Source organism: Oceanobacillus halophilus (assembly GCF_003628505.1).
GTDB lineage: Bacteria > Bacillota > Bacilli > Bacillales > Amphibacillaceae > Oceanobacillus > Oceanobacillus halophilus.
In genome coordinates this window covers 1-93,777 of the sequence record NZ_RBZP01000012.1, presented here as the reverse complement: position 1 = coordinate 93,777, position 93,777 = coordinate 1, and the positions used below count along the sequence as shown (strand labels likewise).

Genomic DNA, 93,777 nt, shown 5'->3' with positions numbered 1-93,777 from the left:
TCCTCTCTTTTTATAGGCGCTCCTCTCTTTTTATAGGCGCTCCTCTCTTTTTATAGGCGCTCCTCTCTTTTTATAGGCGCTCCTCTCTTTTTATAGGCGTTCCTCTCTTTTTATAGGCGCTCCTTCCGTTTTATAGGCGCTCCTACCAATTTTATAGGCGCTCCTTCCGTTTTATAGGCGCTCCTTCCGTTTTATAGGCGCTCCTACCTTTTTATAGGCGCTCCTACCTTTTTATAGGCGCTCCTCTCTTTTTATAGGCGCTCCTACCTTTTTATAGGCGCTCCTACCTTTTTATAGGCGCTCCTACCTTTTTATAGGCGCTCCTACCTTTTTATAGGCGCTCCTACCTTTTTATAGGCGCTACTCACTTTTTATAGGCGCTCCTCTCTTTTTATAGGCGCTCCTCTTTTTTTATAGGCGCTCCTCTTTTCTAAATCTTTAGTTTTATCCTATATTTACTCTGCTTTCTACTCCCAATTAAAGAATACCCTTCTTTTTTCATTATCCTTTTTATGACATCTGCTGAGTCTACTTTCAAAAAATATCGTAATTGCCGGTTGGTTATAAAGTCACCTACAATCAGTTTTAAATCATTTAAAGCTGGAATATGCGCAGTATTGGAATAACATTTACATTTTTGACAGAACCATTTCCTTCTATCTCTATCCATCGGCACAGCTCCACATTCCGTGCAGAAAACTCCTCTAATTAGATCCCCTACACTCATTTGATACTTCTCCAGCAGATCAATTTCAGGAGGGACGTGAGCTTCCTTCAATGCGTTGGCGATTGTTAACAGCTCCTTCGTTGGTAACATTTTTTTGTTATATTTTTCTTCAAACTTCTGAATTCTAAACAAGAGCTCATTATTATGAATTACTTCGTGCGGAATGTTTATGTTTGGTGAAGATGAGGTGATGATTGTTTTTGGGTAGCTAATGTCAACAAGGTATTCTGTTGGTAGTTGAGGGAATCCGTGATTATGAAGCCATTTTTGAAGGCGGTAGACTTGTGTTTTTGCTTGGGAAACTGGATTATCAAATCCTTCTTCCTTGCCATCTTGGGTGCGACGGGTCACCTGACCATTTTGTCCAAATATGACAGTGCCCAGCCAGTTTTTCACTTCAACGTCTAGATTAAAATATGCGGACATGAGTAGCGAATCAATTTGAAAGAAGCCGTTGTCATCTTCCAATCGCAAGTTATGCAATTCGAGATATTTCTGTTCATCTAAAAAACCTAATGAGTAATCCACCTGTTTTTCCCCATTTACTTCTGAATATTTCTTTTTAAGATCAATTGATACATTCTCCTTTTCTGGATGAGATGCAGGTGTTCTCCTATTTAGTGCCTCGAGTCTCATTATTTCCTTTTCTTTGTCACGTTCTTTAATAATCGTGATAATCCTCTCCTTTCTGTTCAAGGTTTAGGATTCGACATAAAATGATTTTTTCCTTCTTTTTTATAAAAAAAATAAAGCACCCACTTCAGGTACTTTACTTAATCACTTCTATAAAACCTCGTAACTGTTCTTTTTTCGGTTTTTTTGGAACTTGATGATGGTGACGGCATCTTGGCTCATAAGATTCCGATGCACCGACTAAGATGATTGGATCATCATATGATGCTGGCTTGCCATTAATAAGGCGTTGTGTACGGCTGGCAGGTGAGCCGCAAACTGGGCAAATGGCGTTCAATTTCGTTACAGATTCACTGATGGCCATTAACTTAGGCATTGGCCCGAATGGCTCCCCGCGAAAGTCTGTATCTAAACCAGCTGCAATTACACGAATCCCTTTATTTGCAAGCTCTTCAGCAATTTCAACGATATCTTCATCGAAAAATTGTGCTTCATCGATTCCCACAATATCTATATTTTCATTGACATGTTCTAGTATTTCCTCTGATCGATTGATTGGCTTTGCAACAGTCGATGTTCCATTATGAGAAACAACAGCTGTATCATTATAGCGATTATCGATAGCAGGTTTAAACACAAGGACTGACATATTTGCATAAGTAGCACGGCGGACGCGGCGTATTAATTCCTCTGATTTACCGGAAAACATACTTCCGCAAATAACTTCTAGCCAACCGCTCTGTTTCATAACATACATAGTAGAGAACCCCTCGCTTTTCGTTTTTCCCGCATCAAATTGCAGATATTAAAGTGAAACTGCAATAAATGCCCGCTTTAAGAGCAAAGCTAGTAACGTTTGCAGCGCCTCGTAATCACACATTCAGCTCTTATGGGCTGTTAGGACATACCTTTATGGTGCTAACATTTTGCAGGAAAACTACCCACAGAATGACGTTTCACTTTATGTACATTACATAGTTTACCACGAAAATCTTTATATTTGAAAACTAATATTTGGCAAATTAAATACTAATTAAAAAGTAAAAACAGGCAAAATGTCGACATTTTGCCTGTCCTTAAGATGGAATCTTATTCCAGTTGTATCAAGCAAGTTCCGCCTGCCAGATGGCAAGTTTCCCTTTTTATTTCATATTATATTTCTTCTTGAATCGATCCACACGGCCGCCGACTTTATCAGCTTTTTGCTTACCAGTGTAGAATGGGTGTGAATCTGAGCTGATTTCAACTTTAATTAATGGGTATGTGTTGCCATCTTCCCATTCAATTGTTTCGTTAGATGATTTTGTTGAACCAGTCAAGAATTTGAAGTCAGAGCTAGTATCTAAAAATACTACTTTTCTGTACTCAGGATGAATTCCGTTTTTCATTATTTCCACTCCTTCTGCCCTGAATCCCTTGGAAACAGAGTTATTTTAAGAGGTAGTTCAAAGAGTCCGGTAAAAATGACACGTCGAATTTCTTCGTTGGCTTGCTTTTCCGTTCCTCATGTATATAAAGCATACATTGCAGTACTCAAAGCTGCGCCGCCTCGAACTTCTTGGTCCTTTTTATCCTCCTTTTTGAACATACATTTTAAGAGCCGTATGAGGTATAAAACCTTATCTAAACTCACATAAAGAGATTATACCAGTCTGAACTGCGGTTTGCAAGTGGCTCTTTTCATATTTATCGACTCTTTTTATAAGTATTGATGCTTTATAATTACGAAGGATATAAAAGAAGTTGCGTATAATCTGAGTTCATAGTAGTTTGCTTAAACCCGCTACGGAAATACACTACGCTTTCCGTGGGCGCTGCTGAGCCTACTCCGAGCTATCGCTCTCCGCAGTCTCACCTAGGCTTTTCTTCCCACAGGAGTCTCCGTGTATTTCCTCCGCTATGTTGTCTACTCTATTTTTATAAGCTATTTTCACTGATGATAACTGTCATTCACATGATTATATGAGTTATAACCTCAAAAATTCTTGTGCACCTATCAAAGGGAAGGCAGAATACGGAGACTCCTCGAAAATAAAAAGCAATTGTCTTCATTCGATGTAATGCTGCCGGAGCAAATATCAACGAGGGCAACACTATTCTATGTCCACAGTCTATACAAAACCCAACTACATCTACTTTCTCATCCCTTTTCGCTTCAGCTCATCTTCTATCGATTGATAAAATTCTTCATTTGATTTCGATGATTTTAGTTTTCTTAAGAAGCGATCAAGGAAGTCATGGGAATCTTGCATGGTTTTGCGGATCATCCACATGGTTTCAAGGTTTTCTTTTGGTACAAGTAGTTCTTCTTTTCGTGTACCGGATTTGAGAATATCAATCGCAGGGAAGATTCGGCGTTCTGCCAGGTTACGGTCGAGATGTAATTCCATGTTCCCTGTACCTTTGAATTCTTCATAAATAACATCATCCATACGTGAACCTGTATCCACTAATGCAGTTGCTAAGATAGTAAAACTTCCGCCTTCTTCAATGTTTCTCGCCGCACCGAAGAAGCGTTTTGGCCGGTGGAATGCTGCTGGATCAATACCACCTGATAACGTACGGCCGCTTGGTGGAATGACTAAGTTATAAGCACGAGCCAAACGAGTGATACTATCCATTAGAACAATAACATCGCGTTTATGTTCAACTAATCGCATCGCACGTTCCAGTACTAACTCCGAAACCTTGATATGACTTTCAGGAACTTCATCAAACGTTGAACTAACCACATCGACATCCGAACTTACTGAGCGTTCAATATCTGTCACTTCTTCTGGACGCTCATCCACTAATAATATAATGAGTTTTGCATGAGGGTGGTTTCTTGTAATGCTGTTGGCAATTTCTTTTAGGAGCATCGTTTTCCCTGCTTTTGGAGGAGCAACAATAAGCCCACGCTGACCAAATCCAACCGGTGTCATTAAATCCATGATACGTGTGGATAATTTATTCGGTTCTGTTTCTAACTGCATAAACCGATCAGGATACAAGGCTGTTAACGCTGGAAAGTGAACACGTTCTTTTGCCGTTTCTGGGTCTTCACTGTTGACCGCATCCACATGCAATAGACCATAATACCGTTCATTTTCTTTAGGAGGTCTTACTTTACCTGAAACTTTATCTCCATTTCTTAAATCAAAGCGACGAATTTGTGATGCAGAGATATAAATATCTTCAGCACTTGGAGAGTAATTAATCGGTCTTAGGAATCCGAATCCTTCTGAGGGAATAATCTCTAGAATACCATCCATAAATAAGTAACCATCTTTTTCTGCTTGCGCCTTTAAGATAGAAAATATGAGTTCTTTCTTGGTTAATTTTGCATAATAGGATACTCTGTATTCCTTCGCTAATGCATATAGTTCTTTTAATGTTAATGTCTCTAATTGAGAGATTGTTAAGCTAGACATTTTCTTTAATCACCACGCCTATTCATTTTTCATCTTGATAGCTCCCTCAAACGTTGGGAATTCCCCTATGTTGAAACGAGTCATTCAAGATATTTTAGTATTTTGAAAAATTGAGTCATCGCCACGAACAGGCTACCCATCTGATTTTCTGAATTAAAAATATAAAATATTATTCCGTTTAAAAAATGATTGATATTCCACTTCTTTATGGAAGGTAGTTCCTTTTTGAAGAAATGTAGATTATACAGAAGCACTAACAGAAGTATGATCACCTTTGGAAACGGTTTCTATCGTTTCCTATAAACCATTTAACAGCGGTCAAATCGGATAATTTTATAGTTGCCAAGTTAGAATCATATTAAACATTTACTATATTACCTTTTACTTGCACATTATTCAATACTATATTCAAGAAAGTCTATTTATTTTTATTTGAGGTTTTGATTGTTAGTTAGAGGCAATCTCTAGATTCATAGTTTCCGTATCTTTAGAAGGGAAGCCGTGGCTATTCTAGGGCTTCCCTTTCTATCATTTCAGAAAACTGTCTATTTAATCACTAAGTTTGGTTTTTTCTGCAGGCTATGTGCACCATCAATAAATCGAACGGTACCACTTTTTGCTCGCATGACAACGGTTTGCGTCGTTGCTTTGGAGCCTTTAAATTGAACACCTTTTAGAAGTTCGCCATCTGTAACTCCTGTAGCAGCAAAAATTGCGTCATCTCCGCTACAAAAATCATTCATATAGAATACCTGATCCAAATCGGTGATTCCCATTTTCTTGCAACGAAGAACTTCTTCATCATTTGACGGAACAAGTTTGCCTTGCATTTCTCCACCTAAACATTTCAAAGCAGCTGCAGCGATAACTCCTTCAGGTGCACCACCACTTCCTAAAAGAATATCAACACCTGTATCTTCAAAAGCGGTGTTAATTGCTGCGGCAACATCACCATTTGGTATGAGCTTAATTCTTGCCCCTGCATCGCGAATATCCTGAATTAATTGGGCATGTCTTTCCCGGTCAAGAACTGTGACAACCAAATCTTCTACCTCTTTATTTTTCGCTTTGGCAACAGCTCTTAAATTATCAATAACGGGGGCATTAATGTCAATCTTTCCAACCGCTTCCGGCCCTACCGCAATTTTATCCATGTACATATCCGGAGCATGGAGAAGTGTACCTTTGTCTGCAATCGCAATAACAGCAAGAGCATTCCATGTACCTTGGGCAACGATTTCCGTACCTTCCAGTGGATCCACTGCCACATCAACTCCTGGTCCTTCTCCGGATCCAAGTTTTTCACCTATATAAAGCATTGGTGCTTCATCCATTTCTCCTTCACCAATAACAACTGTTCCTTGCATAGGAATCGTATCAAACACGGTGCGCATTGCTGTTGTTGCTGCATCATCTGCTTCGTCTTTCACGCCTCTTCCCATCCATCTCGCGGATGCTAAGGCAGCTGCTTCTGTAACACGAACTAATTCCATTGATAAACTTCTTTCCATATTGGCCCTCTCCCTTTTTGTAAAAGTATCCTCATCCCAAAAGGATACAATCATAAGCCAATTCTATGGTGTCTACTTAAGGAATTTCGATATCAACTTCAAAAAATCCTTTAAAAATGCTTAAAAAGTTTGATTTAGTGCTTTTTTTCTTACATTTTATGAGTTTTGAAATTGAATGATTTCTTTTTCTGTCATTTCTTCGCGCCAGATATTGGCACCGAGGCTTCTTAATTTATCTGTTATGTTTTCATATCCTCGGTCTATATGGTCTACACCCGTTATTTCTGTGATACCATTAGCCATTAATCCTGCAACAATTAGAGCTGCACCGGCTCGGAGATCGGTAGCTTTTACTTTGGCTCCATTCATTTGAACTGGCCCTGATACAATGACCGAACCGCCTTCTACTTTAATGGATGCATTCATTCTTCTCAATTCATCGATGTGTTTCAGGCGAGCAGAGTAAATGGTATCCGTCACTACTCCTGTTGTTCCTGCCTTCGTTAACAGCGATGTAAAAGGTTGCTGCAAATCAGTAGGGAAACCAGGATATACCAAGGTTTTGATATCCACGCTTTTCAGCGGTCCTTGTGGTGCGATTAGCAGTTTCTCATCACTTTCTTCTAACCTTACTCCCATTTCTCTGAGCTTGGCAAGTAATGCTTCAATATGATTCGTTATAACGTTATCGATAATGACTTCTTTTCCTTGCGCTGCTGCGGCAATCGCGTATGTACCAGCTTCAATTCGGTCAGGAATAATCGTATGTCTGCAACCATGCAGTTCAGGAACTCCCTCAATACGAATAACATCTGTCCCAACCCCTTTGATTTTGGCTCCCATGTTTGTTAGCAAGGTAGCAACATCAATAATTTCGGGTTCTTTCGCTGCATTTTCAATGACTGTTTTTCCTTTTGCTTTAACAGCTGCAAGCATGATATTAATCGTTGCACCAACACTGACAACGTCCAAATAAATCCTTGCTCCTCGTAGTTCATCGGCACGCAAGTAGATAGCACCTTGCTCATTCGTTACCTCGGCACCAAGAGCTTCAAATCCTTTAATATGCTGATCAATTGGACGCGGCCCTAAGAAACAGCCTCCTGGTAGACCAATTACCGCTTTTTTAAATTTCCCCAACATGGCACCCATAAAATAGTAGGATGCGCGAAGCTTCTTCACCTTTCCATTTGGTAATGGCATCGCAACCATATTCTCTGGATTAACCGTAATGGTTTGGCCTTCCCAATTTACCGTACCACCAATTTCTTCTAATAAGTCACTTAATGTACCGACATCAGAGATTTCCGGTAATCCTTCGATGGTAACCGGTGAATTAGCTAGAATGGATGCTGGAAGAAGTGCCACCGCACTATTCTTTGCTCCACTAATTCGTACCTGGCCATTTAATACATGGCCACCTTCAATTAACATTTTTTGCATTCCAAACCCTCACTTTTAGAGGTTGTCCAATATGATTTGCTATTGGACACACGCCATTTCAAGTTGTATTGTTAGGAATGTTCAAAGGTCTAAAGAGAAGGGTTCCCTTCAACCTTTTGAACGGTTTCCACGCGAAATGTTTTCCGCCCTATTCCTATCATTAACGATATTTTTTTATTTCATTCATGTTTCTCTATTTTTGTTGGTTCCAATCTGCTAGGAACTTTTCAATCCCTTGATCAGTCAATGGATGCTTGACAAGTTGTGCTAAAACTTTGTACGGAATGGTGGCAATATGGGCACCATTTAATGCAGCATCAATAACATGTAATGGATGACGAATAGACGCAGCAATGATTTCTGTTCCTATGCTATGTTTCTCGAAAATCTCATAAATGGTATTGATTAACGTCATGCCGTCATGCCCAATATCATCTAATCTTCCTAGGAATGGTGATACATACGTTGCACCCGCACGAGCTGCTAATAAAGCTTGGTTAGCATTAAAAATCAATGTAACATTTGTTTTAATATTTAAGTCGCTAAACGCTTTTACAGCCTTTAACCCTTCTAAAGTCATTGGTACTTTCACCGTAATATTCGGTGCAATAGCAGCTAATTCTTTTCCTTCTGCAATCATACCCTCTGCATCTTCCGCGATTACTTCCGCACTTACAGAACCACTCGTTACTTCAGAAGTAATTTCTTTCAGTCTGTCATGAAAAGACACACCCTCTTTTGCGACTAGACTTGGATTCGTTGTAACCCCTGCCAAAATTCCCAACTCATTAGCTGAGCGGATTTCATCAATGTTCGCTGTGTCAATGAAAAATTTCATATTTCTTCTCCCCCAATTCATTAATATAGAACAATAATCCTCTCGCCCTTGCTGCCTGAATCTATGTAGTTTTTTTCTAGACGTACATTTTCCTTTGTGCCTTTAATATATAATTTTAGCGACGGATGGGCAAGAGAAAACATTTGTCCATTCGTCGCTATTGGAATACAATTTTTTCAGATGAGGTCTATAGTCTCTCATCCAACTATGTTATTTACGCTTTTCCTGATGATCCAAACTCACGCATTTTACCAATAACCGTTTCTTTAATTGCTTCTGTTCCTGGTCCTAAGTATTTGCGTGGATCGTATAAGTTTGGTTTTTCTTCTAGAGTCTTACGCACGGCTTTTGTTTGCGCAAGTTGGTTTTCTGTATTTACGTTAATTTTAGCTGTCCCTAATGAAATAGCTTTTTGGATATCTTTCGTCGGAATGCCAGTACCACCATGTAATACTAATGGAACTTGAACTGCGTTAAGAATTTCTTCCATTTCTTTGAATCCTAAGTTAGGCTCTCCTTGGTACTCACCATGAACAGAACCTAATGCAGGAGCTAAGCAGTCCACGCCAGTTTCTGTAACAAGACGTTTACATTCTTCTGTATCAGCATACATAATACCACCGATAACGCCATCTTCTTCTCCACCAACAGTTCCTACTTCAGCTTCAACAGAAACTCCGTGAATATGAGCTAATTCAGTAACTTTACTAGTAGTTGCAATGTTTTCTTCGATTGGATCGTGAGAAGCATCAATCATTACAGAAGTAAATCCTGCATGAATAGCTTGTGCACACTTTTCAAAGCTTGAACCGTGGTCTAAATGGATTGCAACTGGAACGGTTGTACCATAAGATTCCATTGTAGCTTTAACCATTGCCACAACTACGTTAAATCCACCCATATATTTTCCAGCACCTTCAGATACACCTAAGATAACTGGGGATTTTTCAGCTTCTGCTGCTTGTAGAATTGCTTGAATATATTCTAGGTTATTGATATTGAATTGCCCTACCGCATAACCATTGTCTTTCCCTTTTTCAAGCATTTCTTTCATTGATACTAATGGCATTGAATATCCTCCTCTAGTGAATAAATTCACTTGTTTAAGTATTATTTTTTACACATTATAAGAATACCAACTAGACCCTTGGTGTGCAAGCATTAAAAAACAGCCCAAATATTCCATATATAATGTAAATTACAACGTTTTGCTTATAGAGGATATTTGTGAACATTAATCAATAATTGCTCTAACTTCCTCCACAAACTCATTTATATTAAATGGCTTTGCAATCATCTTTTTAACGAGTTTGAACTTACTTACCTCTGCCCCTAGGTTTTCAGCCAAACCACTCATTAAAATAGCTGGAACTTCTACATTTTCTTCTTCCATTTCACGTAATACTTGTGCCCCGTCCATAACTGGTATTTTATAATCTAATATAATTAAATCAAAATTTGCTTTATGTAGTTTCTCCAGCGCTTGTTTTCCTGTGGTTGCTTCTTCTACCTGATAACCTTCATTCTCGAGAACATCCGTTAATAATAACCGAATTCCTACTTGGTCATCAACGATTAATATTTGTCTTTTTACCAATTCACTTACCTCCCCTTTTTCTTTCCCCTATTAATTTTTCCCCTTAAGATAGTAAGATTCGATACACTTCCGACATTTTCCTGCTAATTCCGATAATTATCTCTGGAAAATTTTTCTAGTTTTAGAATGGTGGTTGAAAAAATCGGGGATTTTTTTGAAAAAGTAGTGGCCCCAAGCGAATACAAGGACTTCCCCATAGATACAAACGAGAGTTCAAACTGAAACACTTGTGGTAGGTAATTTATTTTTAATCTTTTAAAAAAACCCCGAACTATATGTTCGAGGTTGTGATTTATTTCTTCTTAAGCTTTTTGTTCTACAGAGGCACCGATGAATCCTTTGAATAGGGATTGTGCTCTGGTTGGGCGTGATGTGAATTCTGGGTGGAATTGGCATGCTACAAACCATGGGTGGTCTTTTAGTTCAATGGTTTCAACGAGTCGGCCATCCGGACTTGTCCCTGAGAAGATAAATCCTTCTGCTTCCATCTGTTCACGATATTCATTGTTAAACTCATAACGATGACGGTGACGCTCTTCAATCACATCCGCTCCATCATAAGCAGCTTGTGTTTTTGTGCCCTCTTTTAATTTACATGGATAGGCACCAAGGCGAAGGGTTCCACCTAAATCTTCTATTTCTTTTTGTTCTGGTAGTAAATCAATAATTGGATGAGGAGTACGCGGATCAATTTCTGCTGAGTGCGCTCCTTCTAGCCCTAATACATTACGAGCAAATTCTACTGATGCTAGTTGCATTCCAAGGCAAATTCCGAAAAATGGTTTGTTGTTTTCTCGCGCATAACGAATGGCTGAAATTTTCCCTTCGATACCGCGATCACCAAATCCACCTGGAACGATGACACCATCCACTTTATCTAATTCCTCTTTGATACCTTCTTCCGTTAATTTCTCTGAATTAATCCAGTGAACATTAATGTCTGCATCATATACATAACCTGCATGTTTCAATGATTCTACAACAGAAAGGTATGCATCTGGCAATTCCACATATTTTCCAACTAATCCGATATCAATTGTCTTGGAAAGGTTTCTAACTTTAGAAATAAGTTCTTTCCACTCTCCCATTTCCGGTTCTCCACATTCCAAACCAAAATGATTACACGTTAATTCATCTAGTCCTTGCTCCTGTAAAGTAATAGGAATTTGATATAACGTATCTGCATCTGGCATTTCAATTACTGCACGTTCGTTAATATCACAGAATAAAGAAATTTTCTCTTTCATTTCTTTGCTTACCGATTGTTCTGTTCGTAAAACAATCACATCTGGTTGAATCCCTAGTGAACGCAATTCTTTCACACTATGTTGCGTCGGTTTTGTTTTTAATTCACCAGCAGCTTTAATGTATGGGATTAATGTACAGTGAATATACATGACACTATTTCTTCCGACTTCATTCTTAATTTGACGTATTGCTTCTAAGAATGGCAAGGATTCAATGTCACCAACTGTTCCACCAATTTCCGTTATGACAACATCCGCTTTCGTTGCTTCCCCAGCACGAAAAACCTGATCCTTAATTTCATTTGTAATATGAGGGATAACTTGTACAGTTCCACCTAAATAATCTCCGCGTCTTTCTTTTTTGATGACACTGGAATAGACTTTACCTGTCGTAATATTGCTATACTGATTTAAATTAATATCAATAAAACGTTCATAATGTCCTAAATCTAAATCTGTCTCCGCTCCATCATGTGTTACGAATACTTCTCCATGCTGGTAAGGACTCATGGTTCCTGGGTCAACATTGAGATATGGGTCAAATTTTTGAATCGTTACTTTTAACCCACGATTTTTTAATAAACGTCCTAATGATGCAGCTGTTATTCCTTTTCCTAGGGAAGAAACAACCCCACCCGTAACAAAAATATACTTCGTCACAATTAATCCCTCTTTCTCTTTGCTAGTTAAAACTTATTTTGTACCAAAATATAAATATAATAAGAGCATAAAAAATCTATTCCTAAACGGAAAAAATCTGCGGTAATCAAATCATTTCGACCATTCCCTGTTTTCACTGGGAATACCAAAAAATGACTACACAGATTGCGATACAGGAGGCAGGCCAGGAATCCCCTGATACTAACCCCCCAAAAAATAAAAAGCGCCTCCCCACGTATAAGGGAGACGCTATGATTTAATTTATAGAGCCCAAGTAAAATTGTACTCATTTGATCTTAAAAAGTCAATAACTGTTTTTAGAAATAAAAATCCTTTAGCTAACATCCTTTAAACAAAGCTTTTTGGTGAGTTAATGTCCTTAAGTTAATAAAAAGAAGAACCCATTGCAGGTCCTTCTTCATGGAAAAGCAGTGTGTTATTTTTCTTCTTTGTCGTCTGAGTCAACATCGTCCTCGTCATCATCAAATTCTTCATCGATGTCTTCCTCTTCTAGTTCATCATCATCATCAAAATCATTGTAATCCTCGAGTTCATCATCGTCTAAATCATCTTCTAAATCGTCGTCTTCCAAGTCATCAAGGTCATCGTCCAGGTCGTCTTCGTGAAGGTCTTCCTCATCAAAAACATCTTCTTCCACTTCAGGAATTTCTTCAGCAACACGTTTTTTCTTCTTCGTAGCTTTTTTCTTCTTTTTCTTTTTAGGAGTATGTACCTCTTCATCAGCTTGCTCAATCGGATACCAACGTTTCAAACCCCACATATTTGATCCAAGTGTTGTAAAACGTCCATCCACATTTAAATCTGTATAAAATTGCGCAATATAATCTTCTTTTTCTTCTTGCGTTAATCCCTTTATATCTGCAATTCTTTTAAATAGTTCTTGGAATTCTAATGCCTTTCTTTCGTCCTTTAAAATTACACTTGCCAATTCCAGCATTGACATATCTTCAATTTGCTCGCGGCTATAATCTTTTAAGCTCACGGTAAGCACTCCCTTTATTTGTAATAAAAAATATATACTATTTCTACTAGCTGGTTCATCATCATAGTGACCTTGTCCAGCTTAAAATGTGTCTCTGACACGGCACCTTAAGATTACCTATTAAAAACCTATTCATTATCTAACTATATCATTTTTTCCTTATCAATAAACATACCTAACATTATAAACAATTCTATAGCGATTATGCCATATTTTAGCACAAAAAAGTTGAGAAAATAACATCTTCTCAACTTTTTACATTTATGTCAGTGAAAGAACAGGCGTATATGGACATGAAGCAAATGGTTTGATTGGATGAGCGTTTGTTGTGGAGGTTAGGGCGTTTGTTCTGGTTAATAGGCGTTCTTCCGGTGTTTATAGGCGCTCCTTCAGGTTTATAGGCGCTCCTTCAAGTTTATAGGCGCTCCTTCAAGTTTATAGGCGCTCCTCCATGTTTATAGGCGCTCCTTCAAGTTTATAGGCGCTCCTTCAAGTTTATAGGCGCTCCTTCAAGTTTATAGGCGCTCCTTCAAGTTTATAGGCGCTCCTTCAAGTTTATAGGCGCTCCTTCAAGTTTATAGGCGCTCCTTCAAGTTTATAGGCGCTCCTTCAAGTTTATAGGCGCTCCTTCAAGTTTATAGGCGCTCCTCCAAGTTTATAGGCGCTCCTCCAAGTTTATAGGCGCTCCTCCAAGTTTATAGGCGCTCCTTCAAGTTTATAGGCGCTCCTCCAAGTTTATAGGCGCTCCTTCAGTTTTATAGGCGCTCCTCCTGGTTTATAGGCGCTCCTTCAGTTTTATAGGCGCTCCTCCTGGTTTATAGGCGCTCCTCCAGATTTACAGGAGCGCCCCCACACAATCAACTACATATTCCGTCTATACTGTCCACCCACTTCATAAAGAGCCTGTGTAATTTGGCCAAGGCTTGCTACTTTGACGGTTTCCATGAGTTCTTCAAAAATATTGCCGCCGGATGTTGCTACTTCCTTCAAGCGGTTAAGTGCATCTTCCGTATATGCTTTATTTCTTTCCTGGAATTTGCGGAGTTCTTTGATTTGATGTTCTTTTTCCTCTTTCGTTGCTCGCGCAAGTTCCATGGAGTCGATATCATCTTCTGATGGCGGGTTCGGGTTCAGATACGTATTCACCCCAACAATTGGTAGTTCGCCGGAATGTTTCTTGCCTTCATAATACAAGGATTCTTCTTGAATTTTTCCACGTTGGTATTGGCGTTCCATCGCTCCGAGCACACCACCACGGTCATTCATTCGTTCAAACTCCTGAAGAACCGCTTCCTCTACTAAATCAGTTAATTCTTCCACAATAAATGATCCTTGTAATGGATTTTCATTCTTTGTTAAGCCAAATTCTTTATTAATGATCATTTGAATGGCCATGGCACGTCTTACAGATTCTTCTGTTGGTGTTGTGATAGCTTCATCATAAGCATTCGTATGCAAGGAATTCGTATTATCCTGAATCGCTAACAATGCTTGTAATGTGGTACGAATATCATTAAAGTCAATTTCCTGCGCATGCAGGGAGCGACCTGATGTTTGAATATGATACTTCAATTTCTGGCTGCGCTCATTGGCACCATATTTGTCTCGCATCACGATGGACCAAATTCTTCTAGCCACACGACCGATGACTGTATACTCTGGATCTAACCCATTGGAGAAGAAAAATGATAGATTCGGTGCGAATTTATTAATGTCCATTCCTCTGCTTAGATAGTACTCAACATACGTAAAGCCATTGGCGAGTGTAAAAGCTAGCTGCGTAATTGGATTTGCTCCAGCTTCTGCAATATGGTATCCAGAAATAGAAACGGAGTAATAATTCCGGACATTGTGATCGATAAAGTACTTCTGAATATCTCCCATCATACGAAGCGCAAACTCTGTTGAGAAAATACAGGTATTTTGTCCCTGATCCTCTTTCAGAATATCTGCTTGCACCGTCCCTCTTGCAACAGATACCGTTTCTGCTTTAATCTTTTCGTATTCCGCACGACTTGGTTCTCTTCCTTGTTCTTCCTTAAATTTCTCCACTTGCTGATCAATCGCTGTATTGAAAAACATCGCTAAAATGATTGGTGCTGGGCCATTGATTGTCATGGAAACGGAGGTCATTGGATTTGTTAAATCAAATCCGTCATAAAGTTTTTTCATGTCATCAAGCGTACAAATATTAACTCCACTCTCACCTATTTTTCCATAAATATCTGGGCGATAATCTGGATCTTCTCCGTATAAGGTTACAGAGTCAAATGCCGTAGAAAGACGTTTTGCCTCATCGTTTCTTGAAAGATAATGGAACCGGCGATTGGTACGTTCTGGTGTACCTTCTCCAGCAAACTGGCGTGTTGGATCTTCCCCTTTTCGTTTAAACGGGAAAACACCTGCTGTAAACGGAAATGCACCTGGCACATTTTCCTTTAAAAGCCACTTCAAACGCTCGCCCCAATCATGGTATTTAGGAAAAGCAACCTTAGGAATCTTTGTCCCGGAAATGGATTCTGTTATAATATCCATTTCAATTTCTTTATCACGTACTTTAAATGACATTTTGTCTTGGTTGTATTCCTCTTGCTTATTGTCCCAAGAATCCAGCAATTTTTTCGCATGCGGATGAAGTTTCTCCTCGTATTGATTATACGTTTGATTTAATTTTCTTACGATATTTTCTTGATCAAACGTTTGTTTCTCATCTTCCACTGCTTCTGTTGCTGCCAATTCATTTTCTTTCTTTTGATCAAACGTTTGATTGATTAGCTCAATCCCCTCATCATTCGCGATGGTATGAATCGCACCTTGCAGCTGGTAAAGCTTGCGCGCTATTTCGCTTTGATTCTCTGCATCTTCATGGTATTTACGTATATATGCAGCAATTTCACGCAAATAATGGCGACGCTCGTTGGTTATAATAAGGTTTTGCTTTTCCGCAATCGTATGTCGGTCAAAGTCTACCGACACTTCCCAGTTGTACTTTTCATTGATCTTATCAATGAGTGATGCAAATAAGGCATTGGTCCCTTCATCATTAAATTGACTTGCAATTGTACCAAATACTGGGAATTTCTCTTTATCCTGTTTAAACAGCATACGGCTGCGCTCGAATTGTTTACGCACTTGATTCAAGGCATCCTCCGAACCCTTTTGTTCAAATTTATTAATCACAATAAAATCAGCAAAATCAATCATATCAATTTTTTCCAATTGGGTTGGTGCACCAAATTCAGCTGTCATGACATACATAGAAAGATCGGTTACATCGGTAATTGCTGCATCCCCTTGCCCAATTCCACTTGTTTCCACGATGATAAAGTCGTACCCAGATACTCGCACAACATCAATCACGTCTTGAATAGCTTTAGAAAGTTCACTACGAGAATCTCTTGTAGCAAGCGAACGCATATAAACACGATCGGAGAAAATGGCATTCATGCGAATACGGTCACCTAAAAGTGCTCCTCCTGTTTTCTTTTTCGTTGGATCAATGGAAATGATGGCTATTTTCTTATCAGGCACTTCATTCATAAACCGGCGAATTAATTCATCGGTTAACGAACTCTTCCCGGCCCCACCTGTACCAGTAATCCCAAGTACTGGCGTCTGGTCATTTCCTGTCTCCTGCAATTTTTTCAACACACGCTGTTTTTCATTTCTGTCCACTTGCTCAGATTCGACAAACGTTATAAACTTAGCAATCGCATGTCGATTCCCTTGTTCCAGTTTTTCAAAATCTTGTTCAATATCAATGGGTGGAAGGAAATCACACATTTCAATCATTTTGTTAATCATACCTTGAAGGCCGTATTTCCGACCATCTTCTGGAGAGAAAATCCAGGAAACGCCATATTCATGCAATTCTTTAATCTCTCGAGGGATGATAACCCCTCCACCACCACCAAATACTTTAATATGAGTCGCTCCAAGTTCATTCAATAAATCTATCATGTACTTAAAATACTCGACATGACCGCCTTGATAAGAGGATATCGCGATACCTTGCACATCCTCCTGAATGGCTGCATGAACGACTTCCTCTACTGAACGGTTATGTCCTAAATGAATAACCTCTGCCCCACTAGATTGCAAGATTCTTCTCATAATGTTAATGGATGCATCATGCCCGTCAAACAGGCTTGATGCTGTAACAAAGCGAACTGGGTTTTTCGGTTTGTAAATTTGTGGCTGCTCCATTCTTAATTTCCCCCTTTTCGTAAAGACTCATGTTCTCCTGGCAACATTTTTAATAGCATTGTAATTTGTAACTCAATGTACTCATCTAACGTAAATTGTTTTTGCAAGATCCATCTTCTGAATCCCCACATATGCCCTTCAATAAAAATATTATTGGCGATAAGTGATACTTCCTTTTTTGTTAATGGTTCTGGTACACAGTTAACTATTACCTTTTCCAGCATTCGGACCATGTCCTGCTCTTTTTGCAGAACATATTTTCTTGTTTCTTTCTTTAGGGATTTTACTTCCTGATAGAGTATCAGAATCTCTTCCTGCAGCTCATCCATTAAATAAAAGTAGGACTTCATCACGTTTATTAAATTTTCACGGGAAGGATGTTCTAAATCAAATGCGGACTCCACCCGCTCCCGAACTTGGTCATAGATAGCGTCGCAGGTAAGGAAAAGGATGTCTTCTTTCGTACGAATGTATTCATAAAGCGTTCCAATGCTAAAACCAGAAGCCTTGGCGATTTCTCTCGTTGTGGTGCGATGAAACCCTTTTTCTTTAAATAGCGTGATCGCACCTTTTATCATCTGGTCCCGGCGCATTTTAATAAGTTCCTGATCTTTCACACTGGAAACGATCTTATCTTTTTCCATCTACCACGGCCTCCTTCCACTTTTCCAGCCAATCCTTAGCAAGCCTATATGGATCAGCACTAGAGTCCATTGGCGGAAGGTCATCATTCGATTCGACGAAAGATTTCACCTCCCGCCATATCTCTTCTCGGATTAATTCATACACTTCTAATTCAAATTGTGCATTGCGTTTTTGTTTCCCTTCTTGTGTGGAATACAAGTATTCACGATGTTCTTTCACTTTTTCCCATAATTCATCAATGCCTTCATTTTGTGTAGTGATCGTCTTTACAATAGCTACTTTGTGCTCTTCTGTCGCTGTCATCATTACTAGCTCTCGGAGAAGTCGCTTCAGCTTGCCAACGCCATCCAGGTCTGCCTTATTGATTACAAACAGATCAGCAATTTCCATAATTCCTGCTTTAAAAATTTGCAGGACATCTCCACTGTTTGGCGTTAGAACAACGGCGGTTGTATCCACTATTTTCATAATGTCGAGCTCTGACTGACCGACACCAACAGTTTCCACAATGACTACATCAAATCCAAAGGCATCGCAAATTCGAACAGCATCCTTTGTTGCACGCGCCAACCCACCCAAACTTCCGCGGGTCGCCATGCTTCGAATGTATACCCCATCATCTGTAAAATGCTCATTCATCCGAACTCTGTCACCTAATAGTGCACCACCACTAAAGGGACTGGTTGGATCTACCGCTATCACTGCTACTGTTTTTCCTTCATTCCGGATATGTGTAATCAGCCGATTAACAAGAGAACTCTTCCCCGCTCCAGGTGACCCCGTCAATCCAACATAAAGCGCATGCTTTTTCAGTGAAAAAACATCACTAAGCATCTCGAGTTTATCTGGATGGTCATTTTCAACCATTGTGATGGCCCTTGCTAATGCACGCACATCCTTGTTCTTCATCCGTTCTACGATTTCATGCATGATGTACTTCCTTTCAAATTCACATTGCTAGAGGTTGATTTTTGGCTGGTTTATTGATTGATTTTGTGTTAGGGCCGATCGATTTGGCGTGGTATTTGCTCGTTTTTGAGGAGTGGGCGCGCGGTTTTGTGGCTGCCTCGCTCGTTTGCGCCGAGTGGGCGCGCGATTTTGTGGCTGCCTCGCTCGTTTGTACTGAGCGGTCGCGCGGTTTTGCTACTGCCTCTCTCATTTGTGCTGGGCGGGCGCGCGTTTTTATGACTACTTCGCACGACTGTCCAGCTTCCCGCTCACCCTACGCCTTCCTCGTTCGATCGACTTCCGCGTATCAATCAATCTTACTTATTTCGTAAGCATTCTGCCAATAACCAATCTTTGTATTTCATTGGTTCCTTCATAAATCTGGGTGATTTTTGCATCTCTCATGTACCGTTCAACTGGATAGTCTTTCGTGTATCCGTATCCGCCAAATACTTGAACAGCTTCGACGGTGACTTTCATTGCTGTATCTCCTGCAAATAATTTGGACATGGCCGATGCCTTTCCATATGGCAAGCCTTGTGATTCTAGCCATGCAGCTTGATAGGTTAACAGTCGGGACGCTTCTACTTCTGTCGCCATATCCGCTAATTTAAAAGAGATTCCTTGATTGGTTGCAATTGGTTTTCCGAACTGCTCGCGCTCTTTGGCATAGTCTACTGCTGCATCTAAGGCACCTTGTGCAATTCCCACGGCTTGAGCTGCAATTCCATTTCGCCCGCCATCCAAGGTAGACATCGCAATCTTGAATCCATCGCCTTCCGCACCAAGCATATTTTCCTTTGGTACACGACAGTTTTCAAAAATGAGTTCTGTTGTTGGGGAAGAGCGAATTCCTAATTTCTTTTCTTTCTTCCCAAATAAAAATCCTTCTGTTCCTTTTTCAACGATAAATGCACTAACTCCTTTATGGTTCGCATCAGGATCTGTTTTGGCAAAAACAAGATAAAGATCTGCTACTCCACCATTTGTTATCCATACTTTGCTGCCATTTAGAACATACTCATCTCCATCTTTTTTCGCCGTAGTCTTCATGGAAGCTACATCACTTCCAGCTCCTGGCTCAGATAAAGCATAAGCACCCAATGCCTCTCCCGTTGCTAGTCGATATAAGAAGCTTTTCTTTTGTTCTTCATTTCCATACTTGTAAATTGGCCAGCTTGCTAAGGACAGATGCGCTGATAATGTTACACCCGTTGATGCACATACACGTGATAATTCCTCAACAGCAATCACATAGCTGACAAAATCAGAACCGATTCCACCATATTCCTCTGACCAGGGGATACCTGTTAGACCGAGTTCAGCCATCTTATTAAAAATGCTGCGATCAAATCGTTCTTCCTCATCCCGTTCTGCAGCAGTTGGTTCTACTTCATTGATTGCAAAATCCCTTACCATTTTTCTAAGCATTTCTTGTTCTTCGGTTAGTTGAAAGTTCATGTTTTTTCCCCCTTGAGTGTATTAAGGCTATATTTGTCACACTTTTTTACGTGTGTTACTAACAATCTCTTTAATCTCTCCATAGTTTTTTCGAAATAACCATATGCTGTATTTCATTCGTTCCTTCATAAATTTGCGTGACTTTCGCATCGCGGAAAAATCGTTCTGCAGGAAAGTCTTTGGTATATCCATTGCCTCCAAAAATTTGGACAGCTTCAATGGCTGTTTTCATGGCCGTATTGGAGGCATACATTTTCGCCATGGATGCTTCCTTGCCACAGTCGATTCCTCGTTCTACCAGAGATGCCGCTTGATAGACTAATAGTTTTGCTGCCTCGACTTCTGTCGCCATATCTGCCAGTTTAAAAGAAATGCCTTGATTTGCTGAAATGGGTTTTCCAAATTGCTCTCGCTCTTTGGCATATTGAATGGAATGACTGAGCGCTCCCTCAGCAATCCCTAATGCTTGTGCTGCAATCCCGATTCTGCCGACATTCAAGTTCACCATCGCAATCTTGAATCCATCCCCTTCTTTGCCAAGCAGCTGCATTCCAGGAACCTCACAATTGTCAAAACTCAGCTGCACGGTATTGGATCCGTTAAGTCCCATTTTCTTTTCCTTTTTCCCTATATGGAGTCCTGGGGTATCTTTTTCCACAATAAACGCACTAATTTCGTTAGCTGCTGTTCTTGCAAATGTAATGTAGGTGTCTGCTGCTCCGCCATTGGTGATAAACATTTTCGTGCCATTTAGGATATAGTTGTCACCATCTTTTTTAGCAGTAGTTTTTATACTCTGTGCATCAGATCCTGCCCCAGGTTCCGTTAGTGCAAAAGCGCCAAGATATTGGCCTGATGCTAGTTTGGGAATGTAGTAGCGCTTTTGTTCTTCTGTCCCGAAATAAAGAATAGGATTGGTTCCTACGGATGAATGGACAGAGAGAATCACGCCAATTGTAGCGCTTACTTTTGAAAGCTCGTTAATGGCAATGATATAGGAAGTAAAGTCCATGCCACTGCCACCGTACTCCTCTGGAATGGCTATACCCATTAAACCTAAATCAGCCATTTTCCTGATAACTTCCTTTGGAAATCGGTCCTCTTCTTCCATTCGCTTTATATCACCGGTAATATCATTTTGGGCAAATTCACGGACCATCTTTCGCATCATTTCTTGTTCTTCCGTGAAAGTCAGGTTCATCTTGGTGTCCTCCTCCTTGATGTTCACGTCATACTCAAGTATATTCATAAAACCCTCTCCCTGATTTTTTACCTAACCAGCCGGCTTTTACATATTTTCTCAATAATGGACACGGACGATATTTGCTGTCACCCAACCCGTCATGAAGCACTTCCATGATATATAGACACGTATCTAGGCCAATAAAATCTGCAAGTTGAAGTGGCCCCATTGGATGATTCATACCCAATTTCATCACGGTATCAATATCTTCTGGAGATGCCACCCCTTCATATACAGCATAGATAGCTTCATTAATCATTGGCAACAAAATACGGTTCGCAGCAAAGCCTGGAAAATCATTGACTTCTACCGACGTTTTATTTAATCGTTCCGCAGTTTCTGCAACGGTTTCGTATGTTTCATCGGTTGTTTGCAGACCTCGAATGATTTCTACCAATTTCATAACTGGAACTGGGTTCATAAAATGCATGCCAATCACTTTTTCTGGACGATTTGTGACTGCAGCGATTTCTGTGATTGGAAGAGATGACGTGTTTGACGCTAATATAGCATGAGGTGGGGTCACCCGATCCAGCTCCTGGAAAACCTTTGTTTTCACATCCATATTTTCCACAATCGCTTCTACCACAAGATCACAAGACGCTGCATCTGCTATATTTCCAGATAACGATAGATTGTTTAATGCTTTTGATTTATCCTCTTCTGTGATTTTTCCTTTTGTCACATCTTTGGTTAAAATTTTTTCAATCGATGCTTTACCTTTATTTAAAGCATCTTCAGTTACATCATTTAAAATTACTTGAAAACCAGATTGCGCGAACACTTGCGCAATCCCAGATCCCATTTGACCTGCCCCTACAATCATTACTTTCTTCACAGACATGCTTTCTCCCCCTTGATTTTGGAATATAGGCTTTTACTCGTGTAATAGGCGTTACTCTCGATTTATAGGTGTTGCTGTTAGTTTATAGGCGCTCTCCTCATTTTATAGGCGCTCCTCCCAATTTATAGGCGCTCCTCTCTGTTTATAGGCGCTCCGCTCCATTTATAGGCGCTCCTCTCCATTTATAGGCGCTCCTCACAATTTATAGGCGCTCCGCTCAATTTATAGGCGCTCCGCCCAATTTATAGGCGCTCCTCTCCATTTATAGGCGCTCTTCTCAATTTATAGGCGCTCCTCTCCATTTATAGGCGCTCCTCACAATTTATAGGCGCTCCTCCCAATTTATAGGCGCTCCTCTCTGTTTATAGGCGCTCCTCACAATTTATAGGCGCTCCTCACAATTTATAGGCGCTCCTCTCATTTATAGGCGCTCCTCTCTGTTTATAGGCGCTCCGCTCCACGTCCTGCTTTAAAAACGTCCTATTTCATTAATCACTTTTTTGGCACTTCGATTAATACTGCGTCTCCTTGACCGCCGCCACTGCATATTGCGGCTATTCCAAGTCCTCCGCCGCGGCGTTTTAGTTCATGAATGAGTGTTAGGATAATTCGGGCTCCACTTGCTCCGATTGGGTGGCCTAATGCTACTGCACCGCCATTGACGTTTAATTTTTCAGGGTCCACGTTTGCAATCTGCCCACTGGCAAGTGCGACTGCTGCGAATGCTTCGTTTATTTCGAATAAGTCTATTTCTTCAATGGTGTGTCCTGTTTTATCAAGAAGTTTATTGATTACTAATCCTGGTGTTTGCGGGAAATTTTTGGCTTCAACAGCAACTTCTGCGTGCCCCACGATTGTTGCTAATGGGTTTTTTCCTAGTTCATTTGCTTTTGTATCGGACATGACAACAAAAGCACCTGCCCCGTCATTTATTCCTGGTGCATTCCCAGCGGTAATGGTTCCATCTTTATCAAAAGCCGGACGAAGACTTGCTAATTTTTCAATGGTAGTTTCTTTTCTTGGAGCTTCATCAGTATCAACAACAACCGGGTCTCCCTTGCGCTGTGGTATTTCTACCGGAACAATCTCATCTCTAAATCTTCCTGATTCAATTGCTTCTATTGCACGTTGATGACTGCGGTATGCCCATTCATCCTGCGCTTCTCTGGTTAGGCCAAATTCATCAGCTGTTGAGTTTCCGTATGTTCCCATATGTACATTTTTAAAAGAACATGTTAATCCGTCATGCACCATTAAATCTTTTACTTTGCTATCACCCATTCGGCTTCCCCAACGTGCATCTGGCATAAAATAAGGTGCGTTGCTCATGCTTTCCATTCCACCTGCCACAATAACCTCTTCATCGCCCAAGCGAATCAGTTGATCGGCTAATGTGACACTTCGAAGACCTGATGCACACACCTTGTTGATTGTTTCTGTTTTTACTTCCCAAGGAATACCAGCTTCCCTTGCAGCCTGACGGGAAGGAATTTGTCCCTGCCCTCCTTGCAATACCGTTCCAAGAATTACTTCATCTACTTCAGATCCTTCTAATCCCGCACGCTTCAAAGCTTCTTTAATGGCTCTTCCACCGAGTTGTGACGCTGTTAATGGTTTTAACGCCCCACCAAACTTCCCAAAAGGTGTTCTTGCACCAGATATAATCACTGTTTTTCTCATAAAAATCCTCCCTTTCACTCCATTTTTAAAAATCTATCATCTATCGATTGAACGCTCGCTCAGTTATCCTACTAAGATAAAGGGAGGCACTAGTCCTCCCTATTTTATAAGTTATTAAGCAACTACTTCTTTTTCTTCCACAAATACAGATAATGCTAGAATTTCAGCAACATCTAGGGTACTGATGTCCTCTTCCACTTCTTTTGCTTTCGTTCCATCACTGATCATGGTTAAGCAGAATGGACACGCTGTAGAAATCATCGTTGGTTCAACAGCTAACGCTTGTTCTGTACGAGCAACGTTAATTCGGTTACCGGTTGTATCTTCTGCCCACATCAAGCCGCCACCAGCTCCACAGCACATTCCATTCTCTCGGCTACGATCCATTTCCACTAGTTCCAAACCAGGAATAGATTGCAAGATTTCTCTTGGCGGATCATAGACTCCATTGTATCTTCCTAGATAACAAGAATCGTGATAAGTTAAACGTTGATTGATTGGTTTTTTCGGTGCTAGTTTTCCTGACATTACTAAATCATATAACATTTGCGTATGATGTAGAACTTCTGCTTCATACCCAAAATCAGGATATTCATTTTTGAAAATGTTATAGGCGTGAGGATCGATCGTAACGATTTTCTTCACATTATGTTTTTCAAATGTCTTAATATTCTTCTCCGCAATTTCTTGGAATAAGAACTCATTCCCGATTCGACGAGCAGTATCTCCAGAGTTTGCTTCTTGGTTACCAAGAATAGCAAAACTGATTCCAGCCTTATTCATTAATTTAGCAAAGGCAAGAGCAATCTTCTGACTGCGACTGTCGTAGGAGCCCATGGAACTAACCCAGAAAAGATATTCGAATTCTTTTCCTTCTTTTTTCAGTTCTTTAACCGTTGGAACATAAACAGACTCATCTTCATCACGCCATTTAATACGGTCTTTTTTCGATAATCCCCAAGGGTTCCCTTGACGCTCAATATTCATAACCGCACGTTGTACATCTGCATCCATTTTACCTTCTGTCATTACTAGATAGCGGCGCATATCAATAATCGTACCAACATGTTCATTATTAACCGGACAAGCATCCTCACAGTTACGGCATGTTGTACATCCAGATAATTCTTCTTCTGTAATAACATCTCCAATTAGGCTCGCTTGTTGAATCGTTGCAGCCGCTTCTCCACCAGCGCTAGCCATGTTTCCTTGTGCACTAGAGAAAGCATATGATGGTACCCAGGCAGATTTACCAGTTACTGCTGCTCCTTTTTCTGTTAAGTGATCACGAACTTTCACCATGATATCCATTGGAGACAGCATCTTTCCTGTCCCTGCAGCCGGACAAACATCTGTACAGCGGCCACACTCTACACAGGCATAGAAATCAATCATTTGATGCTGTTCAAAGTCTTCTACTTTCCCAACACCGAAGGATATTTCTTCTTCACTTTCTTCTGCTTCTTCATCGATATCGAAGTCTAGTTTTTTCAACTTTCCTGGAACTTTTTTGCTTAGGAAAACGTTGATTGGTGCAGCAATTAAGTGCGCATGCTTGGATTGAGGTACATAAACCAAGAATGTTAAAATGGTTACTGTATGTATCCACCATGCGATAAAGAACAGTACGGCAGCAGCACCCGGAGACAAGAATCCAAAAATAGTCGCTATTAAACTAGCAACAGGCTCTGTCCATGTTGCCTCGTGGCCATGCCAAATCATAGCCATTCCATTACCAAACAGTACTGAAATCATTAACGTACCAATAAAAATAAGAACTAGTCCTGCTTTTAACCCTCGTTTCAAACGGACAAGTTTTTCTATATAACGGCGATAAAATGCCCAAATTACCGCTACCAGGATCGTCAAAGTTACGATTTCCTGGAAAAATACAAATCCAGGATAAAACATACCAAAAGGCAAATGATTACCTGGTGCTAGCCCTTTAACAAACATGTCAATGGCACCAAATTGTACAAGTATAAATCCATAGAACATCATGACATGAATGGTTCCAGACTTCTTGTCCTTCAATAGCTTAGACTGGCCAAATACTATTTTTCCAATCCGCTTTAAGCGCATCTTTACTTCGCCATCAAACTCCGATTTCTTACCAAGCTTGATGTAGGACACTCTTGTCGCAACAACCTTGCCAAACAGATATAATCCATAAATGGTAATTGCTAAAAAAGCGATCCAGTTAATGATTAAAAATGTATCCATTAGTGCTCCCCCTTCTCCCTATTCACTTGGTGTTAACGATTTCAATTTACAGAATTTTTCTTGATGTCAGTCTTATTACTATAGTATATTATGAATGAGCATTCAGTCAACCTGTATAACTAAAATTTTATATTTTCTGTTTCTTTTGAATATAAAATTACACTATTTCCTCTCTTTTGTAAAGGGTATAGTTTCATTTTATTTAAAAACTTCTTAAAGTGATTTTTGATAAGAGAAAAAACACACACGTTACTTTGTACTAACGTGTGTGTTCCTATGTTAATTGCTTGTTTACGGACGGTAGTAAGCAGTTAGTAAAGGGATTAAAAAACAACCTTCTATATAAACTTACATTTTCTCAGGTGCGGTTACTCCGATTAGCTGAAGTCCGTTAGCTAATGTAATTCGAACGGATTTCATGAGAGCGATTCTTGCGCTGGTTAATTCTTCGTTATCTTGATCTAATACTTTTACCGCATTGTAGAAACTATGCAATAAGGTTGCTAAGTCAAATACATATTGCGTTACTTTATGAGGCAAGTGTTTTTCTGCCGCTTCTGCAACTACTTGTGGGAATTCGCCTAATTTCTTAAGCAAGTCCACTTCTTTTTCAGCAGTTAATAACGTTGCATCATAAGTTGAATCCGTTTCTATTCCCTTGTTCTTCGCTTGCTCCAGCATCGTACAAATTCTTGCATGGGCATACTGAACATAGAAAATGGGGTTATCATTGGACTGTGAACGTGCTAAATCCATATCAAAATCAAGCTGAGAATCATTCGAGCGTGTTACAAAGAAATAGCGGGCTGCATCGACACCTACATCTTCTATTAAATCACGAAGTGCAACAGCCTTCCCTGTACGTTTACTCATACGAATCTTTTCTCCACCTTCAAAAAGGTTTACCATTTGAATGATTTTCACATGGAATTTATCAGATGGATAGCCTAATGCTTGAATGGCTGCACGCATTCTTGGTACATATCCGTGGTGGTCCGCTCCCCATACGTTAATAATCTGGTCAAACCCTCGGTCCAGTTTATCTTTATGATAAGCAATATCTGGTGTTAAATAGGTGTAATTGCCATCTTTTTTCACTAGAACTCGATCTTTATCATCACCGAATTCTGTGGATTTAAACCAGGTTGCATCGTCTTTTTCATAGATGTAATTTTCTTTGTCTAAGGTTTTTAACGCTTCCGTGATTTTATCTTTGTACAGAGAACGCTCCGAGAACCAGTTATCAAATTCCACACGAAAAGCTTGCAAATCGTTTTTTATATTTTCTAAGGAAGATTGTAACCCGTATTCTTTAAAGTGAGCAATGCGTTCCTCTTTATCTGCATTCACCCATTTATCGCCATCTTCAGCGACAATTTTCTTCGCAATGTCGATAATAGCCTGTCCGTGATATCCATCTTCCGGCATTTCCGCATCCTGGCCTAATTCTTGTAAATAACGAGCCTCAACAGAGTAAGCTAAATTATCAATTTGGTTTCCAGCATCATTGATATAATACTCACGCTCCACCTGGTATCCTGCCGCATCTAGTACATTACATAATACATCTCCATATGCTGCGCCACGTGCATGCCCTAAATGCAAATCACCGGTTGGGTTAACAGAAACAAACTCTACCTGAACCTTTTCCCCATTTCCTGCATTGGTTCTTCCGTATTCAGTTTCCGCTTTTAATATAGTAGGGATAATATCGCCTAAAAAGTCATTTTTCATGAAAAAGTTAATAAATCCAGGGCCAGCAACCTCTACTTTTTCAATCGATGCTTTTGTCTGATCTAAATGGTTGATAATGTCATCCGCAATCTGACGCGGTGCTTTTTTTGCAATTCTTGCTAGCTGCATTGCAATGTTAGCGGCAAAGTCACCATGTGATTTATCCTTTGGTTTTTCTAAAACGATATCTGGAAGTTGCTCTTTTGTAGCAAGGTTTGCCTTGATTACCGCCTCTATTATTTCCTGTTTTAAAATATCTTCTGTTTGTTCTAAGACATTCATTCGGATTCCTCCTTATAACTCAAAATCAGATCATGTTTCCGTTCATCCTGCCCATTTAATTTGACCGTATAAGAAATGGCTAATTGCCCTTCCGTTATCTCACTTTTTTGCTTATAGGTCATTTTCTTCGTGAAGGTTTCCATATGTATGGTGCCATGCGGATGCTTATATACATTTTCTGTAATATGATTAATATCGAACTTTTGATTCATAGAAACTGGGCCCGTCCGTTTTATATTAACGGAACCGTCCTGAATGGTAACTAAATTACGTACTTTCAGCTCCTCATCCAACGTTTCTTCAAACATTAAAACATGCCTATTTCCTTTAATAAAGAATTTTCCCGTTTCCTGAACGGTATTATGTTCCTTGCTGCCATTATCATTAATGGTTGTTTCAAGCCTAATATTCACTTTCTTCTGTACTGAATCCATTCCATCGCCTCGTACTTCTTAAAATCATATAATGCCTATTATAGCGATAATGTGTAGGGTATTTCAATAGAAAGTGTACGGGGTTATGGTTATCGGTTAATTTTTAGGATTGCTGGACTGGGATATTGGGAGAGATTTTTTGTTGGTGGGCGCTGGTTTATGGGTTATGGGCGTTCGCTGCCGGTTTATAGGCGCTCACTCCATTTTATAGGCGCTCACTCCATTTTATAGGCGCTCACTCCATTTTATAGGCGTTCCTCTATTTTTATAGGCGCTCCTCTACTTTTATAGGCGCTCCTCTACTTTTATAGGCGCTTCTCTACTTTTATAGGCGCTCCTCTACTTTTATAGGCGCTCCTCTACTTTTATAGGCGCTCCTCTACTTTTATAGGCGCTCCTCTACTTTTATAGGCGCTCACTCCCGGTTTATAGGCGCTCCTCTCCTTTATAAGCGTTCACTCTCCCGGTTAACAGGCTCTCACCCCAATTCACAAACTCCTTCCAACTACTTCACCCACCCCAACAACATCTCTCTTACAAATTTACTTGCTGCAATGGCTGTTTTTTCGGAGTGGTCATATGCTGGTGCAACTTCTACTAAATCGGAACCAATAATATGTAAATCTGACTCTGCAATCATTTGGATTGCTTGCAATAATTCGTTTGAGGTGTTTCCTCCAGCTTCGGCCGTTCCGGTACCGGGCGCATAGGCTGGTTCCAAGACATCAATATCAATCGTGACATATATTTTTCTACCCGATAAGTGAGGAAGTATCTTCTTCAATGGTTGAGCAACCTCAAACTTCGACATGTGCATGCCACTTTCTTTTGCAAATTGGAATTCTTCACGCATGCCTGAACGAATTCCGAATGAATAGACATTTTCCGGTCCGATTAAACCGCAAATTTTTCTGATAGGTGTTGAATGGGAAAGTGATTCTCCTTCATATTCTTCCCGCAAATCTGCATGCGCATCGATGTGAATGAGCGCCATATCTGGGTATTTCTTATACATAGCTTGGACAATCGGCCATGTAACAAGATGCTCCCCGCCCAGCCCTAGTGGGAATTTTCCATTCTCCAAGAGTTTTTCGATATATTCCTCAATCATATCCAAGCTTCTTGCGGGATTACCGAATGGCAGAGGGATATCTCCTGCATCAAAAAAGTCCATTTCCTCCAAATGCTTGTCCAAGTAAGGACTATATTCTTCCAGGCCAAGGGAAGCTTCACGGATACGGCCCGGACCGAAGCGAGAGCCCGGTCGAAAGCTCACCGTCCAGTCCATAGGCATTCCGTAGATAACCGCTTTTGCTTTTTCAAATTCAGATCCTGACATGATAAAAACTTTACCTGAGTAGGCTTCATCAAATCTCATCGTTACGTCTCCCCTTACTCCGTCAAGTCTTTCACAAATTTCGGCAAAACAAATGAAGCGAAGTGAATATCTGGCGTGTAATACTTTGATTCCATATCAGGAAAGCGTTCTGCCTTCACTTTTTTCGGATCATGGACCTTACTCCCCAATGTAAAAGTCCATAAACCACTAGGGTATGTTGGAATATTTGCCGTATATAAACGGGTCACAGGGAAAATCTGCTGCACATCCTGATACACCTGTTTAATCAAGTCAGCTTTGAACCAAGGGTTATCGGTTTGCGCAACAAATACACCATCATCTTTTAATGCTTTAGAAATCCCCGCATAAAAACCTTGACTAAATAAATTTACCGCTGGTCCGACGGGTTCGGTGGAATCGACCATAATCACATCAAAGGCTTTCTCGCTATTAGCGATATACATAAATCCATCCTCCACCTTTACTTCCACCCGTTCATTATCAAATCCACTCGCAATTTTCGGCAAGTACTTTTTGGAATAATCAATGACCTTACCATCAATCTCCACAAGCGTAACTTTCTCAACAGACTCATGCTTTAGGACTTCGCGAATGACTCCACCATCCCCTCCACCAACAATCAGAACATCTTTTGGATTTGGATGCGTAAAAAGTGGAACATGGGCGAGCATTTCGTGGTATACAAATTCATCCTTCTCTGTTGTCATCACCATATCATCAAGGATCAGCATGTTTCCCCATTCTTCCGTTTCCACCAATTGCAATTCCTGAAAATCCGTTTGTTCAGCGACATAGGTCTGTTTTACCTTTGCCGTAATCCCAAAATTCTCTGTCTGTTTCTCTGTAAACCAAATGCTCATTGGCCCATCCATCTCCTTGTATGTATTTAAATCGGCTTCCTTAAACAGGTTGATTATATAGAAATTCTGAAAAAATACAAGCTTTTTTTTGAAAGAAAACCAGTCTAGTCCACGTTCGGATTTATCGGTCCTCGCTTCCTCTATTCATCTTCTCGCTCCAATTAGCAGCTCCCGCCTCCATCTGAATTCGCCTACACGTTTTCTCCCTGCATTCCAGATATCAGTCTTCTGCCCACTCTCTCCAGCTTTTTCATGTTTATTTGTTTATATCTTTTCCCATAATGGTAGTAATACACACACGTATATCATTATTTATGGGGTTAATGAGATGAAAAAGAGGAGATTTAAAAAGTATCGATTAATAGGAAAAGCTGTGCTAGGACTTATTGGATTAGCATTTATTTCTTTGTTGGGGATTTATTTTGTCAGTTTTATGTTAGGACCACCTCCTCTGACAAACGAGGAGAATACGATTTACTATAGTGACTCCAATCAGGTGATTGGGGAGGAGCGTGGTGTTGAGAATCGATATTGGGTGGATTTAGAGGATATGTCGCCTTACATTATTGACGCCACATTAATTATCGAGGACCAGCATTTTCGTGACCATTTTGGCTTTGACCTGAAACGTATTGCTGGTGCTGTTCTTAAAAATATAAAAACGCTGTCGCTTTCTGAAGGAGCTAGTACCTTAACACAGCAACTTGCACGGAACCTATATTTAACCCATGACAAAACTTGGGACAGGAAGATAAAAGAAGCATTTTACACCGTCCGACTGGAGATGTATTATTCCAAAGCAGAAATATTGGAAGGTTATTTGAACTCTATCTACTATGGACATGGCGCATACGGAATTGAAGCTGCCAGCAGATACTTTTTTGATAAATCAGCTGGTGAACTGGATTTGGCTGAAGCCTCCATGCTAGCAGGCGTACCAAAAGGCGCCACCTATTACTCACCATTAAACAACAAAGAAAATGCCGACCATCGACAAAAACGAATATTAAGTCTAATGCTGGAAAATGACATGATTACAGAGGAAGAATTTAAGGTTGCCTCGAATACAGAGCTTACCTACTCAGAAAAGAAACGGGAAAATAAGAATTCTATTGGGCCCTATTTTCAAGATGTCGTTTTAAAAGAAGCTTCCAATATTTTAGATTTGGATGAAGAAAGTGTCCGGTCTGGTGGTTATCAGATTTTCACAACATTAAATGCGGATAAGCAAACAAGTCTAGAAGATTTCATTTCATCGACCATACCGGAAACAACGGACATGCAAATTGGTGCCATGTCGATGGAGCCAAATACCGGTGCGATTAAAGCCTTAGTTGGTGGACGCAATTATGAGAAAAGTCCCTTTAACCGAGCGATGTCCGCTAGACGTATGGCCGGTTCCACATTTAAACCTTTCTTATACTACGCAGCACTAGAAAATGGCTATACAGCGACAACGATGTTAGCTAGTAAGCCAACTGTATTTGAATTAGAAGAAGGAAAGGTTTATCAGCCTAGTAACTTTAATGACTATTATGCCTATGAATCAATTTCTCTAGCACAAGCACTGGCACTTTCTGATAATATTTATGCTGTAAAAACAAACATGTTTCTCACCCCAGAAAGACTTGTGAAAGCAGCGAGAAAGTTCGGAATACATGGGGACTTGCCTGCCGTTCCATCCTTAGCACTCGGAACAGCATCTGTTACGGTAAAGGAGATGGTTACAGGATACGGAATGATTGCTAATGGCGGGCATCAAATTGATGGGTACGCCATCGAAAAGATAATCGACCGAAATGATCGAACCGTCTATGAACGACCGAAGGAAAACGGCGAATTAGTTCTTGATCCACAGCAAACATTTATCTTATCGGATTTAATGACAGGCATGTTTGACCGAATGCTGGACGGTTATACATCCGTCACTGGAGCACCTATAGCAGATGAATTAACTCGAACGTACGCAGGCAAATCTGGAACAACCAGTTCAGACAGTTGGATGGTAGGTTTTAGTCCACAGCTTGTTACAGGGGTTTGGGCTGGGTATGATGATAATCGAACGATGCAAGTAGTAGCAGAAAAAGGGTATCCCAAAGAAATATGGGCCTCTTTTATGGAAAAAGCCCACGAAGAATTGCCACAGGAACCATTTAAGGTGCCACCAGGTGTCGTTGGCGTAGCCGTTGATCCGGAGACTGGAGATCTAGCCACTCCTTATTGTGAGGTTAGCAGGGTCATGTATTTTGAGGAGGGTTCAGAGCCCACCTCTTATTGCACCAAGCATTTCCATGGAGATGAATCAGATGATAAGGAAGATGACAAAGGGACCATCGAACGTTTCTTTGATTCCTTTTTTGGTGACTAATATCTTTAGATTTATAAGCTTGTAATAGAATAATAAGCAAAAAGAAGCCGACAATCACCTTTTGGATTGTCGGCTTCTTTTTGTCCTAGTAATACATGTTTGTCCATGTATCCATATTTTACAAACTTCCGATGTAAAGTACAACATTTATTATAATTGTTCATGATTCGTTCACAAATTATTCATATTCTCTATTTGTCTTTACTCTGAAAGTGCATTTTTTAGTTCATCTGTAGAATTATTCCACATGTTCTCATCAAATTCGATTAAATAGTCTTTCAATAATTTTTTCGAGTGATCATCCATATGGTCGACAATAACCTTGCCTTTTAACGATTGTTCCATATGTTTAATATGTTCCGGCATCGACTTGTACGCTCGTTTGATTTCACGATCAACTCGAATTTCACTTCCAGCTACGCCACTATAAAATTTGCCATTCTCATTTCGCTCGACGTTCACCCATACGATCCAATATAATTTTCCGTTTGGAACCTCGTCTTTGTTATGAATCCACTTTACACGGCGTTCTACTTTACTTCGTGCATGCATAGCATCCATATCGACATACGCTTCATTTTCATTTGGATCAACAATGACGGAAGACATATTTTCCAAGCTAATTACACCCGAACCATATCCACCGTGACCGTCTGTAGAGTCATCTTTAATTATCGTAAAAGAATTCTTTTTATCCTTCTCACTCACCAGATTCCTCTCCTTTCTATAAGACCTCATCTTCCATTTTTACTAATTTTACCAGAAATCATACTTGGTTACGATTAAACTGTTCTGTTGTAAGGTGAAAAATATATAGATATAGACTTAGTTAACTATCCATTTAACAAAGAAATTTAGTACGTTTATTCGCTACGGAAATACACTACGCTTATGTTGTACTTTAATTTTTTTCATTTAGTTTATGACGTGCATGATATCCAATCTGAACTAGATAACCTATTTAAGCTCGTTTATAAAGTGTATGGCTTCTTCGATTTCTTCATCACTATAATTTTGTTTTGGTTTTACGGTATGCACTTTTTCTATTGTTTCTTCTATTGGCAAATCATCGAAGTAAAGCATGGTTGCGACTAATTCCAGGAATCGGGAGCTTTTGGTTTTCAATTTTTCTACCTTGTCTCCGTATTCAGGCATGTCTAATGCAAATTGCTGCAGAAAGTCTTTTCCGTCTGAGGTGATGGTATAATTGTATTGATAATAATTGCTTCTGTCTTCTTTCACTTCATTCAGAAAACCTAGATTACAAAGTTCTTCTACTCGTAATGTTAACTCCTCGGAATAAGGACCATAAAAATGAAATTGATATTTTTCCTCAAATGGAATATTGCATTTCTGTAAGATATAAATCATTTTTTGCAATTTCTTACGTCCGGTTACGTTCTCGGCCATTGAAAAAAACTGCATTAATTTCGCATGATTACCTAACATTTTTTACATCTCCTTGGCCATATAGAATTTCTTTTATTCGTTTCTTCGTTGTCTTGTCCTCCAGTTTATCTAAGCGGTCTTTTGGAAAATATAACTTGTGATCCGTTCGTTTTTTTCCGGATATTGCTTCTACAATATCCGAATGCCTGGACAGCTCCTTTAAAGAGTCATCTGGCATCAATAAATGAATCGGCAAACGTTCTTCTTCCTCCCCTGGACGATAAAAGTCATATGGAAGGTCCGATGAAGAATCAACAACTAAATAATATTCCGGATTAATTCCTGCATCCATAAACAATTGATACAGTTCCATCCACTCTTTCATTTGCAGATTAGGGTTAAATTCCACATATTTAAATAACCTGCGATTCATAAATCGTTCGCATAAATCGCTCAAAATGTCATCTTGTTCTTCTTGCCAAAGCTGGAAATAATAATGAACAATGGATTCATCTAGTTTCAAATATTCATCCAGTTTTACTTTGCCTTCAAAGAAAGAAATAAAATGCGTCGGTTTTAATTTAAAGGTAAAATCATTTGATTCATATAATTCTTTTGCTCGGTGCAATATTTTCGATAAAATCACTTCTGCACTTCTAGTTACCGGATGGAAATAAACTTGCCAGTACATTTGATAACGACTCATGATGTAATCTTCCACCGCATGCATTCCTGTTGACTTGATCACGACTTGATCTTCTATCGGCCGCATGACCCGAAGTATCCGTTCCATATCAAAATGGCCATAGCTAACCCCTGTATAATAAGCATCTCGTTGCAGGTAATCCATACGATCAGCATCAATTTGACTAGAAATCAAGCTAACTACCAGCTTGTCCTTGTAAGTTTTACCTATAACATCGGATACTTTTTGCGAGAAACCAGGACTGACATTTTCCAATATTTCATTGATTTTCGTGTCTCCCGTAATGATTTGTTGGGTAAAATATTCATGATCAAGTTTAAACACTTTTTCAAATGAATGAGAAAACGGTCCGTGTCCCAAATCATGCAAAAGCGCCGCACACAGACAGAGCAGTCGCTCCTCATTATTCCAGTGTGGGCGGTTCTCAAAGTTGTTTAATATTCTGCGTACAATCTCATATACCCCAAGTGAATGATTAAAGCGACTGTGTTCCGCCCCATGAAACGTTAAATTCGTCGTTCCAAGTTGTTTAATACGGCGCAGTCGCTGAAATTCCGGTGTTGCTATCAAATCCCATATCACCCGGTCCCTCACATGAACATAGCGGTGAACAGGGTCTTTAAACACCTTTTCTTCCGATAATTGCTGATCTTTATATGCCATTTTCTCCATCCGTTTCTTTTCGACAATTTTATTATATTATATAATAGATAGCTAATTAATAAAAGAGGCAGTGGCCATTCAGCGATGGATAGATTATGCAAAAAAGGAAGATAATTTGTATAACACGCGCACATTCTTTACTCAGCGTTGGTCACTGAATAGTCTTAAAAAGGGTTAGGTGCAAAAATGAAAAATTGGAAAGAAGTCATTCGTCACACAACGTTCAGATATTTGGATCACTCAGACGAGAAATATATATTAGATAAACCTTATACAGCATTAACCTCCTTTGCTGTTGATGATGCACTGGCGATGTCAGTCAGTAACGGCGAGTCGGCCCCAGCCATCAGGTTATGGGTTCACCCAAAAACCATTGTGTTAGGGATTCCCGATGCCAGATTGCCGTACATTAAAGACGGTGTTCGCTTTTTAGCAGACAAAGGATATCAGGTAGTTGTCCGGAATTCTGGAGGGCTCGCTGTCGCTTTAGATGGTGGCGTCCTAAATATCTCGCTTGTTATCCCAGGTGTTCATGAACTATCCATCCATGATTGTTATGAAGCCATGGTTAGCTTTGTACAATACATGCTGCGAAACTTAACGAATGAAATCAAAGCATATGAAATCGTTCATTCCTATTGTCCTGGAGATTATGACCTTAGTATAGATGGCCGAAAATTCGCCGGAATCTCCCAGCGCAGAGTCAAAGATGGTGCCGCCGTACAAATATACTTGGATATTGAAGGAAACAGTTTTGAACGCGCCAGCCTCATACGTGACTTTTATCAGCTCAGTAAAAAAGATGAGCAAACCAAATTTACCTTTCCAGAAGTTCAACCGGAAGTCATGGGCTCCCTATCCGACCTGTTAGGTGTGAGCTTAGCCGTAGAAGATATGAAAAAGCGAGTATATCAAACCCTCGGTGATTTCAACGAGGAAATAGTGAATACTGATTTTTCTGATAACGAAAAAGAGGTTTTCGAAAAGAGATACAAGCAGATGTTAAAACGGAATGAGATTATTACGGAGATTTTGGGTTAGGGGTGATGTTAAAGTATATGGGGTCATGAGGGTTTTCTAGGAACTCGTGGCCCCTTTTGTTGGGTTGTACGGTGGGGGGGATGGTGAAGGTAGATTGATTTTCTTGGGGCTTCTATCGATCGTCTTTGGGCTTCTATCGGCCGTCTCGGTGCTTCTATCAACCGCCCCGCTTCTCCTATCAACCGCCCCGCCTCTCCTATCAACCGCCCCGCTTCTTCTATCAACCGCCCCGCTTCTCCTATCAACCGCCCCGCTTCTCCTATCAACCGCCCCGCTTCTCCTATCAACCGCCCCGCTTCTCCTATCAACCGCCTCACCCTTCCTATCAACCGCCTCACCCTTCCTATCAACCGCCTCACCCTTCCTATCAACCGCCTCACCCTTCCTATCAACCGCCTCACCCTTCCTATCAACCGCCCCTACCCTTCTATCAACCGCCCTGCTCTCACTACCTCCCACCAACTCACAAAAAAAGCCTGCAGCGGTTAATTTCCGCTGCAAGCTTTTTATCATTTATTCTCCTACGGCTTGTGCTGCTGTAATTAGTGCTAATTTATATACGTCTTCTGAGCTGCATCCGCGTGATAGGTCATTTACTGGTTTATTTAAACCTTGTAAGATTGGTCCGACTGCTTCAAAGTTACCTAGGCGTTGAGCAATTTTGTATCCGATGTTTCCTGCTTCTAGACTTGGGAAGATGAATACATTTGCATCGCCTTTAATTGTAGCATTTGGCGCTTTTTTCTCAGCTACACTTGGAACGATAGCCGCGTCGAATTGGAATTCTCCATCTATTACTAGAGAAGAATCATTTTCTTTGGCAATTTTCAATGCTTCTTCTACTTTTTCAGTTTCAGGTGATTTGGCTGAACCTTTGGTTGAGAAGCTTAGCATCGCAATGCGTGGGTCGATATCGAATAGGCGAGCAGTTACAGCACTTTCTGCGGCTATTTCTGCTAAATCCTGACTGTCTGGAGAGATGTTAATGGCACAATCTGCGAAAACGTATTTTTCATCTTCGCGAACCATGACGAACACACCGGATGTCTTTTTCACTCGGCCATTTGTTTTAATTATTTGCAATGCCGGGCGTACTGTATCAGCAGTTGAATGTGCGGCTCCACTAACTAGACCGTCTGCTTTATCCATATAGACAAGCATGGTTCCGAAGTAGTTTTCGTCGAGGAGAATCTTGCGTGCATCCTCTTCGGTTGCTTTTCCTTTCCGACGTTCTACAAATGATTGCACCATTGCATCAAATTCTGGATAATCATTTGGATCTAAAATATCACAAGAAGAAACATCTGCACCTACTTCTTTTGCTTTTTGTTCAATGCTTTCTTTGTTTCCTATTAATATAGGTAAGACGACCCCATCTGCACTTAGCTTGCCAGCAGCTGTCAGGATTCGTTCATCTAATCCTTCGGGAAAAACAATTTTTTTATTTTTTCCAGAGATTTTTGCTGTTAATTCATCAAATAAGTTACTCAATTCACAAACCTCCAATATTCATTTCCTTTACAATCATAAATCAACCAGGTACTATTTTAAAGAAATTCCCTTCATTTTTTAACAATTTTTGACAAAGAATTGACAATCCATTAAAATTCAGTCAGTGGTAGCCCTTACATATGAATAGCATACCCCAATTATGCTATAGTAAAGATATGTTTAAATAATATAAACAAATTAATAATGCTAAATTTCATCAATAAAAGGAGAGAGTATGATGGCAGCAGAAGCAGTTGTAACAATGGATGGTTGGTGTGCACTCCATGACACACGAATATTCGATTGGACCTCTTGGAAAATGGCATCAGAAAAGCAAAGAACTGAGGCAGTCGAAGAGTTTAAAGAATTGATGACCAAATGGGAAGCAGTGGAGGATGAAAACAACGGTAGTCAATCTATTTATAAGGTGCTAGGAAACAAAGCTGATTTGATGTTTATTTTCTTCCGCCCAACTATGGATGAATTAGAAGAAATTAAAAGAGAAATTAATAAATCAAAAATCGGCGATTATCTAATTCCTGGATATTCTTATGTATCTATTGTGGAAATGACGATGCACAACCCAATGGATGAAGGAAAAGATAGAGAGTTAAGTCCATATGTTAAAGATCGCTTAAAACCAATTGTTCCAAAATGGGAGCATGCTTGTTTCTATCCTATGGCACGCCGCCGCTGGAAAGATGCGAACTGGTTTGAGATTGATAAAGAAGAAAGAACAAAACTTCTTTATGAGCATGGCATGACTGGGCGCAAATATGCAGGAAAAGTAAAAGAAATTATTACCGGCTCTATTGGTCTGGATGAGTATGAATGGGGCGTTACTTTATTTGCTCATGATGCATTACAATTCAAAAAAATAGTTTATGAAATGCGATTTGACGAAGTAACTGCAAAATACGCTGAATTTGGCGACTTTCTAGTAGGAAATTACCTTCCAAAAGAAGACGTATCTACATACTTCGCATTATAAATAGGGCGTACGATATATTGGAGCATAATTGAATCCCAAACACTCCAAGTAAAACAATAAAAACGACTTTCTGTTAGAAGCAGGAAGTCGTTTTTTTGTCATCTTTTTCTGGGTATTTACATACATATAATTATTGAGTTTAGTATCCTGTTCCTGGGCTGATATTAGGAACATTTTAACATGATTAACGAAGGGACACATATAGGAAATTCATCCACTCTTCGTTTCACAACGCAGAACCCCATCAGTTGCCCAGACAGTCTAAATATAAAAATTAATACTTTGGAGTTCATACTAGCTCCAGGTAAATTCATCCACTCGGAGGCGACATCAGAGAGACACACAATTTTTTAAGGGAGGAATCTTTTATGTCCGAGAAAAATGCAAATCAACCCTATGGAAATTTCTATCCTGCCCATCCGTACTACTATTATCCAATGAGACAATACCCACAACCACAGCAAACACAGGGATACCCATTTCAGCAACAAGCCCAACAACAAACACCGCCACCACAAGCACAAGCACAGCAACAACAACAACAGGCATCAGATGTTCCAGGAATGCTACCACTTCAGCAATCCTACATTGAAAATATTTTACGATTAAACAAAGGAAAACTAGCTACGGTTTACATGACATTTGAAAACAATTCAGAATGGAATGCGATGCAGTTTAGGGGAATTATTGAAGCAGCTGGAAGAGATCACATTATTCTAAGCGACCCAGATACCGGCATGCGCTATCTCTTGTTAATGGTATACCTAGATTACGTTACATTTGATGAAGAACTTAACTATGAATATCCATTTGCTCAAGGCTCACAAATGTCAACGTACAATCCAAGATAGAAGGAAAAATAAAAGGATGACACAATCAAACTCGTGTCATCCTCTCTTACATATACAAAAGGGGCGATACTATGCGACATCCTATGGAAAAAATAACATTAATAGAATTAATATCACTTGGCATTGTAGTCATCGTAGGCTTATTTTCGATGATTCAAGGGTATCTTGTCTTACTCTTTTTAACGCTTTACGTATTTTCATTAAGTTTAATGTGTGATGCACTGATTCAATGGAACACCACTGGAAACACGTTAGACGCAGGCAAGCAAGCCCTCCGGTCACTGATCATTTTTATTTTTACGACATATTTATTTTTTCAATTATAGCAGTGACTTATAGAAGTCGTATGACAGCTATTCCTAATAAAACCCACCCTATTAAGAACGCTACTCCACCTAATGGGGTAATCATAGCAAACGTCTTAATAGCTGTAGTTGAATAAATATAAAGACTGCCTGAGAAAATGACGATACCAATGAAAAACATCCATCCAGCCCAATTTAAGGCACCACTTTGGAATTTGGCCAGCAACAGCCCAGTCACAAGTAATGCCATTGTATGAAACATCTGATATTGAACTCCTGTATTCCAAGTCGCTAACTGTTTTTCCGTTAGCCTTGCTTCTAAGCCATGAGCACCAAACGCACCAAGTGCAACTGCTATGAAGCCATTTAAAGCTCCTAAGATTAGAAATAGTTTCATCCTCTTTTCTCCTCTCTGTTTGCGGCAATTCTAAAAGTCAAAAATAGAAGAACCGTTTGCCTCTTCATGGTCGATTATTTGTTTCTTTTTCGTTTGTTCTTCTTGAATATTTTTGATAACAGCCTGATCCCCTATCATCGCTTTCAATTCTGCTTGGGAAAATTCATCCCTCTTTGTTTGTGATTTTACCGCTTCTTTAATTGTTTCTTTCTCTGGGTCTTCTTCTAAAAATAAATCACAAAGTAATTTCACATTTGCTATATGCTTGACCATTTTTTCCTGACTATGTTCATTTTCTTTCGCCTGGTTCAACTCATTCATCATTTTCTTTAAAATCGTTTCATTGGAAACTGCCACTGCTACCGCTCCTTATTTCACCTAATTTACATTGCCCATATTATAACATGTTTCGTGAAGAATTTATAAGAATTGGTCATTCTAGAACAAGGGTCTCTGAACTTGCTTTTTGATGGGCATTTGAGGAATGTCATCTCGAGGATACTAAAAAAGCCTTGAATATTTTCAATTGTGTTAAAATAGTTCTAATCATTCATTTAATAAGGCACTTTTATGATTGTTGCTTTTTAATAGGACTTTACTCTATATTTTGTATAAAGTCTGCACTAACTACGAAGGTTGGTGTTTTATCTACCGCTACGGAAATAACTACGCTTTCCGCGGGCGCTGCTGAGCCTACTCCGAGCTATCGCTCTCCATAGTCTCACCTAGGCTTTTCTTCCCGCGGGAGTCTCCGTGTATTTCCTTCGCTAAGTTCTGCATACTTGATTTCATATAATAATTCTATTTTACGAGTAAACATCTTCCTCAGAAACGTACCATTATGGACTATTGCATTAAAAATAGCTAGGGCAGACAAAGTAGCGGAGGCAGTACACAGAGACTCCTAGAAAAAAGAAACCCACTTTTTCTCACGAAGATGTTTCGCTGCCGAAGCGTTCCATGTCCTGCGGGAAGAAGAGCATCGGTGAGACTGCGTAGTGAGGGAACTACTTGAATAATCTCCCTTGTTCCCTTGCGCCGAGAAAGCCCGCTTCGAAGCATTACTGGAAGACGCAGGCGCACACGCTTTTTAGCACGAAGGAGGCTCACCAGCTCCCCTAAGGTGCGCGGAGTGTATTTCCGCAGCGAGGTTAAGCACATTACTTGTATTCAGTTTATTAAGAATTTCCATCAACTTAAAAACTTAAGAAAGCAACAAAATATACTAAATATGCCTTAAATTAAAATTGGAGTTGTAAACATGAAAAAATGCAAACTTTTTATGACGGCAATCCTATTAGTATTATTAATAGTCGGTTTGTCCGCTTGTGGCAATTCAACGAATAATGGGGGTGCATCCAGCAATCACTCTTCTGAACCGGAGCATGAAACGCAAGAAACGGATGCGACAGAAGATACCTCTACGATTAACGAATCTAGTAAAGTGGAATCAGATGGTACTGGATCGAATACTTCAACAAACGAGCAATCTGTTCATACAGAAGAAAAAGTATCGACAGCTACAACAAATGAAACGGAGGAAAGTGAAGACATTAAGGAACCTATTACAGAGAATACAGGAACAAAAGTAGAAGGAATAAGACAAGAATTCCTAAAAAAATTGGACAAGATCCAAGAAGAGCTTGATGCGTTACCTGAAAAGAAGGATTCCGATAAAGGTGTTACCAATGCTATGAAAAACTATTATGGGCTTTCTTATGAAAGGTATGATGAAGCATTAAATGAAATTTATGCTGTTCTGCAAGGTGAGTTATCTTCAGAGACCATGCAAGACTTAAAGACGAAACAAATTAAATGGATTCATCAGAAAGAAGCTAAAGCAGATGAAGCAAGACAAGGATATAAAGGGGGAACTTTTGAAAATGTTGCCTATTATATATCTTTATACGAATCAACAAAGGAAAGAAGTTATGAATTGGTAAACGAATTTATGACAGATTAATATAGCTGGAGCACTAGGAAAAACTCAAAAAACATGGGAAACCTTTGTGGTTTCCCATGTTTTTTGAGTTTAATGTTAGCTACTCTAAAGTGAGCTCGTTTTATTTCCATTAAGTTCTCGTTCTATATAAAGCGCTTTCAATGTTATCGTAAGTCTATGCTTCCGTGCATTCAAGTTCTAGCTCCTGTTGTTCCTCTGTATAGCGATTATACATCCATTGCAAAAAACTTATTTCTTCTTCCCGCAACTGTCTTCCAAGTTGATTTTTGGCATCGTCACATAACTGCAAAAAACAATTCATATCGCTATATCCCTCCTATTTCCGAACAACTTATCGTTAATTGTATATTCTATTTTACTACATTCTTGTGAAAAATCAATATGAATTTTCTAAAAATATAATTAATTTAAAAATTACTCTATTGGTCATTATTGAGTTTTTTGTAAAAGCATCAAATTTATCAAGGTAAACATCCTATTGAACAAAGAGAAAAGAAGAGTGAACGTTATGCTCACTCTTCTTCTTCCACTTCTTCTGCTGTTTTATTGGAAAGTTTCATTTCTAACTCATGAATACGTTCTTTTAGTTCATGAATATCTTCTTTTGTTGCTATGCCGTATTCGGCGGCTAGTTTTTGCGTTTGTTCTTTTTGTTTATCGGACCACTTCTGTTTTTGCGTATCGCCTTTTTCGATAAAATTTTCCAAAACTGTTTTTGCTTGTTCTTGGGTTAATTCATTTTTTTCTACAAGCTCTTTTAACTTTTGTTCGAGTTTTTCTTTTCCACTAACTGCAGCGCCAAGCCCTAATAAAAAGCCTCTTTTTAAATAGTCGCTCATTGCCTACACCTCCTCTACCGTCTATGACGTATCATACGAAAATGAAAAATTAACATGATACTTAATAATACAGTAAAAATGCTGGTGACAATTATTCCTATGATGCCAACAGTTTGTAACTCAAAACTAAAACCATAAGCTAAGAAAAACATCCCTACTACTACCATGATAAAGGATAGAATCTCTAAAAGTAAATAAAATTGATGCTTCAGCTGGACATAATGTTTTTCTTTATCCCACTTTCTATCTTTTTCCCCACTTTCGAGCCAATTAAGCAATGCTCGTGGATAGGATAAAAGTGGTTCCGTAGCATTTTTGGCATATTGCCTTGTGACGGATTCAACGATACTCTTTCTGCCAAACCAATCTCTAATTTTAGGCTTGGCCCATTTTATGATATCTAAATCTGGATTTAATGTAAAAATAATACCGACTACAATCGAAATCGCGCGTAACAAATAGGCATAATCTGCAGGTAACTGAATCGCCTGATCCTTCATAATCATATTAATTTCTTCATTTATTTGATCGATGGCTTCAGCATCAAAGTTTTTCAAGGAACCATCGGAATACATTTCAATTGTTTCTTGAATAACTTTTTTTAGTTTCCGCTTGTCCGCATTTGGTAGAATAAAATTCATTTTATCTAATGCATCTACGACAATATCATAATTTTCAATAATAAACCCTTGTACAAACAGTTTAAATTGTTCGATATCCTTCGGTTTAATTTCACCAATCATACCAAAATCAATAATAGCAATCTTGCCATCTTTTTGGATTAAAATATTTCCAGCATGGGGATCAGCGTGGAATTTCCCAGGGTTCAAAAATTGATCCAAATAAAAATCAAAAATTATCTTCGTTGTTTGCTCGACATCAATATGATGCTTTTTAATAAAGTCCATATCGGTTATCTTTGCGCCCTTCATCCATTCCATCACTAATACTTTCTTTGTACTTAACTCACCATAAAATGTAGGAATCCGAATATCTGCGTTATCTTGATAACGATCCTGAAAATAATTACCAAATTCTAATTCCTGTTCAAAGTCAAGTTCACGATCCATAACCATGATTAACTCTCGAAACAGTGCATTTAGATCGGCTTTTTTTCCAAAATTGGTAAACACTTTTAAAATCCAAAACACCATCTTTAAGGCGATAAAATCTTTATGAAATACCTCGTTGATTCGATACCGCCGCACTTTTATAGCAACCACGGTTCCGTCATGAAGCACCGCCTTGTATACCTCTCCAATCGATGCCGAGGCAACTGAAGTTTTTTTTATGGCCTTTAAATGCGTCTCTACACTCGTTCCCCACTCTTCTTCGAGAACTTCTTTTGCATAATCATAGGGCATTGGCTTTACATGGTCTACCAGATCGGTCAATTCTCTAATAAAAATATCAGGGAGAAAATCTGTTCTTGTTGTAAGAAACTGTCCAACCTTGATTAACACTCCACCAAGTTTTTCCGACTTCTTTCTGTAATCCTTAGCTATCTTAACCAGTAATGCATTCCATTTTAATTTCGCTTTTTCATCCCATATCGTATGCCTGAAATGGAAAAAGTAAATCTGAAAAATATACTTGATAACCATCCAAACGATAACGGTAAAACGATAAACGAGATTATATTTCAAACGTTTCATAGCCAAGCACCATCCCTTAATTGTTTGTACGGGATAATTCGTTTTAGAAACTACCATACTAACATCAAAACAATTCTTTCTATACTATTACCATAGCGCATTCCTTGCCTAATATACAACTTGAAAGGTATGATTTTCCGTTGAATATTTTTACACCATCATGTATAATTATGCGATGTGCCTATTTAGCAACTACGCTGACAGCAGAAAGGATTTAAGAAAAATTATGAAACATTATTCATTAAGTGATCATCTGAAATTTATTATTCCATCTCTAATCGGAATCTTTATATTTATCATACCTGTTCCAACGGAGGATGGTTTTACCATACCAATTGCGCTACTTGCAAATGCCGTTCAGGGTGTACTTACAAATATTTTATCTGCAATCATGATGATGATTATTCTTATTACAGCTATATTCACGGTTATTGCCAAAATTGGTGGTCCTAAGGTTTTTCAGAAGACACCTTTTTTCCAAAATTTATTTTCGGTTCATTTATTCTGGACATTTACGAGAGTTTTAGCAGCTATATTCGCTGTCATGGTATTTTTCCGTATCGGTCCTGAAGCAATATATGGCCCTGATACAGGTCAAATGCTCCTCGGTGATTTATTGCATGTCTTGTTTGCCGTATTTTTATTTGCTGGTTTATTTTTACCCTTGCTGATGAATTTTGGATTACTTGAATTCATTGGAACCATCACAACAAAGATTATGCGACCATTATTTAAATTGCCAGGCCGCTCCTCTATTGATGCCTTAGCATCTTGGGTTGGTGATGGAACCATTGGGGTATTATTAACGAGCAAACAATATGAAGAGGGATTTTATACAAAGAGGGAAGCAACCGTAATAGGAACTACTTTTTCCGTTGTTTCCATAACCTTTTCCTTAGTGGTCCTTGCTGAAGTCGACCTTGCTCACATGTTTCTGCCCTTTTATTTAACAATTCTAATCGCTGGTTTCGCTGCTGCACTTATTATGCCACGTATCCCACCATTGTCAAAAAAGGCAGATACGTATTTGGACAACCAGGAAAACTATACAGCTGAAGCAATTCCTGATGGGGAAAGTACCATTTCATACGGCTATAAAAATGCCCTAAATCGTGCTAAAAAAGAAACGAGTGTCTATCAATTCTTTAAAGAAGGAATACAAAACATCCTGGACATGTGGTTAGGTGTTGCTCCAGTAGTAATGGCATTTGGTTTGGTTGCTTTAATCATCGCGGAATATACTCCATTCTTCCAATGGATCGGAGCACCATTTATTCCTTTATTGGAACTGATGCAAGTTCCATATGCTCAGGAAGCTTCGGAAACGATTCTAATTGGTTTTGCAGATATGTTCCTTCCCGCCATTGTCGGCTCAGGAATAGAGGCAGAGATTACAAGATTCATTATCGCCGCTCTTTCTGTTACCCAATTAATATATATGTCCGAAGTTGGCGGACTATTGCTTGGATCAAAAGTGCCAGTTACTTTCCTTGATTTAGCTATTATTTTTCTTTTACGTACGTTGATTACGTTGCCGATTATTACGTTGATTGCTCATATTATATTTTAAAAATGACAAAAAGAGGATAAAATATAAGAAATTCAGTTGTGAGAAATCCAAACTATTTGAGCACAAACACGCTCCGTAAATATACTCCGCTTTCCGCGGGGAGCGGGAGTCTACGTATATTTCCTACGCTTTACTTATACGTTGTTCGCCTTTTTTTATGTCCCAGTCTCATTACTTAAAGAAAAAAATTTGCCCCATTTTTATATAAAAATGGGGCAGCAATTTCTATTAAAAAAGGGGGGCATTAGTATAGACGAGTGAGCATATAATTTAGTTTCATATTTTTTCTATTTTTTCCAATTAATTTTATATGTTGGTCTGTCTTTCTTTTTCATGAAATAGTTTTTTCTTCACGATAGAAGCTTTACCTTCTATAAACGGCTGCGATATTCCTAATACTGGCTTACTGGATAGGAATATGACAATTAAAGCTGAGAGCACGACCATACCTATTAAATCCATGACATGGTTTACTTCAAACAGTTGGTATTCTCTGAAATACTGAATAAAGAATCCATGTAACAAATAAACGTAAAGCGTTCTTGTTCCTAGTTTCGTAATCCATCCTAAATTGCGTTTGGGAACCCATGCTAAAACACTTACCGTCATAGCCGCTGCCGTAATATAAACTAGGAGCCTTGCTATACCTCCATACTCTTCCATGCCTAAATCAATGTACGATTTTGAGGCGAGCAGCCACCCTGTATTAATTTCTGGAGCATAATAAAGAGAAACTGCCAAGGCAAGCATAACTACGATTGATGCTACTTTTACTCCTTTTCGTTTCACCAACATCAGCTGTTTTTCTGTTAACCAATACCCAATTAAAAAGAATGGAAAGAAAACAAACGTACGCGACAAACTAAATGTATGTCCAACGTCACCAATATAGCCAATAAATATCCCAACAATTATAGCTATAGGGATACCATGCCTAGCTGGAATTTTCTTAAATCCGATTAATAAGAGGTGCCAACTGAACAGGCTGAATAAGAACCACAATGACCAATGCGGGTAAAAAATCCCTGCTTGCCAGCTACTATTACCGATAAGAAAGTAATATGCCGAATAGATGAACTGAAAGATAAGATAAGGAACCAATAATTTTTTGGCTAAATTCATTATATAACCTTTATCTCCGGATCCCTTTGCAAAAAAGCCAGAAAGCATAATAAATGCCGGCATATGGAACGTGTATATCCAGAGATAGAGTGTATTCATTTCTGCGGAATCTGTTGTAAAAGGCTGAATCATATGACCAAAAACAACTAAAAAAATGAAAAGTACTTTTGCGTTATCCATAAATGCATTTCTCTTCATTTTTTCTCTCCTCTTCGTATCAAAAATTTCCTGTATTACACTTTACTCCATTTTCATTGAAAATTCACCCAAAATGGTATGATTTCACTGGATTGTAAGAGTTCTGTAAATAGAATGAAAAAATGAGACGAGGTTGTAATTTGGAGTGAGGAGTTGTTTATAGGTGCTACTCTCCATTTTATAGGCGCTCCTCTCCGTTTATAGGCGATCCTCTCCGTTTATAGGCGCTCCTCTCGTTTTATAGGCGATCCTCTCGTTTTACAGGCGATCCTCTCGTTTTACAGGCGCTCCTCTCGTTTTATAGGCGCTCCTCACAGTTTATAGGCGCTACTCTCAGTTTATAGGCGCTACTCACAGTTTATAGGCGCTCCTCACAGTTTATAGGCGCTACTCTCGTTTTATAGGCGCTCCTCTCGTTTTATAGGCGCTCCTCTCAGTTTATAGGCGCTCCTCACAGTTTATAGGCGCTCCTCACAGTTTATAGGCGCTACTCACAGTTTATAGGCGCTACTCTCAGTTTATAGGCGCTACTCTCAGTTTATAGGCGCTCCTCACAGTTTATAGGCGCTTCTCACAGTTTATAGGCGCTACTCTCAGTTTATAGGCGCTACTCTCGTTTTATAGGCGCTCCTCTCCGTTTATAGGCGCTCCTCTCCGTTTATAGGCGCTACTCTCCGTTTATAGGCGCTCCTCTCCGTTTATAGGCGCTCCTCACAGTTTATAGGCGCTCCTCACAGTTTATAGGCGCTCCTCACAGTTTATAGGCGCTCCTCACAGTTTATAGGCGCTCCTCACAGTTTATAGGCGCTCCTCACAGTTTATAGGCGCTCCTCACAGTTTATAGGCGCTCCTCACAGTTTATAGGCGCTCCTCACAATAGGCGCTCCTCCCATTCTCAAAAAACAAAAAAACATGCCTCCAGTCAGGAGACATTATGATGTTGCTTTTTTCTTTTTGGCTGTTGTTTTTGTTTTTCGTTTGGGCTGCCTTGGTTTGGCTTTGTTTTTCTTTGCCTTGTCTAAAGATGCTTGTAGTGCATCCATGAGGTTTGTTACATTGTCTGGTACTGGTTTGTCTTTTGCTGTGGCTGTTTCTTCATTGTTTTTCTTCTCTTCAATTAATTCGAGAAGTGCGGTTCGATATTCGTCTTTATATTTTTCTGGATCAAATTCTGCGGTTAGCTGTTCAATTAGCATTTTTGCAGTATCGAGTTCTTTTTCGGGTACCTTTGTTTCTTCTGGTACATTGGGTACGTCTTCCACTTTTCGAACTTCATCTGGAAAATGAATAGTTTCTGCCACCAAAACATTTTCATAAACCCGGATAACAGCCAGCTGTTCTTTCGATCGGATCATCATTTTGGCAACGCCTATTTTTCCAGTATCCTTTAAGGCGCTGCGTAATAAACTATAAGCTTTTCCGCCACCTTCATTTGGCGACAGATAGTAACTTCTTTCAAAATAAATTGGATCAATATCATCTAATTTAACAAAGTCGACAATCTCTACCGCACGATCTTCCTGTTCTTTTTTCAGTGCATTTAAATCTTCTTCATCTAAAATAACAAATTTATTTTTAGCGTATTCATAACCTTTTACGATTTCATCACTTTCGATTTCCCGTTCGCAAACAGGACATACTTTTTCATATTTAACAGGAGACTGGCATTCCTTATGCAACTGTCTAAGTTTCACATCTTTGTTTTCTGTTGCCGAATGCATTTTGACAGGAATATTGACTAGACCAAAACTAATCGTACCCTTCCACATTGTGTGCATGAGAAAACCTCCTTTCACTTATTTTGCCGTGACTTTTTCATTTTATCCTTCGTTTATTTTTCTAAAAATTAGCCACCTTAGTAGTAGACGGCCTAATAAGGAGAATTAATATGGAGATGATGAAGCCAATCCCCAGTACAGAGATTCCCCGAGGGGAGGAATGGTTGTACGAGGTGAAATATGATGGTTTCCGCTGTGTACTGACATGGGACACAAAGGGGAAAATTACACTTACGAGCAAAAACAATAAAGAATTAACGGCAAACTTCCCAGAAATAGTTGCAAACTGTCAGGAACTGGAACCTAATGTGTTAGACAAATTGCCTATAAAAATGGATGGAGAAATGGTTGTGTTAAATAATCCTTTTCAAGCAAATTTCTCCTGGATTCAAAAACGTGGCCGCCTAAAAAATACAGAATCCATTCAAAAAGCATCGAATCGGCGCCCCGCTTCATTTATGGCATTTGACTTGTTACAAGAAAATGGTAGCGACCTTTTATCGCAGCCCTTCAACGACCGAAAAAAAGCACTGAATGATTTATTTAAAGAACATATAAAAAGCAATCGTATACAGTACGTGAACTCTTATGAGGACCCAGAAGAATTATGGAAAAAGATCTATGACCATAAAGGTGAGGGAATGATTGCGAAGCGGAAGAAGAGCAAATACATAGGAGGAAAAGGGCATAGAGACTGGTTTAAAATGAAAAATTGGCGTAGCCTTCAGGGTTTTTTGACCCATTACGACAATCAAAACGGTTATTATTCCTTTCGTGTGTTCGATGGAAACAAAATACATGAAGTTGGGAAATGCAAACATGGGTTGGATGACGAATCCGCTGAAACACTGAGGCAGTTATTTATAACCAATGGTGAAAAATCAACAGGAGGATATTCCTTGCCACCTGCTATTTGTGCTTCGATTCATTCGTTGGACTTATATAAAAACGAGCTAAGAGAACCAGAGTTTGTCCAGTTACTCCCACAGGTTTCTGCGCAGGAATGCACAATAGAGAAATTAATGATTGATCTTGCAATGATTCCAGAACGAATAGGAGTATCGAAGACAGAAAAATATTATTGGCCGGAGAAAAAAATTACCAAGGGAGATTTGCTATTCTATATCCGAGAGATTTCGCCCTATATGCTTCCCTTCTTAAAGGAACGGGCCCTAACATTAATAAGATGCCCAGATGGCGTGGAGGAAGAACATTTTTATCAGAAGCACTTACCAGACTATGCACCAGATTTTATCGATAGCTTGAAAATAGGGAACGACCGAATAATTATTTGTAATGATATGGATTCGCTTGTTTGGTTCGCTAATCACGGAGGTCTGGAGTATCATGTCCCTTTTCAAACAGTGAATAAACCCAATCCGCTTGAGATAGTATTTGATTTGGATCCACCGAACAGAGAGCGTTTTGACTTAGCAATACAGGCTGCCAACATAATCAAACCTTTGCTGGATGACCTTGAACTAATCTCATTTGTCAAAACGTCCGGGAATAAAGGCATTCAGATTCATATCCCAATTCCAGAAAACAGCTTAACCTATGATGACACTGCTGTTTTCACACAGGCGATTGCCTACACGGTAGAGGGAGCCTATCCAAATTTATTTACAACCGAACGAATGAAGAAAAAACGAAATGGCAGATTGTATATTGATTATGTTCAGCATGGAAAAGACAAAACAATCATCGCACCCTATTCCCCACGGATGACCAAGGAAGGATCCATTGCCACCCCGTTATTCTGGGAAGAAGTTAATGAAGATTTGACACCAGAAAAATTCACCGTCAAAAACACATTAGACCGTGTCCAGGAATTAGGCTGTCCTTTCGCAGACTTCTTTGAGGTTAGAAATAAACAGAATTTGGATAAAGTAATGAAGTTGATTAAAGATTAATAAGAGAAGTAGCGAAAAAGGATTAAGACCAATAAATGGAAACATCCAATGAATCCTGCAAAAAGAAACTTACTGTTATTCATATTTCATATAATTTTGGGTAAATTATCAACTATTAACTTAGAATATTATTGGAGAAAAAATAAAAGAAAGGTGTTAAAAAAAATGAAATTAACTTCTGGTGAAATTACCAATTTGTGGAACATGTATATGAATGATAGTGGTGTCATTTGTCATTTAGAATATGAACTAAATAAAGTGGAAGATATAGAAATAAAGGGGTTAATTCAATATGCTTTGGATATATCAAAATCACATATCAATACAATAACCAAGATACTAAATAGTGAAAACTACCCTATCCCTCATGGGTTTAAGCTAGATGAAGATGTGGACGTTACGGCTCCTAGGTTATTTACGGATACTTATTCTTTATTTTCTACTAACAATTTAGGGAAAATGGGGCTGAATGCATATAGTGCAGCTTTACCATTTGCCGTAAGAGAAGACATTTATACTTTTTTTAGTGAATGTCTACGTGAATCAGATGATATTCTTAAGAAGACCAATGATTTATTGTTATCAAAAGGTTTATATATGAAGCTACCACTTCTTCCAACCCCTGAAAACTTCGATTTTGTGGAGAAGAAAAGCTTTCTTGCAGGTTACTTTAGAGAAAAAAGACCATTAACTGGCGCTGAAATCACGAATCTTTATGCCAACTTTCAAAGGAATGCACTAGGTTCTGCCACCATGATTGGGTATAGTCAGGTTGCAAAAAAGAGTGATGTAATTGAATATATTTTAAAAGGGAAAGAAATAGCACAAAAACATTGTGAGATATTTGGATCTTATTTAAGCGAAAGTGATATTCCTAGTCCTACGACATTGGATACAGAAGTTACGGATTCAACCAGTTACACGTTTTCTGATCGAAAAATGATGTTTTACTCTACATCCTTAACTGCTATAAGTGTTGGTTATTACGGTACAAGTATGTCCATGAGCCCTAGGAGAGATATTGGGGTCATGTACAGCAGACTTATAGGGGAAATCTTGAAATATGCAAATGAAGGGGCTAAAATAATGATTAAATATGGGTGGTTAGAAGAGCCACCACGGGCACTTGACCGTGATCAATTAGCAAAGAAGAAAAAATAAGGAATGTAAAAAATCGGAGGTAAATGAATTGAGAAGAAGTAAAAAAACAACATCAACAGCGTCTTAATTTCTTCTTACCATGGCTATAATATCTTTCGGACGACATTGAGCCGATCTTTGTCATGTCCATCAAACTCTGGTTAAACTCTTGCACCCAATCGTTTAAGTGTCAATTAATCTATTATCAAATTCAGTTATGAGGAATACTGCCCCTTTTACAACATAATAAGAACACTTCCCTTTTATTTAAAGAAAGCACCTGATAATTTAACAACATATATAATATCTACTATTAAATATACAAAAAACTTACAATTCTGTAATATCTCATTTATTTTTATATAAAAATAGGAGTACAAAACTCTATGCATTTGCACTCCTGAATTAGTATGTTATTTACTGTTTTATCCCCTATTACTAGAACTCATAACTTTATTACGCGCTTTTGTTACCTTCTAACTGAATCGTTGTGATGCAGGTATTATCCCCTTCAAATGTAGAAAACTGGGATTCTGCTTTTTTTCCGTCTTGGGTAATGGCGATGTTATATGTTTTATCACGTTCTAACCATAGATCAAAAAAGCCGTTTGCTTGTGTTTCCATTGGTTGGTCGAGAATGACATTGCCCTCAGTATCTTCTATATACACATGAAACTCTTGTTCCACTAATTCACCTTGGCATCCTGTTAGACTATGATTCGCACATGGGTGTGTTGTTTCAATGAATGAAGCGATAGAAACAAAGAATTCATCTTCTGGTAAATCATACGTTGTCTGGTTCTCATCACTGTCTGTTACAATAAGCTCATCAGAAGTGATGGAAGCAGCTTCTGCTGTAACATTCCCTATGCTGTAATCATTCACTAACTGCTTTATATCCTGTACGACATCATCCGCTTGCTCGTTTTCATTACCAGGTAACAAATACACCCCAACACCAACCACCAGCACCGCAAGGACTACTATAATTATATTTTTCACTTGTTATCAACTCCTGTAACTTTTATCTATTAATAATTAAGTTTTTTCACATATACAACATACCTATCATACCATAATTATAATTGGTTTCTATGAGGTAGTTTGAATATTTAGTGAAGGATAAGCTTAGTTCTAAAAAAAAAATAGCCACCATTAAATGATGACTATCGATAAAAAATACCCACAGCTAAGCCTTCTTCCACTTCATTCTCATATAAATAATAACACCAATTAATACCAATATAATTCCTGTAAGTCCCCCAATAATATAGGAGGTATAAATATTCTCCCCGTTCTTTTCTGTTTGTACATCTTTAACAGCTTGGTCGTTTAGCTCTTCTACTTCCTCACTTTTTATTTCAAAAGACTCTTCCCATTCCCATTCCTGATGTTCTGCACTTGCCTGAATGGTTAGTGAATACAATCCAGGATCAAAACCCTTATTATCCCAGTCAATAGGAAAGTCCATTGTTGAATTTGGTGCCATTCGATAATTCTCTGCTTGCACTGTTTTTAATTCTTCACCAGAGGAATCATGTACAGTTGCCGTTACATTCAGGTTATTCACAATAACAGGCTCGCTGTTCTGTATCGTTGCTATGATAGCTGTACGATAGTTGACTAAATCAGGTCGAACATCTTTTAAATGAAGGTTTGGCTCCATCTCAGTGTCTGTTTCACGTAATTGCAAACCAAGTACATAGGCATACTTATTTTTAAGTTGAACTCCCTGGGTATCATCCGCTTCTTCCTCCATTACCTTCTCTACATGAATACCTCCCAGAATGATGCCATCGAATTCCTCTTTAGGCATGACAAGAGTTATAGGAAAAGTCCTAGATTTCCCAGCAGGAACATGTATGACTTCATCACGTACTGCCGCAATATCTGTCATAGGATAGGCTAAAGAATCATCTGCAATTGCATCCACATTCGAATAGTCAATAAGACCATTTCGATTCGTTGTTGCATTGGTTACTTGAACAGAGAATTCCGCATCCTCATTAGAGCTATTAAAGATATCTACAAATATCTCTTGTTCTTGCTCTGGTTCCATCCATAAATCAAAGTATGTTTGCTTTTTATCAATCTGGTTTTCTGGGATTATTGCACGGATGGAATACCCAACCCTTTCCCCAGTAGCAGCAGTTGCTTCTTCTATAGAAAAAAGGAAGACAAGTAAGATTACTAGAAATAATTTCAATAGTTTCATTATCTCACCACCGTCATTACATTCTAAAATAAATTGGCACTCTATGCATAAGGGGAGTGCCAAGTTCTCTAGTTCATTCTTCCACTTCTGGTGCTTGTGGAGTATTTTCTAGTGTCCATGTTAAGGTGGAAGTGTACATTTCATCTTTTGCTGTTCCTCCTATTACAGTTAAAGATACACTGTCATTGAGGTTTTCCGGGCTTTCATCTGTTGGAAACCATCTAGTTAACCAGGAGCCACGACCTTTACCTTCTTCAGCATAAACTACCGGTTTAGTCACATTATCAGTTGTTAATTCTATGTCTCCGTTATTTATTGGTATTGGCGCTCCATAATCCACATAGTTCGTATGAGTTACTATTGTTGCATTTTGGAATTTTATTTTTGCACCTTCTAATTGGTCATCATCTGATTCAAAAGGAGTAGCACTGACGGTTACAGTCCACCCTGTTGCTTCTCCACGTTTATCAGTAACTTGAATAAATGGCTCTACATTTTTAGTATGATAAGTTTTATCTATTAATGAGATAGTCTGTTTTCCAAAGTCTAACTTGGGTACATAATCTATACTCAACGGCCCACTATTATCTGTTTTTCCATCATCGCCTTCACCTGGTTCATATGGTTCATCAGGATCTGTAGGGTCCAAAATATCATTAGAATCGGTATCCTCAATAAACGAAATACTTGCTTTTGAATCCCCTTTAGAAACACCTTCTGCATCTACATTAGACATACCTAATAAAAACGTTAAGAATATAACTGCAATAAACAAAAAGCCCATCCGTTCCCACATACAAATCACTCCTATATAAAGTATTTTACGGAGTATCTTCTAAAGTCCATTGCACTGTGGTAGTATACTCTACTCCCGGTTGCGCTTCCATAGGATTTAATTTCAATAGTATTCCTTCGTCCTTATCCCAAGTAATAGTAGTTAATTCCTCTTTACCTGTAGTTCCTTCCTGAATGATAACTTCATCTTTTAAATAGGTCGCCATATTATTATTATAAAATATTATAGTTTCAGGACTTAGCGAGTGTCCGTTAGTAGCTGTAAGCGGCGTTGTTGCCTTTGCTTTTAATTTCCAGCTTGAACCTTCACCACGTGTATCACGAACATCAATCGCCCAATCACTTTCTATTCTAGGAATGATAATCTCTTCAAATCCAATCTTAGTTTCTTTAAACTGAATTTCATCAGGGACAAATAACTCCAAAATAGTACCAATAACTATTGTTGATGTTGGCTTACTTTTATTTCCTTCTTCATCTGTGAGGATTACGGTAATTTCCGTTCCAGCTTTTTGTAGTGGCACGTCAACACTCAAATTCCCATCTTGATCTACCCTTCCATTATAGGTTCCATCTAGAGTGATAACTTCAACCGTAGTATTTGCTTTTCCTGTCCCAGTAATTACCGTATCTTGGTCTGTAACATCATGAACCACAGGAGCTACAAGAGATGTTTTTAACTCATCACTACCACCTTCAGTAACAATAATATCTAAGTCAACAACTCCTTTTGTAGTAGCTATTCCATAAAATTTCAATAATCCATTATCAGATGTAGGTAAGGAATCTACTCCTAATTGTGATAGATTAATTTTCAGTTTCGCACTCAATGTAGAAATGAGTCCTAATTGAATTGTAGTCGCACCCTCTATGGTTCCCCTATCCTTATTGATGGTCAGTTGATCTCCGTTTATGGTTCTTATAGGACTAATACCCTTTTCAATAGTAATCTCTGCAGCATTTCGAATTTCAGGATGTTCTAATATAAATTTGAATTCCTCAGGTAACTTATATATATAATGAGTATTAGTACTAATTGACAATAAAACCACTCCATGAATATCTAATACTAATTCATTAGTCTCTTCTGAATAATCCGCATCCAAATTTTGAATTTTTAGCAGGCTAAGATCTAAAGCCTTGACAGTATATTGTTCTTTACCAGTAACAGGGATAAAAATAAAAATAATTGTGGTCATAAGAACTATTAATACCTTCATTCATTTGGAACCCCCCTTTTCATTACCATAAACTTATTAATTATACATATATAGTTCCATAGTTCTATTATAGTGTAAAAATACTGTTAATTCCGAACCTTTTATGTATGTATTATGACAATTATATGAAAAAAAATAAAAGAAGGGAGGATTCCCTTCTTTATTAGAAAATGTTCATTATTAGTACCTATCTCTATAAAAAATCTATATCGCAATCTTCTCCGTCTCTGCATTCTTATCATTAAATGTTTGATGATCTAAATTCCCCAATACACGAGAAGTAATAGCACCAGAAACCATGGATCCATTTACATTCAATGCCGTTCTTCCCATGTCGATTAATGCTTCCACGGAAATTAATAAACCTGCTAGGCCGACTGGAAGACCCATGGACGATAGAACGATAATTGCGGCGAATGTAGCTCCGCCGCCGACACCGGCTACTCCAAATGAACTGATTCCAATGATAAGTACAAGTTGTAATAGGAACCCTGGTGATAGGGGGTCTATTCCAACTGTTGGTGCAATCATGACGGCTAACATAGCTGGGTAAATACCAGCACAACCATTTTGCCCCATCGTCGCACCGAATGAAGCAGACATATTTGCAACCCCTTCGTTAACACCTAGAGCTTGCCTTTGTGACTGAATATTTAATGGAATGGTTCCAGCACTAGAACGAGAAGTAAAGGCAAAGCCTAATACTGGTATAACCTTTTTCAAATATGTCATAGGATTTAGTCCAAATACACCAACTAGAATTAAATGAATGATAAACATTGCAATTAGTGCAACGTAAGAAGCTAAGACAAATTTCCCTAGTTCGATGATTCCTGCAAAGTTTGTACTTGCGACCATGTTTGTCATTAATGCTAAAACGCCAAAAGGAGTGAGGCGTAGAATCAACGTGACAATACGCATAACAACGGCATATAACGAATTGACAATCTTAATAAATAAATCTGCTTGTTCCGGATTTTTCCTTCTTACTCCCAGAACTGCAATCCCTACAATAATGGAGAATAGAACTACGGCAATGGTAGATGTTGGCCGGTCCCCTGTCATATCTAGAAAGATATTATTAGGAATAAAGTTTAAAATTCGCTGTGGTGTTGTTTGGTTTTCCATATCTGCAAAGCGTGCTTCCAGTGACTCTGCACGTTCATTTTCGGCTTGCCCTGCTTCGATTTGCTCCGCATTTAAATCAAATAATAGTGATGATCCTATACCAACGAGTGCAGCAACCATAGCGGTTGAGATAAGGATACCGATAATCCATCCTGCCATCTTCCCAAGATCTTTTGTTTTTTCCAGATTAATGATTGCTCGAATAATAGACACCATTACCAACGGCACAACAATCACCATAAGCAGGCGAACATACCCACTACCAACAATGGTGTACCATTCGGTTGTAGCGGTTAGTATTTCTGATCCATTTCCGTAGATGGCTTGCAAAACAACTCCTAGAACTATTCCTAGTCCCATACCTGTAAATACGCGCTTGGAAAAGGAAACATGTTTCTTTTGCATATACACTAATAAACCTATAATTGCTAATAAAACTGCGATATTAACGGTAATGAATAACATATCCATGTATTATTCCTCCTTTTATTTATTTGTTCTGTTAAAATATATTAATCATATGAAAATAGTATGCTTTAAATATACAACTAGTTCCTGGTATTATCAAGGTAAAATCTTAAATCAATTGAACTATGAAAATTCTGTCTATGTATGGTTGATCATGAACAAAAAAGGGTAGCGCTTCGATAGAAGTTAGCTACCCTTTTTTTCGCAATGGTATTTTAGAGCCCAGTACATTTTAAGAATGAACAGTCACATATTCTTAAGAACAACTCTCATTAGTTCTTATGGTTATAGAGAAGTCTTTATACTTACTTATCTCTCAAGACAACCTAGCGTCCAATTCAAGTTCTACGTTACCTTGGATTGCGCGAGATATCATGCAGCTTTTTTCTGCTTTTTCTACTAGTTGTTTCAGTTTTTCTCTTTCTTCCGCTGTTGCCTGTGATTGTAGGGAAACGGATGGTCGATGGATGATTTTCTTATATGTGAAAACACCTTTCGTTACGTCGACAATGCCCTCGGACTCTAGAGACATCTCATTTAATGGTAATTTTGCACGTTCAATCATGGCGGCGAGTGTAATAATATAACAGGTCGCTGCTGCACCTAACAGCATTTCGTCAGGATTCGTGCCAATTCCAGGTCCATCCATTTCAGGTGGAATGGAGATTTTTGTTTTTAAATTCCCTGCCTCAATGTAGCCTTCACTATTTCTTCCACCAGGCCAATTTGCTTTTAAATGGAAATGATGTTCAGCCATGTACTACTCACCTCAACAATCTTTTTACACACAACTATTAAAACATATAATGAAGAATTTCCCCAAGAACTACACCTATTATAACGATCATCCATGCTGGTTTTTTCCAGAAACGAAGCAAGGCAAATAAAACTGCTGCAAGGGCAAAGTCAACTCCATTCGTAATCCCACTCGTAAATACTGGATCGTAAAAGGCAGCCAGCAAAATTCCTACTACACTAGCATTTACACCAGCCAATATTCCCTGAAATCTGGAGCGATTTCTTAGCTCACTTAAAAATGGCAGCGTCCCTATTATGAGTAAGAAAGATGGCAAAAACATCGCTATCGTTGCAATAATTCCACCCGTAATACCATTTATCATAGTCCCTATATAACTAGAAAATGTAAATAACGGACCTGGAACAGCATTTGCCATCCCATAACCAGCTAAAAACTCACTGCTTGTTAACAGCCCATTCGGAACCACTTGCTGCTCCATTAAGGGGAGTACGACATGGCCTCCTCCGAATACAATGGAGCCAACACGGAAGAACATATCAAAAATCGTGACATAACTATTTGTCGTCACCTGCGCAGCGATAGGAAGCCCGATTAATAATATGGCTAATATAGAAAGAGAAATAATTCCTTGTGTTTTCGTAATGGATATTTTAATTGGATGTAGTTTCGATTCTGCCTCTTTGGAAAACATCAAATAACCAATTAAAGCTGCACCAATAATAATTGCTATTTGCATCCATGCGGAAGGGAATGCAAGTAAAATAAATAAAGCTATTAGCGCAATGGCTATGCGAGGGCGGTCAGGTGTTAATTTCTGTCCCATCCCAAAAATGGCATGCGCGACTACTGCTACAGCAACAATTTTCAGACTAGCAATAAAGGTAGCATCACCTAACGTATACGTCTGAAAAAGTAGGGCAAAAGTAATAAGGACGATAACGGAAGGAATGGTAAAACCAAACCATGAAACCAAACCACCTAATAGTCCTCCGCGCAGCAAGCCAATGGCAATTCCAACTTGGCTACTTGCAGGGCCAGGCAAAAATTGACATAAGGCGATAATGTCTGCGTACAATTTATCATTCAGCCACTTTCGCTTATCTACATATTCATCTTTAAAATAGGCTAAGTGTGCAACTGGTCCGCCAAATGACGTTAATCCCAGCTTAAGTGAAGCACCTAAAATTTCCAGTAGAGAACCCTTTTTTCTCATAACTCCCTCCTCATCATTTTCTCTCCCATAAAATTAACATACCAACCAATTCAAAACCATCCTATTTACATAAACTTTACATTGTCATATTCATGAAACTTTTTACCAAGATGAATCGTACTAATTAATAAGGAATGGAAAGGAGCTCCCGTCTATGTATGATAACAAAGTTACGGATTATATTGATATATATGAAAAACTACGAATGAACATGAAGTGGAAGGTTTCTGATAAAAGAATTTTGATGACCATTGCATCTATTTATGTAATGAATCAAAAAGAACTGGATATAAAACGTTTCTTTGAAGTTGCAGATGAAATTAAAAGAAAGGCTAGTCTTTTTTCTTCCATGAAATCCCATCCCCGCTTTACGACTGGAGCTTTACTGGATGTGAACTTTGATCATCCCAAAAGCGAGGTTTCAACCCTTTTTCATTTATATCAAGCGTTTCGAAAAGTTAAATTCAGCAGTGGTACATTTACTTATATGGCCGCTTCTATTGTTTTAACAAATAGAGATAGGATTCAAGATTCACAATCTGTTATCCATAAAGCAAAGGAAATTTACGATGAAATGAAGAAAGAACATTTCTTCTTAACAGGGACTAGTGATTATCCACTTGCCGCCCTGCTAGCGTTTGAAGAACGTCCAGATTTGATTTCCCATATTGAACATTTCTATGAGGAGTTAAGTAAAAATGGGTTCTCTAAAGGAAATGATTTGCAGTTTTTAAGCCATATTCTCTCATTGGATAGTGATACAAGTGCGAATCAGCTTATAAACCGCAGCATAGAAGTGTCTGATAGTTTTAAGGAAAAAGGAATTCGGAGAAAAAGAATGTATTATCCGATTATCGGAATGCTATCACTCTTACCTAAAGAAGAATGTAATATGGACACGATCATTGCTGTTTACGACAAACTTAATGATCATATAAAGTGGCAAAAAGAGATGAATCTTATTATCGCGGTAAGCTTGTTTATTAACGATAAGCTTGAAGCTAGTGGACTAGCTGAAACAAGCATTTACACGACATTAGAAACGATTCTTCAGGCACAGCAAGCAGTAATGGTCTCTACAATGGCTGCAGCTTCTGCGAGTGCTGCAACTAATGGAAATAATTGAGGACGGACTATCATAGTTCGTCCTCAATTATTTCCTGCAATATAATGGCTTGATTATGCTTTTTATCTTTTGCTGCATATAACAAAGTAATGGTTTGGTTTGCCTTTACTATATCTTTTAATTTAATGAGCTCTTCTTTCTGTTTGCCGCTTTCTAGTTCTTGTATATACTTTTCCTTAAATTCATCAAATTTTTCTGGGTCATGGTTGAACCATTTTCGTAAATCAGTGGTTGGGGCTATTTGTTTCAGCCAGTAGTCTATGTTTGCTTTCTCCTTGGACATCCCCCGTGGCCAAATACGATCAACTAAAATTCTTACTCCATCATTTTTATCAACATCTTCATAGATTCGTTTTATCTTTACAGGCATACTCCATTCTCTCCTTTCATCTCACAAAACATAACTCATTAGAAAAACTCGTATCCGCTCTTCCTTTACTGAATTTGCTGGTTAAAATTATTTTTATTATTTATCTTTTAAAAAAAGCAGCTACTCCTATAGAATAGCTGCTTTTAACAATTATTTATGCTTGCACATGCTGTTTCTCTGTTTCCTTTTTAGGGCTTGAGAACCAGCCGATTAATGCGATTAACACTAAGGTTCCGTAGAAGATAACTTTCCATACCGTTGAGTGTGGGAAGTCATGCGGTATCCATCCAATGGCTTCGTGGGCAAATACCATAAGCATTAGTTTCACACCAACCCAACCTACAATCACAAAGGCTGCAACCTCTAGGCCTGGGCGATCATGAAGTAGACCGACAAAGATATTGGCTGCAAAACGCATGATGATTAGACCAATCATACCTCCTGCAAAGATAACCGCGAATTGCCCTGCATCCAGACTTCCAACTGTACCTAAGCCACTAGGCGGAAGTGCTACTGCTAAAGCAACCGCTGCTAGAATGGAGTCTACTGCAAAGGCAAGATCGGCAAATTCCACTTTGACCACCGTCCACCAAAATTCCTTCGGTGACGCTTCGTGAATTTCCTCTTTCTCTCGTTTTGCTTTGTCAGCTTCTTCGTCATCCGGTTTCTTCGGTTTAAACCTGTCATACAGATTCTTAAATGAAATAAATAAAAGATAAATTGCTCCAAGCGCTTGAACCTGCCACACATCAACTAAGAATGAAATGACGAATAGCGAGCCGAAACGAAGGACAAATGCACCAGCCAGACCATAGAATAAAGCTCTTTTTCGCTGTTTTTCGGGTAGATGCCTTACCATTATTGCTAAAACTAAGGCATTATCAGCCGCCAGTAACCCTTCAAGGGCAACAAGCACTACTAATACCCATAAATACTCGATGATTAATTCTGCTCCCATGTACTTCTCTCCTTAAAAAGTTGGTCTCACCAACAGGTAAAAGACACAAAAATAGACCTTTACCTGTTCGTGGTAAAGGTCTCGCTAACAACATTTGTTGCCAATCAAGCCGGAGATGATTATCTCGTAATGACGACTTAAATTGTACAGCTACTCCCCTTTAAGGATTCATATTTATCTATTAAACATGTTATTTTCAAATATGTCAAATAGGATGACAGTTAATCGAATTGAGCAAACGCACTATGAAGCCTTATTATACTTTAATAGACAGCATTTCTTCCATTCGTTCCGCCATTGCTTTCTCCAGCACAGATAGTTTTGATTCACTGTCCTTCATGCTTATTCCGCATACGCCATAATAATATTTGATTTTTGGTTCCGTACCAGACGGACGAATACAAACCCAAGTATTATCTTCCAACATAAATTTGATCATATTTTCCTTAGGAAGTTGTATCCTCTCCACTTTCCCATCCGTCTTATTTATACGCTGCCTTGTTAGATAGTTTTCTACCTTTTCAACGTTCATGCCGGCAATTTCTACTACTGGTGTTTCTCTGTAATCATCCATTATCTTTTCTATTTGGGTCATGCCGTTTTTCCCTTTTAGTTCAATGGAGGACATTCCTTCTACATAATACCCATGTTTTTCATATAAATCATGCAATGCTTCCAATAGCGTTTTACCTTGTTGTTTCCAGAAGTAGGCCATTTCTGCTGTCATTACTGCAGCCTGGACTGCATCTTTATCACGGACATATCCACTTACTAAGTAACCATAGCTTTCTTCAAAGCCGAACAGAAACGTTTCACCAGTTGAATCAAAGGAGTTAATTTTTTCCCCAATATATTTAAATCCTGTTAAGGTATCAATGGTTTTCACACCATATGAATCAGCGATTGCTTTTCCTAGCTCTGTTGTTACCACTGTTTTGATCATTCTGGCATTTTGGTAAATCACTGGATTGCTATGCCGTAAAACATAATCTAAAAGGAGGGACCCTAACTGGTTACCAGTCAATACGTGATAGTTTCCTGTTTTATTTTTCACGGCGACACCAAGTCGGTCTCCATCCGGATCCGTTCCAAGCAGAATATCTGCATCTATCTTTTCCCCTAAGTCCATTGCCATGTGAAAAGCTTGATGTTCTTCCGGATTAGGAGATTCAACCGTGGAGAATTCTGGGTCAGCCTTCACTTGTTCCTCAACTACGTGGACATTGGAGAAATGATGTTGCTTTAAACCACGCATAATCAAATCATAAGAGCTTCCATGCAAAGGAGTGAATACGATTTTAACATCTTTTTCCATTTCTAATGTATCTGTTCCCAATCTGGATATATAGCTTAATCTTCCTAAATAAGCATTATCAATTTCATCGCCTATCCAGCTTAACAGTGCTTTTTCTTCAGCTTCTGTTTTCTCTAGGACAGAGACTTGCAACTCATCTTTGGTTTGATTAATATACGACAACAATTGCTCCGCTTCATCTGGAGTAATTTGACTGCCATTTTCATTATACACTTTAAGACCGTTATATTCGGGCGGATTATGACTTGCAGTAATCATAATGCCAGCTGTTGTACTCAGATATCTTACTGCAAAAGAAAGCAACGGTGTTGGTCGTATGGAGTCAAACACGTGTGTTTTAATGCCATAAACTCCCAATACTTTTGCTGCTTCTATGGCAAACTCTTTCGACATATAACGCGAATCATAAGCGATAACCACCCCTCTATCTCGAACATTCACTCGATTATCGAGAAGATAGCTTGCTAGACCATTAACCGCTTTTCTTACTGTATATTTATTCATACGATTTGTCCCTGGTCCTAATACTCCACGCATACCACCAGTTCCAAACGTTAATTCTTTATAAAAGGCATCTTCTAGAAGATGCTTTTCTTCTTTCATCGAATCTAATTGCAGTTTCAAAGATTCATCTAAATCCTGAAACGAATCCCATTTTTTATAACCTTGTTCCCAAGTGCTCATCCAATTATCCTCCAATAGTCATATGGTCAAATTTTAGCACATATTTGTGCTATATTCTACAACAGCTTTTAAATAAGCCTAGTAGTGCCGATTCGTATGAAGTATTGGATAATTGGCTAGAATAATAGTATGAAGCTCTATTCAAGAGTTTTATATTATAATGCTCTCGCTTACAGGTATGAATGTTTTGTGCTGGGATTCGCTCCGGCAGAATACTTCGCTTTCCGTAGCGGATATATAGCCGTATTCTTAATTAAAGTAATCATTAGTCTATTCAAAACGTAATGTAAAGTCATGTAAAAAACAACAATCTTTTAGAAAAGAGCCTTATTACAAAATAGCTAAGATAAAATATCGGTCAGACTTTCTATTATTACTGTTTATAGGTAAAATAAAGAATAATTACAAGGATTTGGAAGTGGTGAGTTACATGGTTCATAAAAAGTGGTTCCAATTATTGGTATTTTTGATTCTATTTTTTCTACTAATCTTATTATTAAACTATACAAGTTTTATATTCATACCAATCTTACAATACGTTGGTGCGATTGCATTCCCGTTAATCGGTGCTGGTATTCTTTATTATATAACCAGGCCGTTGATGAAGTTTTTTGAACGAAAATTAAAGATTGGTCGTATATTGTCTATTATTCTTGTATTTTTAGTTCTTATTTTGTTAGTTTCATTGTTTATTATGTATGTATTTCCAATTGTACAAAGACAGGTTAATAATTTAATGTACGCAATTCCAGGGATGATTGCAGTTGTGGAAGACTTCATATTTTACTGGCAAGCGAATTACACAAGCATACCCGTACAGATTCTTCAAGCAATTGAGGATTTTGTCGGCAATATTCCTAACCATATTCAAAATTTACTAGATCACCTTTTTGGATTTCTCGGAGAATTCATTGGACAGGTTATCAGTATTGTTGCAGGGCTTGTGATCATGCCATTCTTCTTATTCTTCATGCTAAAAGATGGGGAGAAACTATTACCATTTATTCTGCAGATTTTCAAAAAGGAAAAGGCAGAAAACATTCGTAATTTATTAGAGAAAATTGATAATGTCTTATCTGCATTTATTCAAGGTCAGTTATTTGTTAGTTTTTGTGTTGGTGTATTATTATACATCGGCTATCTTATTATTGATTTGGATTATGCCTTAATTCTCGCCTTGTTTGGTATGATGACCAATGTAATTCCATATTTAGGGCCATTTATCGCCGTTACTCCTGCACTTCTAGTCGGATCATTGCAGGAACCTATCTATTTTGTCTGGATTTCCATTATTATGATTGTTGCACAACAAATAGAAAGTAATCTAATTTCCCCAAACGTGATGGGACAAGCATTAAATGTCCATCCATTAACCGTAATGACTGTTATTATTGCAGCTGGAAGCATTGCAGGATTTTTAGGTATCCTCTTTGCCGTACCAGTGTATGCTGTGGTTCGAACAATTATTGTTCACTTTTATCAAACGTATGTAGATTCCAAAGAGAAAAAGGAAGATGCGTTGATTTAGGGGAAGGCTATTTTCAAAAGATTGCTGCTTTTGACACATAGCTTTGTTCCATATCTTGTCTTCAGACACGTGCTCTTCCCTCAGGAGCCGACTGCCATCCGCTCCTATCAACCATCTTAATAGTGGTAGGTTATATTTGCATAGCATATTTACATGCAAGGAGAGTCAAGGCGCCCAACTAGCGAAGGAAATACACGGAGACTTCTGCGGGAGGAAAAGCCTAGGTGAGACCCCGCAGAGCGTCAGCTCGAGGAGGCTCAGCAGCTGCCCGCGAAAAGCGGAGTGTATTTCCGTAGCGGATATAAAGCACTATTCTTCATAGTTCCTATCAGTGTGATATGTAATAAGCAATAATACTTTCGAGAAAAAAAGCCTAGTGGATAAAGGCTAGGAATTGTTCATAATCTTAATTAAGTCCAACCTCTTTCTCTTGCTTTTGACCATGTTTTATCCTCGAAGGAAGGTTAACTAAACTCATAAACTACGGAAGACCCTACTTCATCGTATCCTATTTTTCTATAAATGCTATTGGAGGTTGGGTTGTCACGGTCTGTATACAAGCTGCAAAACTGATATCCTTCATCAAGCAGTTTCTGACTAATTGCTGCTACGGCACTTGTTGCATAGCCTTTTCTTTTGAATAGATTTGGTGTAAATACGGCATTAATCGTCGCACCATGTTTGGTTCTTCTGGACTGATTTACCATGGAAACTGCTTCACCATTCACTTCCCACAAATACATGGTCTTATTTTCAATATATTTTGTTGCCATTTGGCTTGCTTTAATTTCCGACATAGCCTCATTCGCTTCTTTTCCAAATTGAATAAGCCAACTCTTAATTAATTCGTGATCAGCTTTTTCTGCATTTCGTAAAATTCCTTCTTGACTGGGGGTTGTATTTACTTTATCTAACTGATAGATAAGCTGATTCATATGTACAGATGCTTTTACTTTTTTATGCTTCTTCCACTCTTCCACAAATCGTTCTACTTGTGAGATGGGGCCTAGCACACCTGGGACTTTCATTGCTTTTTTGTATAGGAAAGTTGCCACCTGCTCTGCCGCACGATCATCCATACCATCGACATCTGCCAATATCCAATTATTTGGTGGAGTTTGCATAAAAGCATAAAGGACTTCTCCATTTTCCTCCATATATCCAAAATGGGCATCTTTCGTAATCGTTGTTTTGAAATGTTCGATTAATCCAAGCATGAGATTATTAGAAGCTTCTTTTTTCAATAATAAAGCTTCTACTTTTTCTATGTAATCCGTAATTGAGGAAGAAAATGCTATTTTCATATCCAAACCTCCGTGTGTAAAATCTTACTTTTTGTATGTTATTAATAGATTCATACTTTTAAAATTTGAGTTGTATTATTTGTATAAAGTTCAACTAAAAAATGATGAATAGTGCTATTACCCGCTGCGGAAATACACTACGCTGGTGTTGAGCTTTTATTCCTAATTGTTGTTGGGATTTAATATGTGTTTGAAAAAGCAATAGTTATGATAAAGACCATGTCTCCTCGATACAATAAAAAGCAACAAACCCTTCATTATTTATCGGACATATCCTTTACTTCTAAGAATCCGCTAAGTTTTATGTATAGATAATTTGCAACACTCTTTCACTCATTATAACGGAAATTATTGTTTTTTAAAGGTCTTTTAAGCTAGACTATAGGAAAGGGGGATTTGGAAGTGTCAAGAAAAGAATTGGAAGCAAAATTAGCAGAATTGAAATCAGATTACGTGCGTATTCAGAGTGATTTGGATAAATTGGAATATGTTAAGGGAAGAGTTTCGTCTGCACAAGAACAATTAATCCGCTTGGAAGATGAAATTGCAGAAGTCAATCGTCAATTGGATGAATTAGAATAAAAACAAATGAAAATATCTTAGTAATTAGCACCCTAATATCGTCTTGACAATAGTAAATGTCACTGCACGATTATGGGTGCTATTTTAATTGTGGTATTAATCATGAGACATTAAAAAATTTTTCAAAAAACGTTAACCTTTTATGATAAAATATAATTAAATAATTTTGAATATTAAGTTCCTAATTTAAATATCTATTCGTGCGAGGAGGGAGTTTATCATGGAAGAAAAAAATACGAAGCTTAAAAAATCATACGTAATACAACTAGTATCTGGTGGAGTAGTAGGAGCAATTTTAGGATTCATGGCTTATTATGGTGATTGGTTAACATTTTAGAAAGGCTATTTTCTAAAATTGTTTCTTATTTACCTAACATTTTATATAGACTCTTGATTACTTTAATTCAGAATACCGCTTAACCCCCGCTACGGAAATACACTACGCTTTCCGCGGGGAGCTGGTGAGCCTCCTCCGTGCTGACGCACTACGTAGTCTCACCGATGCTCTTCTTCCCGCAGGAGTCTCCGTGTATTTCCGCTAAGTTGCTGCTTTATTTGTATAAACAAAAAATATGTTGTTTATAAGAATAAAATAACGGTCTTAAACGTGTTTCGATGAGTTATAATCTCAAATACATTTTGCAGCTATCTTAGCGTAGGCAGAATGCGGAGACTCCTTGAAAATAAAGTGCGATTTTCTTCGTGTGATGCAATGCTGACGTAGCCTTCCTTGTCCTGCGGGAAAAGCACGTGTCCGAAGACCCCGCAGGACAAGGAAAGCTTCATCAGCGAAACATCGCACGCAGAAAAAAGTGGTCTTCTTTTTTCAAGGAAGTGGGTTTCTTCCGAGGAGGCTGAGGCCGTGCCCGCGAAAAGCGAAGTATTCTGCCGGAGCGGATGACAGCACAAAATTGTTGTAAGCGAGAGCTGCACTATTCTTAATCAAATAAGTCAGGAGTTTCTATTAACTGTAAAACTTCAAAAGGCAACAAACTATACGAAAAGAACCTTCCAAAAGATTGTTACTTTTAAACATGATTTTATTTCACATTTTGTATAGACTTCCGTAGTGGGTGTTAAGAACACTACATTGAATTCAGATTATATGCGATTTCTATCAACAATAAAAGTTCAATAAGCAAACGAAAAAAAGTGAAATCCAGCTGGATTTCACTTTTTTTCATTTTTTCCTACATTCATGCGGTTGTTTTCTATTTTCGCTTGAATTTTTTCTTTTTCTTTAAGTGGAGGTGTTAGACTCACAATAACATCCCCAGTTGCTGGAACGGTACGCATTTCCTCTGAGAAAAATTTAAGAACGCCATTCGGTTTAATCAAATATAAGAAGACCGTTCTTTCGTCTTTATCATCTAAATACTGCTTTAACCCATATTGCTCCGTTAATGTTGTTTTTCGAAATACGTAGCCTTCTTCAATTTTATCGATGAGATTTTCTAATGAAAACTTCCGATCAAATAATATTCTTCCGCCAACTTTCGGAACCACCCCACTCGAATAACCATCCTTAAAGTGGGTGTACGGACTTATCTTAAAGACATTCGTACGTCCATATTCAGGTAAGAAAGTCGTACAGGTTAACGAATTTAAGGCATTATCATCGGTGGCAGCAAGTAAGTAATCATACGGAATTGTATCTAACATATGCTCGGTTTGTTCAGAAAGCATATCTCCATGATAGAACGGTACTCCTGCTTGCCTCGCAAGACTTAAATTCTCCCAAATATCATCCACTACAATAACTGGTATATTTGCTTTTTTCAGTGAGTCCGCTAACCTGACAGTAAACTTATTACTGCCGATAATTAAAGCACCAGGGTTTCCTTCCTGTGACAAGTTTAATTTCTTAGCTAACCAACCCAGAGAAAATCCGTGTGCAACAACCGTTGAAAATACAAGCGCAAAGGTTAGTGTAGTCAAAATTTCTGCATCTTCATAACCCGCTCCAAGTAATACACTAGCAAAGTAACTGGACACGGTTAATGCAACAATTCCCCTAGGAGCAATCCAACCAAGAAGAATTTTTTCATTTAGTGACAGCCCTGTTCCAATCATCGATAAGAAAATGGATAGCGGTCTAACTATGAACATCATTAATAACACATATCCGATAATATTAGGACTGAAAATTTGAAGCAAGGTTTCCACTTCCAGAGATGCGGTAAGCATAATGAAAATGGTGGATATTAATAGAACAGAGATGTTCTCTTTAAAATGACGCATATCCGAGATGGAACTAATTCCCATATTGGCTAACGTAATCCCCATCGCGGTTACAGATAGAAGTCCCGTCTCATGCATCACCATATCTGCTGCCGTAAAACAGAAAATAACCACAACGACAATGGCGGGTGATTTTAGAAACTCAGGAATATGACCTGTTTCAAACATCCAGCCTAACCCTTTTCCTAAAGCCCAACCGAATATAACAGCGAATAACGATGCTGCAAAGAACAATAAGAGCTGTGTACCATTCGGATTTTCTGCAGTTATGACTACAATGATTTCAAAGGCGAATACAGCTAATAAAGCTCCTATAGGGTCAACAATTATTCCTTCCCATTTTAATATCTTTGCAGGTCTCGGTTTTAATTTTGCCTGACGAAGTAATGGCATAATTACGGTGGGGCCCGTTACGATAAACAGACCGCCAATGACAAAGGCAACTGCCCATGATAGGCCTGCAATATAATGAGCTGTTAACGACCCAAGAATCCAAGCGATAAACGCTCCAAGTGTGGAAATTCTAAAAACGGGTTTTCCAATACCCCTTAATTCTTTAAAACTTAAATTTAAACTACCTTCAAAAAGAATGATGGCAACTGCTGCTGATATAATCGGACCAAACAGATCACCAAAATCTTTCTCCGGGTTGATAATTCCAAAGACCGGGCCTATTAGTAATCCAGTAATCGACATCACCACAATAGCAGGCATTCGATAACGCCAAGCTATCCATTGTGAGGCAATCCCTAAAATACCAATTAGCGCAATCTCTAATAATAATGAAGGAACCATCCCATCCCCCCTAATCATTAAATTTGTATAAGGACATTTTATAGATGTATGAAGAGAATGTAAATCTTAAAATACCTAATAATCTTTTTTAATAATAATCAGATAAGTAAAATAGGGTCTCTACTCAGTTTCTCCTATTCTTTGCAAATTATTGCCCTTTCGTCTGAACATAAAACTTTAAATACCTATTATTACTGTTATAATTATAATTATGAATTTATTATAACAGGAGAGGGGAAAAATAATGAGACGCTTTATCTATGTTTTACTGTTTGTTATTCTGTCTTCATTCATCTTAACCGCATGTAGCGGAAATCAGGATATAGATTCAGAAGGAACAGCAGAAACACCAGAAGAAGAAACAGAGAAAGTATTGAAATTGAGTGCACCTGGCGAGATACCACAAATAAGCCCAACGATGGCAGACAATGATTTCAGCTTTGATGTTATCAATCAAGTATTTGAAGGTTTGTATCGTTTAAATAAAGATGGTGAACCAGAACTAGCCATAGCCGCCGAGGAACCAGAAGTAAGTGAAGATGGCAAAGTCTACACATTCACTCTTCGGGAAGATGCTACATGGTCTGATGGTTCAGCCGTTACGGCACATGACTTTGAATATGCATGGAAGAAGGCTGTTAACCCTGAGACAGGTGCTGCATATGGACCGCAATTTGAGGAAATTGTAGCCTCTGCAACGGAGATTCTTGTAGGTGATAAACCTGTAGACGAGTTAGGTGTTGAGGCATTAGATGATTTAACATTAAAAGTGACCTTAGAAAATCCGGTACCTTTTTTCAAAGAATTATTGACAACTGCTACATTTTTCCCACAATCGGAGGAATTTGTGGAAAGCCAAGGAGAACAATACGCAACAAGCTCTGATACTACCTTGTTTAACGGCCCATTTGTCCTAGAAGACTGGGAAAGTACCGATTCTAAATGGACCTATGTAAAAAACGAAAATTATTGGGATAAAGATACAGTAAATATGGATAGAATCGAATTTAATGTGGTAAAGGATACCAATACGGCAATCCAGCTCTATGAAAATGATCAATTAGATCGTGTAAATCTTGATGGCGATTTCGTTGATAAATATTCAACCAACGAAGAATATCATACGTTCTTGACAGGCAGTTCTCGGTTCTTAAAAATGAATCAAGGAAAAGATGGCGAAACAACGGATCTTGCCAATGTGAATATACGTAAAGCTCTGAATATGGTGATTGATAAAGAAGAGATTGTAAACGGTATTCTTAATAATGGTTCTATTGTTTCTAATGCAACTGTACCACAAGGTATTGCGAAGAATCCTGATACAGGCGAAGATTTCCGTACAGAGAACGGAGACCTTGTTTATTATGATATAGAAGAAGGCAAATCTCATTGGGAAGCGGGATTAGAGGAGCTTGGGAAGGAAGAGCTTGAATTCGATCTCACAACTTCTGATTCCAGTACCAATAAACTTATTGCAGAGAACTTAAAATACCAATGGGAATCCAATCTACCAGGATTAACCATTAATATAAGAAGTGTCACACCTAAGCTAAGCGTAGCAGCCAATGTGAATCAAGAGTACGAATTGATTTTAACTGGTTGGGCAGGAGATTATCAGGACCCTCTTACTTATTTGAATCTATTTATTACAGATAGTCCAGGAAATCATACAGGTTATTCGAATGAAACGTATGATGAATACGTACTCGGTTCCAAATCAAATCTTGCTGACAAACCAATGGAACGCTGGAATGCATTACTAGAAGCCGAAAGAATGCTGATTGAAGACAGTGCCGTCCTTGTTCCACTATATCAAACAGGTACAGCATACTTACAAAAAGACTACGTGAAGGATTATATTACGTACCCTGTTAGTGCAGATAATTATAAGTGGGTAGACATCCAACAATAATGATGCTTTTACGATAATTTCATATGAAGTATTTTTTAGGGGACATTTGTTATTGTCCCCTTTTAATTTCCCCTGTTTGTGTTTTAATGGCTCTTTTCGTATTGTTTGTTGCTTTTTGAAGTTGACAGTTGATAGAAATTGTTGATTTATTTAATTCAGTATAGTGCTTCACAACCGCTACGGAAATACACTTCGCTTTCCGCGGGGAGCTGGTGAGCCTCCTTCGTGCTGAAAAGCGTGTGCGCCTGCGTCTTCCAGTAGTGCTTCGAAGCGGGCTTTCTCGGCGCAAGGGAGCAGGGATGAATATTCAAGTAGTTCCCTCACTACGCAGTCTCACCGATGCTCATCTTCCCGCAGGACAAGGAATGCTTCGGCAGGGTTACATCGCACGCAGAAAAAAGTGGTTTTCTTTTTTCAAGGAGTCTCCGTGTATTTCCGCTATGCGTCTGCTCTACTTGTATAAACAAGAAATATGCTGTTTTAAGGATTATAACGGTCTTAAAACGTAATTTCTAGAGCTATAAGCCCAAATTAATCTTGAGCGCCTATTTAAGCGGAGACAGAATACGGAGACTCCTGCGGGAAAAGCACGTGTCCGAAGACCCCGCAGCGGTGGTTTTCCGCGAGGAGACTGAGGCCGTGCCCGCGGAAAGCGAAGTATTCTGCCGCAGCGAATGATCGCACAAATCAACATAAGTGTGAGCGAGAGCTATACTATTCTGAATTGAAGATATCAACAGTCTATATAAAATACAAGGTTAAGCCATGTTAAAAAGCAACAATCTTTTAGAAAAGAGCCTTTTAATGAATAAATATTTTTTAAAATATATATGTTCACTCTCCATTACCACCAACAAAAATCTACTCCCTATTTTTTCAATAAAATTTAAAATTCTATTCTATGGAACCAAATCTATTATATTTATGGTAGGATAAGTTTATCCATATAAAAACTTAGCTTTATTTGTCACCCAACCTACAGGTAAAACTTACTTATTAGCTACTGTCTTTGGAATAGATGATGCTTACCGCAGGCAGCTGGTGATGATCTCTTAGTAAAGGAGGAAATTCAGGAACATGCTTTCAAAAGAAGAACAACTGTTGCAAAGCTATTTTGGCTACGAAACATTCCGCCCAGGTCAAAAAGAAACCATTGACCAAATTATTAACTTAAATAACACACTTGCTGTCATGCCAACAGGTGGCGGGAAGTCCATATGCTACCAAATCCCCGGATTATCCATGAATGGAACAGCAATCATTATTTCCCCATTAATCTCACTAATGAAGGATCAAGTGGATGCGTTAAATTCTTACGGTATCCCAGCTACATATATTAATAGCTCCTTAACACAAGCAGAACAGCAAAGCCGATTACATGATATTGGCAAAAGTCGATACAAGTTTGTATATGTTGCACCAGAACGATTTGAATCTAGCTTTTTCGTTAACACCATCAAACGCATTCCAATCGCTCTTGTTGCATTTGATGAAGCGCACTGTATCTCCCAATGGGGTCATGACTTTAGGCCAAGCTATCGTTCGATTGTTTCCAATTTAAAACAGTTTTCCAATATCCCTGTTTTTGTTGCTCTAACTGCAACAGCAACCGAAGAGGTCATATCAGATATTCAACAATTGTTAAGAATCGAACACGTTATTAATACAGGGTTCGCACGGGAAAACTTAGCTTTTCACGTAATCAAAGGAAGAGATAAAACTAGTTATTTACGTTCTTTTCTGGCTGAACACGAAGAAGAATCTGGAATCATTTATACAGCAACAAGAAAACAGGCGGATTCCCTATTTGAACAATTAACCCGCCGCGGTATTTCGGTTGCTAAATATCATGCTGGGATGACAGAAATCGAACGGAAAGAAGCACAAAGTTCATTTATCCACGACGAGACTACTGTTATGATTGCGACCAATGCATTTGGAATGGGAATTGATAAATCCAATGTACGCTACGTCATTCATTATGCTATGCCGATGAATATCGAATCCTATTATCAGGAAGCCGGAAGAGCCGGACGTGACGGAGAACCAAGTGACTGTATTTTGCTTTTTTCCCCACAGGATGTGCAACTTCAGAAGTTTTTAATTGAGCAATCAATGATGGACGATTCATCGAAGCAAAATGAATACCGCAAACTGCAGGAAATGATTAATTACTGTCATACCCATGGTTGCCTCCAGTCATTCATACTAGATTATTTTGATGACAAAAATGCAGAGGCAGGATGCGGACGTTGCAGCAATTGTGTGCAGCGCCAGAATAAAACAGACATCACCGAGGAAGCCCAAAAAATTCTATCTTGTGTAAAAAGAATGGACGAGCGTTACGGGGTTACCATGACAGCTAAAGTACTTAAAGGATCGAATGATAAGAAAGTAAAGCAATTTGGATTAGACAAACTATCCACGTATGGAATTATGTCTGCCTACACAGAAAAAGAACTGATCGAACATATTCACTTTTTAATAGCAGAAAAATTAGTAGCAACGGAAGAAGGAAGATACCCAACATTAAGGTTAAATCAGCAATCCGTTGAAGTATTAAAAGGAAAAAGACAGGTGGAAATGTTTACAGCGCCAATTCCAACAACGGAAGAAGCAGACTTCTATGAAGATTTATTCTCTGAACTTCGTGCTTTACGTAAACAAATTGCTGATGAGAAGAATGTGCCACCATACGTGTTATTCTCTGATGCAACCTTAAAAGAATTAAGCCGCTACTTCCCTGTCACCAAAGAGGATATGCTTGAAATTAAAGGGGTCGGAGAGAAAAAATATGAACAGTATGGGGAAGAATTCTTAGAAATAATTCGCGACTGGAAAGCAAATCATCCAGAAGTTAAAAAACGAATCCGAATCACGGACACAGGAAGCCCCAAACCAAAGCCATCAAGGAGACCAAATGATGACCGTCCCAGTCATATGATTAGCTTCCAAATGTTTCAATCTGGGAAATCATTGAAAGATATTGCTGCAGTTCGTGACATGTCGAAGCAAACTATTGAAAATCATATTTTCAAAGCATTTAAAGATGGCCATCCAATCGCATGGGAGATTTTCTTTGACGAGAAAGAAGAAGCCGCCGTTCTTGCTGCTCGTGAAGAAATAACTGAACCGAAGCTTAAGCCGCTAAAAGATGCCTTGCCTGATGGCTACGATTATACGAAAATAAAAGCAGTATTAGTGAAAAATGAGTATATGTAAAAGGTTCCGCACAATGGAGATATTCCGTTGTGCGGATTGTTTGTTTGGATGTTGTTTATATCTATCATGTGAAGTACATAGATGCTACTGGGGATATCGACAACGGTGGTGGGTATATCTACGACCAAAGTAGAGATATCCACAGAGACAGTGGACTTATCTACAATGAGAATAGATATCTACTTCACTTAAGCTCCTCGAACTCTTCTCCTAAACCACCATTTCAAAATTGGCGGAACAGCTGTAACGATTAATAGGATTCTTAATAATTGAAAGGCACTTACTACTGCAGGGTCCCCTCCGATACTATACGATGTGAGTACCATCTCAAAAAAACCACCTGGGGCAATCCCTAATATGGCTGTTGTATAACTCAGAGAGGTTATGTTAGCCAATAAAATCCCTAAGCCAAGCGCTAAAACAATAATGGTAACGGACAAGCCAAAATAAATAACTGTGTATTTACCACCTAACTTAATATCGCGAAATAATATATTTTTCCCCAGCCCTGCTCCAACCAATATTTGTGCACCATTCATAAAAACGCTTGGAACCTCAGCTAGCTCGACAGGACTAATATTTAACAGCGCCGTTACTCCTAGCGCCCCAATAATAATACCGGCAGGAATACGATCCTTTATAAAAAGCGCTGCTATAACAGGCAGAACAAACCACAGATAATTCCAGCTAATACCCAACGCTATTTCTGTAGTTTCCTCTACTTGAACAACCATTTCCTGGCTATTGAAAAGAAAGGTCATAAATGGTGGAATCGTAAATAAAACCGTTATCAATCGGATGGTTTGAAAAATAACGACCAAGGATGAATTTGCTTTTAATGATTCACTAGCAATTGCCATTTCCGACAATCCCCCAGGAATACTTGCAAAAACGCTGGTTACTTCGTCTACATTAATATATCTAGAAACCAACACGGCAAGAAGTACACTAACAACGATCAGTATGGTCGTCATCAACAAATATGGCAGCAAGTACGGCAAGATTGTTTGGAAAGTTTCCTTTGTGAAATACAGTCCAAAATAAATGCCTAAAACAATAAAACCAGCATTCTTTATGCTTATCGGCAGCATGATGGTTCTTTTGGTAAATCCCTGCCAAAGGGAAATAAAAGTTAACGCCCCTAACACATAGGCTAAAGGAAAATGAAGCAGATTAAATGTAAATCCACCAATAAAGGCAATAAGTAATGTTTCACCTAATCTTAAATAAGACTTCCAATCCATCCGCAGTCCCCCTTCTGCCAATGTTTCTGATAGTAGTAAAAAGACTGCTAACAGAAAGGCTTTCAAACACCTTCCTATTAACAGTCAAAATTCGACAAAATCCGGGGAGTGCCAGGCACCTTAAGCCCAGGTTCCTCCTCGGAATACGGGTTCGGTTGTGCCGTCTTGCTTCACTCCATCAATGTCGAGTTTGTCAGATCCAATCATAAAGTCTACGTGAATAAGGCTGTCATTAACTCCATGTTGATCCAATTCTTCTTCTGACATAGAAGATCCGCCTTCCACGTTGGTTGGATATGCTTTACCCAGCGCAATATGACAGGATGCATTCTCATCAAATAATGTATTATAGAAAATCAATCCAGACTGGGATACCGGTGATTCATGTGGTACAAGCGCTACTTCACCTAGGCGACGAGCCCCTTCATCGGAATCAAGTAAATGTTGTAAGACCGCTTCTCCTTGTTCCGCTTGAAAGTCCACCACTTTACCATCTTTAAAAGTTAAGCTGAAATTGTCAATTACACTTCCCCCATAATTTAGTGGTTTCGTACTGGAAACTGTACCATTGACACCATATTTATGTGGCATAGAAAATACTTCTTCGGTTGGCATATTTGGGTTAAATGTTACACCTGTTTCCGCAACGGCAGATCCACCTTTCCAAACATGACCTTCTGGAAGTTCTAATTCCAAATCTGTTCCTGGTGCTTGGAAGATTAATTTCTTGTAATTCTTTTCGTTTAATTCTTCTCGTTTTGTTTTTAATGTCTCATTATGTTCGTTCCAAGCCGCGATTGGATCTTCTTGGTCCACTCGAACAATTTTCAAGATAGCTTCCCAAAGACTTTCTACCGCATCTTCTTTCGTTTTGTCAGGGAAGATTTTTTGTGCCCAATCACCTGAAGGAATAGAAATGATAGACCATGGAATTTTATCGTTCATCGTGTATTTGCGGAAGTTTTTCATTGCTTCTCCAGAGGCTTTATTTGCCATTGCTACACGTTTAGGATCTATGTTTTGTAATAAATCGGGGTTTGTAGAACGGATACTTAATACGGCTGCTCCATCTTCTGCATACGTATCATGTAGTTTTACTCTCCAATCAGGAAAACTTCCAATGACTTCGTCTGGTACATTCTCATATTTCAATAGGGTTAACTCATCATCTGACCAGTTAATATGTACATCTTTCGCACCCAATTCATACGCTTTTTTTGCAACGATTCTAGTGAAATCGGCACCTTCAATTGGCGCATTTATCATCACTGCTTGATTTGCCTGAAGATTGACCCCAGTTTTTAAAGCTAGTTCTGCATATTTTTCCAGCGTTTTCTTATCGACCATCATGTAACCTCCAACTAAAATTTTCATATATAGCTATTATTCCATAACTAGCATGAAATTACCAAAATACTTTCTCATTTTGTATCAAATTTCTAATTCTATTTACTCAGGCCGTAGAATTTGATAAAATAAAACAACATAGTTACTTTTCGTAATCAGCATAGTTTTTAAATAGATTATGTAGCAGAGTGAGGTGATCAGAATGGAGTACTTGTGTCCACGGTTCGAAAAAGCAATGGGACTGCTTAGCACACGTTGGGTAGGACTTATTTTGTTTGATTTATTAGAAGGAACAAAGCGCTTTTCAGAAATGGAAGCAGATTTGCCAATCAGTGGGAGATTGCTCTCTGATCGATTAAAAATGCTCGAAAAAGAAGGTATTGTTGAAAGAAACATTTATTCAGAATTTCCTGTTCGTATTGAGTATTCGTTATCAGAAAAAGGGAAGGCTTTAGAACCCGTTATTAAAGAAATTCAAAATTGGGCGGATGGCCATATTACACCGGAAGAAGTGGAATCAAAGGATATAAATTAACAACACTGGGCTGTCTATCAAAAACAGCCCAGTGTTTCATTTTTCAATAACCTCTCCATTTTCATTAAACTCATCCTGATTCTCATCATACATGTAATCAGAAATGAATAAATAGAGAAACACAGCAATTGCCACTGCGATAGCAGCTATAATAATAATCAGTAATATTCTCAGCAAAACTACAACTGCTCTATATCCCTTTTTTTGTGATAAATGGGTTATTTTTTCTTTCATTTTTTTCATCATATCGGTACTTCCCCCTTCTGATACCGATACTTACAAACCAAATTCCTTTGCAAATTCTTTGGAACGTTTTCGTCTCTCTTTCCGTTGCTGAGCACGTTTTGGTGCACTATTATAAAGTCTTTTTTCGTTTTCTGTCTCCGGGTAAACTGGGGCTACCGGTACTGGCCTTCCCTCTTCATTAACCGCAACAAATGTTAAGAAGGCTGTGTTACAAACCTTTTCTTCTCCGGTCATTAAATTTTCCACTACTACTTTAACAAATATCTCCATAGAAGTATGGTGCGTCCATGTTACAAACGCTTCTATTGTAATAGATTGTCCAACCGTAACGGGGGATAAGAAGTCGACAGAATCTGTTGAGGCAGTAACCACAAGTTGTCTCGCATGTTTAATTGCGGCAATTGAGGCAACGTCATCTATATGTGCCAGTAATTCTCCCCCAAAAAGTGTCCCATGATTATTGGTGTTCGGCGGCAAAACAAGTGTTGTTTTTACCGCCCTTGATTCTGAACATGGCTTAGCTTCCATAAGCAAATCCTCCTATGCATCATAACACTGGTGATATAAGCCGTGAAATTGATTCTTTAAAACGTACTCCCACCGTGCGTTTTTCGTATAATTTTTTCGTCATTTGTGTGGATAAAGTAATATCCTTATCAAATGCCTCTACTAACTTTTTGGAAATATCTTTATCATACAAAAAAGCGTTCACTTCAAAATTCAACCGGAAACTGCGCACATCAATATTTGCTGTTCCAACAGAGGAAATTTCTCCATCAACAACAATTGTTTTTGCATGCAAGAATCCATTCTGATAAATATAGATTTCGGCGCCAGCTTGCAGCAAGTCCCCACAGTGAGATAAAGTCGCCCAATAAACAAATGGGTGGTCAGGTTTATTAGGGATCATCAATCTTACTTGAACACCTGAAAATGCTGCTATTCTTAGTGCATCCAGCAAGCTCTCATCCGGGATGAAATAAGGCGTTTGAATGTAAATATACCTCTTCGCAGTCATAATCATTTTGATATAACCATTTTTAATCTGTTCCCACTGTGAATCTGGTCCACTTGTTACAATTTGCATTCCAATATTTCCACTTGGTTCTGCTCGATAATAACGATCTTCATATAAGATATCATTAGTCGATGCATGATTCCAATCTAAAATAAATCTAGTTTGCATGCTTTGTACCGCATGACCAGTTACTCGAAGATGTGTATCTCGCCAATAACCGAACTTTTTACTCTTACCAAGGTATTCATCACCGATATTAAAACCACCAATATAGCCAATTTCCCCATCAATAATTGCCAATTTCCGATGGTTTCGGAAGTTGATTTCAAAATTAATTTTTAAAAATCTAGACGGAAAAAATGCTTCAATTTCAATCCCAGCATCACGCAGTTTTTTCAGAAATTGAGGTTTAATTTTCCTAGAACCCATATCATCATAAAGAACTCGAACTTGTACTCCTTCTTTCGCCTTTCTTATAATCGTATCTGATATCCGATTTCCTAGCTCATCGTTTCTCATTATGTAATATTGCAGATGGATATGGTTTTCCGCTTGTTCCATATCCTGAATTAATGCATCAAATTTTTCCTTGCCATCTGTAAAAATATTAACTTCATTGTCTTCCGTAAAAATCGCCTCATCGTTTCGCAAATGCAAGTAAATTAAACTAGCATAGGCCTTATTCGCCTTATTTTGAAACTCAAAACTCTTATTACGAAAAGCACTCATTTGCGAATGTACAACTTTTGTTACTGCCTCTCTACTTGCTTTATCCCAAGTAAAAATTCGCTTTTTATTAATCGGTCTCCCAAAGATTAAGTAAAGGACAAATCCTAAAATTGGTATAAATAATAGAACCATTAACCATGCCCATGTAGAAGTCGCATTTTTTCTTTCGAGGAACACAATAGAAATACCTAAGATAATATTCGTAATAATAACAAAGCCCAATAAATAGGTTAGTATCCCCATTGCTCTACCCCTTTCTAACGTTCATACACTGCCCTGTAGATTTATACAAAATTATACTACTTTTAATATAGCATAATTGTAAAATTATAGTAAAAAACACATCCCTGAAGAATTAGTATTCCATGGTACTTTGTACATATACCCATTTTAAAAAGGAGTATCACTTAACCCAAACGAAAAGAGAATTGGACAAAGATGTTTTTATCACAATAAAATCCAAACATCCTTCGTGCGCATTTACCGCTACGGAAATACACTGCGCTTTCCGTGTATTTCTTCTGCTAGTTATGAGGAAACGTCCTGATTTTAGTTAAGGCTCTTTTCTAAAAGATTGCTGCTTTTTATCATGACTTTACCTTAGATTTTATATAGATTGTTGATTATCTTAATTAAGAATACTGCTATACATCCGCTACGGAAATACACTACGCTTTCCGCGGGAAGCTGGTGAGCCTCCTTCGTGCTGTCGCACTACGTAGCCTCACCGAAGCTCTTCTTCCCGCAGGAGTCTCCGTGTATTTCCTCCGCTAAGTTCCTGCGCTACTTGATTGATTTTAAGTAAATAAATTTATTTTATACGAGGAACAACTATCGCAATCGTGACATTACGGACTTCAGCTATAAAAATATCTAGACCATCTAACATAGCGGAGGCAGAATACGTAGACTCCTCGAAAATGAAAGACCACATTTTCTTCGTGCGATGCTTCGCTGACGTAGCCTTCCTTGTCCTGCGGGAAAAGCACGAGTCTGAAGACCCCGCAGCGGCGCTTTTTCCGCGAGGAGGCTGAAGCCGTGCCCGCGGAAAGCGTAGTATTCTGTCGGAGCGAATGATAGCACAAAACTTTCATTAGTGTAAGCGAAAGCTAACTATTCTGAATTAAGTAAATCAGGAGTTTCTATCAACTGTACAACTTAAAAAGCGACAAACAATAGGAAAGAGCCTTAGTTAAATACTTTATATTTTGTCCCAACCTTTATATCATCATTTGTAATTTTCTTATTCGACTAATTACTAGTTGAATAAGTCTTTTCTGTTTCTAAACATTAAATTTTAAATAACCTTTTAAAAACAGGAGTAACTCGTTTTAGCCCCCTAATATCATGCTGTAATAAAAATTATGTACGTTCGCTAATAAAATTACTATTTATAATGTCAATTTAGGTGTTTAAAATAAACAATTGTTGCCATATCAATAAAAATAGGAGTACGAAACAACGTTATGCGAATTGTACTCCTATTTAGTGTGATATTTATTGTTTTCTCTCCCTTATTGAACCTATTAACTTAAATATAATACTCCTTTTTTAATGTTGTCGATATGTGTGCTATTTTTGTCATTATATCTAATTTGGCGTTGATATATTTTCCTCTCTATTCTTCCCTACCTATCATTACCACCTAAATCTGGTCCAGTGCCTGTTTCAAATCATCCCAAATATCTTCCCATGCCTCTAGGCCAACTGATAAACGAATGAGTTGGTCGGTAATGCCCATTTGATTACGAGTTTCTTCTGGAATTACTGCGTGCGTCATCGTGGCAGGATGTTCGATTAGTGTTTGTGCATCGCCAAGGCTGACTGCAAGTTTAATAAAAGATAGTCGATTTAAAAATTTCTGCGCATCTTTTTTCGTTCCTTTGATTTCAAAAGATATGACTCCGCCACCTTGTTTCATTTGCCTTTTACCAATGTCATAATCCAGATTAGAGTAATCATGCGGATAAAATACTCGGGAAACGTGAGGGTGATCTTTTAATTGGCCCAAAAGTTTCTCTGCATTCGAACAATGCCTATCCATACGGAGCGGCAGTGTCTTCAGTCCTCTAATCAAAAGCCAGGCATCAAATGGCGCTATAACTCCTCCGATATCTTTTTGAGTAGTTACTGCTACTTCATTCAGGAAATCCTTTTTCCCAACGGCCAGGCCGCCAATGACATCTCCATGCCCACCAATATATTTCGTCGCACTGTGGAGAACGACGTCACAGCCTAGTTCAAGTGGTTTCTGCAGGTATGGGGTGGAAAAAGTGTTATCAACTACAATAGGAATATCAAAGTCCTTTGCTACTTTCACCACCATCTCTAAATCTACTAAACGCATGGTAGGATTAATAGGCGTTTCAATATAAATAACGGCTGTTTCTGGTTTTATTTTTGCTCGAACCTCATCCTCATTACCCATATCTGAGAAATCCATCGACATATGGTACTTTTCCTTCATCATGGATAATAGTCCATATGTACATCCATATAGACCAGAAGAGCATAGTACGTGATCATTTGCTTTTGTTAAAGCTATGAGAATAGCTGACACAGCTGCCATCCCTGAGCTAAAGGCTAGTCCGCGCTCTCCATTTTCTAAAGATGCAATTTTTTGTTCCAAAATTGAAACGGTTGGATTTCCTAGTCTCGAATAGATATAACCGTCTTCTTCCCCAAGGAAACGGCGTTCGCCTTGTTCAGCTGATTCAAATGTATACGTAGAGGTTTGAAATATTGGTGGTGTTAAACTTCCTAGCATTTGTTTATCATCATAACCATCATGAATGACTTCGGTTTCTATGCGCTTATATTTCTTAGACATGCAACCATCCCTCCCTATTTTGTTTAACGCCCTTATGTTCATTATATGCTTTAATTCCATATTATTGAAAGCGTTTTCTATTAATTGGTTATTGCTTATTTTCACCATTAGTTTTAAACTATCCTTAATTTGGTTTTAATTTTATGGTTGTTTCCTGCGTTAACCCGCTACGGAAATACACTACGCTTTCCGCGGGCGCTGTTGAGCCTACTCCGAGCTGTCGCTCTCCGTAGTCTCATCTAGGCTTTTCCTCCCGCTGGAGTCTCCGTGTATTTCCTCCGCTAGCCTGTATAATCAAACCAAATGTGGTAATCGCATCTACCTATAGCCCACGCAGCGAGGTACTACTAGATTTTTTATGGCCCTTGCGCTGAGAGAGCCTACTTTGAAGAGTTAATAGGAGACACAGGCGCACTTACGGTCTTTTCGCGAGGTGGCTGAGACAGTGCCCACAAACTGAAAGTATTCTGCCGGAACGAATTCAAGCACTCATCATAATTAGAACGAATTAAAACTCAAATAGAAACGGTGTGGTAGGGACAAACTTTTATCCTTTCTTATAATCTTTGAACAAAAGGAGGGCACTTTATGGAGAGACAGGAGAAGTTAGGAATCATTTATACAGCTTTAGCTTATTTGTTATGGGGGGTTCTCCCGATTTACTGGAAAGCTGTTGATCAGGTGCCTGCCGGTGAGATATTGGCTCATCGAATTATCTGGTCATTTGTTTTTATGTTGCTTATTATATTATTTACAAGTAAATGGCAGCTTTTTATGAAAGAATGCAAGGAAATTATGCATGACCGCAAGAAGTTTTGGAGTATTACCCTTGCTTCCCTTTTGATAAGCTTAAACTGGTTGCTTTTTATATGGGCGGTAAACAGTGATCATGTCATTCAGGCTAGCCTTGGGTATTATATCAATCCATTAATTAGTATTTTGCTAGGAATCATTGTGTTAAAAGAAAAAGCAACAAGAAGTCAGCATATGGCATTTGTCCTTGCCGGAATTGGAGTTCTTTATTTAACCATAAGTTTTGGGGTTTTCCCATGGGTGTCACTAGTATTAGCATTCTCTTTCGCTTTCTATGGACTGCTCAAAAAAACAGTCCGCGTCAGCGCTGTGTTTGGATTAACGATTGAGACCATGATTGTTACACCCATTGCTCTTATCTATATTATTTACTTACCAGAGAATACTTTTGCATTTACAGAATTATTCTCCACTACGAATCTATTATTAATTGGTGCTGGAGCAGCTACTGCCATTCCGCTTCTTTTATTTGGGAGTGGCACAAAAAGTATCCCTTTAGCAATGGTCGGATTCCTGCAATACATCGCACCTACACTTATGCTCCTATTAGGTGTGTTCCTATACCATGAAGTATTTACATCTGCTCATTTAGTTGCCTTTTTATTCATCTGGTCTGCCTTACTTATTTACATGGCTTCTCACTACAAACGTCCAGTTAGAACTAGGCAAAAGATAAAAAAAGTTTGATATTATCTGTTGACAAATAAAATTCTGACGATTATACTAGGCATTAATCAATTTAAATTTAATCTCTTATCAAGAGCGGTGGAGGGAATAGGCCCTGTGAAACCCGGCAACCTGAGGGCAAGATATTCTTGCTTTTCATGGTGCTAAATCCTACAGGTCATTAAGATCTGGAAGATAAGAGGAGGTCCGGCTATACATAACGAGCCCTCTTCTTAGGAAGAGGGCTCTTTTCATATCTCCTCTGCCTCCGGATTTAAAGCATACTGATAAGTCGAACTTCTAACCCAAAACCTTAAGGAGGAATTTCAATGTCTAATTTTCATTTACAAAACCCAGAAACTTTATTACTTCACGGAGGTCAACAACCTGATCCAACGACAGGTTCTCGTGCTGTACCAATCTATCAAACTACTTCCTATGTTTTCCGCGATACCGAACACGCACAAAACCTTTTCGGTCTTGCCGAGCCAGGTAATATCTACTCTCGAATCATGAACCCAACGTTAGATGCGTTCGAACAACGTATTGCTGTACTGGAAGATGGTATTGGAGCAGTTGCTACTTCATCCGGAATGGCCGCTATAACTTTATCTATCTTAAACATTGCAGGCACAGGGGATGAAATCATAGCGGATAGCAATCTATACGGTGGAACATATAACTTATTTGCTAATACATTGCCTCGTTATGGAATCACCGTTAAATTCGTGGACGGAACGAAGCCTGAAGAAGTGGAAGCAGCCATCACAGAAAATACGAAAGCTATATTCGGTGAAATTATTACGAACCCTAGTCTAAACGTATTTGATGTAGAAACAATTGGTGAAATCGCACACGAACATGGCATTCCATTAATTATTGATAATACATTTGCTACACCATATTTAACCAAACCACTAACATGGGGGGCAGATATAGTTGTCCACTCCGCTACGAAATGGATTGGCGGCCACGGTACAACCATCGGTGGTGTAGTCGTTGATGGTGGACGCTTTGATTGGGGTAACGGAAAATTCCCTGGTTTTACAGAGCCTGATGAAAGCTATGACGGCCTAAAATATGTAGATTTAGGACCAGCTGCTTTTATTACCAAACTACGCGTTCAATTATTACGTGATATTGGTGCATGCTTAAGCCCACAGAATGCTTTTCTTTTCCTACAAGGGTTAGAAACATTGCACTTACGAATTAAACGACATAATGAAAATACAATAGAAGTTGCTCATTACTTAAAAAACCACCCAGCAGTTGAATGGGTCAGCTATCCAGGATTAGAAGAACACCCATCCCACGAATTAGCGAATAAATACCTTAAAGATGGATATGGTTCTATTATTACCTTTGGAATTAAAGGTGGCCGTGATGCCGGAAGAAAACTGATCGACAATGTGACCCTATGGTCTCATGTTGCGAACGTTGGTGATGCAAAATCCTTAATCATTCATCCAGCATCCACTACTCATCAACAGTTGAGTGCAGAAGACTTGAAGAAGAGTGGCGTATCAGAAGAATTAGTACGTCTGTCTATTGGACTGGAATCCACGAAAGATATTCTAGCTGATTTAGACCAAGCAATTGCTAAAGCAACGGGAGAAGCTCCAGTTATCAAAACAACAGACGAAGACGCTATTAAATGGTTGCTTTCTTCCCCATTTAATCGTTCAGAAGCTGGCATCAGAAAGAAAGTAATTGCAAGTGCTGGCTCTACCCAAGCTTCTGCAAAGAAACTGGAAGCATTAGGATATGAAATCATCCCATTTGGTGAAACAGAGGAATACAAAGAGCTAGCAACTATTCCACAAGATATTGATGCTGTTTGGATCAATGGAGAATCATTACCATCAACAACTATTGAACAATTTATTAACAAACAAGGGAAAATTCTATGGGTAGAAAATGCGGCACAGTCTGACGAAACAGTGGACCATGCAAAAGCTGCTGGAATAACTGTAATAACAAATAAAAGTCCATTTGAAGAAGCAAAGCGTTTAAGAGCAAATAAAGAAAGTGTTGCTGCTTTAGTTTAATAGATATACTTCTATTCAAAAGTTGAGGTGCAAAGCATAGGCTATGCACCTCTCTTCTTTTTTACTGCTATTTATCACTTTCACCCCCACTTTCTAATTGAAACTTCGCGAATATATATGAGAAAATTAAAAAGCTACTGTGAAGATTTTTATAAAACGTACCATCCGCATGAGCGCATATTAACATGGTTTTCTAAACATTTTATCGTCTGCGTTTAACTTTAGCTTTTATTGATTAAAATATTAGGGTATATATAATATAGAGGTTTTTGAAATTGCCCTACTTATTTTAAAATGTGATGAGGGAATGGAGAATGGTGAATTCCTTTGTCGCATAAAATAAAGTAGCGAAATGGTTTTTAGTAGACAAATGACTCACACAGCCATAATATATAGTAAATCAACTTAGGTGTGATGCACATGAAACATAAATTATTCTATATCATAGGCTCCATTTTATTGGGCATTGCAATTATACTTATCCTTTTTAATGTACTAAATTCCGATGACTCCCCAAGTCAACAAGCGCTTTTAGAAGATATTGAGATAATTGAAGAACAAGCCGAAGAAGAACAAATAATGGAAGAGGAACCTGTAATGGAAGTTCCTGAAGAAGAAGATCAGCAAGATAATCCAGAACCTAAAGACTTTCCTGAACGTATTTCCGAGGTTGTCCAGAGTACCATTGAATTCTTCAAAAATAATATCCATATTGTTGCTATCGGTGATTCCCTTACACAGGGTGTTGGAGATAGCACCAATCGAGGTGGCTATATTGGTATCCTTGAGCGTACCATCAATCAAAATAAGGAAATAGCTGAATTTGAAAACTTTGGTAAACGTGGTCAACGTTCTGCACAATTGTTAAATAGAATGGACAATGAAGAAGTAACCTCTGCTATCTCAAAGGCTGATATTGTCCTCATCACTATTGGTGCAAATGATATTATGCAAGTGGCAAAGGAAAACATTATGAATTTAACCCTTCACGATTTTATCGAGCAACGTGTCAGTTACGAGAACAATTTGCAAGAAATTGTTACAAAAATCCAAAACGTAAATGAAGATACCAATATTTATCTTGTAGGATTTTACAACCCATTTGAAAAGTATTTTCAGGACATAAAGGAATTAGATATGATCGTGGAAACATATAACAGCACTACCCGCACAATTGCAGAGGAACATCCGAATGTTACGTTTATTCCAACAGTGGACTTGTTCCAAGATGCAGAAATAAACTTATTTGCAGAAGATAATTTCCATCCAAATTATCATGGGTATCACCGTATTGCAGAGCGTGTGCTGAACCATATTACGAATGAAGAGAGTTGAGGGACGTGACCGCTCGAAAAGATTTAAAAAAAGGAACGAATAAGTGGAAAAAGCTATTTTATAGCTTACTAGGTTTCAATGTTGTAATGCTCATTATCCTCGCATTCCTTTTATTTGGACCAGTACCAGAAACCAATATTGCACCTACTACCAAACATGATACGGAAGACAGTTCTGAGTTCGTTGTCCGCACCACAAAACAAAATCTAAACGAACTGGTGAATGCCTATATAGAGAAGTTATTGGAAGGTTCGAACCATCATTATAGCATTTCCCTAGAGGAAGATGTGCATCTCATGGGTGAATTACCAGTATTCTCGACTACGGTTCCATTATCTGTTCATTTGGAGCCACTCGTTCTAGAAAATGGAGATATTAAATTAATTCAGCGTTCCATTTCCATCGGGCTGCTGGAATTACCGAACCAGAAAATTATGGAGTATATGGATAAGTACTTAAATATGCCGGAATGGGTTACGATTAATCCAAAAGAGGAAGAGATTTATGTCGCGGTAACGGAGATGGAAATGAAGAGTAACTTTAAGGTATCTGTTGAACATATTGATTTGGAGGCAAATAACTTAGCATTTCGCATAGAAATCCCTTATCGGACATTAGGCATTGATACAGTACAGTAAAAGACCATAAATAGTTATGGTTTTTTACTGTACTGTCCTATTACTTCATAACAAATCGTAATAGTTTCCTAGGTAGATAGAATGTAGAAACATTCTGTTGTTGTTCAACTAATTGGTTAGCTGCCGGTTTTTCGTTTGAAAAATACCTTCCCAGTCTCCCCTTATAGATAAGTTTCAACTGATTTAATTCTCTAATATCTGCAGGTCTCACGAAACAATCTGGTTTATCAAAATTGATATGCTCAATATCATTAAGCAATGATGCAATAAACTGTGAACAGAAAAAAGCATTACTGCGATTCCACTCCAACTGAATTAATATACAGAAAAGGCCAATAAAATTATATTTATAAGCATGCTTTCTTGCTTCTACAACCTTCACATGATAGTATATTCGCTGATATTCTTCCTCGCTAAGCTGATACGTATAAATTTCGCATTCCGATTTTTTTAACAGTTCACCGCGTGTATCTTCTCTTACAAACCCACCTATAAATGGATTATTTTCATATTTTCGACCAAAACTGTATACTTCCTTTAGCTCTTTATCAAAACTAATCGAAACATGATTTAGTTGTTGTTTCGTAAAATAATTGATGGTTTTCGATAATAACGTCCCTGTATCGGTAAACAGTAAGTAAACGATTCTTTCCCCCATCATCTTCCCCTCGCCTCTGAAAGAATAACCTATATTTTTGTCTCATTACATGCTATTTAATGTCGGTTTGTACTCTCACTTATTCTGAAAAATAGTTATATATATTAGTATATACCGCAGTCATCTATTTGCCTACGAATATTTTAATCTATAGTCAGTCGCTTTGCTTTTTCTTTGTTCTTATACTATTACAAAATTCAATTAATATTGCAATAAATTTTTTGTAAATTTCCTGTTATATAATATCAAAACATTGACGTTTCCTAATAAATAACGTAAGCTAACCATGATTACTTATTTAATTGGAGGAAACACGTTACATGATTAATGTTACTAATGTTAGTTTACGATACGGTGATAAAAAGTTATTTGAGGACGTGAATTTAAAATTTACTCCTGGTAACTGTTATGGTGTAATTGGTGCGAACGGTGCTGGGAAATCAACATTTTTAAAAATATTATCTGGTGAAATAGAACCTCAATCAGGAAATGTCTCCTTATCTCCAGGTGAACGCCTCGCTGTGTTAAAACAGGACCACTTTGCATATGAAGATCATCAAGTAATGGATACCGTCCTAATGGGACATGAACGTTTGTATAAAGTGAAACAAGAAAAAGATGCTATCTATATGAAGGCAAACTTTTCTGAGGAAGATGGCATGCGTGCTGCAGAACTAGAAGGTGAATTCGCTGAGCTAAACGGCTGGGAAGCAGAATCAGATGCAGCTGTACTTTTAAAAGGACTAGGAATTCCTGAATCCCTTCATTCTGTAAAAATGGCTGATCTACCACAGGATGATAAGGTAAAAGTTCTACTTGCTCAAGCATTATTCGGAAACCCTGATATTCTCTTACTAGACGAGCCTACCAATGGTTTGGACATTCAGGCTATCCAATGGTTGGAAGAATTCTTAATAAACTTTGAAAATACCGTTATCGTTGTTTCCCATGACCGTCACTTTTTAAACAAAGTGTGTACCCACATTGCAGATGTAGACTTTGGTAAAATCCAAATCTATATTGGAAACTATGATTTCTGGTATGAATCTAGTCAATTAGCGACCAAAATGGCTCAAGAAGCAAATAAGAAAAAAGAAGAAAAAATCAAAGAACTCCAGGCGTTTGTTGCAAGATTTAGTGCCAACGCATCCAAATCAAAACAAGCAACATCCCGTAAGAAGTTATTGGAGAATATTACCTTAGATGATATTAAACCATCTTCTCGTAAATACCCATATATTGCCTTCACTCCAGAACGCGAAATTGGGAATGACTTATTACGTGTAGAGGGACTAACGAAAACAATTGGTGGTAAAAAAGTTCTGGATAATGTCAGCTTTACCATTAATAAAGATGATAAAGTTGCCTTCGTCGGACCAGATGATATCGCGAAGACAACTCTATTCAAAATTTTAATGGGTGAGATGGAACCCGATGCCGGTTCTTATAAATGGGGAGTTACAACATCACAATCCTATTTTCCAAAAGACAACTCCAAGTACTTTGAAAATGGAGATTTAACATTAGTTGACTGGCTCCGTCAATTTTCACCAGAGGACGAAACAGAAACATTCCTCCGCGGATTCTTAGGCAGAATGTTATTCTCCGGTGAACAAGCACTTAAAAAAGCGAATGTACTTTCCGGCGGAGAAAAAGTTCGCTGCATGCTTTCTAAAATGATGCTATCTCATGCGAATGTGCTATTGTTAGACGAACCAACAAACCATCTAGATTTAGAATCTATCCAATCCTTAAATAATGGTTTAATTAAATTTAAAGGATCCATTCTATTCACATCACACGACCATCAGTTCATTAATAGTATCGCCAACCGCCTGATTGAAATCACACCAAGCGGCTTAATCGATAAAGAAATGAGTTATGATGAATACGTGCAGGATAGAAAATTACAAAAACAAGTGAAAGAAATGTATGCAAGTTAATAATGAATCATTTTGAAAAGAGCACTCCTTATTTTAGTGGGGAGTGCTTTTTTTGTGGTTTAGTTTGGGAATGAGGGGGGATTTTTATAGGCGCTCAACGCTTTTTATAGGCGCTCACCAATTTTTATAGGCGTTCATCCCTTTTTATAGGCGTTCATCCCTTTTTATAGGCGTTCATCGCTTTTTATAGGCGTTCAACGCTTTTTATAGGCGCTCATCGCTTTTTATAGGCGCTCATCGCTTTTTATAGGCGTTCACTGCTTTTTATAGGCGTTTAACGCTTTTTATAGGCGTTCACTGCTTTTTATAGGCGTTCACTGCTTTTTATAGGCGCTCCACTCTTTTTATAGGCGCTCCACTCTTTTTATAGGCGCTCCACTCTTTTTATAGGCGCTCCACTCTTTTTATAGGCGCTCCACTCTTTTTATAGGCGCTCCACTCTTTTTATAGGCGCTCCACTCTTTTTATAGGCGCTCCTCTCTTTTTATAGGCGCTCCTCTCTTTTTATAGGCGCTCCTC

The 93,777-nt window shown here is 38.5% G+C and carries 74 protein-coding genes and 1 riboswitch; of the genes, 20 read left to right on the top strand and 54 right to left on the bottom strand.

Annotation, left to right across the window (positions count from 1 at the left end; all coding sequences use genetic code 11):
• Positions 1-430: 430 nt before the first annotated feature.
• From D8M06_RS13810 to speE, 23 genes are all read right to left on the bottom strand, one after another.
• The gene (locus tag D8M06_RS13810) at positions 431-1,423 is read right to left on the bottom strand and encodes a nuclease-related domain-containing protein (RefSeq protein WP_121204992.1); all 993 of its coding nucleotides are present in this window, start codon (positions 1,421-1,423) and stop codon (positions 431-433) included.
• 73 nt (positions 1,424-1,496) lie between these two features.
• Positions 1,497-2,117, bottom strand: coding sequence for a thymidine kinase (locus tag D8M06_RS13805; RefSeq protein WP_121204991.1), 621 nt, complete (start codon positions 2,115-2,117; stop codon positions 1,497-1,499).
• A gap of 385 nt (positions 2,118-2,502) precedes the next feature.
• Positions 2,503-2,748, bottom strand: a complete 246-nt coding sequence (locus D8M06_RS13800; RefSeq protein WP_121204990.1) for a type B 50S ribosomal protein L31 — start codon at positions 2,746-2,748, stop codon at positions 2,503-2,505.
• 744 nt (positions 2,749-3,492) lie between these two features.
• Positions 3,493-4,773: a transcription termination factor Rho gene (gene rho, locus D8M06_RS13795; RefSeq protein ID WP_121204989.1), complete on the bottom strand. Its 1,281-nt coding sequence runs from the start codon at positions 4,771-4,773 to the stop codon at positions 3,493-3,495.
• 545 nt (positions 4,774-5,318) lie between these two features.
• Complete coding sequence (glpX, locus tag D8M06_RS13790) at positions 5,319-6,284, bottom strand: class II fructose-bisphosphatase (RefSeq protein WP_121204988.1); 966 nt, start codon at positions 6,282-6,284, stop codon at positions 5,319-5,321.
• 156 nt (positions 6,285-6,440) lie between these two features.
• A complete protein-coding gene (locus D8M06_RS13785; RefSeq protein WP_121204987.1) occupies positions 6,441-7,727 on the bottom strand; it encodes a UDP-N-acetylglucosamine 1-carboxyvinyltransferase in 1,287 nt (428 codons plus the stop codon).
• Between the two features lie 193 nt (positions 7,728-7,920).
• Positions 7,921-8,565: a fructose-6-phosphate aldolase gene (gene fsa / locus D8M06_RS13780; protein WP_121204986.1), complete on the bottom strand. Its 645-nt coding sequence runs from the start codon at positions 8,563-8,565 to the stop codon at positions 7,921-7,923.
• Between the two features lie 214 nt (positions 8,566-8,779).
• Positions 8,780-9,634 carry a class II fructose-1,6-bisphosphate aldolase gene (fba, locus tag D8M06_RS13775; RefSeq protein ID WP_121204985.1) on the bottom strand — a complete coding sequence of 285 codons (855 nt, stop codon included), beginning with the start codon at positions 9,632-9,634 and terminating at the stop codon, positions 8,780-8,782.
• A 165-nt stretch (positions 9,635-9,799) separates the two neighbouring features.
• On the bottom strand, positions 9,800-10,162 hold the full coding sequence (locus D8M06_RS13770; RefSeq protein WP_121204984.1) for a response regulator: 363 nt from the start codon (positions 10,160-10,162) through the stop codon (positions 9,800-9,802).
• Between the two features lie 302 nt (positions 10,163-10,464).
• The gene (locus D8M06_RS13765) at positions 10,465-12,069 is read right to left on the bottom strand and encodes a CTP synthase (protein ID WP_121204983.1); all 1,605 of its coding nucleotides are present in this window, start codon (positions 12,067-12,069) and stop codon (positions 10,465-10,467) included.
• 436 nt (positions 12,070-12,505) lie between these two features.
• Positions 12,506-13,072: a DNA-directed RNA polymerase subunit delta gene (gene rpoE / locus D8M06_RS13760; protein WP_121204982.1), complete on the bottom strand. Its 567-nt coding sequence runs from the start codon at positions 13,070-13,072 to the stop codon at positions 12,506-12,508.
• A gap of 861 nt (positions 13,073-13,933) precedes the next feature.
• Complete coding sequence (locus tag D8M06_RS13755; protein ID WP_121204981.1) at positions 13,934-17,278, bottom strand: methylmalonyl-CoA mutase family protein; 3,345 nt, start codon at positions 17,276-17,278, stop codon at positions 13,934-13,936.
• 2 nt (positions 17,279-17,280) lie between these two features.
• Complete coding sequence (locus D8M06_RS13750) at positions 17,281-17,922, bottom strand: TetR/AcrR family transcriptional regulator (RefSeq protein WP_121204980.1); 642 nt, start codon at positions 17,920-17,922, stop codon at positions 17,281-17,283.
• On the bottom strand, positions 17,909-18,853 hold the full coding sequence (gene meaB, locus D8M06_RS13745) for a methylmalonyl Co-A mutase-associated GTPase MeaB (protein WP_121204979.1): 945 nt from the start codon (positions 18,851-18,853) through the stop codon (positions 17,909-17,911). The genes D8M06_RS13750 and meaB overlap by 14 nt, the downstream gene beginning before the upstream one ends.
• Before the next feature lie 339 nt (positions 18,854-19,192).
• On the bottom strand, positions 19,193-20,332 hold the full coding sequence (locus D8M06_RS13740) for an acyl-CoA dehydrogenase (protein WP_121204978.1): 1,140 nt from the start codon (positions 20,330-20,332) through the stop codon (positions 19,193-19,195).
• A 70-nt stretch (positions 20,333-20,402) separates the two neighbouring features.
• Positions 20,403-21,533, bottom strand: a complete 1,131-nt coding sequence (locus D8M06_RS13735) for an acyl-CoA dehydrogenase (RefSeq protein ID WP_121204996.1) — start codon at positions 21,531-21,533, stop codon at positions 20,403-20,405.
• A 34-nt stretch (positions 21,534-21,567) separates the two neighbouring features.
• Positions 21,568-22,419 (bottom strand): 3-hydroxybutyryl-CoA dehydrogenase, encoded by an 852-nt coding sequence (locus D8M06_RS13730; RefSeq protein WP_121204977.1) that lies wholly within the window; start codon positions 22,417-22,419, stop codon positions 21,568-21,570.
• Between the two features lie 492 nt (positions 22,420-22,911).
• The gene (locus tag D8M06_RS13725; protein WP_121204976.1) at positions 22,912-24,099 is read right to left on the bottom strand and encodes an acetyl-CoA C-acetyltransferase; all 1,188 of its coding nucleotides are present in this window, start codon (positions 24,097-24,099) and stop codon (positions 22,912-22,914) included.
• Positions 24,100-24,213: 114 nt separating this feature from the next.
• The gene (locus D8M06_RS13720) at positions 24,214-26,322 is read right to left on the bottom strand and encodes a heterodisulfide reductase-related iron-sulfur binding cluster (protein ID WP_121204975.1); all 2,109 of its coding nucleotides are present in this window, start codon (positions 26,320-26,322) and stop codon (positions 24,214-24,216) included.
• 348 nt (positions 26,323-26,670) lie between these two features.
• Positions 26,671-28,338, bottom strand: coding sequence for an arginine--tRNA ligase (gene argS / locus D8M06_RS13715; RefSeq protein ID WP_121204974.1), 1,668 nt, complete (start codon positions 28,336-28,338; stop codon positions 26,671-26,673).
• Positions 28,335-28,772 (bottom strand): YwiB family protein, encoded by a 438-nt coding sequence (locus D8M06_RS13710; protein WP_121204973.1) that lies wholly within the window; start codon positions 28,770-28,772, stop codon positions 28,335-28,337. The genes argS and D8M06_RS13710 overlap by 4 nt, the downstream gene beginning before the upstream one ends.
• Positions 28,773-29,277: 505 nt before the next feature.
• Entirely contained in the window at positions 29,278-30,150 is an 873-nt protein-coding gene (speB, locus tag D8M06_RS13705) for an agmatinase (RefSeq protein ID WP_121204972.1), read from the bottom strand.
• Between the two features lie 14 nt (positions 30,151-30,164).
• Positions 30,165-30,992 (bottom strand): polyamine aminopropyltransferase, encoded by an 828-nt coding sequence (gene speE / locus D8M06_RS13700; RefSeq protein ID WP_121204971.1) that lies wholly within the window; start codon positions 30,990-30,992, stop codon positions 30,165-30,167.
• 328 nt (positions 30,993-31,320) lie between these two features.
• Here speE and D8M06_RS13695 point away from each other — a divergent pair, with 328 nt between their 5' ends.
• Positions 31,321-33,360, top strand: coding sequence for a transglycosylase domain-containing protein (locus D8M06_RS13695; RefSeq protein WP_121204970.1), 2,040 nt, complete (start codon positions 31,321-31,323; stop codon positions 33,358-33,360).
• Positions 33,361-33,561: 201 nt separating this feature from the next.
• On the opposite strand, the gene D8M06_RS13690 is transcribed toward D8M06_RS13695, so the two are convergent.
• The 3 genes from D8M06_RS13690 to D8M06_RS13680 all read right to left on the bottom strand — a co-directional run bounded on the left by D8M06_RS13690 (position 33,562) and on the right by D8M06_RS13680 (position 36,118).
• Entirely contained in the window at positions 33,562-34,098 is a 537-nt protein-coding gene (locus D8M06_RS13690; RefSeq protein WP_121204969.1) for a YwhD family protein, read from the bottom strand.
• A 219-nt stretch (positions 34,099-34,317) separates the two neighbouring features.
• Complete coding sequence (locus D8M06_RS13685; RefSeq protein WP_121204968.1) at positions 34,318-34,809, bottom strand: YwgA family protein; 492 nt, start codon at positions 34,807-34,809, stop codon at positions 34,318-34,320.
• Complete coding sequence (locus D8M06_RS13680; RefSeq protein WP_121204967.1) at positions 34,799-36,118, bottom strand: HD domain-containing protein; 1,320 nt, start codon at positions 36,116-36,118, stop codon at positions 34,799-34,801. The genes D8M06_RS13685 and D8M06_RS13680 overlap by 11 nt, the downstream gene beginning before the upstream one ends.
• 186 nt (positions 36,119-36,304) lie before the next feature.
• Here D8M06_RS13680 and D8M06_RS13675 point away from each other — a divergent pair, with 186 nt between their 5' ends.
• Entirely contained in the window at positions 36,305-37,159 is an 855-nt protein-coding gene (locus D8M06_RS13675) for a lipoate--protein ligase family protein (protein WP_121204966.1), read from the top strand.
• Between the two features lie 23 nt (positions 37,160-37,182).
• On the opposite strand, the gene D8M06_RS13670 is transcribed toward D8M06_RS13675, so the two are convergent.
• Entirely contained in the window at positions 37,183-37,572 is a 390-nt protein-coding gene (locus tag D8M06_RS13670) for a hypothetical protein (protein ID WP_147404978.1), read from the bottom strand.
• A gap of 100 nt (positions 37,573-37,672) precedes the next feature.
• Entirely contained in the window at positions 37,673-38,650 is a 978-nt protein-coding gene (pta, locus tag D8M06_RS13665; protein WP_121204964.1) for a phosphate acetyltransferase, read from the bottom strand.
• 238 nt (positions 38,651-38,888) lie between these two features.
• Here pta and hemQ point away from each other — a divergent pair, with 238 nt between their 5' ends.
• The 3 genes from hemQ (at position 38,889) to D8M06_RS13645 (ending at position 40,818) form a co-directional block, all read left to right on the top strand.
• Positions 38,889-39,641, top strand: coding sequence for a hydrogen peroxide-dependent heme synthase (hemQ, locus tag D8M06_RS13660; protein WP_121204963.1), 753 nt, complete (start codon positions 38,889-38,891; stop codon positions 39,639-39,641).
• 368 nt (positions 39,642-40,009) lie between these two features.
• Entirely contained in the window at positions 40,010-40,492 is a 483-nt protein-coding gene (gerQ, locus tag D8M06_RS13650; RefSeq protein WP_241558953.1) for a spore coat protein GerQ, read from the top strand.
• A 71-nt stretch (positions 40,493-40,563) separates the two neighbouring features.
• A complete protein-coding gene (locus tag D8M06_RS13645; RefSeq protein WP_121204961.1) occupies positions 40,564-40,818 on the top strand; it encodes a hypothetical protein in 255 nt (84 codons plus the stop codon).
• A 7-nt stretch (positions 40,819-40,825) separates the two neighbouring features.
• Here D8M06_RS13645 and D8M06_RS13640 read toward each other — a convergent pair whose 3' ends face one another.
• Positions 40,826-41,194 carry a DUF423 domain-containing protein gene (locus D8M06_RS13640; protein ID WP_121204960.1) on the bottom strand — a complete coding sequence of 123 codons (369 nt, stop codon included), beginning with the start codon at positions 41,192-41,194 and terminating at the stop codon, positions 40,826-40,828.
• 30 nt (positions 41,195-41,224) lie between these two features.
• Positions 41,225-41,551: a YwdI family protein gene (locus D8M06_RS13635; protein WP_121204959.1), complete on the bottom strand. Its 327-nt coding sequence runs from the start codon at positions 41,549-41,551 to the stop codon at positions 41,225-41,227.
• 904 nt (positions 41,552-42,455) lie between these two features.
• On the opposite strand from D8M06_RS13635, the gene D8M06_RS13630 reads away from it, so the two are divergent.
• The gene (locus tag D8M06_RS13630) at positions 42,456-43,157 is read left to right on the top strand and encodes a lysozyme inhibitor LprI family protein (protein ID WP_121204958.1); all 702 of its coding nucleotides are present in this window, start codon (positions 42,456-42,458) and stop codon (positions 43,155-43,157) included.
• Between the two features lie 154 nt (positions 43,158-43,311).
• On the opposite strand, the gene D8M06_RS20010 is transcribed toward D8M06_RS13630, so the two are convergent.
• From D8M06_RS20010 to D8M06_RS13620, 3 genes are all read right to left on the bottom strand, one after another.
• Complete coding sequence (locus D8M06_RS20010; RefSeq protein WP_170150274.1) at positions 43,312-43,458, bottom strand: hypothetical protein; 147 nt, start codon at positions 43,456-43,458, stop codon at positions 43,312-43,314.
• A 211-nt stretch (positions 43,459-43,669) separates the two neighbouring features.
• Positions 43,670-43,996, bottom strand: a complete 327-nt coding sequence (locus D8M06_RS13625) for a phasin family protein (protein ID WP_121204957.1) — start codon at positions 43,994-43,996, stop codon at positions 43,670-43,672.
• 14 nt (positions 43,997-44,010) lie between these two features.
• Positions 44,011-45,651, bottom strand: coding sequence for an ABC1 kinase family protein (locus tag D8M06_RS13620; RefSeq protein ID WP_121204994.1), 1,641 nt, complete (start codon positions 45,649-45,651; stop codon positions 44,011-44,013).
• 226 nt (positions 45,652-45,877) lie between these two features.
• Between D8M06_RS13620 and D8M06_RS13615 the strand changes: the two genes are divergently transcribed.
• Positions 45,878-47,221, top strand: coding sequence for a YjiH family protein (locus tag D8M06_RS13615; RefSeq protein ID WP_121204956.1), 1,344 nt, complete (start codon positions 45,878-45,880; stop codon positions 47,219-47,221).
• Positions 47,222-47,527: 306 nt separating this feature from the next.
• On the opposite strand, the gene D8M06_RS13610 is transcribed toward D8M06_RS13615, so the two are convergent.
• Entirely contained in the window at positions 47,528-48,541 is a 1,014-nt protein-coding gene (locus tag D8M06_RS13610) for an acyltransferase family protein (protein WP_121204955.1), read from the bottom strand.
• A 932-nt stretch (positions 48,542-49,473) separates the two neighbouring features.
• Positions 49,474-50,319 (bottom strand): non-homologous end joining protein Ku, encoded by an 846-nt coding sequence (gene ku, locus D8M06_RS13605; protein WP_121204954.1) that lies wholly within the window; start codon positions 50,317-50,319, stop codon positions 49,474-49,476.
• A 110-nt stretch (positions 50,320-50,429) separates the two neighbouring features.
• Between ku and D8M06_RS13600 the strand changes: the two genes are divergently transcribed.
• Both D8M06_RS13600 and D8M06_RS13595 read left to right on the top strand, forming a co-directional pair.
• The gene (locus D8M06_RS13600) at positions 50,430-52,232 is read left to right on the top strand and encodes a DNA ligase D (protein ID WP_121204953.1); all 1,803 of its coding nucleotides are present in this window, start codon (positions 50,430-50,432) and stop codon (positions 52,230-52,232) included.
• A gap of 165 nt (positions 52,233-52,397) precedes the next feature.
• On the top strand, positions 52,398-53,393 hold the full coding sequence (locus D8M06_RS13595; protein ID WP_121204993.1) for a DUF3231 family protein: 996 nt from the start codon (positions 52,398-52,400) through the stop codon (positions 53,391-53,393).
• A 435-nt stretch (positions 53,394-53,828) separates the two neighbouring features.
• Here the strand turns inward: D8M06_RS13595 and D8M06_RS13590 are convergent, their stop codons facing one another.
• The 7 genes from D8M06_RS13590 to chrA form a co-directional block, all read right to left on the bottom strand.
• Positions 53,829-54,323: a CueP family metal-binding protein gene (locus D8M06_RS13590; RefSeq protein ID WP_277749484.1), complete on the bottom strand. Its 495-nt coding sequence runs from the start codon at positions 54,321-54,323 to the stop codon at positions 53,829-53,831.
• Positions 54,324-54,561: 238 nt separating this feature from the next.
• Complete coding sequence (locus D8M06_RS13585) at positions 54,562-55,587, bottom strand: WxLIP family cell surface protein (RefSeq protein ID WP_121204951.1); 1,026 nt, start codon at positions 55,585-55,587, stop codon at positions 54,562-54,564.
• Between the two features lie 73 nt (positions 55,588-55,660).
• Complete coding sequence (locus D8M06_RS13580; RefSeq protein WP_121204950.1) at positions 55,661-56,383, bottom strand: WxL domain-containing protein; 723 nt, start codon at positions 56,381-56,383, stop codon at positions 55,661-55,663.
• Between the two features lie 25 nt (positions 56,384-56,408).
• Complete coding sequence (locus D8M06_RS13575; protein WP_121204949.1) at positions 56,409-57,602, bottom strand: Ig-like domain-containing protein; 1,194 nt, start codon at positions 57,600-57,602, stop codon at positions 56,409-56,411.
• 204 nt (positions 57,603-57,806) lie between these two features.
• Complete coding sequence (locus tag D8M06_RS13570; protein WP_121204948.1) at positions 57,807-59,201, bottom strand: L-cystine transporter; 1,395 nt, start codon at positions 59,199-59,201, stop codon at positions 57,807-57,809.
• Between the two features lie 313 nt (positions 59,202-59,514).
• Positions 59,515-59,955 (bottom strand): OsmC family protein, encoded by a 441-nt coding sequence (locus D8M06_RS13565; RefSeq protein WP_121204947.1) that lies wholly within the window; start codon positions 59,953-59,955, stop codon positions 59,515-59,517.
• 37 nt (positions 59,956-59,992) lie between these two features.
• A complete protein-coding gene (gene chrA / locus D8M06_RS13560; protein ID WP_121204946.1) occupies positions 59,993-61,171 on the bottom strand; it encodes a chromate efflux transporter in 1,179 nt (392 codons plus the stop codon).
• A 154-nt stretch (positions 61,172-61,325) separates the two neighbouring features.
• Here chrA and D8M06_RS13555 point away from each other — a divergent pair, with 154 nt between their 5' ends.
• The gene (locus D8M06_RS13555; protein ID WP_121204945.1) at positions 61,326-62,297 is read left to right on the top strand and encodes a DUF4003 family protein; all 972 of its coding nucleotides are present in this window, start codon (positions 61,326-61,328) and stop codon (positions 62,295-62,297) included.
• A gap of 10 nt (positions 62,298-62,307) precedes the next feature.
• Here the strand turns inward: D8M06_RS13555 and D8M06_RS13550 are convergent, their stop codons facing one another.
• The 3 genes from D8M06_RS13550 to D8M06_RS13540 form a co-directional block, all read right to left on the bottom strand.
• A complete protein-coding gene (locus D8M06_RS13550) occupies positions 62,308-62,667 on the bottom strand; it encodes a DUF488 domain-containing protein (protein ID WP_121204944.1) in 360 nt (119 codons plus the stop codon).
• Between the two features lie 154 nt (positions 62,668-62,821).
• Positions 62,822-63,625: a TerC family protein gene (locus D8M06_RS13545; RefSeq protein ID WP_121204943.1), complete on the bottom strand. Its 804-nt coding sequence runs from the start codon at positions 63,623-63,625 to the stop codon at positions 62,822-62,824.
• A 256-nt stretch (positions 63,626-63,881) separates the two neighbouring features.
• Entirely contained in the window at positions 63,882-65,624 is a 1,743-nt protein-coding gene (locus D8M06_RS13540; RefSeq protein WP_121204942.1) for a phospho-sugar mutase, read from the bottom strand.
• 430 nt (positions 65,625-66,054) lie between these two features.
• On the opposite strand from D8M06_RS13540, the gene D8M06_RS13535 reads away from it, so the two are divergent.
• The gene (locus D8M06_RS13535) at positions 66,055-67,152 is read left to right on the top strand and encodes an AI-2E family transporter (protein WP_121204941.1); all 1,098 of its coding nucleotides are present in this window, start codon (positions 66,055-66,057) and stop codon (positions 67,150-67,152) included.
• Positions 67,153-67,616: 464 nt separating this feature from the next.
• Here the strand turns inward: D8M06_RS13535 and D8M06_RS13530 are convergent, their stop codons facing one another.
• Entirely contained in the window at positions 67,617-68,456 is an 840-nt protein-coding gene (locus D8M06_RS13530) for a GNAT family N-acetyltransferase (RefSeq protein WP_121204940.1), read from the bottom strand.
• A 402-nt stretch (positions 68,457-68,858) separates the two neighbouring features.
• Between D8M06_RS13530 and D8M06_RS13525 the strand changes: the two genes are divergently transcribed.
• On the top strand, positions 68,859-69,038 hold the full coding sequence (locus D8M06_RS13525) for an SE1832 family protein (RefSeq protein ID WP_121204939.1): 180 nt from the start codon (positions 68,859-68,861) through the stop codon (positions 69,036-69,038).
• A gap of 1,170 nt (positions 69,039-70,208) precedes the next feature.
• On the opposite strand, the gene D8M06_RS13520 is transcribed toward D8M06_RS13525, so the two are convergent.
• A complete protein-coding gene (locus D8M06_RS13520; protein WP_121204938.1) occupies positions 70,209-72,074 on the bottom strand; it encodes a cation:proton antiporter in 1,866 nt (621 codons plus the stop codon).
• A 244-nt stretch (positions 72,075-72,318) separates the two neighbouring features.
• Here D8M06_RS13520 and D8M06_RS13515 point away from each other — a divergent pair, with 244 nt between their 5' ends.
• Together D8M06_RS13515 and recQ are read left to right on the top strand one after the other, a co-directional pair.
• A complete protein-coding gene (locus D8M06_RS13515) occupies positions 72,319-73,986 on the top strand; it encodes a peptide ABC transporter substrate-binding protein (protein WP_121204937.1) in 1,668 nt (555 codons plus the stop codon).
• 1,077 nt (positions 73,987-75,063) lie between these two features.
• Positions 75,064-77,208, top strand: a complete 2,145-nt coding sequence (gene recQ / locus D8M06_RS13505) for a DNA helicase RecQ (RefSeq protein ID WP_121204935.1) — start codon at positions 75,064-75,066, stop codon at positions 77,206-77,208.
• Positions 77,209-77,396: 188 nt separating this feature from the next.
• Here recQ and D8M06_RS13500 read toward each other — a convergent pair whose 3' ends face one another.
• Together D8M06_RS13500 and D8M06_RS13495 are read right to left on the bottom strand one after the other, a co-directional pair.
• Positions 77,397-78,452, bottom strand: a complete 1,056-nt coding sequence (locus D8M06_RS13500; protein ID WP_121204934.1) for an AbrB family transcriptional regulator — start codon at positions 78,450-78,452, stop codon at positions 77,397-77,399.
• Positions 78,453-78,572: 120 nt separating this feature from the next.
• Positions 78,573-79,799 (bottom strand): aminopeptidase, encoded by a 1,227-nt coding sequence (locus D8M06_RS13495; protein WP_121204933.1) that lies wholly within the window; start codon positions 79,797-79,799, stop codon positions 78,573-78,575.
• Between the two features lie 202 nt (positions 79,800-80,001).
• Here D8M06_RS13495 and D8M06_RS13490 point away from each other — a divergent pair, with 202 nt between their 5' ends.
• Positions 80,002-80,334 carry a winged helix-turn-helix transcriptional regulator gene (locus D8M06_RS13490; protein ID WP_121204932.1) on the top strand — a complete coding sequence of 111 codons (333 nt, stop codon included), beginning with the start codon at positions 80,002-80,004 and terminating at the stop codon, positions 80,332-80,334.
• Positions 80,335-80,370: 36 nt separating this feature from the next.
• Here D8M06_RS13490 and D8M06_RS13485 read toward each other — a convergent pair whose 3' ends face one another.
• From D8M06_RS13485 to megL, 4 genes are all read right to left on the bottom strand, one after another.
• Complete coding sequence (locus D8M06_RS13485; RefSeq protein ID WP_121204931.1) at positions 80,371-80,580, bottom strand: hypothetical protein; 210 nt, start codon at positions 80,578-80,580, stop codon at positions 80,371-80,373.
• A gap of 30 nt (positions 80,581-80,610) precedes the next feature.
• Positions 80,611-81,108: an acyl-CoA thioesterase gene (locus tag D8M06_RS13480; RefSeq protein WP_121204930.1), complete on the bottom strand. Its 498-nt coding sequence runs from the start codon at positions 81,106-81,108 to the stop codon at positions 80,611-80,613.
• A 19-nt stretch (positions 81,109-81,127) separates the two neighbouring features.
• Entirely contained in the window at positions 81,128-82,570 is a 1,443-nt protein-coding gene (cls, locus tag D8M06_RS13475; protein ID WP_121204929.1) for a cardiolipin synthase, read from the bottom strand.
• Positions 82,571-83,972: 1,402 nt separating this feature from the next.
• Positions 83,973-85,157 (bottom strand): methionine gamma-lyase, encoded by a 1,185-nt coding sequence (gene megL, locus D8M06_RS13470; RefSeq protein WP_121204928.1) that lies wholly within the window; start codon positions 85,155-85,157, stop codon positions 83,973-83,975.
• A 588-nt stretch (positions 85,158-85,745) separates the two neighbouring features.
• Between megL and rarD the strand changes: the two genes are divergently transcribed.
• From rarD to D8M06_RS13450, 4 genes are all read left to right on the top strand, one after another.
• Complete coding sequence (rarD, locus tag D8M06_RS13465; RefSeq protein WP_121204927.1) at positions 85,746-86,657, top strand: EamA family transporter RarD; 912 nt, start codon at positions 85,746-85,748, stop codon at positions 86,655-86,657.
• Between the two features lie 63 nt (positions 86,658-86,720).
• Positions 86,721-86,838, top strand: a riboswitch (SAM riboswitch).
• 127 nt (positions 86,839-86,965) lie between these two features.
• Positions 86,966-88,684: a PLP-dependent aspartate aminotransferase family protein gene (locus D8M06_RS13460; RefSeq protein WP_121204926.1), complete on the top strand. Its 1,719-nt coding sequence runs from the start codon at positions 86,966-86,968 to the stop codon at positions 88,682-88,684.
• 420 nt (positions 88,685-89,104) lie between these two features.
• Complete coding sequence (locus tag D8M06_RS13455) at positions 89,105-90,019, top strand: SGNH/GDSL hydrolase family protein (protein WP_121204925.1); 915 nt, start codon at positions 89,105-89,107, stop codon at positions 90,017-90,019.
• A gap of 5 nt (positions 90,020-90,024) precedes the next feature.
• Complete coding sequence (locus D8M06_RS13450) at positions 90,025-90,657, top strand: YpmS family protein (RefSeq protein WP_121204924.1); 633 nt, start codon at positions 90,025-90,027, stop codon at positions 90,655-90,657.
• A 40-nt stretch (positions 90,658-90,697) separates the two neighbouring features.
• On the opposite strand, the gene D8M06_RS13445 is transcribed toward D8M06_RS13450, so the two are convergent.
• A complete protein-coding gene (locus tag D8M06_RS13445; protein ID WP_121204923.1) occupies positions 90,698-91,315 on the bottom strand; it encodes a hypothetical protein in 618 nt (205 codons plus the stop codon).
• Between the two features lie 320 nt (positions 91,316-91,635).
• On the opposite strand from D8M06_RS13445, the gene D8M06_RS13440 reads away from it, so the two are divergent.
• Positions 91,636-93,258, top strand: a complete 1,623-nt coding sequence (locus tag D8M06_RS13440) for an ABC-F family ATP-binding cassette domain-containing protein (protein ID WP_121204922.1) — start codon at positions 91,636-91,638, stop codon at positions 93,256-93,258.
• Positions 93,259-93,777: the final 519 nt, after the last annotated feature.

What these genes read in the sequence shown, in the direction of transcription:
- D8M06_RS13615 (WP_121204956.1), top strand. Translation starts at nt 45,878, where the DNA reads ATGAAACATTATTCATTAAGTGATCATCTGAAATTTATTATTCCATCT.
- D8M06_RS20010 (WP_170150274.1), bottom strand. Translation starts at nt 43,458, where the DNA reads ATGAATTGTTTTTTGCAGTTATGTGACGATGCCAAAAATCAACTTGGA.
- chrA (WP_121204946.1), bottom strand. Translation starts at nt 61,171, where the DNA reads ATGAGAAAAAAGGGTTCTCTACTGGAAATTTTAGGTGCTTCACTTAAG.
- D8M06_RS13565 (WP_121204947.1), bottom strand. Translation starts at nt 59,955, where the DNA reads ATGGCTGAACATCATTTCCATTTAAAAGCAAATTGGCCTGGTGGAAGA.
- D8M06_RS13750 (WP_121204980.1), bottom strand. Translation starts at nt 17,922, where the DNA reads ATGGAAAAAGATAAGATCGTTTCCAGTGTGAAAGATCAGGAACTTATT.
- D8M06_RS13445 (WP_121204923.1), bottom strand. Translation starts at nt 91,315, where the DNA reads ATGGGGGAAAGAATCGTTTACTTACTGTTTACCGATACAGGGACGTTA.
- hemQ (WP_121204963.1), top strand. Translation starts at nt 38,889, where the DNA reads ATGGCAGCAGAAGCAGTTGTAACAATGGATGGTTGGTGTGCACTCCAT.
- D8M06_RS13785 (WP_121204987.1), bottom strand. Translation starts at nt 7,727, where the DNA reads ATGCAAAAAATGTTAATTGAAGGTGGCCATGTATTAAATGGCCAGGTA.
- D8M06_RS13490 (WP_121204932.1), top strand. Translation starts at nt 80,002, where the DNA reads ATGGAGTACTTGTGTCCACGGTTCGAAAAAGCAATGGGACTGCTTAGC.
- glpX (WP_121204988.1), bottom strand. Translation starts at nt 6,284, where the DNA reads ATGGAAAGAAGTTTATCAATGGAATTAGTTCGTGTTACAGAAGCAGCT.
- D8M06_RS13755 (WP_121204981.1), bottom strand. Translation starts at nt 17,278, where the DNA reads ATGGAGCAGCCACAAATTTACAAACCGAAAAACCCAGTTCGCTTTGTT.
- D8M06_RS13545 (WP_121204943.1), bottom strand. Translation starts at nt 63,625, where the DNA reads ATGGGAGCAGAATTAATCATCGAGTATTTATGGGTATTAGTAGTGCTT.
- D8M06_RS13730 (WP_121204977.1), bottom strand. Translation starts at nt 22,419, where the DNA reads ATGTCTGTGAAGAAAGTAATGATTGTAGGGGCAGGTCAAATGGGATCT.
- D8M06_RS13550 (WP_121204944.1), bottom strand. Translation starts at nt 62,667, where the DNA reads ATGCCTGTAAAGATAAAACGAATCTATGAAGATGTTGATAAAAATGAT.
- D8M06_RS13645 (WP_121204961.1), top strand. Translation starts at nt 40,564, where the DNA reads ATGCGACATCCTATGGAAAAAATAACATTAATAGAATTAATATCACTT.
- D8M06_RS13625 (WP_121204957.1), bottom strand. Translation starts at nt 43,996, where the DNA reads ATGAGCGACTATTTAAAAAGAGGCTTTTTATTAGGGCTTGGCGCTGCA.
- D8M06_RS13630 (WP_121204958.1), top strand. Translation starts at nt 42,456, where the DNA reads ATGAAAAAATGCAAACTTTTTATGACGGCAATCCTATTAGTATTATTA.
- D8M06_RS13720 (WP_121204975.1), bottom strand. Translation starts at nt 26,322, where the DNA reads ATGGATACATTTTTAATCATTAACTGGATCGCTTTTTTAGCAATTACC.
- megL (WP_121204928.1), bottom strand. Translation starts at nt 85,157, where the DNA reads ATGTCTAAGAAATATAAGCGCATAGAAACCGAAGTCATTCATGATGGT.
- D8M06_RS13680 (WP_121204967.1), bottom strand. Translation starts at nt 36,118, where the DNA reads ATGGCATATAAAGATCAGCAATTATCGGAAGAAAAGGTGTTTAAAGAC.
- D8M06_RS13675 (WP_121204966.1), top strand. Translation starts at nt 36,305, where the DNA reads ATGAAAAATTGGAAAGAAGTCATTCGTCACACAACGTTCAGATATTTG.
- rarD (WP_121204927.1), top strand. Translation starts at nt 85,746, where the DNA reads ATGGAGAGACAGGAGAAGTTAGGAATCATTTATACAGCTTTAGCTTAT.
- D8M06_RS13805 (WP_121204991.1), bottom strand. Translation starts at nt 2,117, where the DNA reads ATGTATGTTATGAAACAGAGCGGTTGGCTAGAAGTTATTTGCGGAAGT.
- D8M06_RS13710 (WP_121204973.1), bottom strand. Translation starts at nt 28,772, where the DNA reads ATGGATTCAGTACAGAAGAAAGTGAATATTAGGCTTGAAACAACCATT.
- D8M06_RS13495 (WP_121204933.1), bottom strand. Translation starts at nt 79,799, where the DNA reads ATGGTCGATAAGAAAACGCTGGAAAAATATGCAGAACTAGCTTTAAAA.
- D8M06_RS13575 (WP_121204949.1), bottom strand. Translation starts at nt 57,602, where the DNA reads ATGAAGGTATTAATAGTTCTTATGACCACAATTATTTTTATTTTTATC.
- D8M06_RS13685 (WP_121204968.1), bottom strand. Translation starts at nt 34,809, where the DNA reads ATGTTAGGTAATCATGCGAAATTAATGCAGTTTTTTTCAATGGCCGAG.
- D8M06_RS13520 (WP_121204938.1), bottom strand. Translation starts at nt 72,074, where the DNA reads ATGGTTCCTTCATTATTATTAGAGATTGCGCTAATTGGTATTTTAGGG.
- D8M06_RS13480 (WP_121204930.1), bottom strand. Translation starts at nt 81,108, where the DNA reads ATGGAAGCTAAGCCATGTTCAGAATCAAGGGCGGTAAAAACAACACTT.
- gerQ (WP_241558953.1), top strand. Translation starts at nt 40,010, where the DNA reads ATGTCCGAGAAAAATGCAAATCAACCCTATGGAAATTTCTATCCTGCC.
- speE (WP_121204971.1), bottom strand. Translation starts at nt 30,992, where the DNA reads ATGAGCATTTGGTTTACAGAGAAACAGACAGAGAATTTTGGGATTACG.
- recQ (WP_121204935.1), top strand. Translation starts at nt 75,064, where the DNA reads ATGCTTTCAAAAGAAGAACAACTGTTGCAAAGCTATTTTGGCTACGAA.
- D8M06_RS13440 (WP_121204922.1), top strand. Translation starts at nt 91,636, where the DNA reads ATGATTAATGTTACTAATGTTAGTTTACGATACGGTGATAAAAAGTTA.
- D8M06_RS13485 (WP_121204931.1), bottom strand. Translation starts at nt 80,580, where the DNA reads ATGATGAAAAAAATGAAAGAAAAAATAACCCATTTATCACAAAAAAAG.
- D8M06_RS13735 (WP_121204996.1), bottom strand. Translation starts at nt 21,533, where the DNA reads ATGAACCTGACTTTCACGGAAGAACAAGAAATGATGCGAAAGATGGTC.
- meaB (WP_121204979.1), bottom strand. Translation starts at nt 18,853, where the DNA reads ATGCATGAAATCGTAGAACGGATGAAGAACAAGGATGTGCGTGCATTA.
- D8M06_RS13585 (WP_121204951.1), bottom strand. Translation starts at nt 55,587, where the DNA reads ATGAAACTATTGAAATTATTTCTAGTAATCTTACTTGTCTTCCTTTTT.
- D8M06_RS13610 (WP_121204955.1), bottom strand. Translation starts at nt 48,541, where the DNA reads ATGAAGAGAAATGCATTTATGGATAACGCAAAAGTACTTTTCATTTTT.
- D8M06_RS13515 (WP_121204937.1), top strand. Translation starts at nt 72,319, where the DNA reads ATGAGACGCTTTATCTATGTTTTACTGTTTGTTATTCTGTCTTCATTC.
- D8M06_RS13540 (WP_121204942.1), bottom strand. Translation starts at nt 65,624, where the DNA reads ATGAGCACTTGGGAACAAGGTTATAAAAAATGGGATTCGTTTCAGGAT.
- D8M06_RS13535 (WP_121204941.1), top strand. Translation starts at nt 66,055, where the DNA reads ATGGTTCATAAAAAGTGGTTCCAATTATTGGTATTTTTGATTCTATTT.
- D8M06_RS13460 (WP_121204926.1), top strand. Translation starts at nt 86,966, where the DNA reads ATGTCTAATTTTCATTTACAAAACCCAGAAACTTTATTACTTCACGGA.
- D8M06_RS13570 (WP_121204948.1), bottom strand. Translation starts at nt 59,201, where the DNA reads ATGGATATGTTATTCATTACCGTTAATATCGCAGTTTTATTAGCAATT.
- ku (WP_121204954.1), bottom strand. Translation starts at nt 50,319, where the DNA reads ATGCACACAATGTGGAAGGGTACGATTAGTTTTGGTCTAGTCAATATT.
- argS (WP_121204974.1), bottom strand. Translation starts at nt 28,338, where the DNA reads ATGAATGTCTTAGAACAAACAGAAGATATTTTAAAACAGGAAATAATA.
- D8M06_RS13600 (WP_121204953.1), top strand. Translation starts at nt 50,430, where the DNA reads ATGGAGATGATGAAGCCAATCCCCAGTACAGAGATTCCCCGAGGGGAG.
- D8M06_RS13640 (WP_121204960.1), bottom strand. Translation starts at nt 41,194, where the DNA reads ATGAAACTATTTCTAATCTTAGGAGCTTTAAATGGCTTCATAGCAGTT.
- speB (WP_121204972.1), bottom strand. Translation starts at nt 30,150, where the DNA reads ATGAGATTTGATGAAGCCTACTCAGGTAAAGTTTTTATCATGTCAGGA.
- fsa (WP_121204986.1), bottom strand. Translation starts at nt 8,565, where the DNA reads ATGAAATTTTTCATTGACACAGCGAACATTGATGAAATCCGCTCAGCT.
- D8M06_RS13530 (WP_121204940.1), bottom strand. Translation starts at nt 68,456, where the DNA reads ATGAAAATAGCATTTTCTTCCTCAATTACGGATTACATAGAAAAAGTA.
- fba (WP_121204985.1), bottom strand. Translation starts at nt 9,634, where the DNA reads ATGCCATTAGTATCAATGAAAGAAATGCTTGAAAAAGGGAAAGACAAT.
- D8M06_RS13500 (WP_121204934.1), bottom strand. Translation starts at nt 78,452, where the DNA reads ATGGATTGGAAGTCTTATTTAAGATTAGGTGAAACATTACTTATTGCC.
- D8M06_RS13740 (WP_121204978.1), bottom strand. Translation starts at nt 20,332, where the DNA reads ATGAACTTTCAACTAACCGAAGAACAAGAAATGCTTAGAAAAATGGTA.
- D8M06_RS13800 (WP_121204990.1), bottom strand. Translation starts at nt 2,748, where the DNA reads ATGAAAAACGGAATTCATCCTGAGTACAGAAAAGTAGTATTTTTAGAT.
- D8M06_RS13725 (WP_121204976.1), bottom strand. Translation starts at nt 24,099, where the DNA reads ATGAGAAAAACAGTGATTATATCTGGTGCAAGAACACCTTTTGGGAAG.
- D8M06_RS13555 (WP_121204945.1), top strand. Translation starts at nt 61,326, where the DNA reads ATGTATGATAACAAAGTTACGGATTATATTGATATATATGAAAAACTA.
- D8M06_RS13580 (WP_121204950.1), bottom strand. Translation starts at nt 56,383, where the DNA reads ATGTGGGAACGGATGGGCTTTTTGTTTATTGCAGTTATATTCTTAACG.
- D8M06_RS13690 (WP_121204969.1), bottom strand. Translation starts at nt 34,098, where the DNA reads ATGAGGTCTTATAGAAAGGAGAGGAATCTGGTGAGTGAGAAGGATAAA.
- cls (WP_121204929.1), bottom strand. Translation starts at nt 82,570, where the DNA reads ATGGGGATACTAACCTATTTATTGGGCTTTGTTATTATTACGAATATT.
- D8M06_RS13695 (WP_121204970.1), top strand. Translation starts at nt 31,321, where the DNA reads ATGAAAAAGAGGAGATTTAAAAAGTATCGATTAATAGGAAAAGCTGTG.
- D8M06_RS13620 (WP_121204994.1), bottom strand. Translation starts at nt 45,651, where the DNA reads ATGAAACGTTTGAAATATAATCTCGTTTATCGTTTTACCGTTATCGTT.
- D8M06_RS13455 (WP_121204925.1), top strand. Translation starts at nt 89,105, where the DNA reads ATGAAACATAAATTATTCTATATCATAGGCTCCATTTTATTGGGCATT.
- D8M06_RS13595 (WP_121204993.1), top strand. Translation starts at nt 52,398, where the DNA reads ATGAAATTAACTTCTGGTGAAATTACCAATTTGTGGAACATGTATATG.
- rho (WP_121204989.1), bottom strand. Translation starts at nt 4,773, where the DNA reads ATGTCTAGCTTAACAATCTCTCAATTAGAGACATTAACATTAAAAGAA.